93 protein-coding genes, 2 tRNA genes, 1 other RNA gene, 2 pseudogenes and 1 CRISPR repeat array (1 of these 99 running past the window's edge) are annotated in these 115343 nt (G+C 39.4%); of the genes and pseudogenes, 66 read left to right on the top strand and 32 right to left on the bottom strand.

Features of this window, described 5'->3' with window-relative positions:
* The 8 genes from IAE19_RS10505 to IAE19_RS10470 form a co-directional block, all read left to right on the top strand.
* Nucleotides 1-29 carry the final stretch of an NAD(P)/FAD-dependent oxidoreductase gene (locus IAE19_RS10505; RefSeq protein ID WP_200460888.1) on the top strand. It extends 1360 nt beyond the left edge of the window, so only the last 29 of its 1389 coding nucleotides appear in the window; its start codon lies off the left edge, out of view; the stop codon is at nt 27-29.
* A gap of 41 nt (nt 30-70) precedes the next feature.
* Nucleotides 71-1054, top strand: a complete 984-nt coding sequence (locus IAE19_RS10500) for an NAD(P)-dependent oxidoreductase (RefSeq protein WP_005257625.1) — start codon at nt 71-73, stop codon at nt 1052-1054.
* The gene (locus IAE19_RS10495) at nt 1042-2493 is read left to right on the top strand and encodes an aldehyde dehydrogenase family protein (RefSeq protein WP_200460887.1); all 1452 of its coding nucleotides are present in this window, start codon (nt 1042-1044) and stop codon (nt 2491-2493) included. The genes IAE19_RS10500 and IAE19_RS10495 overlap by 13 nt, the downstream gene beginning before the upstream one ends.
* A gap of 123 nt (nt 2494-2616) precedes the next feature.
* Entirely contained in the window at nt 2617-4023 is a 1407-nt protein-coding gene (locus tag IAE19_RS10490; RefSeq protein ID WP_200460886.1) for an FAD-binding oxidoreductase, read from the top strand.
* Between the two features lie 199 nt (nt 4024-4222).
* Complete coding sequence (locus IAE19_RS10485) at nt 4223-5935, top strand: electron transfer flavoprotein-ubiquinone oxidoreductase (protein ID WP_200460885.1); 1713 nt, start codon at nt 4223-4225, stop codon at nt 5933-5935.
* 137 nt (nt 5936-6072) lie between these two features.
* Nucleotides 6073-7245, top strand: coding sequence for a hypothetical protein (locus IAE19_RS10480; protein ID WP_200460884.1), 1173 nt, complete (start codon nt 6073-6075; stop codon nt 7243-7245).
* A gap of 75 nt (nt 7246-7320) precedes the next feature.
* On the top strand, nt 7321-8226 hold the full coding sequence (locus IAE19_RS10475) for a DMT family transporter (RefSeq protein WP_200460883.1): 906 nt from the start codon (nt 7321-7323) through the stop codon (nt 8224-8226).
* A gap of 224 nt (nt 8227-8450) precedes the next feature.
* Nucleotides 8451-8975 carry a glutamine amidotransferase-related protein gene (locus tag IAE19_RS10470; protein WP_265092541.1) on the top strand — a complete coding sequence of 175 codons (525 nt, stop codon included), beginning with the start codon at nt 8451-8453 and terminating at the stop codon, nt 8973-8975.
* A 1447-nt stretch (nt 8976-10422) separates the two neighbouring features.
* On the opposite strand, the gene IAE19_RS10465 is transcribed toward IAE19_RS10470, so the two are convergent.
* The 3 genes from IAE19_RS10465 to IAE19_RS10455 are packed head-to-tail and all read right to left on the bottom strand — an operon-like array spanning nt 10423 to nt 12587.
* On the bottom strand, nt 10423-10614 hold the full coding sequence (locus IAE19_RS10465; RefSeq protein WP_200460882.1) for a type II toxin-antitoxin system Phd/YefM family antitoxin: 192 nt from the start codon (nt 10612-10614) through the stop codon (nt 10423-10425).
* Between the two features lie 54 nt (nt 10615-10668).
* Nucleotides 10669-11403: an SDR family NAD(P)-dependent oxidoreductase gene (locus tag IAE19_RS10460; protein WP_200460881.1), complete on the bottom strand. Its 735-nt coding sequence runs from the start codon at nt 11401-11403 to the stop codon at nt 10669-10671.
* Nucleotides 11404-11414: 11 nt separating this feature from the next.
* Nucleotides 11415-12587, bottom strand: a complete 1173-nt coding sequence (locus tag IAE19_RS10455) for a hypothetical protein (protein ID WP_200460880.1) — start codon at nt 12585-12587, stop codon at nt 11415-11417.
* 443 nt (nt 12588-13030) lie between these two features.
* On the opposite strand from IAE19_RS10455, the gene hpaI reads away from it, so the two are divergent.
* The 3 genes from hpaI to IAE19_RS10440 all read left to right on the top strand — a co-directional run bounded on the left by hpaI (nt 13031) and on the right by IAE19_RS10440 (nt 16478).
* On the top strand, nt 13031-13831 hold the full coding sequence (gene hpaI / locus IAE19_RS10450; protein ID WP_200460934.1) for a 4-hydroxy-2-oxoheptanedioate aldolase: 801 nt from the start codon (nt 13031-13033) through the stop codon (nt 13829-13831).
* 287 nt (nt 13832-14118) lie between these two features.
* Nucleotides 14119-15450, top strand: coding sequence for an MFS transporter (locus IAE19_RS10445; protein WP_200460879.1), 1332 nt, complete (start codon nt 14119-14121; stop codon nt 15448-15450).
* A gap of 221 nt (nt 15451-15671) precedes the next feature.
* Entirely contained in the window at nt 15672-16478 is an 807-nt protein-coding gene (locus tag IAE19_RS10440; protein WP_200460878.1) for an IclR family transcriptional regulator, read from the top strand.
* 31 nt (nt 16479-16509) lie between these two features.
* On the opposite strand, the gene IAE19_RS10435 is transcribed toward IAE19_RS10440, so the two are convergent.
* The 3 genes from IAE19_RS10435 to IAE19_RS10425 all read right to left on the bottom strand — a co-directional run bounded on the left by IAE19_RS10435 (nt 16510) and on the right by IAE19_RS10425 (nt 19910).
* A complete protein-coding gene (locus IAE19_RS10435) occupies nt 16510-17085 on the bottom strand; it encodes an NUDIX hydrolase (RefSeq protein ID WP_200460933.1) in 576 nt (191 codons plus the stop codon).
* 61 nt (nt 17086-17146) lie between these two features.
* A complete protein-coding gene (locus IAE19_RS10430) occupies nt 17147-18328 on the bottom strand; it encodes a sugar transporter (protein WP_200460877.1) in 1182 nt (393 codons plus the stop codon).
* Between the two features lie 124 nt (nt 18329-18452).
* On the bottom strand, nt 18453-19910 hold the full coding sequence (locus tag IAE19_RS10425) for an aldehyde dehydrogenase (NADP(+)) (RefSeq protein ID WP_200460876.1): 1458 nt from the start codon (nt 19908-19910) through the stop codon (nt 18453-18455).
* 228 nt (nt 19911-20138) lie between these two features.
* Between IAE19_RS10425 and IAE19_RS10420 the strand changes: the two genes are divergently transcribed.
* The 3 genes from IAE19_RS10420 (at nt 20139) to IAE19_RS10410 (ending at nt 23363) form a co-directional block, all read left to right on the top strand.
* Nucleotides 20139-21515 (top strand): LLM class flavin-dependent oxidoreductase, encoded by a 1377-nt coding sequence (locus IAE19_RS10420; protein WP_200460875.1) that lies wholly within the window; start codon nt 20139-20141, stop codon nt 21513-21515.
* A gap of 35 nt (nt 21516-21550) precedes the next feature.
* Entirely contained in the window at nt 21551-22501 is a 951-nt protein-coding gene (locus IAE19_RS10415) for a flavin reductase (RefSeq protein ID WP_200460874.1), read from the top strand.
* A 73-nt stretch (nt 22502-22574) separates the two neighbouring features.
* A complete protein-coding gene (locus IAE19_RS10410) occupies nt 22575-23363 on the top strand; it encodes a 2-keto-4-pentenoate hydratase (protein ID WP_200460873.1) in 789 nt (262 codons plus the stop codon).
* A 398-nt stretch (nt 23364-23761) separates the two neighbouring features.
* Here the strand turns inward: IAE19_RS10410 and IAE19_RS10405 are convergent, their stop codons facing one another.
* Both IAE19_RS10405 and IAE19_RS10400 read right to left on the bottom strand, forming a co-directional pair.
* Entirely contained in the window at nt 23762-24670 is a 909-nt protein-coding gene (locus tag IAE19_RS10405; protein ID WP_200460872.1) for a DMT family transporter, read from the bottom strand.
* 654 nt (nt 24671-25324) lie between these two features.
* Entirely contained in the window at nt 25325-26380 is a 1056-nt protein-coding gene (locus IAE19_RS10400; RefSeq protein ID WP_200460871.1) for an aromatic ring-hydroxylating oxygenase subunit alpha, read from the bottom strand.
* 152 nt (nt 26381-26532) lie between these two features.
* Between IAE19_RS10400 and IAE19_RS10395 the strand changes: the two genes are divergently transcribed.
* Nucleotides 26533-27465 carry a LysR family transcriptional regulator gene (locus IAE19_RS10395; protein WP_200460870.1) on the top strand — a complete coding sequence of 311 codons (933 nt, stop codon included), beginning with the start codon at nt 26533-26535 and terminating at the stop codon, nt 27463-27465.
* 65 nt (nt 27466-27530) lie between these two features.
* Here IAE19_RS10395 and IAE19_RS10390 read toward each other — a convergent pair whose 3' ends face one another.
* The gene (locus tag IAE19_RS10390) at nt 27531-28178 is read right to left on the bottom strand and encodes a TetR/AcrR family transcriptional regulator (RefSeq protein WP_200460869.1); all 648 of its coding nucleotides are present in this window, start codon (nt 28176-28178) and stop codon (nt 27531-27533) included.
* A gap of 112 nt (nt 28179-28290) precedes the next feature.
* On the opposite strand from IAE19_RS10390, the gene IAE19_RS10385 reads away from it, so the two are divergent.
* The 5 genes from IAE19_RS10385 to IAE19_RS10365 all read left to right on the top strand — a co-directional run bounded on the left by IAE19_RS10385 (nt 28291) and on the right by IAE19_RS10365 (nt 34698).
* Entirely contained in the window at nt 28291-29292 is a 1002-nt protein-coding gene (locus tag IAE19_RS10385) for an HlyD family efflux transporter periplasmic adaptor subunit (RefSeq protein WP_200460868.1), read from the top strand.
* A gap of 10 nt (nt 29293-29302) precedes the next feature.
* Nucleotides 29303-31090 carry an ATP-binding cassette domain-containing protein gene (locus tag IAE19_RS10380; RefSeq protein ID WP_200460867.1) on the top strand — a complete coding sequence of 596 codons (1788 nt, stop codon included), beginning with the start codon at nt 29303-29305 and terminating at the stop codon, nt 31088-31090.
* On the top strand, nt 31087-32214 hold the full coding sequence (locus tag IAE19_RS10375; RefSeq protein ID WP_200460866.1) for an ABC transporter permease: 1128 nt from the start codon (nt 31087-31089) through the stop codon (nt 32212-32214). The genes IAE19_RS10380 and IAE19_RS10375 overlap by 4 nt, the downstream gene beginning before the upstream one ends.
* A gap of 4 nt (nt 32215-32218) precedes the next feature.
* The gene (locus IAE19_RS10370) at nt 32219-33337 is read left to right on the top strand and encodes an ABC transporter permease (protein ID WP_200460865.1); all 1119 of its coding nucleotides are present in this window, start codon (nt 32219-32221) and stop codon (nt 33335-33337) included.
* A 176-nt stretch (nt 33338-33513) separates the two neighbouring features.
* A complete protein-coding gene (locus IAE19_RS10365) occupies nt 33514-34698 on the top strand; it encodes a hypothetical protein (protein WP_200460864.1) in 1185 nt (394 codons plus the stop codon).
* Nucleotides 34699-34754: 56 nt separating this feature from the next.
* On the opposite strand, the gene IAE19_RS10360 is transcribed toward IAE19_RS10365, so the two are convergent.
* The gene (locus IAE19_RS10360) at nt 34755-35735 is read right to left on the bottom strand and encodes a LysR family transcriptional regulator (RefSeq protein WP_200460863.1); all 981 of its coding nucleotides are present in this window, start codon (nt 35733-35735) and stop codon (nt 34755-34757) included.
* Nucleotides 35736-35835: 100 nt separating this feature from the next.
* Here IAE19_RS10360 and IAE19_RS10355 point away from each other — a divergent pair, with 100 nt between their 5' ends.
* The 8 genes from IAE19_RS10355 (at nt 35836) to IAE19_RS10320 (ending at nt 44780) form a co-directional block, all read left to right on the top strand.
* On the top strand, nt 35836-36948 hold the full coding sequence (locus tag IAE19_RS10355) for a tartrate dehydrogenase (protein ID WP_200460862.1): 1113 nt from the start codon (nt 35836-35838) through the stop codon (nt 36946-36948).
* A 180-nt stretch (nt 36949-37128) separates the two neighbouring features.
* A complete protein-coding gene (locus IAE19_RS10350; RefSeq protein WP_200460932.1) occupies nt 37129-38784 on the top strand; it encodes a BCCT family transporter in 1656 nt (551 codons plus the stop codon).
* Nucleotides 38781-39734 carry an alpha/beta hydrolase gene (locus IAE19_RS10345; RefSeq protein WP_200460861.1) on the top strand — a complete coding sequence of 318 codons (954 nt, stop codon included), beginning with the start codon at nt 38781-38783 and terminating at the stop codon, nt 39732-39734. The genes IAE19_RS10350 and IAE19_RS10345 overlap by 4 nt, the downstream gene beginning before the upstream one ends.
* A gap of 63 nt (nt 39735-39797) precedes the next feature.
* Nucleotides 39798-40913 (top strand): carnitine monooxygenase subunit alpha, encoded by a 1116-nt coding sequence (gene cntA / locus IAE19_RS10340; protein WP_200460860.1) that lies wholly within the window; start codon nt 39798-39800, stop codon nt 40911-40913.
* Between the two features lie 77 nt (nt 40914-40990).
* The gene (locus tag IAE19_RS10335; protein ID WP_200460859.1) at nt 40991-42442 is read left to right on the top strand and encodes an NAD-dependent succinate-semialdehyde dehydrogenase; all 1452 of its coding nucleotides are present in this window, start codon (nt 40991-40993) and stop codon (nt 42440-42442) included.
* A gap of 99 nt (nt 42443-42541) precedes the next feature.
* Nucleotides 42542-43498 (top strand): carnitine monooxygenase, reductase subunit CntB, encoded by a 957-nt coding sequence (gene cntB, locus IAE19_RS10330; RefSeq protein ID WP_200460858.1) that lies wholly within the window; start codon nt 42542-42544, stop codon nt 43496-43498.
* Nucleotides 43499-43745: 247 nt separating this feature from the next.
* Nucleotides 43746-44153 (top strand): GFA family protein, encoded by a 408-nt coding sequence (locus tag IAE19_RS10325; RefSeq protein ID WP_200460857.1) that lies wholly within the window; start codon nt 43746-43748, stop codon nt 44151-44153.
* A gap of 282 nt (nt 44154-44435) precedes the next feature.
* A complete protein-coding gene (locus IAE19_RS10320; protein WP_200460856.1) occupies nt 44436-44780 on the top strand; it encodes a hypothetical protein in 345 nt (114 codons plus the stop codon).
* Nucleotides 44781-44856: 76 nt separating this feature from the next.
* On the opposite strand, the gene IAE19_RS10315 is transcribed toward IAE19_RS10320, so the two are convergent.
* Nucleotides 44857-46686, bottom strand: a complete 1830-nt coding sequence (locus IAE19_RS10315) for a monovalent cation:proton antiporter-2 (CPA2) family protein (RefSeq protein ID WP_200460855.1) — start codon at nt 46684-46686, stop codon at nt 44857-44859.
* 285 nt (nt 46687-46971) lie between these two features.
* On the opposite strand from IAE19_RS10315, the gene cas1f reads away from it, so the two are divergent.
* From cas1f to cas6f, 6 genes are all read left to right on the top strand, one after another.
* Entirely contained in the window at nt 46972-47934 is a 963-nt protein-coding gene (gene cas1f, locus IAE19_RS10310; RefSeq protein WP_200460854.1) for a type I-F CRISPR-associated endonuclease Cas1f, read from the top strand.
* Complete coding sequence (cas3f, locus tag IAE19_RS10305; protein WP_200460853.1) at nt 47934-51440, top strand: type I-F CRISPR-associated helicase Cas3f; 3507 nt, start codon at nt 47934-47936, stop codon at nt 51438-51440. Before cas1f ends, cas3f begins: the two co-directional genes overlap by 1 nt.
* A gap of 204 nt (nt 51441-51644) precedes the next feature.
* Nucleotides 51645-52985, top strand: a complete 1341-nt coding sequence (csy1, locus tag IAE19_RS10300) for a type I-F CRISPR-associated protein Csy1 (protein WP_200460852.1) — start codon at nt 51645-51647, stop codon at nt 52983-52985.
* A complete protein-coding gene (gene csy2 / locus IAE19_RS10295) occupies nt 52986-54092 on the top strand; it encodes a type I-F CRISPR-associated protein Csy2 (protein WP_200460851.1) in 1107 nt (368 codons plus the stop codon).
* 2 nt (nt 54093-54094) lie between these two features.
* Complete coding sequence (csy3, locus tag IAE19_RS10290; protein ID WP_200460850.1) at nt 54095-55141, top strand: type I-F CRISPR-associated protein Csy3; 1047 nt, start codon at nt 54095-54097, stop codon at nt 55139-55141.
* On the top strand, nt 55141-55749 hold the full coding sequence (cas6f, locus tag IAE19_RS10285) for a type I-F CRISPR-associated endoribonuclease Cas6/Csy4 (protein ID WP_200460849.1): 609 nt from the start codon (nt 55141-55143) through the stop codon (nt 55747-55749). Before csy3 ends, cas6f begins: the two co-directional genes overlap by 1 nt.
* Nucleotides 55750-55881: 132 nt before the next feature.
* Nucleotides 55882-59212: direct repeats of the CRISPR family, unit length 28 nt; unit sequence GTTCATGACGGCATACGTCATTTAGAAA.
* Nucleotides 59213-59416: 204 nt separating this feature from the next.
* On the opposite strand, the gene IAE19_RS10280 is transcribed toward cas6f, so the two are convergent.
* From IAE19_RS10280 to IAE19_RS16815, 3 genes and pseudogenes are all read right to left on the bottom strand, one after another.
* Nucleotides 59417-60106 carry a pirin family protein gene (locus IAE19_RS10280; protein ID WP_200460848.1) on the bottom strand — a complete coding sequence of 230 codons (690 nt, stop codon included), beginning with the start codon at nt 60104-60106 and terminating at the stop codon, nt 59417-59419.
* Nucleotides 60107-60343: 237 nt separating this feature from the next.
* Nucleotides 60344-61654 (bottom strand): L,D-transpeptidase family protein, encoded by a 1311-nt coding sequence (locus tag IAE19_RS10275; RefSeq protein WP_200460847.1) that lies wholly within the window; start codon nt 61652-61654, stop codon nt 60344-60346.
* A gap of 11 nt (nt 61655-61665) precedes the next feature.
* Nucleotides 61666-61728 (bottom strand): annotated as a pseudogene (locus IAE19_RS16815) (4Fe-4S binding protein); the annotation flags it as partial.
* A 130-nt stretch (nt 61729-61858) separates the two neighbouring features.
* Here IAE19_RS16815 and hemE point away from each other — a divergent pair.
* The gene (hemE, locus tag IAE19_RS10265) at nt 61859-62932 is read left to right on the top strand and encodes a uroporphyrinogen decarboxylase (protein ID WP_200460846.1); all 1074 of its coding nucleotides are present in this window, start codon (nt 61859-61861) and stop codon (nt 62930-62932) included.
* Nucleotides 62904-63740, top strand: coding sequence for a DUF817 family protein (locus IAE19_RS10260; RefSeq protein ID WP_227612236.1), 837 nt, complete (start codon nt 62904-62906; stop codon nt 63738-63740). Before hemE ends, IAE19_RS10260 begins: the two co-directional genes overlap by 29 nt.
* Nucleotides 63741-63791: 51 nt before the next feature.
* Here the strand turns inward: IAE19_RS10260 and IAE19_RS10255 are convergent, their stop codons facing one another.
* The 3 genes from IAE19_RS10255 to folE form a co-directional block, all read right to left on the bottom strand.
* Nucleotides 63792-65009: an MFS transporter gene (locus IAE19_RS10255; protein ID WP_200460845.1), complete on the bottom strand. Its 1218-nt coding sequence runs from the start codon at nt 65007-65009 to the stop codon at nt 63792-63794.
* Between the two features lie 197 nt (nt 65010-65206).
* Complete coding sequence (locus IAE19_RS10250) at nt 65207-65758, bottom strand: VTT domain-containing protein (RefSeq protein ID WP_200460844.1); 552 nt, start codon at nt 65756-65758, stop codon at nt 65207-65209.
* A 93-nt stretch (nt 65759-65851) separates the two neighbouring features.
* Nucleotides 65852-66400 carry a GTP cyclohydrolase I FolE gene (gene folE / locus IAE19_RS10245; RefSeq protein WP_200460843.1) on the bottom strand — a complete coding sequence of 183 codons (549 nt, stop codon included), beginning with the start codon at nt 66398-66400 and terminating at the stop codon, nt 65852-65854.
* A gap of 359 nt (nt 66401-66759) precedes the next feature.
* Between folE and xdhA the strand changes: the two genes are divergently transcribed.
* Genes xdhA through xdhC form a run of 3 tightly spaced genes read left to right on the top strand, consistent with a single transcriptional unit; the run spans nt 66760 to nt 71638 of the window.
* Nucleotides 66760-68259: a xanthine dehydrogenase small subunit gene (xdhA, locus tag IAE19_RS10240; RefSeq protein ID WP_200460842.1), complete on the top strand. Its 1500-nt coding sequence runs from the start codon at nt 66760-66762 to the stop codon at nt 68257-68259.
* Nucleotide 68260: 1 nt separating this feature from the next.
* Complete coding sequence (gene xdhB / locus IAE19_RS10235) at nt 68261-70639, top strand: xanthine dehydrogenase molybdopterin binding subunit (protein WP_200460841.1); 2379 nt, start codon at nt 68261-68263, stop codon at nt 70637-70639.
* A 12-nt stretch (nt 70640-70651) separates the two neighbouring features.
* On the top strand, nt 70652-71638 hold the full coding sequence (gene xdhC, locus IAE19_RS10230) for a xanthine dehydrogenase accessory protein XdhC (RefSeq protein WP_200460840.1): 987 nt from the start codon (nt 70652-70654) through the stop codon (nt 71636-71638).
* Nucleotides 71639-71648: 10 nt separating this feature from the next.
* On the opposite strand, the gene IAE19_RS10225 is transcribed toward xdhC, so the two are convergent.
* From IAE19_RS10225 to IAE19_RS10200, 6 genes are all read right to left on the bottom strand, one after another.
* Nucleotides 71649-72353, bottom strand: a complete 705-nt coding sequence (locus tag IAE19_RS10225) for a Smr/MutS family protein (RefSeq protein ID WP_200460839.1) — start codon at nt 72351-72353, stop codon at nt 71649-71651.
* Nucleotides 72354-72486: 133 nt separating this feature from the next.
* Complete coding sequence (locus tag IAE19_RS10220; RefSeq protein WP_200460838.1) at nt 72487-72996, bottom strand: GNAT family N-acetyltransferase; 510 nt, start codon at nt 72994-72996, stop codon at nt 72487-72489.
* A 100-nt stretch (nt 72997-73096) separates the two neighbouring features.
* Nucleotides 73097-73903 (bottom strand): indole-3-glycerol phosphate synthase TrpC, encoded by an 807-nt coding sequence (gene trpC, locus IAE19_RS10215; RefSeq protein WP_200460837.1) that lies wholly within the window; start codon nt 73901-73903, stop codon nt 73097-73099.
* 10 nt (nt 73904-73913) lie between these two features.
* Nucleotides 73914-74963, bottom strand: a complete 1050-nt coding sequence (gene trpD, locus IAE19_RS10210) for an anthranilate phosphoribosyltransferase (RefSeq protein WP_200460836.1) — start codon at nt 74961-74963, stop codon at nt 73914-73916.
* Nucleotides 74964-75548 (bottom strand): anthranilate synthase component II, encoded by a 585-nt coding sequence (locus tag IAE19_RS10205; RefSeq protein WP_200460835.1) that lies wholly within the window; start codon nt 75546-75548, stop codon nt 74964-74966.
* Nucleotides 75549-75793: 245 nt separating this feature from the next.
* Nucleotides 75794-75994 (bottom strand): hypothetical protein, encoded by a 201-nt coding sequence (locus tag IAE19_RS10200; RefSeq protein WP_200460834.1) that lies wholly within the window; start codon nt 75992-75994, stop codon nt 75794-75796.
* 434 nt (nt 75995-76428) lie between these two features.
* Here IAE19_RS10200 and IAE19_RS10195 point away from each other — a divergent pair, with 434 nt between their 5' ends.
* The 8 genes from IAE19_RS10195 (at nt 76429) to catA (ending at nt 85447) form a co-directional block, all read left to right on the top strand.
* A complete protein-coding gene (locus IAE19_RS10195; protein ID WP_200460833.1) occupies nt 76429-77097 on the top strand; it encodes a GntR family transcriptional regulator in 669 nt (222 codons plus the stop codon).
* A gap of 45 nt (nt 77098-77142) precedes the next feature.
* Entirely contained in the window at nt 77143-78027 is an 885-nt protein-coding gene (prpB, locus tag IAE19_RS10190; protein ID WP_200460832.1) for a methylisocitrate lyase, read from the top strand.
* 200 nt (nt 78028-78227) lie between these two features.
* Nucleotides 78228-79385: a 2-methylcitrate synthase gene (gene prpC, locus IAE19_RS10185; protein ID WP_200460831.1), complete on the top strand. Its 1158-nt coding sequence runs from the start codon at nt 78228-78230 to the stop codon at nt 79383-79385.
* A gap of 1 nt (nt 79386) precedes the next feature.
* Nucleotides 79387-82008: a Fe/S-dependent 2-methylisocitrate dehydratase AcnD gene (acnD, locus tag IAE19_RS10180; RefSeq protein ID WP_200460830.1), complete on the top strand. Its 2622-nt coding sequence runs from the start codon at nt 79387-79389 to the stop codon at nt 82006-82008.
* A gap of 77 nt (nt 82009-82085) precedes the next feature.
* Nucleotides 82086-82304, top strand: a complete 219-nt coding sequence (locus IAE19_RS10175; RefSeq protein ID WP_200460829.1) for a hypothetical protein — start codon at nt 82086-82088, stop codon at nt 82302-82304.
* A gap of 11 nt (nt 82305-82315) precedes the next feature.
* A complete protein-coding gene (locus IAE19_RS10170; protein ID WP_200460828.1) occupies nt 82316-83566 on the top strand; it encodes a hypothetical protein in 1251 nt (416 codons plus the stop codon).
* A gap of 130 nt (nt 83567-83696) precedes the next feature.
* The gene (locus IAE19_RS10165) at nt 83697-83840 is read left to right on the top strand and encodes a zinc ribbon-containing protein (RefSeq protein ID WP_004929145.1); all 144 of its coding nucleotides are present in this window, start codon (nt 83697-83699) and stop codon (nt 83838-83840) included.
* A gap of 671 nt (nt 83841-84511) precedes the next feature.
* Complete coding sequence (gene catA, locus IAE19_RS10160; RefSeq protein ID WP_200460827.1) at nt 84512-85447, top strand: catechol 1,2-dioxygenase; 936 nt, start codon at nt 84512-84514, stop codon at nt 85445-85447.
* Between the two features lie 444 nt (nt 85448-85891).
* On the opposite strand, the gene ssrS is transcribed toward catA, so the two are convergent.
* From ssrS to IAE19_RS10145, 3 genes are all read right to left on the bottom strand, one after another.
* A non-coding RNA gene (gene ssrS, locus IAE19_RS10155) (6S RNA) lies at nt 85892-86077 on the bottom strand.
* A gap of 102 nt (nt 86078-86179) precedes the next feature.
* Nucleotides 86180-86464 carry a cell division protein ZapA gene (locus IAE19_RS10150; RefSeq protein WP_151832716.1) on the bottom strand — a complete coding sequence of 95 codons (285 nt, stop codon included), beginning with the start codon at nt 86462-86464 and terminating at the stop codon, nt 86180-86182.
* On the bottom strand, nt 86461-87021 hold the full coding sequence (locus tag IAE19_RS10145) for a hypothetical protein (RefSeq protein ID WP_200460826.1): 561 nt from the start codon (nt 87019-87021) through the stop codon (nt 86461-86463). The genes IAE19_RS10150 and IAE19_RS10145 overlap by 4 nt, the downstream gene beginning before the upstream one ends.
* Nucleotides 87022-87085: 64 nt before the next feature.
* On the opposite strand from IAE19_RS10145, the gene IAE19_RS10140 reads away from it, so the two are divergent.
* The 5 genes from IAE19_RS10140 (at nt 87086) to IAE19_RS10120 (ending at nt 91995) form a co-directional block, all read left to right on the top strand.
* On the top strand, nt 87086-87718 hold the full coding sequence (locus IAE19_RS10140; RefSeq protein WP_151832718.1) for a UPF0149 family protein: 633 nt from the start codon (nt 87086-87088) through the stop codon (nt 87716-87718).
* Nucleotides 87719-87779: 61 nt separating this feature from the next.
* Nucleotides 87780-89105: a Xaa-Pro aminopeptidase gene (gene pepP, locus IAE19_RS10135; protein WP_200460825.1), complete on the top strand. Its 1326-nt coding sequence runs from the start codon at nt 87780-87782 to the stop codon at nt 89103-89105.
* 27 nt (nt 89106-89132) lie between these two features.
* Nucleotides 89133-90338, top strand: a complete 1206-nt coding sequence (gene ubiH, locus IAE19_RS10130; protein WP_200460824.1) for a 2-octaprenyl-6-methoxyphenyl hydroxylase — start codon at nt 89133-89135, stop codon at nt 90336-90338.
* The gene (locus IAE19_RS10125) at nt 90335-91567 is read left to right on the top strand and encodes an FAD-dependent monooxygenase (protein ID WP_200460823.1); all 1233 of its coding nucleotides are present in this window, start codon (nt 90335-90337) and stop codon (nt 91565-91567) included. The genes ubiH and IAE19_RS10125 overlap by 4 nt, the downstream gene beginning before the upstream one ends.
* A 173-nt stretch (nt 91568-91740) precedes the next feature.
* Nucleotides 91741-91995 carry a hypothetical protein gene (locus IAE19_RS10120; protein ID WP_151832722.1) on the top strand — a complete coding sequence of 85 codons (255 nt, stop codon included), beginning with the start codon at nt 91741-91743 and terminating at the stop codon, nt 91993-91995.
* A gap of 34 nt (nt 91996-92029) precedes the next feature.
* Here the strand turns inward: IAE19_RS10120 and rsmI are convergent, their stop codons facing one another.
* Nucleotides 92030-92872: a 16S rRNA (cytidine(1402)-2'-O)-methyltransferase gene (gene rsmI, locus IAE19_RS10115; protein WP_200460822.1), complete on the bottom strand. Its 843-nt coding sequence runs from the start codon at nt 92870-92872 to the stop codon at nt 92030-92032.
* Nucleotides 92873-92884: 12 nt separating this feature from the next.
* On the opposite strand from rsmI, the gene IAE19_RS10110 reads away from it, so the two are divergent.
* The 4 genes and pseudogenes from IAE19_RS10110 to IAE19_RS10095 all read left to right on the top strand — a co-directional run bounded on the left by IAE19_RS10110 (nt 92885) and on the right by IAE19_RS10095 (nt 95885).
* Entirely contained in the window at nt 92885-93820 is a 936-nt protein-coding gene (locus IAE19_RS10110) for a penicillin-binding protein activator (protein WP_200460821.1), read from the top strand.
* 14 nt (nt 93821-93834) lie between these two features.
* A pseudogene (locus tag IAE19_RS10105) lies at nt 93835-94239 on the top strand (YraN family protein).
* A 70-nt stretch (nt 94240-94309) separates the two neighbouring features.
* Nucleotides 94310-95011, top strand: coding sequence for a BON domain-containing protein (locus tag IAE19_RS10100; protein ID WP_200460820.1), 702 nt, complete (start codon nt 94310-94312; stop codon nt 95009-95011).
* Nucleotides 95001-95885 (top strand): alpha/beta hydrolase, encoded by an 885-nt coding sequence (locus IAE19_RS10095; protein WP_200460819.1) that lies wholly within the window; start codon nt 95001-95003, stop codon nt 95883-95885. The genes IAE19_RS10100 and IAE19_RS10095 overlap by 11 nt, the downstream gene beginning before the upstream one ends.
* Nucleotides 95886-95937: 52 nt before the next feature.
* Here the strand turns inward: IAE19_RS10095 and nudC are convergent, their stop codons facing one another.
* From nudC to dnaQ, 3 genes are all read right to left on the bottom strand, one after another.
* Complete coding sequence (gene nudC / locus IAE19_RS10090) at nt 95938-96687, bottom strand: NAD(+) diphosphatase (protein WP_200460818.1); 750 nt, start codon at nt 96685-96687, stop codon at nt 95938-95940.
* Nucleotides 96687-98333, bottom strand: a complete 1647-nt coding sequence (locus IAE19_RS10085; protein ID WP_200460817.1) for a chemotaxis protein — start codon at nt 98331-98333, stop codon at nt 96687-96689. The genes nudC and IAE19_RS10085 overlap by 1 nt, the downstream gene beginning before the upstream one ends.
* Nucleotides 98334-98562: 229 nt before the next feature.
* Nucleotides 98563-99954 (bottom strand): DNA polymerase III subunit epsilon, encoded by a 1392-nt coding sequence (dnaQ, locus tag IAE19_RS10080; protein WP_200460816.1) that lies wholly within the window; start codon nt 99952-99954, stop codon nt 98563-98565.
* A 208-nt stretch (nt 99955-100162) separates the two neighbouring features.
* Between dnaQ and IAE19_RS10075 the strand changes: the two genes are divergently transcribed.
* The 6 genes from IAE19_RS10075 to IAE19_RS10050 all read left to right on the top strand — a co-directional run bounded on the left by IAE19_RS10075 (nt 100163) and on the right by IAE19_RS10050 (nt 110348).
* Nucleotides 100163-103411 (top strand): LysM peptidoglycan-binding domain-containing protein, encoded by a 3249-nt coding sequence (locus IAE19_RS10075; RefSeq protein WP_200460815.1) that lies wholly within the window; start codon nt 100163-100165, stop codon nt 103409-103411.
* A 61-nt stretch (nt 103412-103472) separates the two neighbouring features.
* Nucleotides 103473-105302 carry an extracellular solute-binding protein gene (locus IAE19_RS10070; protein WP_227612234.1) on the top strand — a complete coding sequence of 610 codons (1830 nt, stop codon included), beginning with the start codon at nt 103473-103475 and terminating at the stop codon, nt 105300-105302.
* Between the two features lie 30 nt (nt 105303-105332).
* Nucleotides 105333-106406, top strand: a complete 1074-nt coding sequence (yejB, locus tag IAE19_RS10065; protein ID WP_200460813.1) for a microcin C ABC transporter permease YejB — start codon at nt 105333-105335, stop codon at nt 106404-106406.
* Nucleotides 106406-107419 (top strand): ABC transporter permease, encoded by a 1014-nt coding sequence (locus tag IAE19_RS10060; protein WP_200460812.1) that lies wholly within the window; start codon nt 106406-106408, stop codon nt 107417-107419. Before yejB ends, IAE19_RS10060 begins: the two co-directional genes overlap by 1 nt.
* Complete coding sequence (locus IAE19_RS10055; protein ID WP_200460929.1) at nt 107394-108992, top strand: ABC transporter ATP-binding protein; 1599 nt, start codon at nt 107394-107396, stop codon at nt 108990-108992. The genes IAE19_RS10060 and IAE19_RS10055 overlap by 26 nt, the downstream gene beginning before the upstream one ends.
* A gap of 111 nt (nt 108993-109103) precedes the next feature.
* Entirely contained in the window at nt 109104-110348 is a 1245-nt protein-coding gene (locus tag IAE19_RS10050) for an NADH:flavin oxidoreductase/NADH oxidase family protein (protein ID WP_200460811.1), read from the top strand.
* Between the two features lie 80 nt (nt 110349-110428).
* Here IAE19_RS10050 and IAE19_RS10045 read toward each other — a convergent pair.
* Nucleotides 110429-110504: transfer RNA gene (locus tag IAE19_RS10045), tRNA-Glu, on the bottom strand.
* A 412-nt stretch (nt 110505-110916) separates the two neighbouring features.
* On the opposite strand from IAE19_RS10045, the gene IAE19_RS10040 reads away from it, so the two are divergent.
* The gene (locus tag IAE19_RS10040; protein ID WP_200460810.1) at nt 110917-111132 is read left to right on the top strand and encodes a cold-shock protein; all 216 of its coding nucleotides are present in this window, start codon (nt 110917-110919) and stop codon (nt 111130-111132) included.
* 909 nt (nt 111133-112041) lie between these two features.
* Nucleotides 112042-113451 carry a type I glutamate--ammonia ligase gene (gene glnA, locus IAE19_RS10035; protein ID WP_200460809.1) on the top strand — a complete coding sequence of 470 codons (1410 nt, stop codon included), beginning with the start codon at nt 112042-112044 and terminating at the stop codon, nt 113449-113451.
* 149 nt (nt 113452-113600) lie between these two features.
* On the opposite strand, the gene IAE19_RS10030 is transcribed toward glnA, so the two are convergent.
* Nucleotides 113601-113676: transfer RNA gene (locus IAE19_RS10030), tRNA-Asn, on the bottom strand.
* A gap of 394 nt (nt 113677-114070) precedes the next feature.
* Here IAE19_RS10030 and IAE19_RS10025 point away from each other — a divergent pair.
* Both IAE19_RS10025 and IAE19_RS10020 read left to right on the top strand, forming a co-directional pair.
* Nucleotides 114071-114547: an Lrp/AsnC family transcriptional regulator gene (locus IAE19_RS10025; protein ID WP_200460808.1), complete on the top strand. Its 477-nt coding sequence runs from the start codon at nt 114071-114073 to the stop codon at nt 114545-114547.
* Nucleotides 114544-115179 (top strand): YitT family protein, encoded by a 636-nt coding sequence (locus tag IAE19_RS10020; protein ID WP_200460807.1) that lies wholly within the window; start codon nt 114544-114546, stop codon nt 115177-115179. Before IAE19_RS10025 ends, IAE19_RS10020 begins: the two co-directional genes overlap by 4 nt.
* Nucleotides 115180-115343: the final 164 nt, after the last annotated feature.

Genomic DNA, 115343 nt, shown 5'->3' with positions numbered 1-115343 from the left:
CAGCAGGTTATGCACCTAAGAAAAAGTAAGCATCGGTAACTTATAAATACATCAGGAATGGATGAGAAAGATGAAGCATCATATTGTTTTTTTAGATAATGAAGGCATTGGGCCAACGGTAAAATTACCAGAGTTTCCATTTCCACATACTTGGGCAAGTTACCCTTATACGCAACCTGAACAAGTGGTTGAACGCTTAAAAGATGCAACGATTGTGATGACATGTAGTGTGCCATTACGTAAAGAACATTTAGCACAATTACCAAAGTTAAAAATGATTTCGATTGCTCTGACAGGCACAGATGGAGTCGATCTGGATTATTGTCATGAGCACGGCATTATGGTCACCAATGTGCCTGGCTATGCCCAAAATACAGTTGCTGAACATATTATAGCGATGATTTTTTCACTCAATCGCCAAACATCAAGTTATCACCAGTTGTTGAGTAAAGTGTCAAAAGGTGAGACAGAGCCACGTAACATTTATTTTGATTATCGAATTCGGGATGTTCGTGGTCAGGTTCTAGGCATTATTGGGCATGGCACCATCGCTAAACGCCTTGCTGAGTTAGCCACCGCCGTTGGAATGAAAGTGCGTTTCTTTGACCGAAATGGCAAATACCAAGGAAATGAATTCTTTAGTTTTGAAGAGATTTTATCTGAGAGTGATGTGGTGTCTTTATGTTGTCCACTGACCAAAGAAACCAAAGACTTAATTGGGGCGGCTGAAATTGCCCTGATGAAATCGGATGCAATCCTGATTAATGCGGCTCGTGGTGGCATTGTCAATGAACCCGCATTGATTGAAGCGATTCAAAATAACCGTATTGGTGGCGCTGCACTAGATGGTTCAGTAGAAGAGCCGATTCAGCCTCATGATCCGTTATTCCAGATTATCGATTATCCAAATTTTATTTTAAATCCGCATGTTGCATGGAGCAGTGAAGATGCCATGCAGACACTCATTAATCGTACCGTGCAAAATATTATTGATTTTGCTCAAGGAAAAACACCTGCTTCTGTCGTGAAAAAGGAAGAATTATGTCAAGCGTAATGAAGACCAGTTATGTAAATGGCGAATTCGTTGTTTACCAAGGTACAGAAGATATTCTGGAAAATATTAATCCATCTAATCCGAGTGAAATTGTTGATCGTTTTGCCCGTGCAGATGAAGCTTTAACTCAGCAGGCAATTGCTGCGGCAAAAGCAGCCGGTAAAGAATGGGCCAATAGCAATCCTCAATTACGTGCAGATGTACTTGATCGTATTGGTACTGAAATTTTAGAACGCCGAGAAGAACTCGCTAAATTGCTGTCTTTAGAAGAAGGAAAAATCTTTAAAGAAGCATTAGGTGAAGTTGATCGAGCAGGGCGTTCTTTTAAGTTCTACGCACAAGAAGCATTACGTGCGGTGGGTGAAAAATATAACTCAGTACGTGATCAGGTGGGTATTGATGTTTATACCCAAGCGGTTGGAGTGGTGGGAATTATTAGTCCGTGGAATTTCCCAATTGCGATTCCTGCATGGAAAATAGCTCCTGCATTATGTTTTGGAAATACAGTCGTGTTTAAGCCTGCAGAGCTTGTACCCTCATCTGCCTGGGCTTTAGCAGAAATTATTTCTCGTTCTGGTTTACCTGCTGGTGTATTTAACATGCTAATTGGACCAGGTCGTAAAGTTGGCGATACCATTATTCGTTCGCCAGATGTAAATGCGATTACTTTTACGGGTTCTGAAGGTACAGGACGACAAGTCGCTGAAATTGCAGCTTCGCGTTTGGTCCGTGTTCAACTTGAAATGGGTGGAAAAAATCCTTTAGTTGTACTAGATGATGCAGATTTAGACACAGCAGTAGATGTCGCATTACAAGGTTCATTTTTCTCAACCGGTCAACGTTGTACAGCAAGTTCACGTGTAATAGTTACTGCCAGAATCTATGAGTCATTCATTAAACGTTTAGAAGAAAAGACTCGTTCATTAAAGATTGGCAATGCTGCAAAAGCAGAAACTGATATTGGTCCAGTTGTTGATTCTAAACAGCTCAAACAAAATCTCACTTATGTACAAGCAGGTTTGGATGAAGGTGCAACGTTACTTTGTGGTGGTGAACATCTTCAAAGTGAAGAAGGTGGCTTTTATTTTACCCCGGCAATATTTACCGATGTGACACCGGAAATGCGAATTTATCGTGAAGAAATTTTCGGTCCAGTATTGTGTGTGTTGAAAGTTGAGAATTATGAAGCAGCTTTTGCCGCAGCAGAAGATACACCATTTGGTTTGTCGGCGGGTATCGTCACAACTTCATTGAAATATGCTGAAGATTTTAAACGCCGTTCATCCGCAGGTATGGTGATGGTTAACTTGGCCACAGCAGGCGTTGATTACCATGTCGCTTTTGGTGGAAATAAAGGCTCAAGTCTAGGTCCTCGTGAACAAGGTACTTATGCAAGACAGTTTTTCACCAAAGTTAAAACAACATATCAACTTGCATAGAGCAGTGAACGAAACTTCTTATTCAACTCCTTTGAGCTCTGAATAAGAAGTCACCAAAACTAAGTGTTTCAGCTTAGCGTTGGACTCGAATGAATACCATGACTATCTCAGAGGCGATTTAGGATGAATAGCTTTTTATTATCTCCAGATGTACTTGATGCATTAAAAAATATTGTTGGTGAAAACCGCGTAAAAACTGATGCGGATAGCCTAGAAAATTGGGGTAAAGATCATACGAAATATTTTGCTCCACATGCCTCGGCGATTGTATTTCCTTCATCAACAGAACAGGTACAGGCAATTGTTAAGCTTGCTAACCATCATGGAATTGCGATAACCCCGTCTGGTGGTCGGACCGGGTTATCGGCAGGTGCGGTTGCTCATAATGGGGAGATAGTAATAAGTCTGGACAAAATGAACCAGATTTTGGAGTTTTTCCCAGCTGATAGAATGGTCCGCATTCAAGCTGGTGTAGTGACAGAACAATTGCAAGATTATGCAGAAGAGCAGGGTATGTATTACCCAGTAGATTTTGCTTCAGCAGGTTCAAGCCAACTGGGTGGAAATATTGCAACCAATGCTGGTGGAATCAAAGTTATTAAATATGGTATGACGCGTAATTGGATATTAGGTCTTACAGTTGTTACTGGAAAAGGTGATATTCTTCGGTTAAATAAAGGCATGATCAAGAATGCTACAGGCTATGCTTTACATCATTTATTTATTGGTGGTGAAGGGACGCTGGGCATTGTAACGGAAGCTGAAATTCGTCTTGATCGCCAACCGCAAGATTTACAAGTATTGGTACTTGGAGTGCCTGATTTTGAATCAGTCATGCCAATTATGCATGCCTTTAGGAAGGAAATAGATTTAACTGCCTTTGAATTTTTTAATGATTTGGCGGTGCAGAAAGTACTAGATCATGGGCTAGTACAGCGTCCATTTGAAACGTCTTGTCCTTTCTATGTATTACTAGAATTTGAGGCGCCTTATGAGCCTGTCATTGATAAAGCGATGCAAATTTTTGAGCATTGTATGGAACAGGGATGGGTTTTGGATGGCGTTATGAGCCAATCTCTAGAACAAGCTCAAAATCTATGGCGTTTAAGAGAAGATATTTCTGAATCTATCTCAGCATTTACACCTTATAAAAATGATATTTCCGTTTTAATTACCCATGTACCCGATTTTATTGCTGAAATTGATTCTATCGTCGCAAACAATTATCCAGATTTTGAAACATGCTGGTTTGGCCATATTGGTGATGGAAATCTTCATTTAAATATCTTAAAGCCTGCAAATTTAAGTAATGAAGACTTCTTTGCAAAATGCGAAATCGTTAACTCATATGTTTTTGAGGTGGTAAATAAATTCGATGGTTCTATATCTGCTGAACATGGGGTCGGTATGACAAAGAAACCTTATCTTGAATTTAGTCGAAGTGAGCAAGAAATTGAATATATGAAAGCACTTAAAAAAGTGTTTGATCCCAACTTGATTATGAACCCTGGAAAACTATTAGATTTCTAATAGGGGTATTCGAATTGAGTTGAAATATATTCAACGTTTTTTAGTGACTTAATTTTTATCTAGTTAAATGTTGGCTTTTATCAAGGCCAAAGGTTTTTTGCACCTTGAATTTAGTGCAGAACTAGATGAATTTTATTAAATATCATTGGTTTGACTGTGAAAAGGAATGTTCTATTCAAACCGATTGATCGGAGATTATATGGAACACATCGAACGTGAATCGATGGAGTTTGACGTTGTCATCGTAGGTGCAGGACCTGCTGGTCTGTCTGCTGCGATTAAGATCCGTCAATTAGCGATTGAAAATAACTTACCCGATCTTTCTGTGTGTGTAGTTGAAAAAGGCTCTGAAGTAGGTGCACATATCTTGTCTGGTGCTGTGCTTGAGCCACGTGCCATCAATGAACTTTTCCCGAAGTGGAAAGAGGAAGGCGCGCCTCTTGATATCCCTGTAACTGAAGACAAAACATTCTTCTTGCTTTCAGACACGACTTCTAAAGAAGTACCTCACTGGATGGTTCCTAAAACCATGCACAATGATGGTAACTACGTTATTTCGTTAGGTAACGTGGTTCGCTGGTTAGGCCAAAAAGCTGAAGAACTAGAAGTTTCTATCTTCCCTGGTTTTGCTGCATCTGAAATGCTTTACCATGAAGACGGTACTGTAAAAGGTATTCAAACCGGTGACATGGGTATTGGTAAAGATGGCGAACCAACGCATAACTTTACTCCAGGCTATGAACTTCACGCTAAATACACCCTCTTTGCTGAAGGTTGCCGTGGTCATTTAGGCAAACGCCTCATTGCGAAATACAACCTCGATAAAAATGTTGATCCACAGCACTACGGTATCGGGATTAAAGAGCTTTGGGAAATTGACCCTGCAAAACATAAGCCGGGCTTAGTCATGCACGGCGCTGGCTGGCCATTGGCTGAAACAGCTTCATCTGGTGGCTGGTGGTTATACCACGCTGAAAACAACCAAGTCACGTTGGGTATGATCGTGGACTTGTCGTACGAAAACCCACACATGTATCCATTTATGGAAATGCAGCGCTGGAAAACTCACCCACTGATTAAACAGTTTTTAGAAGGTGGTAAGCGTATTTCTTATGGCGCACGTGCTGTAGTGAAAGGCGGTTTCAACTCATTGCCTAAATTGACTTTCCCAGGCGGCTGCTTGATTGGTGATGATGCAGGTTTCTTAAACTTTGCAAAAATCAAAGGCTCACACACTGCCATGAAATCAGGCATGTTATGTGGTGAAGCTGTATTTGAAGCCATTGCTGCTGGCGTAGAAAAAGGCGGTGACCTTGCCATTGCACGTGTTACTGAAAGCGAAGATTTATTCACTAAAGAATTAACTTCATATACTGACAAATTCAACAACAGCTGGTTAAAAGAAGAGCTTTACAGCTCTCGTAACTTTGGTCCAGCAATGCATAAATTTGGTCAATGGATGGGGGGAGCATTTAACTTTATCGACCAAAACGTCTTTAAAGTGCCATTCACTTTACATGACTTGAAGCAAGACTTCGCTGCATTGAAAACTGTTGATGCAACCAGCTTCAAACCAAACTATCCAAAACCGGATGGCAAGCTTACATTTGACCGTTTATCTTCTGTGTTTATCTCAAACACTGTTCATGAAGAAAATCAGCCAGCTCATTTAAAGCTTATCAACAATTCTATTCCTATTAATGTCAATTTGCCTAAATGGGGCGAGCCTGCACAGCGCTATTGCCCAGCTGGTGTTTACGAGATTATGGAAAATGATGATGGTTCTAAATGCTTTCAGATTAACGCAGCGAACTGTGTTCACTGTAAGACTTGTGACATTAAAGACCCGTCTCAGAACATCACATGGGTAGCGCCAGAAGGTGGTGGTGGTCCTAACTACCCAAATATGTAGAGCTATCTCAACTCTTCATTTTAATTTTTTAGGTAACCATAGTCCCCAAGGGGGCTATGGTTAAAAAACACATTCAGATTTATGGGAAATAAATCACTGAATGAAGGAAAAATTTAGTTCTTAACATGGATGAAACAATGAAAAAAGTATATGTAAATATAGGTATTAGTCTTTTTACTTTGGGTCTTTCAGTTCCAGTTTTTGCTGGTGTAACTGTCGGTGACCCAGAGAATGAACTAGGGGCAGTCACAGTTTCGGGAACTTTACGAGCCAACTATCAAGATAAAGATTATGGTGAGACTGCTTCTGACCAGAAAATTAAGTTCGATGCAGCGATTTTAAATGTAGCTTATGAGTCACCAGACTGGTTTGGTAAGATCCAATATCGTTGTTATCAATACGATAAATTTTGTGATTTCTCGACTCTTGTACAGGCCTATGCAGGTTACCGTTTAAATGCGACCGATAATATTACGGTCGGTTTACAACCAATTCCTTTTGGTCCGGGTCGCTATTGGGATAGCAGCTTCTATGCGGGTATTAACAATACCATGAGCCTGCAAGACGCACTGGACTTGGGTGTGAACTATCACTTTGAAATGCCGACTGCGACCAAAGTGGATTTAGCCTATTTTGCAACTGACGGTGGTAACTACCACGGAACAAGTAAAGACTCTGCACGATATACCGCTAATGTAGTCACTTCATCTGATCCACTTAAAACCAACCTCAATGAAAAAAACATGTGGATGGCTCGTGTTGATCAGGACCTCAAGTTTTTAAGTACAGATGATTTAAAAGTATCGGTTGGGGGAAGCTATTGGTATTCAGATATTGAAAATAAAAAGACATCTGCTGATGGCAATCGAAACACATGGGCTGTGTTTAATCGTATCAACTATAAAAACCTGAATGTGGTGCTTACAGGCGGAAGACAGTCGATGAGTAACAAAGATACTGTAAGCCCTACAAGCTCTACTTTTGGTTCGTTTGATAGTGAATACGACATTGCCAACAAGGGTTATTTCTACACCGTAGACACGAGCTACACCTTTAAGAATGTAAAAGATTCACTCAACGTCACACCCTATGTAGTGTTTAGTGGTTTCAACAAGAAAGAACAAGGCTTTGATGACTCACAGCGCAACATTGTGGGTGTGGCATGGGACTACAAAAATGTTTCTTTATATACCGAATATTTAATGAGTAAAAATGACCCATTTGTGGGTGGAACGGGTAGCTCACTTGCAGCAGGTGATGATGGAAAGTGGAACAAACTCTTAAATGTGATGCTGGTTTATAACTTTTAAAAACTCTTATATCTGCCAAAGAAGAGAGATTTTAAATTATAAAAATCTCTCTTCAACTTTGGGGGAGGATTAACAATGCCAAATATGAATAAAAACTATGACTGGTCATATGGCATTAGTTTTTTATCGATACTTTTAGCCGCATTTTTATGGGGAACTTCAGGAACAGTTGCATCTTTTTCAAAAGGTTTAAGTCCTATCGCCATTGGAACAATTTCATTAGGATTTGGGGGCTTAATCCACGCATTTATATCTATTTCTTTAATTAAAAAGAATAATCATCTTTTAAAGCAGCATAAAAAAATATTGTTTATTGGTGTAATAGCGACCACAACATATCCCTTGGCTTTTTATTCTTCTTTATCTTTAGCAGGAATTGCAATTGGAACGGTTATATCTATTGGAAGCGCTCCATTATTTGCTGCTTTGTTAGAGTACTTCTGTGATCAGAAAAAATTATCTGTTAAATGGCTCATTAGCTTTATTTTAGGAATTATAGGGATAATATTTTTGACTTTGGGAGATGGAGGGCATAAACAAATAACTGATCAGTTCAACCAAATTGTTGGGATATTTTTGGGTGTAATCGCAGGTATCACATATGCAATATACTCTTGGATTGCAAAGAAGCTGATAGGTCATGGAATTGATGCTCGAGCAACCATGGGAATTGTTTTTGGAATAAGTGCACTCATTTTATTGCCTACTTTATTTTTTACAGGTAGCAATCTTTTAAATTATTCGATTAATTGGGGAGTAGCTGTTTATCTAGCTGTTATACCCATGTTTTTAGGATATTTTTTGTTTAGTGTAGGACTAAAGAAAATTGCAACAAGTAAAGCAATTACTTTAAGTCTATTTGAGCCATTTGTTGCCACATTATTGGCAATATTTGTGGTGGGAGAACATCTATCTTTGATGGGCTATTTAGGGCTCACTTTAATCTTCATATGTATCTTTTTATTAGTAAAAGCTGAATAGGGCTCAGGAAATGAATATGGTATCAAATTCGAAGCAGATTTTAATTGTGAAGTTGGGTTCTACTTTTCCAGAATTGAGCAAAAAGCTAGGAGATTTCGAAGACTGGATACAGGACGGTATAGATAATAAAAATTATTCTACCAAGGTTATAGATGCTAAGAGTATTACCAATACTTCCTGAACCATCCTCATTTATAGGAATCATTTTAACTGGATCTAGTGCAATGGTGACAGATAAAGAAGAATGGAGTGAACGTCTAAAACCTTGGTTAATTAAATCCATGAATCAAAAAAAGCCTATCTTAGGTATTTGCTATGGTCATCAATTACTTGCAGATACATTTGAAGGGAAAGTGGAAAGCAGACAAGATGGAGTAGAAATCGGTACAGTACTTATTACTCAAGGTTTAGTTTCTAAAAATGATCCATTGTTTAAGCACTTGCCTATTGCTTTCCCAGCTCATACAGTGCATTGGCAATCCGTTTCAAAGTTGCCGCTAAATGCAATTTTATTAGCTTCCTCGCAATTAGATAAACATCATGCCTTCAGGATTGGAGATAGAACATGGGGTGTACAGTTTCATCCTGAATTTTCTGAAGTAGAGATGAATTTCTATATTAATGAATATAAAGAGGTCATCCAGAAAGAAGGGAAAGATGTTTTATCTTTACTTAAGAATATAACTTTTACCAGTAGAGCTAGAACTATTTTGAAAAGGTTTGGAGAAATATGTGATAGCAAATTTTAATTATTTTTAGCATCTTAAATGCATTAAAAATATGTTGAACAAAGTTAAGTTTAGCGAAAGACACGGCTTATGGTCTGCTTTGCAGTATTACTGAATTTATTGATCACGAACCTCGTGCCATGAGTATTGACCACAGACTTGATTAGGCATAGTTCGGTGCAGGTGCAATGATGAAGCAACGTGGACTGCAACAGGCTTTAAGAATGATTGCCTAAATTATACGTTGTACATCCTGCTGTTTTAAAACTTCCTGAGAAAAAAGCTACGATTGGAAGTGGTATCAAGTACATCATGCGTAAATTTAGTTGATGCAGATGTTGTTAAGACATCTTGATCTGTTTTTTGTGCTTGTATGACGATTGTTGGAAGGGACGTCGTCGAATCAGATGTTTGTGCCCAAACAAAGTTTGACAGTAATGAACATGAAGATATTAGATAAAATTTGGAAAACATAGTAAATAAACGAATACTTAATGTAATGTTATAGTATTGCATTTTAAGTTGTGTTTATATTTTATTTCTCAAATATTTCAGAAGATTGTAAGTAGTCCATTAGAAGAGTTATTGCATTCCAATCTATTATGTAGAATTAACCTTATGAGAAAGTATCAATTTGCAGGAGGCGATTAGCTCAACCAAGTAAATTGATGAGCAGAATAACGCAATACAACTCTATCAGTGGGCTTTAGATCATGTAACACGACAGAGCTATAGTTATGCCAATTTTGGAATAGGAGTTGAGAAAGAGTTAGATACTGTTGAAGGGTTTTAAATAGATGAATCAAAACCAAAGTCGCATCAACAAGCATCTGATTTAACTCACATGCAACATATTCGAAAAGGGTCAAAATTGGGTAAATTTGAAGTGTATGAAAATAAAGTTTAAACAAAACAAATGGTTATTTATTTGATTCAACTGACGCCATCTCCACCAAATTCTTGTTATAAAAATCATTACTTAAAAAAGGCGTTGTCACAAAATTTGGCACAAATTATAAAATCTATAAGATTCTATTAGATTTTAATTGTTTGATAAATAATGAATTAAACCTAGATAGAATCTATTAAAAAGTTATTTAGAGAGTTCGAATCTCACCGCTTCCGCCAAATATCTAAATAAGCCCTTGTTTTTGCAAGGGCTTATTTTTTATCTGTGTTTTTACCCCTCAACTTACCCTCATCAAAATTTGAATTAAGCTATACAACTTCAGACTATTTTAGAAAATTGAATACGTGTTGTTTTTTAGCTTAAATGATAGGGCTGTGAGTAGGAAGGATTGCAATCTAAAGAATATTAGGTATATGTCAGTACAATAATGGATGATATTGAGCTAAAAGAGTGGGGGCCCACTCTTCGCAAATACAATAAATAGAAAGAAGTTTCTCTTACTCTGCATAGTCTTCTTTCATTAGTTTAATAACTAGAAAATAAAAAAGTATAGATAGGTTAGTAAACTTGCATGGCAATCATTAACTTATTATCAAAATCAGCTTTTTTATAAGCTTCATATGCTGCTTTACTAATTAAAATAACAGGTTCTCGGTCTTTACGGGTAATTTCGACAGGAAGACCATTCAAAGCTTGATCCATTAGTCGTGATAGCTGGGCTTTAGCATTTGCATAATTCATACTTTCCATGAATTTTCCTTAATTTATTAAAAGATCTAATTTAGAAGGCCAAGTTTATTGGAGCTAAGGAAGTGATAATTTAGCCATACGTCCTCCATCTACCACATAAGTCTGACCCGTAATAAATGAAGCATCATCTGAAGCCAGAAAGGCAACCAGACTTGCAATTTCATCAGGTCTACCGGTACGAGCCAGTGGATGAATTTTCCCAACTTTATCCCGAAAATTTTCTGGATCTGGCTGATTATTGATAAAATCAGTATTTAATTCAGTATCAATCCAGCCTGGTGCGATTAAATTACAGCGAATATTTTCATGTCCGTGATCAACCGCAACGGCACGTGTTAAACCTGCAAGTCCCGCTTTACTTGAACAATACGCCGTATGTAATGGATTAGCTGCCAATCCCTCAATTGAGCCTATATTGATAATGTTTCCCTGAGAACTTCTTAAATATGGAAGGGCTTCTTGAATTAATAAGAAAGGGGCAGTCAGATTTAAATTAAGATGATGCTGCCAGACATGTAGCGGCATATTTTCAACTGAAAACTCTTTCATTACTCCTGCATTATTAATCAACAGATCTATTCGACCAGCACGGTGAATGACTTCACGAATCACCTTGGCGGGTATAACGGGATTAGATAAATCCGCAACGATATTATTAAAAGAGCGATCTTCTTTGCGCTGTACAGTAAATACAGTCGCTCCTTCATCACTTAAACGTTTGGAAATGGACTTGCCAATACCTGTACTCCCACCTGTTACAAGAGCCACTTTGCCTTCAAAACGAGTCATTTCAAAATCCTTTAAAAGTTATAAACCATCATCAAATTTAAAAGTTTGTTCCATTTTCCATCATCGCCTACAGCCAGAGAGCTAGCCGTACCACCTACAAAAGGATCATTTTTACTTATTAAGTATTCGGTATATAAAGAGATATTTTTATAGTCCCATGCCACTCCCAAGATGTTGCGTTGCGAATCTTTAAAACCTTTTTCTTTTTTGTTGAATCCACTAAATACCAGATATGGCGTGATGTTGAGCGAATTCCTCACATTCTTAAATACATAGCTTGTATCGACCGTGTAGAAATACCCCTCATTGGCAATATCATATTCACTATCAAATGAGCCTAAAGTGGATGAATTAGGACGAATTACATCCCCATTCTTAATTTTTTGTTTACCTCCAGTCATAACCACATTTAAATTTTTATAATTTATTCGATTAAATAGCGCCCATGTGTTCCTATTTCCGTCACTAGAATTTTTTTTATTTTCAATATCGGAATACCAGTAACTTGCACCGACTGATACGTTTAAATCATCGCGACTTAAAAATTGAAGATCCTGATCGACTCTCATCATCCACATATTTTTTTCTTGTAAATCTGTTTTGAGAGGATCGGATGATCGAACAACATTGGCTGTGTAACGTGCAGAATCTACAGTTTGACCGTGATAATTACCGCCATCAGTAACGAAATAAGCTAAATCAAGTTTGGTGGCAGAAGGTAATTCAAAATGATAATTCACGCCTAAATTTAAAGCGTCTTGTAAGCCCATAGTATTGTTAATACCTGCGTAGAAACTGCTGTCCCAGAAACGACTTGGTCCAAAAGGAATCGCTTGTAATCCTAAAGTAAGATTATTTGTAGAATTGAAGTGATAACCTATGTACCCATAAACTAGAGTAGAAAAATCACATAATTTATCGTATTGATAACAACGGTATTCAACTTTGCCAAACCAGTCTGGAGACTCATAAGCAAGTCTAAGGATTGCGGCATCAAACTTTATTTTCTGGTCGGTTGCAGATTCGCCATAATCTTTGTCTTGATAATTTGCCCGTAAAGTTCCAGACACTGTTAACGCTCCAGTCTCTATTTGAGGATCACCAAAAGTAATTGCGGCATATACAGGTAGCGTTACACCAAAAGCAAATAAACTGATTCCTGCTTGAGATTTAAATTTATTCATGACATGTCCTTGTTGAGATGAATATTTTTAGAAATTACTTCCTATTTCTGGGTGGGATAAATTTTATTCTCACTATCTATCTAAGTATGAAAAATTAGATGTTTCTATGAGTCAAACAGCTGTTCCTTTAGATATCAAAAAATTTGTAGATCAGTTAAAAAATATCAATTAAGCAATGTGTTTAAATATAGATCATTATGTTCATTTTTTGAATATATATTTTGAATAAATCATAAAAAATAATCTAATTTGTAATTTCTCCATAGCATTTATCATTTTTTATTATTTTTTTTAAATTTATATCTATATGTTATTTAATAAATTTTTTTTATTTTGTGGATTGGTTAAAAATAACACTTGAAAAAAATGAACGTTGTATTTAAATTTTGAACATTGATAGGTTGTGAATAATGACTTATTCAACTCATCAGGAGAACGTCATCATGGTTGATACAACGAATTATTTTAAGAAAAGATTAAAGACTCAGCAGCAATTGGGACTCTGGATCGGTCTAGCTGATGCAGAGGGCTATTGTGCCGAGATTGCAGCGAATGCCGGTTATGACTGGTTGTTGGTGGATGGCGAACATGCACCAAATAATATTCGTACGATTCTGACTCAGTTACAAAGTATTGCAGCTTACCCAAGTCAACCGATTGTTCGACCAGTAACGGGTGATGTCGCTTTGATCAAACAACTTCTTGATATTGGGGCACAGACTTTATTGATTCCCATGATCGAAACAGCTGAGCAAGCTGAATTAATGGTTAAAGCAACCCGCTATCCACCAGAAGGTATTCGTGGGGTAGGAGCGGTGTTAGCCCGTGCCTCGCGTTGGGCAAATATTCCTAATTATATTCATGTTGCGGATCAAGAAATCTGTATTTTGCTCCAGATCGAATCAAAAAAAGGGCTTGAGAATTTAGATGAAATTTTAAAAGTCGATGGCGTAGACGGAATATTTATAGGGCCGGCCGATTTATCCGCAGAATTGGGATATCGTGGTCAGCCTGAACATGAAAATATCCAAAAAATTATTGTTGAGATGATCGAGAAGATTCATAAAGCAAACAAAGCGGCAGGTATTTTTACGGCAGATGAAGCTCTTATCCAAAAATATATTGCCTTGGATGTGGAGTTTATTGGAATTGGTGTAGATACCTGCTTACTCATGGATTCTATGAAGCAGTTATTAGGGAAGTTTAAAACAGCACAATCGGCCTCTACTTGCTTAAAAAAGTAGGTCAACACTGAATCTAGTGAATCATTATTTACTGAACGTAAGGTTCAATAAATGAGTCTGGATATATTCATTTTTAAATACTGTGGTGATGAAAACGATTTCATATAACTTTTATTTTTAAAAAATATTATTTTATTTGATCGGTAAAAATATAGCTTTCGAATATTTCTATTGATAAAACCAAATAATATTTATGAACACTGTATTCACTATATGAACGTTTTATATTAAGCTGAGTCAAAATAACGGTTAAATGGATTTAAGAGTTAACCGAAATTACAAAGGAGATGCGCGTGGAAAAAGCGATACGCCCTACAGGAGTTTTGGGCACGTCAACAAAAAAGGGAAGCTTTATCACCAGACTGACTTGGTTGATGGCTGGTGGTATGTTTGTTGATGGTTTTGTACTTGGGTATATCGGCATGGTAATGCCTGCCATTACTCAGGATTTAGGTTTGTCCCTTAGCTGGCAAGGTCTTATTGGTGCTGCCTCACTTTTAGGTACACTTTTTGGGGCCCCTATTGGAGGTTGGTTTTCTGACCGTATAGGCCGTAAGTCTATGTTTACTTTTGATTTGTTTTTATTTCTAATATGTTCGGTTGCCCAATTTTTTGTTTCAGATCCCTATACTTTATTTGCGATACGGTTCTTGATGGGTGCTGCGATTGGAATTGAATATGCTGTTGGCTGGCCTTTACTTGCAGAATTTGCTCCAGCACGTATCCGTGGCAAGCTCTTATGTATCACTGAAATTGCATGGTATGTCGGATATTTAGTTTCGTATTCAATGGGTTATTTCCTTACTATACTTTGGGATACCCACTGGAACATTATTCTTGGTCTAAGTACGATTCCGACATTAATCGTGTTCATTATGCGTTTGGGAACACCAGAATCACCACGTTGGCTGATGAGCAAAGGGCGTGTGGATGAGGCCAATGCAATTGCCATTAAATATATGGGTGAGGAAGAACAGCAGGATGTTTTAAACCAAAAGCATGATTTAGGTAAAGCCAACGCGGGTTTTCTGGATTTATTTAAATCCCGCAATATTAAAGGGACACTTTTTTTCACGACCATGTTTGTAGGTTCAGCAACTCCATATTTTGCAATTGGTTTCTTCGTTCCAACTGTGCTAGAAAAATTAGGAATTAAAGATGGCTTTGCGGGCGGTTTATTTCTAAATATGTTGGCGGTTGCAGGTACGATTGCCTGTGCATTCTTAATTGAAAAAGTGGGTCGTCGTAAAATGTCGATTATCCCGTTTCTGATGACTACATTGGCTTTAGTGGTGATTGCTTTTGTCAGTAGTTCAACCATTATCATGATTAGTTTTCTGGTTTTCTCATTTGTAAATGCCATTACTGGAACCATTCTGGCTGTTTATCCTGGCGAAGTATTCACACAAGATGTAAGTAGTCTCGGTACAGGTTTTGGCACCTCAATGTCACGTGTAACTGCTTGTATTGGAACCTTCCTTGTGCCAAGTATTATTGCAGGTTATGGCGTGCAGGTTGTGATTTGGGCCACGATTGTGATTTCATTATTTGCAACAGTTATTGCTTATCTGTTCTGTCCTGAAACTAAAGGTAAAAAACTCAGCGAAATTTTCCACTAAATTTTATTCATCTCCTTAAGCTGTCTTGTTGCATACAGGACAGCTTTTGTATTTTATAAATTTCCTATAAGGTAAGAAAATAAATATAAAATTAATAAGTTAGATCAATAAGTCTGTTCAAAGGGCGTTGGGTGCATCTATTATGAAGGTTCTATGCTATATTACGCCCATTTATAATTTCATTAGTATTTAAATAATATTGAGGAAAATGGTGAGGTTCCATGTCTGAAGAAACTGAATTAAATGAAGACTCCAATGATAAGGAAATGGGCACTCCTGAACTCATTAATAAATCAGTGATTAAGGCAACAGTCATATTAAACAAATTAGGTCAATATCCTCAAGGCATTACAGTTACCGAACTAGCGCATGACGTGCATATGTCTCGACCCACTACTTTTCGTTTACTTTATAGTCTCGAACAGACTGGCTTTGTCGAAAGATACGATAATAAATATATGCTCGGCTGGAAAATCGCTCGTTTAGGACGTTTAGCTGATCCTCATAGTGGAATTGTCAATCTCATTCAGCCGATGGTGCAGGAATTTGCTAATCATCTTAATGAGTTAATCAGTTATGCGGTAGTGAATGGTGAAGGGGATTTTGACCTTATTCTTGAAGTTTCAGGGTCTCGTTGGTATGCCTTACAAAGTGGAATTAAGCAAGATCTGCCTTTACATGCCAGTGTAACTGGAAAAGTCATTTTGGCTGAACTGAGTGATGATAAAGTTGAATCTTTATTGCCTGAAAAATTACCTGCTTTAGCAAGTCGAACGATTAAGGATCGTGGCGAGTTTATTCGTCATTTACAACAAGTTCGAGTTCAAGAGTTTGCCATCATTGATGACGAGTTGGAAGATGGTCTATTTGGTGTTGGTATTGCTGTACGTGATCATACGGGTAAGTTGATTGGAGTCTTAGCAGCAGCAGGTCCAAAACAAAGGATTTTGTCACAATCGATTGTTCATATTGTAAGCCAGCTTCAAAATCTTGCAAAAGAAATTGTAGAAAAAATTGAACAAGCTTAATTAAAAAGAAAACAAGTTCAAATGCATGGGGTTAAGCAGGAGTCACTTTGTCATTTTGGGTCTGGATCATCGGTTTATCCAAAGATAAAGTTTCAATGAGGATCTCCAGTTTGCCCTTTCTACAATCAGCAAAGTAATGTTTGAGTGTTCGGCTAATACTTGAAAATGCTAATTCCGACCACGGAATTTCTTCTTCGGAAAAAAGACGTGTTTCTAATGTTTCTGGACCGACACCAAATTTCCCCTCTATTAACTGTGCTTTGAATAACATATAAATGTGTCCAATTTCAGGAAAATCGTAAATACATAAAAGCTGTTCAATATCGATGCTGGCTTCAGCCTCTTCCCATGTTTCTCTTATAGCGCCTTGCTCCATGGTTTCAAACAGTTCCATATAACCTGCTGGCAAAGTCCAATATCCATAGCGAGGTTCAATTGCTCGTCGGCACAGTAGAACTTTGTTTTCCCAAGTGACGAGAGCGCCACAAACCACTTTAGGGTTTACATAGTGAACTTGATTGCATCCTTCACAAACCTGTCGGATCTGGTGATCTCCCAGTGGAATACGTGCTGTGGTTAGTTGTCCACAGTGGTTACAAAATTGAATATCCATATTTTATTCTTCCATCAATTCCATGAAAATTTCAAAAAACTTAAATTGGATCATCCTAATAGAGGGGGGTATTCCATAACTTTCTCCCTATAAAAAAATACAAAAAAAGGGCGAAAAGAATAAATATCGAACTGAGATAGCCTAGGTAAAGAAGACCAAAGTTTAAAATAATCTGTCCCCCTAATAATGCACCACTCCCTATTCCAATATTGTAAACAGCAGAAAACATGGCCATGGCGATATCGGGTGCATCAGATGCTATTTCTAGAACTTTATTTTGTAAGATCATCCCCAATAGGGTTATGGAAATTCCCCACAATAATGAAATGACTAAAGTGCTAAAAATATAGAAGCTTGCCAGATGTAGGGCTAATGCACATAATAAAAGCATCAGCATGGGTAAAATAAATAATGCTATAGGATGGTTTTTAGATTTCTTGGCAAATAAAACTCCTCCTACAATTCCAGAAATCCCAATAATAAATAAATTAATTACAATCCAGAATGAACTAATTTTTCCAACCTGCTGTAAAAAAGGACTAATAAAAGTATAGGTGGTAAAATAGGCGCTTATCACTAAAGCCAGAGTAATATATACATATATAAGTGTTGGGCGCATTAATAAGCTTGGTAATGTACTTAAACTTCCTGAAAGATAACTCGGCAATCGGGGCAAGATAGAGACAAGAAGTAGTAATGTCAGTGTGGCTAAAAGTGCAATCAGTCCAAAAGAAAAACGCCAACCGAAGTGCTGACCAATGATAGTTCCGATCGGAACCCCCAAAACCATAGCCAATGAAGAGCCTGTTACCACTAAACTTAATGCTTTTGCTGATTGACCGGCCGGTGCTAATCGAACAGCAATAGGAATGGTAATTGCCCAGAATACAGCATGAGAGGCAGCCACACCTAAACGGGAAAATAATAAAGAGTTAAAACTCCATGAAAAAGCTGTAAAAACATGGCTAATAATAAAGATTAAGAATACATAAATTAATAAATTACGGCGCTCAAAACGAGAGAATAACATCGCAAAAGGCAGAGCGAATAAAGTAACTGCCCAAGCATATACCGTCAGGATCTGGCCTGTGTAAGCAACCTCTATATTAAAACTGGTTGCAATATCTGTTAATAATCCTACGGGTAAAAACTCAGTGGTATTAAAAATAAATGCTGCAATAGCTAAAGTAATAACAGGAATCCACGATTTATTTTTTTCATTTTTATAAATTGGCATACGTGATGTTCCAGTATTAAATATAATAACGATGATGAAATAAAAAATATAATAACTCCTAAAAATATGTTAGGAGTTATCAATGATTAATTTAAAAGTTGCTCAAATAAATAACCAAAAATTATTAAGAATGAGCTAAAAGACCATCTATGCGACGAATAATTTTCCATGGATTATTTTCTTGCAAAGCTGGTGGCAGCATTACATCTGGGAAAGTCTGATAGGCAACTGCCCGCATAAAGCGTCCAATTGCACCTGTACCTACGGAAGTTCGTGCAGATGAAGTGGTAGATGGGTATGGGCCACCATGGTGTTGAGCATAGGAAACCGTAACGCCAGTCGGCCAGCCATTCCATAAAATTCGGCCACATTTTTCATGGACCGCGTCAACGAAAGAGCTTAAGTTTTCATCTGCTTCAGCCTGTAATGTACAGGTCAATTGGCCCTCAAGTAATGCTACGATTTCTGCCAATTCACTTTCATCATCGTATTGAACCATCACAGATGCGGGACCAAACATTTCTAGTTCTAAAATTTCAGGTTTAGCTTTGATTGCGCTAACTGTGGTACACAGAATAGTTGGGGATGGTGCTTCTGCGCCATTTCCTTCAATTAAAACATCAACATTTGCGATTGCAGATACTTTGGAAAGTGCAGCTTCAAAACCTTTTCTAAGATTTGGTGATAAAAGTGGCGCAAATTTTTTAGTTGAAAATTCTTGTTGTAACAGAGGGAGAACAGCATCTTTTTCAAAACGAGGAACAAATAGCAAACCCGGCTTAGTACAGAATTGGCCCATTCCCATGGTCGCCGCATTTGCATAACCTGTGAGAATATCATTTTGACGAATTTTCCACGCTTTTTCAGTCACAAATACTGGATTAATGCTGCCTAACTCACCAAAAAATGGAATTGGGTTTGTTCGGCGCGAAGCGCGATCATATAAAGCACGCCCTCCAGCAAGGGAACCAGTAAAGCCAATTGCTTGTATTAATGGATGATCGACTAAGGCTTCAGCCGCTTCACGACCATGAATTACTGAAAATAACCCGTCTGGTGCCCCCACTTTTTTTAAGGCTTCAACTACTACTTCGCCTGTACGCAGACCAAGCGTTAAATGTGCGTCATGCACTTTGTGAATTACAGCACAACCAGCAGCTAATGCAGAGACACTATCTCCCCCCATTACACTAAAAGCAAAGGGAAAATTGGACGCACCAAATACTCCAACTACGCCTAAAGCGACATTCATACGACGGATATCTGGTCGGGCACCCATGCCCCAGTTTGCATCGGTATGGTCAATGGTTGCTTCAAAATGTAGACCGTATTGGATTTCTTTGGCAAATAACTGAAGCTGGAAAATTGTTCTTTTCATTTCACCTTGTAAACGGGCGATATCCAAATGCGTTTCTTTTCTCGCTAATTCGATCAGTTCATCTGCATGATGCCCCAATGCTTTGGCAATGGCATTCAACCATTCAGCACGTTGTTGGGGAGAAATTTGACGACTTGTTTCATAGGCCGATTGTGCCGCAGTAACCTGATCCTTGAACTGTTCAGGAGTAGTGATGAGAGTCATGTTGTGTCCTTTTAACCTTTTCTGAATCATGTTTGACATATCTATCTGAGAAAAATCAATCACATGTTTTTGAACATCTAGATTTCTATTTTTCCCTATTGACAGGATATTTTGGATATCATACATTGTGTTCATTAGTTAAACAAGTAGTTCACAATGTGAACGTTGAGATTTTATCTAAGCGTAGAGACCTCTGTTTAGGTTAAAAAGATAGGAAAGGAGACCTCGATGTCTAAACAAATTCGATTTTTTGCATTTGATTTTGCTGCACCCGCCCATTTATCGTCAGGTTTATGGCGTCATCCCGAAGATCGTGGCAATGAATACAAGTCAGTAAAATATTGGGTGGAATATGCAAAATTATTAGAAAGTGCTTGTTTCGATGGCATTTTTTTTGCCAATAATGATGGCTATCACGATAAATATAAGGGTAGTGTTGATGCTGCTTTAAGGGATGTTGCCCAGATTCCTGCTGATGAGCCAGCTTATATTATTTCTGCAATGGCTGCTGCCACTCGATATCTTGGTTTTGGTGTGACGTCTTCGACAGCTTACGATCAGCCTTACAATCTGGCGCGTAAATTTACGACTTTGGATCATTTAACGGATGGTCGCGTGGCTTGGAATTTGGTGACGTCTTATTCAGATAGTGCTGCACGTAACCTTGGCAATGGTACACAACGTGAACATGATGATCGTTATGGACATGCTGAGGAGTTTATTGATGTGGCACTCAAACTTTGGGAAGGGTCCTGGGAAGAAAATGCTGTGGTCATGGATCGTGAAAAATGCACGTATGTCGAACCTAGCCGTGTTCATGAAATTCAACATGAGGGTGAACATTTTAAGGTTCCAGGAATTTTTGTCTGTGAACCATCTGCACAACGTACTCCTGTGATTTTTCAGGCAGGCGGTTCGCCACGTGGGGTCGCGTTTGCTGCTGCGACTGCTGAAGCGGTGTTTTTAAATGCCTCTACAAAAGAAGCATTGAAAAAACAGGTCGATAATTTACGTGAACAAGCCACTGCAGCAGGGCGTAATCCGGATCATATTGCAACTGTGCAAATGATTACGGTAATTGCTGGGCGTACAGATGAAGAAGCACAACAACGTTATGATGATTATAAAAAACTAGTGAGCTATGAAGGTGCTATGGCCCGTTATAGCGGTTGGCTGAATCTAGATATGTCAGAGTATGACCCTGATGTACCATTAAAAGATGTCAAAACTAATGCCAGCCAAACCATGTTGAATTTCTTTCTGAAAATGGATCCAAGTAAGGAATGGACACCGCGTGATATTGCTGAATATAACGGGATCGGTGGAACCTCACCTGTGATTGTGGGTGGCCCTAAAAAAGTTGCCGATGAATTACAGGCATGGGTGGAAGAAACTGGGGTAAGTGGTTTTAACATTACCTATGGCATCAAGTATCAAGATATTAAAAACTTTATTGATTTTGCAGTACCTGAATTACAGAAACGTGGTGCGATGCGTACCGAATATGATGGGCCTACTTTACGTGAAAATCTGTTTGGCAAAGGAAAAACACGTTTGGCCGAAGATCATCCAGGGATGAAATATCGTCGTAACGCATCGGTCTAAGGAAAGACCGTTAGATAAATTTTAAGGAGAAAAACATGACTGCCAATAGCCAAGTGATTGCATCAGCAGATCAACGCAAATTATTTAGTTTGTTGCCAACAGGCGTCGTGGCCATTACTGGTACCACAGAAGAAGACAAGCCCACTGGACTTGTAGTTGGAACATTCCAATCGTTATCGCTTGAGCCCGCTTTAGTTACTTTCTGTGTAGATAAGTCTTCGAGTACCTGGCCTGTACTTCGTAACAAGGGTAAATTTACAGCCAATATTTTATCCACTTCACAACTTGATGTATGTAAAGCTTTAGGTCGAAAAGGTGAAGATAAATTTAAAGGTTTAAATTATGAAAATGGCCCACTTGGTACACCTCGTTTAGCACAATCAGTGGCATGGATTGATTGTACGGTCTTGTCTGAAGTAATTGCCGGCGACCATTTTATGATTGTTGGGGCAATTAAAGCCTTTCAGTTTGGTAATCAAGCACCTTTAGTTTTTAGTGGGGGCAAGTTGGCTGAATGTCAGCCATTACCCATGCCCAATGCTGAATCAAATGCAGAAAATACTCCAGCCAATTTAGCTGCACGTATTTCAAATGCGTGGACGAAAGCATGGGGAGAAGGAGATATTAAGGCCTTTGCCAGTATCGTAAGTCCAGATTATGTACGTTATGCCAAAGATACAGAAAAGTTCAGTCTAGCAGATATTCAGCAACAGATTCAGGACTCACATGCAGCATTTACTAATTTTCAAGTGGAAATCCTGCATACCGTGGAGCAAGAAGGCATGATTGCCTTGCATTGGAGAACAGTCGCTAAACACACCGGTGCATTTATGGGAGTTCCAGCTACACATCGTAGTGTCACAGTTTTTGGTTCTTCATTCATGAAGCATAAAAATGGTTTGATTACCCAAGAGTGGGTGGTCTGGGATCCAAGGGAGCTATTGGCTTCGATTGATATTTGGCACTTGGGTAATAAAGCCGTTTGAACCAAACATGAGGGGCGATCAAAAACCTCCTCAATACAAGGATTTATCCGTTGAGATTTTAAAGGAAATAAATATGTCATTAGATATTGAAGCAGTTGCGGATCGATTAATTGCAGCGCGTAAAAACTGTACACCTGTGGATCAAGTATTTTCCAGTGAAGAGGGCTTAAGTGTCGCGCTTGCTATTCAGGTACAACAAGAAATTATCCGTAAGGAAGTGGAAGAAGGCGGGCGTATTGCTGGATTTAAACTGGGTAATATTGCAGCTGCTATGCAAAATAAATTTGGTGTCGATCAACCTGACTTTGGTTACTTGATGGAAAGACTGTTCCACTTTGAACGAGTACCTGTATCGCCAGATCACTTTATTTCGCCTTATGTTGAATTAGAGCCTGCATTTGTTTTAAAGCATGATTTAGGTGGTTCACAAGTCACAGTGGCGGATGTAATTTCGGCAACGGATTATGTTTTACCTGCTCTTGAAATTATCGATTCACGTGTCAAAGACTGGAAAATTGGTATTTATGACACCTTAGCGGATTGTGGATCGGTTGGAGGCGTCATTTTAGGTGCTCAACCCCGCCAGATTAGTGAACTGGATTTAACCAATACTGCAGGTGATATTTTAGTGAATGGTAAGGTGGTTGCCCAAGGTAATACAGGCGATATTTATGGTAATCCAGTGTCTGCAATCGCATGGGTATGTCGCCGTGTGTCAGAGTTTGGGATTAGCTTTAAAAAAGGTGACATTATTCTTGCAGGCAGTTGCCTTGCCGCGGTTGAAATGACACCAGAAACTTCCATTACTGGCCGCTTTACAGGTTGGGGCGAAGTCTCTTTTGAATATCGGAATGGTCGTTAATTCATTTAAGTTTTCATTTTCATGATAATCGATAATCCATTTTTGGGTCGCCAGAAATGGATTATTTAATTTGAGCGGTTGCATAGGGATTGTTGTTTGAAAAGCAACTTCGCCATTAGGATTGGATTAAATGCTATTTTATTTCACTCATCTTTAGATTCTCTGATTTGAATCGTATTTCTGAACGTATTTAATAGTTTCTGTTATTTTATTTCTTGCTTATGAATTTGACTTTTCATTTGCCCTTGTCTATGAACGATTTAGTCTGAAATATCAGCAATAGTGGAAAATTTCTGGCATTACTTACTCTTGATCTTCGATTCTTTAATTTAATGGGCTACATAGATTGAGATCAAAGCATAATTTTAGAAATTAAAAAGTATTTTGATAGCCAAAAATTATTTTCGACTGAGTACAAACACACAGAGGAAAATTAAGAATAAACCGAGATAGCTCTGAGAGGTCAAGCTTTCTCCTACTAAAAAAACTGCAAGAATGGTTGCCACAGGGATTTCAACTAATGCGAGGGTCATGGCTTGACTAGCAGGAATATGTTTCAATCCAAAACTAAAAAATAAATAGCCCAAGAACATCGGCACTAGCGGGATGTAAAGAGCCACTATTAAATTTTCTGGATAAGTAAATAAGTTTGTGCCAGTAATGAAAAGCGTAGGTAATACCAGAACCGCACAAATACCAAAAATCAGTCCCATTGCTGCTCGAGAGTCAACGCCATGGCTGATAAGGTTTTTCATAATCCATGAATAAGATGCATAGCTGAAACTAGATAAAAGCCCAAAAAGAATACCCAGCAGACGATTTGATTGAACGACAGTATCCTCATGAACCGATGTGCCAATATGCGACAATAAAATAATACCGCTCAAGCCAAAAACAAAACTAATTAACCATTTTAGAGAAAGTTTACGGTGATCAAATATCCATTCCAATAAAACCGAAAATAGCGGTGCGCATCCAATTGAAACGACAGTTCCAATTGAAACACCTGCCAAAGAAACAGAAGAATAAAATGCGAAAGGACATAAAATAGAAACGATAATAGCGAGACCAATTTTGGTTTTAAAAGGCAAGATTTTTTTATAGTTACGGCGGATTGCTTTCAAACTCAAGACGGTATGAATCAGGCCACCGACCCCGACTGAAATAGTTGCAATGGCAATCGGTTGTAAGCCTTTTGAAAATGAGGCCGCCGCGCCTGCAGTGCCCCAAAAAAAAGCAGCAAGTAATACCGCAAGTAGACCTAATGAGTAATCGAGTGAAAAACGTTTTGTTAGTAAATTACTCATTTAGATTGGCTCAAAGCGAAAGAAAAAGTAAGGAGACGTTAGATAAAGTTTGAATATCATGGTGTCAATGCAGAACATAATCTACTTTGTACTATGAGGAGAACTTTCTATAAATATCGGTGCAATCATAATACAAAACGTTCATTATTTAAATATTGTGTTCAAAATTTTGAAAAATTCTAGATGTTCTGCAAAATGTTATAGTTATTTATGGGCATTTAATAAGATTAATTATTGTCGACTATTGTATTGAATGAATTACATTTAACTCATTTGTAATAGATGCGTGAGCAAGTTATACATTTATGAAACAGTATAAAGTGGGTGGAACACTTGCCTATACTGGAGGTCAATATAAAGATGCTGCCAACAGTTGGCTGTAACAAATGCGAATCCATTATTGGCTATTCCTGCACAAGGGAGAATATTTGCATTGAGCTATACAATTAATTATAAGTGGGACTTCTATTTTTAATAAAAAATTAAGTTAAAATAAGCCTTTATATGACTAATAAGGGCTTATTTTAACTTCTTGTTTTACTGCGTATGAAACCAAAATGTGCATTCAAAAAAGTCAGTAAAATAATGTCATTACAAATGCAATGTATAAAACAGTTAGAGATGAAAAGAAAAAAGGTGCTTAGTCATTAAATTTTAAACTGTATAGCGTTTGCTTAATCCCCAATCAGCCAAAATGCGACGATAAGTTGTAGAAGAACGATCTGCCTCAAAATGTGCTTCCATGGTTAAATCAAGTGGTAACTCTTCAGGTTTTTGCGTTTCAACCATTTCTTGATCCTCTGCAAAAATTTGTGCATTAAAGTCATACACAGCCTGTAAATCTCCAGTCGTATCAAAATTACGAGTCAGAGGAACAAACAAGCGGGTTTTATTATGTGAAACTGGGCAGCATGCGTTTAAAATTTTTAGAATTCCGTCATGAGGAAAATGCACAGTTAATATTGCAGAAAATGGTGGATATACATCAAACACACGTTTCCATAAGAAATCTTGTGGTGCTAAATGTTGCAATCCATGAGGATAATTACTTACATCACTGACATATTCAGTATGTAAACCATACTCTGTTTTTAGGGTTGAATATTTTGGAACGACAGGATTTTCACGACTGGCGAAGGCTTCATTATGCACCCATGCAAAATGTGCAACATCAATAAATCCTTCAAGTTGGCGTCCACTTGAACCTGCGATATCCACAAATGGCGGTAAAATGGCTTGATGTGTTTCATCTTCCCATGTATCGAGATGCGGAAAATTAGCCGATTCGACATTACGATTTTGAATACTGGTCCAGATCAAACCATATTTTTGTACCACGGGAAATTTGGTCAGTCGGAAACGATCTGAAATTTTAGTAAGTTCTGGTTGTGCAGGAATTTTTGTACATTTCCCTTCCGCGTTATAACGCAGGCCATGATAAGGACAAACAATTTCTTCACCTTCAACCCAGCCTTTCGTCAATGGTACACCACGATGTGGACAAATATCTCGCACCAGATGAATCTCACCTGACTCGGTTTTATAGAGAGCCATTTTAACGTCCAGCAAAGTGACTTGCTGTGGTTGAATAGCGACATCTTCAATTCGAGCAACAGGATACCAATGTTGGGAAAGGATCTCCCAATCCTGATCTTCAAATTGGCTATAACAAGGTTTGTTGATCAGATTGATGACTGGGATTGCATTCATGGCTGCGCCTCGTACTTTATTTTGGGAATGATCGAATTAAATGCAGTATTGAATGTATGGTGTATATTGTCTATTAGAATGATTTGTATAATATGTTCTAAAAAACAGAATGCTTCTAATTTTTTGTATTTTCTATATAGGTAATGGCGGTGATGAATGTTCCTTTTTCTCGATTTGCTGAATATTTTCTAGTGGTTGCTGAAACTGAAAATTTGCATAAAGCGGCGGAACAACTGTTTATTTCTGTTTCCGCAGTACATCGACAAATCACGCTTGCTGAGGAACAACTTGGTATAGCACTTTTCGAGCGTTTACCCAATGGACTTAAACTGACGCTCGCTGGTGAATTACTTTATTCAGATCTTTTACGCTGGAAAAAAGAGTTTATACAAACACGTATACGTTTTGATGAGATACAAGGCTTAAAACGTGGATCCATTGAAATGGGGCTAATTTCAGCATTAAGTGAAGGTTTTGTGATTGAAACTTTGGCTGAATTACAACAACAATATCCATGGATTACATTCAATATTCATACGCACGAAAGTAAGGCAATTATCCAAAAACTGATCAATACAGAAATCGATTTTGGTCTGATTCTCGACCCTTTGGTACATGCTCAACTTGAAGTTTTATCGTTTATCGAAATCCCAATCGGCTTTATTATGAGTCCGCAACATATTCTTGCGACTCAACCTAAACTTACGCTTGCAGATACCTATGAAAGCCGACATATCATTGCAGATGCGCCTTTAATGATCCATGAAAGAGTCATGGCGATGTATAAAAAACAGCACATTGTTCCTGTACATCAAACACTGACGAATGATATTCGACTTATGATTTCAATGTTAAAAAGAAATATGGGAATCGCAATTCTTAGCTACCTGGATGTTTATACAGCCGTTGAAAATAAAGAGCTAATTTTTATTCCTCTTCAAGAGCGCGCTATTCAGCCGTTAACCCTAGCACTTTGCGCAGGACAGCGCCGTCAGTTATCCAGAATCTCTCAAATCTTGATACAACAATTAAGCAGAAATATGGAAGAATTAAAAATTTACCCTAGCGACAAAAGTAGCCTGTAAGAACATTTGAAATATTCAAACCATAATCTATGTAAAAGGATTGAGATGGATCGAAATAAAAAATATTAAGTTATAGTTATCTGATGACTTTGCTTAATTGCCTCCAAACCAGCTAAAGAAAAGGTCATAAGATGCTGAAGCAGACGTTGTGAATCCATACTTGAAATGCTCTGTATGGGAGTCGGAACATTAGTACTGGCAATAATCAGCATCATACAGGGCGCAACAACACTCAGTACACAAGGCAAAAGTGCTGGATGATTTTCGTCTAGACCTGAAACCTGACTTATAATTTGACGAATATATTGAAATTTTCTGGTTCCATCGTGAGCCATGAACTGTTCTAGATAAGGGGTAGGAGAAAATAGTTCACGAATAAAAACCTGACTATGCCAGGCATCTTTTTCAACCAGTTTACTAATCAGTGTCTCAAAGAAAATTTCAAGTTTTCTGGTAGGAGAGAATGGACTTTTCACTAGCTCAGATAATTGTTGCTCATCAATATAATGGGCATGGGCTTCAGCCAAAACCGCTTTGTATAAACCTTCACGACCTTCAAAATGATAATTAATTGCTGCTAGATCCACTTGAGCTAACTGGGCAATCGCTTTATTGGTTGTTTGCGCAAAACCCTCTTGAGCAATTAATTGACCTGCTGCTTCAATAATTTTGGCTTTCGTTAAATCACCATCACGGCGACGTGATCTGGACATTGTGTAACCTGAATCAAATTTTGCTTTTTAAGTATATATTTTTTTGCCCAGTTGATGTAATTTAAATTTAAATTGAATTTAAACTATAATAATTTCATTCAAGGCGACTAACATGAAAAAAGGTGTTGTTGCGACTTTGCTGGTCGTTCTTATCCTTGCGCTAGCGTTTGCTGCATACTGGTATTGGAATAAAGATAAACCTTCGGAACACGAATTGACGCTGTATGGAAATGTTGATATTCGTCAGGTTTCACTGGCGTTTGAACAGGCAGGACGGATTCAGCGTTTAAATGTTCAGGAGGGAGATAAAGTACAACAGGGACAAGTACTTGCAGAACTAAATACCGATGCCTTAAAAATACAGGCACAACAAGCCAAAGCTCAATTAAATGTACAAAAACAGGCTGTCATTGCACAGGATGTGGGTACCCGCCCAGAACAGATTACTCAAGCCAAAGCTCAATTAACTTCTGCACAGGCACAGCTTGAAAAAGCCAGTAAGGATTTTCAGCGATTACAACTTTTGAATAATAGCACCGCAGGCCAAGCTATCAGTAAACAGGAACTTGATCTTGCTCGGACCAGTCAAGCGACTGCTGCTGCTACAGTTAAAGAACAGCAGGCTAATCTTGTGTTATTGGAAAAAGGTGCAAGAGCAGAAGATCGCGCCGCTACCAAAGCGCAGTACGAAGCCAGCCAAGCCAACCTAAATTTAATTGAATATCAAATTACTCAAAGTATATTACGTGCCCCAGTCAATGCAGTCGTTCGTGCCAGACTTCAGGAAGTGGGTGATATGACTACTGCTCAAAAAACAGTTTATACGTTGGCTCTCACAGATCCAAAATGGGTGCGTGTCTATGCCAATGAACAGCAGTTGGGTTTGATCAAAATGGGCAATCAGGCTCAAGTTATTCGTGATTCCCAGCCGAATCAGCCCATTTCAGGCAAAATTGGTTATATTTCTTCTGTAGCAGAATTTACCCCAAAAACGGTACAGACCGAAGATATCCGAACCACTTTGGTTTATGAGGTTAGAGTTTATGTAAATGATCCAGATGATCAATTAAAAATGGGTCAACCTGTGACAGTCAAAATCGCCAAAGCTGATTGAGTAACTGCTTATGAATGACTTGCCAAACAATGCTTCTGATGTGGTTATTGCGCAAAATTTGCGACAGGTCTTTCGCTCAGAAAATAAGAAAATGCCTGATATCTGTGCAATTCAGGATTTAAACATGCACATACGATCAGGGCAAGTAACGGCATTGGTCGGGCCAGATGGAGCGGGTAAAACAACTTTTTTACGCTTAATCGCAGGATTATATCAACCCACTTCGGGTTCATTACAGGTATTAGGAACTGACGTTTCAAAAAATCCGCAAGCTGTGCAAGACCGTATTAGCTATATGCCACAACGGTTTGGATTATATGAAGATCTGAGTATTCAGGAAAATCTTGATCTCTATGCCGATTTGCACGGCGTTCCTCAAGAAATACGCAGACAACAATTTGCCCGTTTATTAGAGATTACCGATCTCAGTAAATTTACCCAAAGACCAGCAGGAAAGCTTTCTGGGGGAATGAAACAAAAACTGGGTTTGGCTTGTACTTTGGTTCGTTCACCCGAGTTATTACTTTTAGATGAACCCAGTGTCGGAGTGGACCCTTTATCCAGACGAGATTTGTGGTTAATCATTGAACAATTGGTGAAAGAAGAAAAGTTAAGCGTAATTATGAGTACCGCATATATGGATGAAGCCGAACGATGTGCTGAGGTATATGTCATGTATGAGGGAAAAATACTGCAACAAGGCACACCGCAACATTTAAGCGAACAGGTCAGAGGGTTGACTTGGCAAGTCAAGCCACCTGAATCTATGAAGGCACGGGCATTACAAGCACATTTATTAGATAATCATCAATTTATTACAGATGCGGTACCTAAAGGGGATGAAGTTCGATTTATTACACAACCGGATTGTCCGAAATTACCCGATGAGCAGTTACCACAAGGCGTTGTAGTTTCAGCTAGGGAACCTGAACTTGAAGATGCGTTCATGTGGTTGTTACATCAGGCTCAACAGCATGATGATCGTACGCAGCATCAGTCTGCAAATGATTTAGTTTCTTCTACGCAAATTGCGAATGATCAAGTTGAACCCGTGATTGTAGTGAAAGATCTTGTGCGCAAGTTTGGTGATTTTACAGCGGTCGCCAGTACTTCTTTCGATGTAAACCGAGGAGAAATTTTTGGTTTACTCGGACCCAATGGCGCGGGTAAAACCACTACATTTAGAATGTTATGCGGCCTATTGCCTGCAACCAGTGGAACTCTTGAAGTTGCTGGACTGAATTTGCGTCATGCACGGGCACAGGCACGAGCGCGTATTGGCTATGTTTCACAGAAATTTGCGCTGTATGGAAATTTAGCAGTTCTGGAAAATTTAAAATTTTTTGGCGGGGCGTATGGTTTATCTGGAAATAAACTCAAGCAACAAATTGAAAAAGCGTTACATCAATTTGAACTCCAGCCCCATGCAAAAAGTGGCGATTTACCCAATGGATTTAAACAACGTTTGTCGATGGCAGCGGCTTTATTACATCAACCCGAAATTGTCTTTCTGGATGAACCGACCAGTGGAATTGATCCTTTAGCGAGGCGAGCTTTTTGGTACACCATCGGAAAATTAGCCGATCAGGGCATGACCATTATTATTACGACACACTTTATGGAAGAAGCTGAGTACTGTGACCGTATTGCGATACAGGATGCCGGTAAGATGCTGGCTTTAGGTTCTCCTAAACAAGTGCGTCAGCTGGCGGGTACAGGCAGTAGTAGTGATATGAATCGCGCATTTATTGCGATTGTAGAACAAGCCCGTACACATCAACAGGAGCATGTCGCATGAAAGGATCGGCTTCTGTTTTACGTTTGGCTGCTTTGATCCGTAAAGAAATTCATCAATTACTCCGGGATAAAAGTAGTCTGGCAATCGGCCTGATCTTACCCCTTATCCTGATTTTACTCTTTGGTTACGGGTTATCTTTCGATTTAAATAATGGCCGGGTAGGCGTGGTCGCACAAAATATGACGCCTCAAAGTCAGCAGTTGATTGCTGGGCTAAATGGGACGAAATATATTACGGCTTTGCCTTATACCAGTTTTTATCAGGCTGAACAGGCAATGGGACGCGCTGAAATAGATGCTATTGTCAATCTGCCTACAGATTTTGCACAGCAAAGCGCACAAAATACCGCAACCATACAAGTCATTACAAATGGCCGATCGACCACGATTGCTTCTGCTTTACAGGGATATATTTCAGGTGCATTACTAACAGCACAAACGATTCAAGCAGATCGAAATCATATCGGCACATCAGCGGGATTAATCAGTGTTGAACAACGTATGTGGTTTAATGAATCGGCAAATAGTACTTGGTTTTTAGTTCCTGGGCTGATCGTATTGGTATTGACCTTGATTGGTGCATTTCTCACGGGTTTATTAATCGCTAGGGAGAGAGAAAGAGGAACGCTCGAAGCTTTATTTGTGACTCCAGTTCGTCCATTGGAAATTGTTCTTTCAAAACTCATTCCATATATTGTGATTGGCATGATCGATATTGTGATGTGCTTATTAGCAGCAAGTTTGATCTTTGATGTTCCAATCCGTGGTTCATTACTTTCTATTATTAGTGCATCATTTTTATATTTATTGGTTTCATTGTTATTAGGATTGACGATTTCGGGATTCTCCAAAAGCCAGTTCCAAGCCAGTCAAATGGCTTTACTGGTCAGCTTTATGCCAGCAATGATGCTATCTGGGTTTGTTTTTGACACTCGTAATTTACCGTGGTTAATACAGATAATTAGCCAAATTTTGCCTGCAACTCATTTTATGTCCCTCATTAAAACTCTGTTTTTAGGGGGAGATGACTGGGGGCTTTGGCTAAAAGAGTGTGGCATTTTAATGGTGTATGTTGTGATTTTAATGACTGCATCGTGTCGATCACTAAGAAAACGTCTGGGGTAACAGCATGTTTCATAGTTTTGTTACTTGGTTAAATTACTTGATGGTATTGGTCAAAAAAGAATTTCTCACGATTTTAAGTGATCCAGCCAATCGGGTTATTTTATTTGCACCTGCTTTAATTCAGGCTTTATTATTTGGCTATGCTGCGAACTATGATGTAAATCGAGTGGATTATGCAATTTTAGATCAGAGTAAAAGTCTGGCATCTCAGCAATTATTATCGCATTTGGATGGTTCTGGTATTTTTCATCGAACCGCTACTCTCAATAATAATTCACAGATTAAAGACGTGATTGATCAGCGCACAGCGTTAGCTGTGATAAGTATTCCGCCAGATTTTGAAGACAAACTAAATAACGCTCAAACTTCGCCTATACAAGTTATTTTAGATGGTCGTAATTCATCTACTGCAGGAATGGCTGGCGCTTATATCAATAATGTAGTGAATTCACTTAATCAGGAACGCTTAGGAAATATTGCCCCTTTTCAACTTGAAATACGTACGTGGTATAACCCCAATCAGGAATCCAGATGGGGGATTATGCCTTCGTTAATTGCTGCTTTAAGTATGATGCAAACTTTATTGTTATCTTCGCTTTCGGTTGCAAGAGAACGAGAACAAGGCACGTTTGATCAATTACTTGTGACTCCTTATACCCCGCTTCATATCATGATTGGTAAAGCATTACCGCCAATTTTTATTGGTTTGATGCAATCCACCATTATTTTATTGATCATTATGTTCTGGTTTGGCATTCCCATGAATGGCTCTTTAAGCTTGTTATATTTTGGGTTGTTATTTTTTAACATTGCTGTGGTCGGTGTGGGCTTGTCTATTTCAGCGATCTCTTTAAATATGCAACAGGCCATGTTATTTACGTTCTTTTTAATTATGCCCTTAATGTTGTTATCAGGATTACTTACACCCGTACAAAACATGCCACATATTCTACAAATTGCGACTTATGCCAATCCTTTACGTTTTGGAATCGATTTAGTACAAAGAATTTATCTGGAAGGGGCAACTTTTAGTCAGGTAAAAGGTGATTTTATTCCCATGTTTGTTCTGGCGGTTATTACATTACCTTTGGCTGCATGGCTATTTAGAAATCGGTTGTCTTAATAAAATTTGGGTAATTCCACCCTCATTTTGAGATTGCTGTGTAATCGATGTTTTGATTTTGCTTATGCGCTGTAAGGATTAAACACACTTCGGAAAAGCCAACTTCATAGTTTAGCCGTTGTTCATTGGATTAAATTTCTTCATTTTTACATAAGTTAAAACAAGGATGTAAAACAATGAAGAAGGCGCTTTTATTTTTAGGTTCAATGAGCATTTTGGCAAATATGCCTGTATTAGCGGCAGATTTAAGTATCGGTGATCCCACTGCTGAAACGGGTCAACTTAAACTTTCAGGGGCGATTCGTACCCGCTATATCCATAAAGATTATGTGGTTGAGGCAAATGAAGGCTCAAAAAATGATGATTGGCAACTTGCAGATATCAAAACAGTTTTAACATATGAAAATCCTGACTGGATTGCATCGATGGATGTTCGTTGTTATCAATACAGCCGCTTATGTGATGCGTTATTTTTAAAAGATGCATGGGTTGGATATAAAATTTCAAATCAGCAACGTGTTTCAATGGGATTGCAATCAGTCGATTTTGGGTTTGGACGGCTTTGGGGCAATAGTTATTATGAAACTTTACTCAATACAGTCGGACTGGAGGATATCCAAAATTTAGGCGTGAAGTATCAGTTTAAGGATGATCAATACAACTTTATTTTAGGTTTTTATCCCACCGATGGGGGAAATTATAAAGGCATTTCTAAAGATTCCAGTCGTTATAGTGGTAACTTCGTTGAAGCTGACAATTTGACCCAAGGCACTGATATTGATGAAAAAAATATGTGGGTGACACGTCTTTCACGGAAATTTGAATTGAACGCTACAGAAAACTTTTCGACTGAAATTGGAGGGTCTTACTGGTATTCAGAACTGAAAAATCATCGCACAGATCAAGATGGACATCGCCGTACATGGAGCATTTTTAGCACCACCAATTATCAGGCATGGCAATGGTTATTTTTATTTGGAGAGCAAAATATTAAGAATGGTGATGATTTGCTGCCAAACAGTTCGACAATCGGGGCATTTGATTATCCTTATCAAGTCGCTAATAAAGGCAAATATATGGCCAATGAGATTAATTACACCTTTGCCAAGCCTTTTCACCAGTTAGAAAATATCAAGCCTTATGTTTCATATAGTCGTTTCTATAAAGAGGAATCGGACTATCAGGATTCAGACCGTTTAATTGCGGGCATATATTTTAACTATAAAGCAGTTGGCATACAGGGGGAATATATCTGGAGTCGTAATGATCCAATGACTGGCAGCGGAGCCAATGGACTCGCTCAAGGCGATACCAATCAGTGGAATAAATTATTTTATTTGTCCATTGGATATTATTTCTAACTTGCTTGTATTTATTTAAAAAGCCAGCTTGTAATAAAAAAAGCTGGCTTTTTTGACTATAAAAATACCTTTTCTGTTGGTGGTGCCATGGGTTCAATCGGTTGAATCAACTGACCACGAGAGATATTTTGAACATGCTGTAAACGATTAAGTAGTTCATTCTGGATAAATAAAATACAGGTTTGTAATTTAGAAGAACTTTTTAAACGGGATGGATAAACAGCCCAAATATCAGCATCTTGCCAGTATTCTGGTAAAATATGTTGTAATTGTCCATTAATCAACTCATCTGCCACGTCCCAGATTGAACGTAAAATAATACCGTGCCCTTCAGTTGCGAGCTGATGAATAATTTCGCCGTTATTGGAAACAAAGCGCGGGGTAACATGCACAGATCGATCTTCTAAAGCATGACGAAGTTTCCACAGCACTGAGGATTGGTCACGTTCACTAATGGTTAAACAATCATGTGTCCGCAAATCTTCAAGACTTTCAGGCATTCCGTTTTTCAGTAGATAGCTCGGGGCTGCACAAAAAATCCGAAAATTGGATGCTAATTTTTTAGCAATCATATTGGGCGCAATTTCATTACCAATCCGAATATCCAGATCAATGCTATGTTGAATCAGATCTTTGGTGTTATCAATCGTATCAAATTGAATTTCCAGTTTGGGGTACATAGTCATGAGTTTCGATAGGATAGGCGCAATATGTTTACGACCAAAACCAAAACTACTCACAATATCCAGACGACCCGTTGGCGTGCTGAGCGGATTATTCACTAGCTCGCTGATTTCATCAAATTCATCCAGAATATTTGATACGCGATCTAAAATTAGTTTTCCATCTTCAGTCAAACTTACATGGCGGGTACTACGATGAAAGAGTTTGCAGTTTAAATTTGTTTCTAAAATATTGATACGTTTACTGATAAAAGCAGGTGAAACACCCAGCTCTTCTGCAGAATCGACAAAACTCTTGCGTTTGGCGACTGTGCAAAAAACCTTTAAATCCGATAGGTTAGGTAGATTATTCACGATCCGTGTCCATTGGGATGATAGTTTTCTTATTGATCATTGCTGTTGAAAATAGCATGTTTACATCTAAGGATATTAACCAAAGGTGTAAGGGAGCGTTATGGCAAAAAAGTATAAAGTTGCCACGATTGCGGGTGATGGGATTGGTTTAGAAGTTCTACCAGAAGGGATTAAAGTTGTAAAGGCTGTAGCAGATAAATATGACCTTGCGATTCAGTTTGATGCATTTGATTGGGCAAGCTGCGATTACTATCTTGAACATGGCAAAATGATGCCAGATAACTGGTTTGAAGTCTTACAGGAATACGATGCAATCTTCTTTGGTGCTGTGGGTTGGCCTGAAAAAGTCCCAGATCACATTTCATTGTGGGGTTCATTACTACAGTTTCGTCGTCGTTTTGACCAATATGTAAATTTACGCCCCGTTCGGTTAATGCCGGGAGTGAAATGTCCACTTGCAGGTAAACAGCCAGGCGATATCGATTTTTATGTGGTGCGTGAAAACAGTGAAGGAGAGTACTCTGCCATTGGTGGCAAAGCTTTTGAAGGTACGGATCGTGAATTTGTATTGCAAGAAGCTGTGTTTACCCGTCATGGTGTTGACCGCATTTTAAAATATGCTTTTGAATTTGCCGATCAACGTGATGCTAAAAAGATTACGGCAGCAACCAAGTCCAATGGTATTGCAGTGAGTATGCCATACTGGGATGAGCGCGTTGACGAAATGGCAAAACAATATCCGCAGATCAAAGCAGATAAACAGCATGTTGATATTTTAGCGGCACGTTTTGTACTACAGCCTGAGCGATTTGATGTAGTGGTGGCATCAAATTTATTTGGTGACATTTTGTCGGATCTAGGCCCGGCATGTACCGGTACGATTGGTTTAGCAGCTTCGGCAAACTTAAACCCAGAACGCAAATTCCCGTCACTTTTTGAACCTGTACATGGTTCTGCACCTGATATTTTTGGACAACAAATTGCCAATCCAATTGCTGCGATTTGGTCAGGTGCCATGATGCTGGATTTTCTGGCAGAGGGTGATGAGAAAGTCATTGAAGCAGGTCAAGAGATTATGCAGGCAATTGAGCATGTGTTAGTCCATGGTCCTAAAACACCTGATGTCGGTGGAACGGCAAAAACCTATGAAGTGGGAGATGCGATTGCATCATTTGTTACGCATCAGAAAATGGATTTATTCGCGATGGAGTAGGCGTCCTTAGCCAATAATAAGGGAATCTCTAAAGCTACTTAAGCAGGTTGGTATGGTTTAAAAATGTCCTGAAAATGCTTATTTACCTTATGTAAACTGCGATTTTTGTTCATTCTTTTCCACATACTGACAGTGATAGGCATGTTTTAGAGACTTCCACTACTATCCGAGATGGATTGAATAGATATGGATAATCAAATTACAAAACCTTATACAGATAAGACGCTTGCGATCACCAGTTTAGCCGTTGTATTTATCTCGGTGGCTGGTCTGGCAATTTACTCATCTGAATCAATACAGTTGGCAGCAAAGTGGATGCAGTGGACAACCTCTGTATTTACTACACCTGTACTTTTATTTACTTTTTTATCAATTATTTTTACTTTTGCTTTGGCATTTAGTAAATACGGCAAAATCAAGCTCGGTGAAGGTAAACCCGAATACAGTACCATGTCATGGATTTTTATGTTCATTTTATCGGGAATTGGTTCTTCGACCTTGTACTGGGGCTTTTTAGACTGGGCTTATTATTACCAAACCCCAGGTTTAAATTTAGCACCAGAATCGGCAGAGGCACTGAAATACAGTGTGGCTTATTCATTCTTCCACTCTGGCTTAAGTGCATGGTCAATCTATGCCTTGGCATCGATTTCACTATGCTATAGCTATCATGTCAGAAAGAACAAAGGCTTAAGTCTGGCTTCGATGATTGAAGCAGTGACTGGCTTTAAAGCAACTGGCCCAGTCGGACGCTTGGTTGATCTGATGTTCTTGCTGTGTATGTTTGGTGCTCTCACTATTTCACTGGTTTTAACTGCTGTGACATTTACCAATATTTTGTCGCAGTTGACTGGTATTCCAAATACTTTTATGACCAAAGTGATTGTCATTTTAGCTGTGTCAATCTTATTCGCGCTCAGCTCTTATGTGGGTATGGACAAAGGGATGCAGCGTTTAAGCCATATGGTGTGCTTGGGCGTAGTGTTGTTTGCAATCTATGTGCTGTGTTTTGGGCCAACCCAATTCATTATGAATAACTCATTGATGAGTTTCGGTTTGATGGCGACTAATTTTGTGGATATGAGCTTATTTACAGACCCAATGGGTGACGGAAAATTCACACGTGAATGGACCGTGTTCTATTGGTTATGGTGGATTTCTTATGCACCTGGGGTGGCTTTATTCGTAACGCGTGTGTCTAAAGGGCGAACCATTAAAGAAGTGATTCTTGCCATGGTTATTGGTGGTAGCGTTGGTTTATGGGTCATTTTTGGAATATTTGAAAATTACAGTGTTTATAGTTTTATTCACGGTATGGTTAATGTCCCACAAGTCTTAACTCAGCAAGGTGGTGAAGTGGCGATTGGTCAACTGCTTGGTTTATTGCCCGCAGGTAAACTAATGATGTGGCTATTTCTTGGCATTATGGTGATTTTCCTTGCAGCACATATGGACGCAGTGGGTTATGCGGTATCTGCAACGTGTACCCGGGGTTTACGAGAAGGGCAGGATCCGTCTCCAAATGCACGTTTATTTTGGTGTGTAATGTTAACGCTGATCCCGATTGCGATGATTTTCTCTAAAGCGCCTTTAGATACCATGAAAACCGCAACAATCGTGACCGCCTTACCTTTTATTTTGATCATTCTGGTGCAGACCTATGGTTTAGTGAAATGGCTCATTGAAGACTATTCCAAGATTCCATCGCATTTGATTGAGCAAAAAAGCTTTAGCGAATTGGAAGCACTTGATCATACTGACTCACATCAGCAGATGCATATTGATATTGCTGCAACTCAAATTGCGAATAAAGTCAGCCAAAAGGAATTGTCATGACTCTACAACCGAACATATACGATGAGCTAAGTGAAGAAATGCAAAGTCTGGTGTACTGGAGCAGTATTTATTCGCCAGCAGATAGTGATATTGATTCAATTCGTGCAGCTTACGATGCAATGTGCTTGCACTACACTTTACCACGCGATGGTACGGTCAAGATTGAAGATAAAACGATTGCAAATGTTGCTCATCCCGTCAATGTTCGGTTGTATACGCCATTAGGTAGTGCCCCAGCAACAGGTTGGCCATGTGTGTTGTATATACATGGTGGCGGATGGATGGTGGGCAATTTAGATTCTCATGAGTTTATTACCCGTTATTTATGCCGTGATCTCAATGTTGCAGTGTTGAGTGTGGATTATCGCTTAGTGCCAGAACATCATTTTCCAGCTGCTTATGAAGATTGTGAAACGGTGTACCAATGGTTACAACAGTTTGGAATCGACTGGAATATTAATCCGGCACAAATTGTTTTAGCGGGTGATAGCGCAGGCGGTAATTTAGCCGCTGCACTGGCTGTTCAACTCCAACATACAGGCGCTCAGGCATGTGGTCTGGCCTTAATTTATCCGTGTTTGAGCAGCAGTTTTGATACGGCAGCGTGTCAACAACATGCGGAAGCACCGTTGCTAACGCTCAATGATATGCAGTATTACCTAAAAGAATATGCACCGAATAAAAGTGACTGGCAGGATTTACGGTTATCACCACTCATGGCGCAGGATTTTTCTGATATGCCAAGTAGTTTTGTTGCGGTCGCTGAATACGATCCATTGTGTGATGACGGGCGTATTTTTGTAGATAAATTAAAGCAAGCCAATATTGTAGCTGAGTTTTATCTCGGTAAAGGATTACTACATGGCAGTTTACGTTTAGTACGTGATTGTCCTGTAGTGCAAGATTTATATCAGCATATGCTGAGTTCGATAAAGCAAATGTTCACGTGATTTGAACATCCGCCAATTTTGATAAAACAGTCTCAGGACAAAAGAGTTTAATGGAGTAAAACCATGAATGCAGTTGAAAAATTACCCGAAGATTTCTGTTCAAATCCAGATGTAGCCTGGACATTTCCAAAAGTATTTTATACGTCTTCTCAAGTTTATGAGATTGAAAAAGAAGAAATTTTTGCAAAAAGCTGGATTTGCGTGGCACATGGCAGTGAAGTTGCTCAAGCCAATGACTATATTACCCGTAAAGTGATTGGTGAAAACATTATTGTGATTCGCGGTAAAGATAGCGTTTTACGTGCGTTTTACAATGTCTGCCCACATCGAGGTCATGAGTTGTTAAGTGGCAGCGGCAAAGCGAAGAATGTGATTACCTGTCCGTATCATGCATGGACGTTTAAGCTGGATGGTAGTTTGGCATTAGCACGTAACTGTGATCATGTGGAGTCTTTTGACAAGCAAAACTCAAGTATGGTGCCATTAAAAGTTGAAGAATATGGTGGTTTCGTCTTTATCAATATGGACGAAAATGCCACTTGCGTTGAAGATCAATTGCCTGAATTTGCACAAAAACTCAATGAAGCTTGTGCGGTAATCAAAGACTTGAAATTGGCGGCACGTTTTGTCACTGAAACTCCTGCCAATTGGAAAGTGATTGTAGATAACTATTTAGAATGTTATCACTGTGGCCCAGCACATCCTGGTTTCGCAGACTCTGTACAAGTGGATAAATACTGGCACACCACTCATCAGAACTGGACCTTGCAATATGGTTATGCACGTTCTTCAGAGAAATCATTTAAGCTTGATCCCTCTGTTAAAGATCCAACCTTTAGTGGTTTTTGGACGTGGCCTTGTACCATGTTTAACGTACCGCCGGGTGCAAATTTTATGACTGTAATTTATGAGTTCCCGATGGATGCGGAAACGACTTTGCAACATTACGATATTTTCTTTACCAATGAAGAATTGACCCAAGACCAGAAAGATTTGATTGAATGGTATCGCAATGTATTTCGTCCTGAAGACCTTGAACTGGTTGAAAGTGTACAACGTGGCTTGAAATCACGTGGTTATCGTGGCCAAGGCCGGATCATGACTGATAAGCAACGTTCAGGAATTAGTGAACATGGTATTGCCTATTTCCAGAATCTTGTGGCGCAACATCACAAATAATTTTGTACCAGATATCAGTCAATTTAAAGGTATGACGAGTAGCGTCATACCTTGCTTTCAATCGATAGGAACATGACATGTCAAGTTTGCAAGCAAGTCCGTTATTTCAACAACAAGGATGGGTCAATGGTCAATGGATCAATGCCCACTCCAATGCCACTATTCCTGTGACCAACCCTGCAACTGGCGAAGAAATTGGTTTAATTCCAAATATGGGTGCAGCAGAAGCAACCGAAGCGGTTGAGGTGGCGTATCAGGCGTTAGCCACATGGAAAGGATTGACTGCACAAAAACGTGCAGACCTTTTACTGGCTTGGTACCAGTTAGTTCTAGCGCACGCCGATGAATTGGCGCGTATTATGACCATTGAACAGGGTAAGCCTTTAACGGAAGCACTGGGCGAAGTGAAATATGCGGCTTCGTTTATTCAATGGTTTGCCGAAGAAGGCAAACGCATGTATGGCGATGTGATTCCAACCACAAATAGCCAACAACGTTTTATTGTCACTAAAGAACCGGTGGGGGTTGTAGCGGCAATTACGCCGTGGAACTTTCCGATTGCCATGATTACACGTAAAGCTGCGCCTGCTTTGGCTGCTGGCTGTACCATTGTAATCAAACCTGCCAATGAAACACCGTATTGTGCGCTTGCGATTGCTAAATTGGCTGAAATGGCAGGTATTCCAGCAGGTGTCATTAATGTAGTTACAGGTAAATCGCAAGAGATTGGTGCAATATTTACCAGTCATGAAAAAGTAAAAAAACTGACTTTTACAGGTTCTACACCAGTCGGTCGTTTATTGATGCAGCAATGTTCAGACACCATTAAAAAGTTAGCTCTGGAACTGGGTGGTAACGCGCCGTTGATTATATTTGATGATGCGGATTTGGATAAAGCAGTACAGGGCGCGATCTTTGCCAAGTTCCGTAATGCTGGGCAAACTTGTGTCTGTGCCAATCGAATTTACGTACATGACAAAATTTATCAAGCGTTTACTGAGAAATTTGTTCAAGAAGTACAGAAATTTAAAATCGGGAATGGGCTTGAGGCTAATGTACAAATTGGGCCATTAATCAATGAAAAAGCCGTATTAAAAGCGCAACAGTTAATTGACGATGCCTGTAGCAAAGGCGCCCAAATAGCATGTGGAGGTAAACAGCATCCACTTGGCCAGACTTTTTTTGAACCTACAGTTTTAACTGAGGTGAATCGAAATATGGAAATTGTTCAAGAAGAAATTTTTGGGCCAGTGGCACCCTTGATTCGTTTTACAGATGAAACGGATGTTGTGACACAAGCCAATGACACCATCTTCGGTTTAGCGGCATATGTCTATAGCGAAAACATTTCACGAATTTGGCGCGTCGCTGAGCAGCTTGAATATGGCATGGTCGGGATGAATTCAACTGCGATTTCTAATGAGGTGGTGCCCTTTGGTGGCGTTAAGCAGTCGGGTGTTGGTCGTGAAGGATCTAAATATGGTTTAGAAGAATTCATGACCATTAAATACATGTGTTTAGGATTATAGCAATAATGCTTATGGGGCTGTCAGCGGTGACAGCCTCACATGCGAGTTTAAAAATAGAACATGCTTAGATGAGCAGAATGCGGTAAAGAGGATTTAGACATGGCTAGTCATTATGAAATGTTTCCATCAGTGGTCACACGTGTAGAGCAACTTACGCCCCTGATCAAACGCTTTACATTTAAACGTCAGGACGGACAAAATTTCCCTCAATTCAATGGTGGCAGTCATATTATTGTGAAAATGAATGATCAACTGTCCAATGCTTATTCACTGATGAGCTGTGCTCAAGATCTTACAACGTATCAGGTCTGTGTTCGTAAAGATATTGATGGCAAAGGCGGGTCTGTCTTTATGCATGATCAATGTAGCGAAGGTTGTGAGATTCTGATTTCTGAACCCAAAAATCTATTCCCGTTGGCGGAAGATGGAGAGAAACATATTCTAATTGCAGGAGGAATTGGTATTACTCCGTTTGTACCGCAAATGGGGGAACTGGCTGCACGTGGTGCAGAATTTGAATTGCACTATGCTTATCGTTCTCCCGAACATGCAGCCCTCTTGCAAGAATTAGAACACAAACACGCGGAACACATTTTTAGTTATGTCGATTCAGATGGAAAATACCTTGATCTGGATCAATTGATTGGCGCTCAACCGAAAGGAACACATGTGTATGTGTGTGGACCAAAACCAATGATTGATGCTGTGATTGAGCGCTGTAATTTTTATCGTTATCGTGATGAATATATTCACTGGGAACAGTTTGCCTCAGCTATGCCTGAAGATGGTGAAGCATTTACCGTGGTGTTGGCAAAATCCAATCAGGAAGTTGAAGTTCAGGGCAATCAAACCATTTTACAAGCAATTGAAGCTCTCAATATTGATGTTGAATGTTTATGTCGTGAAGGAGTCTGTGGCACTTGTGAAACTATGATTCTGGAAGGTGAAGCAGAACATTTTGATCAATATCTAAGCGATGATGAAAAGGCATCACAGCAATCGATGATGATCTGTGTGTCACGTGCTAAAGGCAAGAAGTTAGTATTGGATTTATAAGTTTTATGGAACTGAAATGGTACGTTCTTCAGGAAAGATAATGATAGAATAAATCTGTAATTTAATATGAAAATAATTTGTCTAAGGTTATTTTAATTAAAGAAATTAAAATCTGTCAGGTATATGCATCTTTATAATTTAAACAGTTTAAAGTATACCTGACTTTAAAAATTAAATTTTATGTTGGTTGAGCTTTTGGATTTATGCAATATCTTTATTAAATTATTGGTCATCAAAAGGCGAAAAAATGTTTACAGCATCTTGTTTATGTGAGGGTATTCAATTAAGACTATTGGCTCCTTTAAATCCGATTTATATATGTCATTGTAAACAGTGTCAAAAGGCACAAGGCGCTGCATTTGCTGCGATTACTCAGGTTGAAATCAAGGATATGCAAGTCGTAAAAGGAGAAAATCTTTTACAGTCTTATTTTGCAACGCCAAATAAAAAACGCGTATTCTGTAAACAATGTGGTTCACCAGTTTATAGTGCACGTCTGGATAAACCAGATGTGGTGCGTTTACGGGCAGGACTTATTAATGAATCCGTGGATGTGAATGTTGTTTCCCATGCGTATGTTAATTCCAAAGCTTTTTGGCATGTGATTGGTGATCAGGCTCCGCAATATCCTGAAGCTTTACCCTCTATAAATTAAAATGAAACCACATCTGTTTATATTTTAAATTAATCAGCATGAAGCTAGAGAAATATTATTATTTTTAACATTTAATGGAATATTGCTAAATTTATTCTGAAGAATATATATCCAGAGTGTTTATTATTAAGACGTATCTATTTCCATTCATTGGTACGGTATTATTTATCGGTAATAAGCTGTATAACATTTTACTATCAATGCTGTTAAATCTTGTGTGTATTGCTATCTCTTTACCCAGTTCCATTTCATGATAGTTTGACAAAACAAGTTGAGGTGTTTATGAAACAGCAAACAGATCAGACTTCACTTCTTTTAAAAGTGCTATTGATTATATTTAGCATGATTGCTGGAATGACCCATGCCAGTTCAGAGCAGGCATGGAAACAACATGATCAAGCGGTTAAAACTGCCTGTGTCAAAGCCAGTGGTTTGAAGAATGCCAAAGCGGTTAGCGATATTATGTTATTTGATGACCGTGTGGGTTATTCGGCTTTAGTGCTGGAAGGAAATTACCCTCAAACTCATATGAAAAATAGAAAAGGACGAGAACTTTGTCTATATCAACGTCAACAGAAGAAAGCTGTAGTCACAGCAGCAGATGGCCTTTTAAGTAGCAAAAAATAAAGCCGAATGTCTTCAGCTTAAGTAATTGATCAGAAATATGAGCTTCAACGTGCTCATAATTTTAAATAGTTTTTTGCTATTTTGTTTCAGAAGTTTCTGACTCATTTAAAAGTTGGCTATGAGTTTTTGGTTTGACTAAAGGTGAAGTTGGACGAGGATGACGTTCAGTATTTGAAAATTGGAAACCTATACCTGCTTCTACATCATCCGCTGCAATTTCAGTTTCAAAGCGCTCTTTATCCAGTTCACGTATTTCTTTGGTGATGGTCCGAATTTCGTCACTATCAACGCCTAAAGCATCCAGTGTTGCACCGCCAAATAAAAGAGCGGACTCGAAGGTTTCACGAATTTGATAATCTACATCCTGTTTTACCAAAGACAATGAATGTTCACGGTCATAAGAACGTACTAAAAGTTTTGCCAAAGGAAACTCATGTTTTACCAATTCCACAATTTTATTTGTAATATCTTTATTATCAACGCAAACCATTATCGCTTGAGCGTTAGCAGCCCCAGAGGCGCGTAAAATGTCCAGACGTGTACCATCACCATAATAAATTTTAAAACCAAATTTGGTGGCATTTTGAATCATGTTGATATCAGTATCAATCAGAGTGACATCGACTCCACGTGCCAGTAAAAGCTGACTGGCAACTTGTCCAAAGCGGCCAAAACCAATAAGTAATACATTTCCATGCAAATCATTGGCGAGTTCCACATTATCAAGTGAGGTCATTTTATTTGGTCGAATTAAACGATTCATCACAATACCCAGTAATGGGGTGAAAATCATGGATAACACTACAATTGCTGTCAGATTAGATTTAATGGTTTCATCAATAACTTGTGCACTTGCCGCTGCTGTAAAAAGCACAAATGCAAATTCACCCCCCTGTGCCATGATCACAGCACGATCTAAAGCCGTAGCATGTGAGCTTTTAGTTAAGCGTGCTACCACGTATATTAGAATTGCTTTAGTTAACATTAACGCAATAACGCTGCTTAAAATGAGAAGCCAATTGTTTTGTACAACTGATAAATTCAGCGACATACCCACGCTAAGAAAAAATAACCCTAATAAAATGCCGCGAAAGGGTTCGATATCAGCTTCAATCTGATGACGAAAGGTTGACTGAGAAAGTAAAACACCCGCAAGAAATGCACCCATGGCCATAGATAAACCCGTGGTTTGCATTAGTAATGCTGCACCTAATACAATGAGTAATGCGGCAGCGGTCATGACCTCCCGTGCTTTGGCTGCAGCCAGTATTTTAAAAAGCGGATTAAGTAACCAGCACCCAGCTGCAACTAATCCTGCGATTGCGGCAAGTCCAATACCAATATCTTTAAGACGATCTGGCGTGCTTTCTACTACTTGATTCGGTGACATAAATGCCACGATAGCGAGCAATGGAACAATCAGTAAATCTTCAAACAATAAAATAGCAACGATCTTTTTACCATTGGGTTGGCTTAAATCACCACGGTCTCCCAGCACTTGCATAACGATTGCAGTGGAAGTAAGTACAAATCCAGCTGCACTAATAAAAGCAATCTGCCATGGAAAACCGTAGAGCAGACCTATACCAGTTAGACCGATAATACAAAAAGTGATTTGCAAGGTTCCTAAACCAAAAATATCACGTCGCATATTCCATAAATGTGAGGGCTGCATCTCCATGCCAATAATAAAGAGATACATCACAATACCAAGTTCAGCGATATGTAAAATAGAGGCGGGGTCATGAATAAATGCGAATCCAAACGGCCCAATTATTAAACCCGCAATCAGATAGCCAAGTATTGAACCTAGTCCGAGTTTTTTAAAAAGCGGAACGGCGATCACGGCCGCGGCGAGTAAAATAACGGGACTCAGCAGTCCAAGAGAGTGCGCTTCTGCTGCCATAAACTATGCTCAAAAAATGTATTGTTCCAAAGTAGGAATCATTATTGTTGAATAATATGACGTAAATCATAACAAGTTGTTTAGATATTTATCCATCTAAGTGGGGGGGCACTCTGATTTTATACACTGTTATTTAATTTTTATAAGTTCATAGACATTTTAAATAACTCCATGATTAAACTGAATCTTTAGCGACAATATACGTCGCTAAAAAGCATTTAATTTATAAAAACACCTAAATACTTATGATAAATTCGAAATCATTAAAAAAATGATTTGATAAAAATGGAACAACTTAATCCTTCTGATTTAAAAGCAATTCTTCATTCTAAACGTGCGAATTTATATTACCTTGAGCATTGCAGAGTCATGCAAAAAGATGGTCGAGTTCTTTATCTGGCTGAGGCTAAAAATGAAAATCAATATTGGAATATCCCCATTGCCAATACCACCGTAATTTTATTGGGCACAGGAACATCCATCACACAGGCAGCGATGCGAATGTTGTGTAACGCCGGGGTTTTGGTTGGTTTTTGTGGTGGCGGGGGAACACCATTATTTGCAGGTAGTGAAGTGGAATGGCTCACACCACAAAGTGAATATCGCCCAACCGAGTACATGCAAGGCTGGATGAGTTTCTGGTTTGATGAAGCCAAACGTTTGCAAGTTGCTAAAGCTTTTCAACATGCTCGCATTGAATATATACGTAGAATTTGGGCTAAAGATAAGGATATAAAAGATGAAGGTTTTTATCTGGATGATGCAGATATTAGTCAAGCTTTAAATGGTTTTGAAAAGAAAATTCCACATCAAACCAAAGTTGGCGATTTACTACTTGCTGAGGCAATGACCACCAAACAGCTTTATAAAATTGCTGCCACTCGTTGCAAACTCAGTTTTGAGCGAAATCCTGAACAGGGAGATTTAGCCAATGATTTTCTGAATCATGGGAATTATCTCGCATATGGTTTAAGTGCAACCACGCTTTGGGTATTAGGTATTTCACACAGTTTTGCAGTGATGCATGGAAAAACCCGACGTGGTGCATTGGTCTTTGATGTGGCGGATTTGATTAAAGATGCTGTGGTTCTACCTTGGGCATTTATTTGTGCCAAAGAGGGGGCAACCGAGCAGGAGTTCCGCCAACAACTCCTACAAAAGTTCACGGATTATCGTTGTTTGGATTGGATGTTTGAACAAGTGAAATTACAGGCATCTAAAAGCTTTCCAAGTTCGGAGAGTGAATAATGATTGTCACCTTTATTTCTCAATGTGAAAAGAAAGCCATTCCTCGAACTCGCCGTGTGTTGGATGCATTTGCAGAGCGTATAGGTGATAACACGTGGCAAACCATCATAACTGAAGACGGTTTGTTGGCGGTTAAAAAGCTACTTAGAAAAACAGTCACTAAAAATACTGCGGTTAGTTGTCATTGGATACGTGGCCGTCGTAGAAGTGAACTTATGTGGATCGTGGGAAATCGTAATAAGTTTAATGAGCAGGGGATTGTGCCTGTCAATCGGACAGCTAGGCCAATTAAATTGGACTATAATGATACCAATTGGCACACAGCTCCACTGATTGCTGTATTAAGTCGGATAGCTGCAATGTTTCATGATTTTGGCAAGATCAATCCATTTTTTGCCAAGAAAATTGCCAATGCAAAATATAATAAAAAGCCGATTGCTGATCCATTTAGGCATGAATGGATTTCTTTAAGATTATTTGAAGCGTTTGTAAAATCATGTGATCATAATGATGAATTATGGATTGAAAAATTAATTAAAATTTCACCTGAAAATGATGATTATATGTGGTTGGAAAAGATGATTCAGGATTCTCCTGATCAACCACAGCATGGATCACTATTTCAGGGGTTACCAGAACTTGCCAAACTGATTGCATGGTTGATTGTTTCACATCATCGCTTACCAATTCCTAATGATATATTAAGTAAAGATAAAAATAGCGATAAAAATTATGCAGTTTCCAAGTTTAGAACAGTATTGGATGACTTGAATTTTAAATGGTGTTATCCCAAAAAATACGATGCTGATGATCAAAATCAAAAAAAAGAGATTCAGCAATGCTGGAAAATAAAAGCAGAACACATTCCTTTTAACAGCCATACATGGTGTAAAGAAATCAATAGCTGTGCAATAAAGCTTCTACAACTGCATAAAGCATATCCAGTGACTAATTTGTCTGATCCTTACCTAAGTCATGTTTCCCGTTTGGTCTTAATGTTATCTGACCATTATTATTCGAGTTGTGAACCAACTGCCAAATGGCATGATCCGAAATATCCATGTTATGCCAATACAGATCGATTGGGTGATTTAAAACAGCCCTTAGATGATCATTTGATTGGTGTAAGTCAATCCGCCAGACAACTCATGGGTGCTTTAACTCGTTTAAATGAATTATTTAATCGTTTGCCAAAACAAAAAGTTTTAGAAAGAAAAACCAGTAATTCTTATTATAAATGGCAGGACAAATCTTATCAGGAGGCGTGTAGCATTCAGAAAAACTATCCAAATCATGGATTTTTCGGTGTTAATTTAGCTTCCACTGGCCGAGGTAAAACCTTGGCGAATACTCGAATTATGTATGGTTTGGCTGATCCTGAAAAAGGTGCTCGTTTTAATATTGCGTTAGGTTTAAGAACTTTAACCTTACAAACAGGCAAGGCATTACGACAAAAATTAAATCTGGATGATACTGATTTAGCCATTATGGTGGGAGGCGGCGCGGTTAAAGAAATATTTGAACAATATAGCCATGCAGGTTCGGAGCAATTACTTCAGGATACAGAAAACCTTGATCCCAGAGAAAACCCCAAATTAGCCAAAATGATGGGATCAGAATCTTTAAGTGGATTATTTGAGCCTGATTTAAACGTTGATTTTGAAGATTCCGAACTGGATTTTGAGGGAGTTTTAAGTCACGATCATTTGTTTACCAAATGGCTTAAAGGCAATCATCAGGTTAAGAAAATGCTGATGAGTCCAATCTTGTGTTGTACTATCGATCATTTAATTCCTGCCACTGAAAGTACACGAGGCGGCCGACAAATTGCCCCAATGCTGCGGCTGATGTCTTCTGATTTAATCTTGGATGAGCCAGATGATTTTTCACCAGATGATTATTATGCGCTTACTCGATTAGTGTATTGGTCAGGCCTATTAGGGAGTCGGGTGTTATTATCCTCCGCGACCTTAACTCCTGCTGAAATTAATGGTTTATATCTGGCCTATAGTTCTGGTCGAAAATTCTATAATTTGCATCGTACCCAAGCCAACCAGCCGATTATTGCAGCATGGTTTGATGAAAATGAGAAAAGTATTTGTCACCAAGTCATTCCATGTGATGGCACAGTCACAAACTCGGAGGCTAATCCTGTATTTGAAAAAGCGCATCGGCAATTTACAAAAAAACGAGTGGCTTATTTAAATGAACTTGCAAAAGTCACACAAAGACGTAGTTTAGAATGGGTGGGGTTGCCTAGACAAATCCCTACGACTGAAAAGTGGCACGAGATTTTTACTCAGCATATTTTAGATACAAGTCTGAAAGTCCATCAGTCAAATGCGATTACTGATCCACAAACACATAAACAATATAGTGTGGGCTTAGTGCGTTTTGCCAATATCGATCCATTGGCAACTGTTGCTCAACAGTTATTAAAACAAAAAATTGATGTCGACACTCGTATCCATTTATGTGTATATCATTCCCGTTTTCCATTGTTGATTCGAGCCAATATTGAAAAATATCTGGATGAAATTTTAGATCGCAATAATGGTAAGCAACCGCATGATCACCATCTAGTTCAAGGCTGGTTGCAGAAATATCCTGAACAAAAACAGATTATTTTGGTATTAGCTTCACCTGTCTGTGAAGTAGGGAGAGACCATGATTATGACTGGATGATCATTGAACCTTCTTCAATGCGTTCGATTATTCAAGCTTCTGGTCGAGCAAGACGGCATCGAATAGAACCCTATACACAGCCAAATGTCTTTATTATGGAAACCAATATCCGTCATTTTAGACATCCTCAACAAACCTGTTTCTCACGTCCTGGTTTTGAAGCAGAGGGATTTAAGTTTCATCCAGCTCGGCATTTTTTGAGAGGAAATGATGATACAAAAAATGCAGGTTTAATGGATATTAAACATTTTAAACAACTAGATTCAATCGCTCGTCTGACTCAATCACCTGCAAATTATCTTAAACAGTTTTATGAAAAATCGGGCTATCCACGTTTAGCCGATTTAGAACATGATCGTATGCATCATATTTTGTTGGGGCATGGTATTTGTCCTGACATGCGTTCTACTGATGTGTCCCCAATCAAGTTTCCTGCCTATAGTTTTTGGAATACATCGATTCACTACACAGGAATTTTGCAAACTTTAAGCCGTTTTAGGCAGTCACAGGCTGAATTTTTTACTGCTTTAAGAGCAGAGAATGAAGAACAAGCTTTAAAGCTGTATCAATATAATGAAAAAACAGGAAATTGGTTGTTGGTTGAAAGTTTGGTTAGACGAATTGAATTAGTCAATAATCCTCAAATTCATTGTTGGCCGAATCAGAAGACTGAAATGGCGCTTCAAAAATATTTAGATATGGCATCGGTAGAGCGAGGTTGGTCTGAAAATTGTTCTCGCTATTTAAGTCTAAACTTACCCAAATTGGCAGACCAAAAGAAATGGCTTTATCACGATTGGTTAGGATTTATAAGGGAGTAAACCTTATAAATCCTTTAACTCTAAGTTACCTGTGCGGTAAATAAAAGTGATTAACATTTAAATATTTCTAAACTATTGATGCAATAGCTTATGAACTTTAATCAATTTTGCTTGTTGAAGCAAAATAAAGCTGTTAAATTGAAGAATATAAAATTTAAATTAGATTTACAATTAAATAGGTTTAAAATTATAATGAGAGTACAAATGATACCCGAAATAGACGCGAGTGAAAATTCTTCACCACCAACCATTCGAGCCGTGATTGAGCAATACATTCAAAGCCGTTTAAATGAAAAGTTGGAGAAGCTAAAACAAGATGACTTTACTGAACGTGAAAAGCTATTTGAAAAATATCAATCTGAAACGTGGTTAGACGATGCCAGTTTACGGGTGAGTCAAATTCGACTTGCAACACATACTCCTAAACAGCATCACCCAAGTTCGAAAGCGTCGGCAATGTTTTATGCAGGACAGAACAAAACCCATGATTTCGTTGGTTCGCAAGGACTTCAACTTGAAGCTGATGTGATTGGGAATGCTGCTGTTCTGGATGTATTTAAGCTATTACGTCAAAAGTTTAACGGAATTTCATTGCTTGAACGTTTATTAAAAGCGGATCAAGACTTTATTGCTGCACTTTCAAATAATGTTGAACAGGCAGAAATTCGTTATCAACGATTTTTGGCATTTAGTAGAATTCCATCGGAATTAAATGCAGGTCGACTTTCCAAACAGGTTTATTTTCCTGTGAATCAGGATAACTATCATATCTTGGTAATTTTATATCCAAGTGCGTTGGTACATCGCGTTTATCAGCAAATTTCACATGATCGTTTTGGAGAGCAAAATAAGGTTTTACGTGAAGCTCGCTTTAAGGGTTTGCATCAGACACAGGAAAGTCGAGAATATCCAAACTTATTGGTTCAAAATTACGGAGGGAGTAAGCCCCAGAATATTTCACAACTGAATAGCGATCGGCGTGGTTCAATGTGGTTATTGCCATCATTACCACCTGTTTGGCAAGGGCTGATAGTGGAGTTACCAAAATCTGGTTCGGTATTTACAGGCTATTTAAGCAATCGTAAAGATGTAAAACCGATTTTAAAGTCTATCATTCATATGTATCGATATGAATATGGTCAAAATAATGTCGAGTTTCGCCATAGGCGAGATGAATTAGTCGATCAGCTTGTGGATTGTGTCATTGATATGAGCTTTGAGCTGCAACAAAGTGCAAATTCAGGTTGGACACTTCAACCAAGTCGTCAATTTAGTCAAGCAGAAAGTTTTTGGTTAGATCGTGGTTATCGAGAGGAACTTTTTGATAAAGAAGATTTGGACACGTTGACAGATGAAGAAAAAGAGTGGTTAGAGGCTTATCGTGATCGAGATTGGCATACCGAGGTTGGTTCTAACTTTGGAGGGTGGCTAAATAAAATTTTAACCACTAAAGGTAAGTTAGCAGATCTAGATGATCATGAAGCTCGAGTATGGTCAATTGCATTACGGGATAAGTTGCGACTGATGAAAGAGGAGTTTGCCTAAATGAGTTACTCCTATCCGAAAGCATTATATCTGGTACGTTTACAAGTTGAAAATGCCTCGATTATTAGTAGCCATTTGACGTGGGGTTTTCCTGCACCCAGTGCATTTACAGGGTTTGCCCATGCACTACAACGTAAACTAAATACGATTGAACAATATCGGGATATTGAGTGTTGTGGTGTTGGGATTCTGTGTCATCAATTTACACCCCAAGTCACAAAAAGCAGTGATTATCGATATTCGCCCTATCAACTTAATCTTGCTCGACATCCATTAGAGTCAGATGGTTCAACACCTGCGATGGTAGAAGAGGGAAAAGGGCATTTTGAGGTGACATTAGTCATTGGTTTAAGTGGTGAGGATGTAGAGCAACATTTATCTGCCAATGATAATGAGTTAAATCTGTTAACCCAAAACCTGATAAAGCAGATCAATCAATTCATTTATGGTATGCGTTTGGCTGGTGGAGCAGTTTTTCCTCATCGACGAGTAAAACCTAAATTGATGAATTGGTCACTGTCTGATGCTGTAGCTAAAACTAAAAAGTTGCGTCATTGGTTATTGCCAAGTTTTGCATTATTGCACCGACATGAAGTATTGCTTACCCATCAAAAATGGTTAGGCCAACAAGAAACTTATTTTGATACTCAAGGACATGAACCTAATGTCTTAGATACTTTACTGGATATTAGTCGCCTGAATCTTGCGAGTACAGAACAAGCGCAATCAGGTTCTGAAGAAGAGCCTAAAGGAGTTTGGCAGGTACGTCCTCGTCCTGAGCATTTAAAAGGATGGTTAGTGCCGATTCCAATCGGTTATGCGGCTTTAACAGACTTGCAAGAAAAAGGTGTCATTTCCGGCTTACGAGATCACAAATATCCTGCAACTTTTGTTGAAACTTTATTGAGTTTGGGGGAATGGCAAAGTCCTCATCGAATTAATGACTTAACCGAAATTTTATGGACGTATAACCCTGAGCCTAAAGTGGGTGTATACGAGCTAATTCAACCATTTTCACCAAAATTAAACATCCAATTATTGTCAAATGAATTAGAAGAACAATCATTTGAGTTTGATGAACCCGACTTAGAAGAACAGGAAGATTAATCATGGCTAAAGCTCCAGCAGCAAAAATTAAAACTGCATCAATATTATCATTTAACCGTCATTTAGACCCATCGGATGGACGTATGACCGCAGTGAATTGGAATGATATTCAACAAGGTGCAGGTACAGCGACAATTCAAATTCAGGAGAAATCAGTACGAGGCACAATTTCAAATCGCCCTAAAAATGCCAAAGAAATTGATCCTGCCTATATTAATGCAGCAGTCGAAAAAGCAAACTTACAAACAGTTGATATTGCAGCATTACCACAAGGTAAAGATACCGTTGCTGTTACATTTACCTTACGTGTTTTACCGAATGTGGGACAACCCTCTGCCTGTAATGATGAAAGCTTTGCAGAGCGCCTTGAAGCAGTAACTTCAGGGTATAAAACTGAATCACAGTTTAAGGAGCTTGCTGGGCGTTATGCTGTAAATCTGGCAAATGGACGTTTCTTATGGCGAAACCGTATCGGTGCAGAAAATGTTACTGTGACCGTTGAACGTATTGTTGATGGCAAGCCAAGTACAAAATTAAATTTTGATGCTCTGGCTAATCGTTTAAATGAGGCTAAAGTCCATTCAGAACAAGAACAATCGTTAGCGCAACTTTCTAGCTGGATTCAGTCAGGCTTAACTGGTGATGAGCATGTATTATTGCATGTTACAGGTTTTGCCCGTTTAGGAGAGGGACAAGAGGTGTATCCCTCTCAAGAGTTAATTTTGGATACAGGGAATACCAAAGGCAAAAAAAGTAAAACGCTTTACAAAATTAAAGATAAAGATGCAGGAATCCACTCACAAAAAATTGGTAATGCACTACGCACTATCGATACATGGTATCCAGATGCAACCAAGCCGATTGCGGTTGAACCCTATGGTTCAGTGACTTCGGAAGGGAAAGCGTATCGTCAGCCAAAAGAAGGGAAAGATTTCTATAGCTTGTTTGATGGCTGGGTGAATGCAGGTAAAGTGCCTGAAATTGAGCAGCAGCATTATGTAATGTCTGTATTAGTACGTGGCGGTGTCTTTGGTGAGAGTGATAAATAATGCAATATTATATTGAGCTTACACTTTTACCTGATGAAGATACTTCTGCGTATTTTCTTTGGTCAAAAGTTTATACCCAATTACATATTGCTTTTGTTGAACATATTGACGCTCAGGAAAAGATACCTTTTGGTGTATCTTTTCCACAGTATCGTATTAATCAGCAAAAACAAACAGGTTTTTTGGGTAATAAAATCCGTATTTTTGCCAATACAGAAAACGAGTTACAGCAATTGAATCTAGAGAGCTGGCTAGAACGATTGGTTGATTATGTGCATATTAAAAGACTAAGTGAAGTTCCAAAAGATATTAAAAGTTATGCATATTATTACCGTGTGAATCCGAAAATGGATTTAGATACACGAATTGCTCATCAAGCACGACGCCGTAATATTTCTTTAAGTGAAGCAAAACAACATTTTAAGGAATATGTTGATCAGCCTGTGACTGAGCCTTATGTGAGTTTAAAAAGTCTCAGTGCTAAACGAGAGGAAAATATAGATCGATTTTATAGGTTATACATTGGTAAATCTTTTGCTGATGAAGCAAAAGCTGGAAAATTTGGAACATATGGATTAAGCCGAATGGCAGCAGTTCCAGAGTTTTAACCCAATATTTTTTCTACTCTTTAACAGTTTAATAAAATCAATAAGTTACAGTAGGTCGTTTTTTGATTGGGTAAATTGCCTGAATCTAAGATAAACGCCTGTTGTAACTTGTTTTTTTGCTTTATTATTACTGTTCATGACGGCATACGTCATTTAGAAAATGTCATCAGACATGATTGCGCCCGCATTTTTGTTCATGACGGCATACGTCATTTAGAAACTGCATATCAAACGCATCAGTAGCATCTTCTGGTTCATGACGGCATACGTCATTTAGAAATCATAAGCCTCGGTGTCTGCCTCTAGGTCTTTGTTCATGACGGCATACGTCATTTAGAAAAATATTGGTGCTGAAAAGCTTGGTACAGCACAGTTCATGACGGCATACGTCATTTAGAAAAAAATCAGCGCACCATTGATATCTGGGAGTAAAGTTCATGACGGCATACGTCATTTAGAAAGACTGGGTGCGTGGTATGCACGTTATTGCTGCGTTCATGACGGCATACGTCATTTAGAAAGCTACAGATAAAGCTACACCGCCAATGCCCTTGTTCATGACGGCATACGTCATTTAGAAAAATCGTTGTCGCTCTAGGTTCATTACATGCACGTTCATGACGGCATACGTCATTTAGAAAAAAATGACTCCAGAGCAGTACTACAAATATCTGTTCATGACGGCATACGTCATTTAGAAAAGATAACGAGGGATAAGCAGCACATGCTTCAGGTTCATGACGGCATACGTCATTTAGAAATGCATTTGCTGCTGTTGATCTTGGAATTGATGGTTCATGACGGCATACGTCATTTAGAAATAACGCTATGCTTAATCTTTTTAGATGTTGTAGTTCATGACGGCATACGTCATTTAGAAAAGTTCCAGAACCGTCACCGTCGTCACCTCCGTGTTCATGACGGCATACGTCATTTAGAAAATAATTTAATCAAAATCAAAAATAATACCATAGTTCATGACGGCATACGTCATTTAGAAAAATTTATCAAAGATATCGTAAAGCATTGGAATAGTTCATGACGGCATACGTCATTTAGAAAAACATTGTAAAATTACCATTATGATCAAATTTGTTCATGACGGCATACGTCATTTAGAAATATCAATTCCGTCAATTTTTGTTCCTTGTTGGGTTCATGACGGCATACGTCATTTAGAAATATGTTAGGACTTCTTGGGATGTTTGGTCTTGGTTCATGACGGCATACGTCATTTAGAAAGTTGCATGACAAAGTTATGCAGGAGATTAAAAGTTCATGACGGCATACGTCATTTAGAAACTATTCACCAACAAAACCCAATCGCCTGTTATGTTCATGACGGCATACGTCATTTAGAAAGTACTGCACCGCACCGCAGCACATTTTTTAATGTTCATGACGGCATACGTCATTTAGAAAGCACCGCAGCACATTTTTTAATCTTTTTTGAGGTTCATGACGGCATACGTCATTTAGAAAATTGGCATGTTGTCCATTTCTCAGTGTAATCAGTTCATGACGGCATACGTCATTTAGAAATTATGCAATTGAAAAAATTTCAGCAGGCTTCCCGTTCATGACGGCATACGTCATTTAGAAATAGATAGGGCTTATGGCCATCTGCATGAATTTGTTCATGACGGCATACGTCATTTAGAAAGATGGTATTTGCCATAAATGCCACCCATGACTGTTCATGACGGCATACGTCATTTAGAAAGTCTAGATTTGGCAGGCTGGGGCCGTTTGCGTGTTCATGACGGCATACGTCATTTAGAAAAGATAGTGAGGTGACTATCCTTGTTTCAGACAGTTCATGACGGCATACGTCATTTAGAAAACGAATTGCGGATTTATTAAGCTTGACAAAATGTTCATGACGGCATACGTCATTTAGAAATCATCAATTAGTGCAACTAAACCAACTTTAGCGTTCATGACGGCATACGTCATTTAGAAAATATCTGCAAAGATGAAGTCGTATTTCGCAAGGTTCATGACGGCATACGTCATTTAGAAAAATATGATCAAATACTCTAGTGCCGCCACTTCGTTCATGACGGCATACGTCATTTAGAAAATATAAATCATTAATTAACCCCGACACTGGTAGTTCATGACGGCATACGTCATTTAGAAAATTAGATAGCTCCTGTTTTCATGTTGTTTATTGTTCATGACGGCATACGTCATTTAGAAAACTGGAGAGTTATTAGCTAAAGAATGCAGCTTGTTCATGACGGCATACGTCATTTAGAAAATTGAGATAAAGGAATAACCATAGATCCATATGTTCATGACGGCATACGTCATTTAGAAAAGAAAAGCTAATTACTTTATTCATCGATCACCGTTCATGACGGCATACGTCATTTAGAAATTATTATTTCGGTTTTGTCGTGCTAAATAGTCGTTCATGACGGCATACGTCATTTAGAAAGATACTTGGTGTTGACATGGGAGATGCTAAAAGTTCATGACGGCATACGTCATTTAGAAAGAATCAACCGCAATACACGGCAACGGCTCAACGTTCATGACGGCATACGTCATTTAGAAAGAACTGGTGACGTGTAATTGAAACGGCTTTTTGTTCATGACGGCATACGTCATTTAGAAATCTGTCGTGCCTGCTTAGGGATAAGGTTCTAAGTTCATGACGGCATACGTCATTTAGAAAATCAATAGAAGCAAAAGCTACATAACAGAAAGGTTCATGACGGCATACGTCATTTAGAAATGACAAATATGACTGTGAAATTCGAGTTCAGAGTTCATGACGGCATACGTCATTTAGAAATTTGGCTGCCAAAGGTATCAAAGCGATTCGTTGTTCATGACGGCATACGTCATTTAGAAATGTATGTCGATGTACTTCCAAGTCTTTAACACGTTCATGACGGCATACGTCATTTAGAAAAGTTCCTGAACCTGTTCCTGATCCATCACCATGTTCATGACGGCATACGTCATTTAGAAATGATGACAATTGGCAACGTGCGGAAGTCGAATGTTCATGACGGCATACGTCATTTAGAAATTATTGTCTTGATAGAAATGCGAAATTTTATCGTTCATGACGGCATACGTCATTTAGAAATAATACTGAAACACCTGAAATTGTTGATCCTAGTTCATGACGGCATACGTCATTTAGAAAGTGCTCTGATCTTTAAAATGCATCTTGCAAAGGTTCATGACGGCATACGTCATTTAGAAAATCATCGGTTAGTACGATTTGAGCTTCTACGAGTTCATGACGGCATACGTCATTTAGAAATACAAATGCTGCATATTATGCGGGTAAGTGTTGTTCATGACGGCATACGTCATTTAGAAATTTTCAGGAACATGCACTTTATGCGATTCCGTGTTCATGACGGCATACGTCATTTAGAAAAACTGGAGAGGCTTACCATCTCCAGTGGTTTTGTTCATGACGGCATACGTCATTTAGAAATGCTGTTAACGTTACATTAATCGCTTCTGGCAGTTCAAGGTAGAATATATATCGGGAGATTTATTTTTAAAATTTTGATTGTACAGAGTTGCCATTTTAGGATTAAATTATTTAATGAATATAAAATAATTTATGATCAAATAAATTATATATTCAATAAAAAAACGCACTGCTTCTGACGAAACAATGCGTTTTTTAATAACATTATGCAGGCAAATCAAACCAGATCATTTCACTATCTTCAAGGGCATTAATCGTTGTTTTCTCATCAAACAATAAAGCATCTCCTGCTTTAACAATTTGATTTTCAATCATAATTTGACCTTTCACCACATGTACATAATTGTGTTTCAAGGTTGCCTCGATTTCCAGTGTTTTACCCGCTTCCAATACAGCAGCTTTAACTTCCGCATTTTGGCGAATAAACATAGGAGCATTATCATTAGGTCCAACAATCAAATGCCATTCATTGGGCGCTTGGTGCGGATCAAGGTTAATTTGTTGATAAGTTGGTTCAGCATCACGCACATTTGGGTGAATCCAAATTTGGAATAGATGAACAGGTTCATCCCCATTATTGATTTCACTATGTGTAATGCCTGTACCAGCACTCATTAACTGCCATTCACCCGCATTAATATGTTTTTCATTACCCATGCTATCACGGTGAGTGAGTCGACCATTGGTTACATAAGTCAGGATTTCCATATTGTCATGCGGATGCGTGCCAAAACCATTATGTGCGGCAACAGTATCATCGTTAATCACACGTAGTGGACCAAAACCCATGTATTTCGGGTCATACCAACTACCAAATGAAAAACTATGATAAGTATCTAACCAGCCTGCTTTCACATGACCACGGTTTTCGCTGCGATGTAAATAAGCATTCATTCTGCAACTCCTAAATTCTTGTGTTTTATTTCATGAACACATAGTAGCAATCTCGTATGAAAGTAAAAATACCAGGATTAGAACAAATTGTTCTATTTTTGAAATGATTTTAATATTTTATTGTTATTATTAAAAATAATAGAACAATAAAAAGCATCAGAATAATTGATAACTATAAAAAGAAAATATAAAAAAAGCCTGCATATAATTACAGGCTTTTAAAGTATTGAATTGATTTTATTCAAGGAATTTAACAGTTACGCCACTGCGTACTTTATTACCCAAATCATTGGCATCCCAGTTAGTTAAACGAATACAACCATGTGATGCTGTTTTAGAAATAGCAGAAGGGTTTGGAGTACCGTGAATACCAAATGATTTCTTGCTTAAACCAATCCAGATATTCCCTACAGGCGCATTGGGACCTGGTGGTAGTGAAAGTGGTTTCAGGTTGTTGCCTTGTACAAAATTACTTGGAGAGTAGCTATACCAAGGGTTACGAGCAACACCAACAACTTTATAAGTTCCAGCTGGAGATGGGGTATCGCTACTACCAATAGTTGCAGGGAATGAAGCAATCATTTGGTTGCGACTATTAAATAGATATAACTGACGCGCACCTTTATGGGCAATAATCAAATGAATATCTTCTGGTAGGTCATTACGCACATTGGCAACAATGATCTTTTCACCAGCTTTTTTAAAGGTTGCTTTAGGATTTAACTTTTTCAAAAAGTCTTCATCCATATGGAATTTTTCACCCAACATCTCTGTAACGCGAACATAGTACAAACCTTTCATCTTGGCTTGTAAGGCATAATCATGTGGAATAGATGCGGCGTAAGGACCTTTTAAATCGTCTTCGGTCACGGTGTATTCCACGTAAGCTGGCTTATTCTGCTTTGCGACTAAGGCATCCCACGTCTCTTTAGTCAATTCACCTGTTGGTTTCAAACCATTCATTTGCTGAAAAGAGGAAAGAGCTTTTAGCGTATTCATCCCACTGGTGCCATCAATTGCACCTGGAGAAGCATGAGTATTATTAAGCATCACTTGCGCACGTGCATACACAGGGAACTGACCACGTCCGATATTTTCATACCAGTCTGCATTATTTAAACCATCAAGTGTCCATGATGCTTTACCAGCCTGATTTTTGCTTGCAGTAGTAGTCGCTGCTGCTTTCTGAGCAGAAGTAGGCGCGATACCTGTATCTGCATTTTTAGTCTCGCTGCTTTCAAGATTTTGCAATGTGGCAGATGCCTGATTCAGGTCGTGTTCTTCCTGAGCGCTGACTTGTGCTTGATCTGAACTTGCAGGACTAGATGTAGCAGCAACATTTGCATCCGGTGTAGATACAGGACTAGATGCAGACGATGAACTTTGTAAAAGAGGCTTATGTTCAATGGCAAGTGGATCAATCGGATCTTGAACGGATTGAGTGCGAATCACTTTTGGATTTAACGGTTGCTCGGCCGTAGGTGCAGCAAACGCTGTGCCAGTCATAATACAGGTTAGACTCAAAGCGAGCAAAGAGCGAACAAACATGTAATTCAACCTTAAGAATTATTCATATAGTTAGGACAGAAAACTTGGCAAGTATTACAGAAAATACATCGTGATGCAGTAGTTCTTTTGTGTAGTTATCCATTTTTATCTTACTCGATCTGCATTTTATCCCACTTAGAAGTTATTAAATAGCAAACCTTTTTGTTATGATGCATGCAATAAAAATTGAGATAGAGAAAGTAAATGACGACCTTAAAAAATGATCGTTTTCTACGTGCTTTATTGCGTGAACCTGTGGATACCACACCTGTATGGATGATGCGACAAGCAGGTCGTTATTTACCAGAATATCGTGAAACGCGCGGCAAAGCAGGTGACTTTTTATCTTTATGTAAAAATACTGACTTTGCCTGTGAAGTGACTTTACAACCTTTACGTCGCTATGACTTAGATGCAGCTATTTTATTTTCAGATATTCTAACAGTGCCAGATGCTCTTGGTTTAGGGCTTTATTTTGAAGCAGGTGAAGGGCCAAAGTTTAAAAAAACAATTCGCAATGAACAAGATGTTTTAAATTTACCTAACTTTAATGCCAAATCTGATCTGGATTATGTCATGAATGCTGTTTCGACTATTCGTTCGGCTTTGGGTGGTCAAGTTCCCTTGATTGGATTTTCAGGAAGTCCTTGGACATTGGCAACGTATATGATTGAAGGTGGTTCTAGCAAAGACTTTCGTCATACCAAACACATGCTTTATGCGCAGCCAGAAGTTTTGCATGCCTTGCTGGATCGACTTGCTGTGGCGGTCATTGACTATTTGAATGCACAAATTGATGCAGGTGCTCAAGCCATCCAGATTTTTGACAGTTGGGGTGGGGCTTTAGCACATCGTGAATATATTGAATTTTCACTCAACTATATGCAAAAAATTGTGGCTGGTTTGCAGCGTGAAAAGGAGGGTCGCCGTATTCCAGTGATTTTATTTACTAAAGGCGGTGGTCAATGGCTAGAACCGATGATCGCGACAGGCGCAGATGCGTTTGGACTGGACTGGACAACTCCGTTGAATGTGGCGCGTCAAAGCATTGCTGGTCGTGCTGCCGTACAGGGTAATCTGGATCCTGCGGTTTTGTATGGTTCTGCATCATCTATTGAAAAGTCCGTCAAAGCTATGCTGGACGATGCATATGCTAATGGTGAAACCACAGGGTATGTGGCCAATTTAGGGCATGGTATTACTCAATGGGTTGATCCAACTCAACCGAAAATTTTTGTTGATACCGTACATGAATATAGCGCCAAATACTTGGGATAAAGTTTTTGTGTACATCCTGAGTTTAAGTTTTCATTTTTGTTTTAAGGCAGCTTCGGCTGCCTTGTTTGGTATTCTTTTACTATTGGCATTTATGTTTACCGCACCAATGGGTGGTCATGAGTATCATGGGTTTTATCGCTATGATTATTTGCTATTTTATGCCTTGATCATTCAGGTGTGTCTGCTTTATCTCAAGCTTGAATCTTGGGCGGAAGCTAAAGTCATTGCGTTATTTCATATCATGGCCATGATAATGGAAATCTTTTTAACACATCCCGCGATTGCATCCTGGCAATATCCACAACCTGCAATCTTTAAACTCTGGACTGTCCCACTTTTTGCTGGATTTATGTATTCGGCGGTAGGAAGTTTTTTTGCCCGTTCGTTACGTTTATATCAAATGTCATTTGAGGCTTTACCCCGGTTTGGCAATATGCTGGCATTAGCATTGTGTTCATACATAAATTTTATGAGCAAATTTTTTATCCCAGATCTGCGTTATGTGTTATTTATCTGGAGTGCAATTATTTTTGGGAAAACTCGATTAAATTTTTATTTATCGGGGAAAATATATCAATTACCGATGTTGCCCGTACTTTTGGTTTTGGCGTTTATCATCTGGATTGCAGAGAATATCAGTACCTTTTATAGAATCTGGCTGTATCCTAGTCAGGTCAAAGCCTGGCATATGGTGGGCTGGGGGAAACTCGGTTCGTGGTATTTATTATTGTTGTTGAGTTTGGTACTGGTACTCAAAATATTGGGAACTCGAAATAATAATGGTCATTGGAAATTGAACCAGTTTTGATAAAACAGGCAAATGATCGTCTAAAATTATTGGGCACATAGTGCCCAAAGTTTAGTGTTTGATTTGTGTTTGTTGCGCAAACTTTCGGGTAAAAATATTGACTATACCCCCTAACAGCGCGCAAAGCGCAGCCGCAATAAATACAGAGGGGTATCCCAGATAAAGTGCAACTAAACCAAATATAGGCGCATAAATCGCATAGGCAATATCTTGACATGCGGAAAATACCCCCATTGCAGTGCCACGAATTTGAGCTGGCGCGCCTTTAATCAGTTCTACACCGAGTGCTGGGTAAATTAAAGAACATCCAGCGCCCGTGACGACTGCACCCAATAATGCAATTTCCACACGAGCTGATATAAATAATAAAAACAGACCAATGGCTTCAACAATTAATGAATATTTGACGAGTTTAAACCCTGAAACTTTATCGGTTAAATGTCCACAAAAAATACGTACAGCCACAAAAGCCAGCCCAAAAAAGGTCAATGCGTAGCCTGCATACGCCCATTGCTGTTGTTTGAAATAGAGGGCGACAAATGTTCCAATACAAGCAAAGCCTACACCTTGTAAGGCTAGTACCAGACCAAAACGCCAAACGTATTGAATGACCTGTTTTAATGGGGGATAAATGCCACTATGTGGAACAGTAGCGCGAATAAATACATCAATAAACAAAGAGATTAAAGGTAAACTGATGATCAACAATGCAACCGCGTAAAATCCAAAGCTGTCATATAACCAGAGCCCCAATGGTGCACCAGCAGCCAAAGCACCAAACATCGCCATGCCCGTAAATGAAAGAAGTTTACCTGCACGTGGCTGTCCCACTAGGCCGAGTCCCCAGGTCAGATGTCCACTCACCAATAAGCTTTCAGCATAACCATGAACCAGACGACCAAGCAGCAAAATCATAAATTTGATTGTGATCGTCACGGGTGAAAAAAAAGCAATGAGATAAATCAGTCCAGCAATAAGTAGAGACGCCATTCCTTGTAAGGTTGCACGTTTAGCACTGATTTGATCGGCAATACGTCCAGCATAGGGGCGTGTTAAAACTGTCGCTACAAACTGAGTGCCTACTGCAATACCGACCCAAAAATTGTTTAGATTTAAACTGTCATGTACGTATAGAGGAATTACCGCGAGAGGAGCAGATATCGTAAGATAAGCAAGGAAAAGTGCAATGACCAGAGGGTAGAGTGTTTTATTTTCACTTTCTAAAGAAGAAGATTTGGTCAAGATAATAGGATGATCAGTCTGTGTCATTTGGTACTCCATGGAGGGGATACCGTATAGACACATGCATCCACCTCCATTATTAAAAAAATACTGGAATAGATGCGTTGGCTAACGTGAACGCTTACGATTTTAGTCAGTCACTGTAAATGACTGCTAACGCTTTGGCAGAATATCCCATGTTTTGTAATGATGATCAAGCTGATTTTTTATAACATAAAGTAGGGTTATTCTATATCACCAATAAACATAACGGTATGGCCTAACAAGTAACCTACTGTGACCAGTAAGGCAATCCAGATAAAAGCTCCAATCACATTATATATGGAAAAAACAGTGTATTTCATGGCACTCGAGCCTGCCGCAAACGGTGCAAAAGAACGTACAAAAGGAATAAAACGTGCGACCAAAATTGTTAATGCGCCATGCCGTTTAAAGTAATCATGGGTCTTAAGTAAATGTTCATGTTTAATAAAACGTGATTTGATCTCAAAGATACGAACTCCCATACGACGTCCAATATGATAATTCACCATATAGCCTAGTGTGGCAGCAATCGAAAGCAAGATAATAACAAAACTTAGATTCATCAACTGTACAGTCGCACAAAGTGCACCAACTGCAAGAAGCAGACTATCTCCGGGTAGAAAAAACATGAAAACAAAAGCAGTTTCACAAAAAATAATCAGAAACAATATGGCATAAATCCATAGCCCATATTGCTGAATCAAAACAGGGAGATAATGTTCAAAGCTTAGTAAAAAATCAAAAAATTCCACTAACGATCTACCTTAATTATCACTTCGTTAATGTATAAAATCGCCAGACTTTATTGTATTGTCTGGCTGATTGATTCAAATTACGACATAAAGTTAATAACTTTCAGGTACTGCACTTAAAAACTCACGACGAACGTCTTTATCAGTTTTAAAATCACCTAAAAAAGAAACTGTACGTGTAGTAGATTCTTGTTTGCCTACGCCACGCATCATCATACACATATGAGCTGAATCAATCATAACAGCAACACCACGTGCTTGCGTCACTTCAAGTACCGCTTCTGCAATTTGCTGAGTTAAATTTTCCTGAATTTGTAAGCGACGTGCAAACATTTCAGTAATGCGGGCAAACTTTGATAAACCTAATACTTTACCTTCAGGTAAATAGGCAATATGTACACGTCCGTAAAATGGCAAGAGATGGTGTTCACATAGAGAATAAAATTCAATATTTTTAACCAAAACCATTTCGTGATTGTCTGATGGAAAAACGGCACTATTAGTGACTTCTTCCAGTGTTTTGCCATAGCCAGAGGTCAAAAAAGAAAATGCCTTGGCAGCTCGAATAGGGGTATCTTTAAGCCCAGGACGATTTAAATCCTCACCGACTGCGGTCAGAATATTTGCATAGGATTGCTGCATTGACATAAGACGTATAGGCTTACTCTAATAAACAAGCTCGGCATTGTATCAGAAAACCTAACAAGTGGGTCATGTAACTTTGCAGGATATTTATTCCAATGAGAGTCAATTCATAAAAGCTGAATAAAATTCAGTTTGATCGCGGTTGATATTTCATCACATACAATTTTTTATTCATTTTTTGCTTAAAAGTCTGTTAAAACTGAGTAGTGAAGTTTCTGATTTTAATCCATTTGAAAGATATATATAAAATCTTATATAGGATATTAAATCCTGTGAAAATCAGTTGATCACAAGCAAAATGGCATTGTAATTGCTCATGGAAAAGTATCTGGATACCACAGTAAAAAGGATAGAAAATGTCAGCACGTCCCATCACGTTTTATTTTCGAGGACAACGCCAGCACATTGAAACGCTCGCTCCGACCACGACCGTTTTACAATATTTACGTGAATATATTTCGGCTGAAAAAACACGTCAAACTGGAACCAAAGAAGGCTGTGCAGAGGGTGATTGTGGCGCGTGTACTGTGGTGGTTGGAGAGTTGGTTAATGACCAATTGCAACTGCGTAGCGTTAATGCTTGCATCCAGTTTTTACCCACGCTGGATGGTAAGGCGCTTTTTACTGTCGAAGATTTAAAAGCCCTAACATTGAACGCTGAATCAGATCTACATCCAGTGCAACAAGCTATGGTCGATCATCACGGTTCACAATGCGGCTTTTGCACACCAGGCTTTATTATGTCGTTATGGTCCATGTATGAAAATGAAACTAATGCGCCTAATAAAAATATAATTAGTGATTACATTTCTGGGAATTTGTGCCGTTGCACTGGTTATCGCCCAATTTTAGAGGCAGCACAACAGGCTTATGTTTACCCGCGTGTAGAACTCGAACGTCAAAAAGTAATTGAAGTATTGACCGAAATTCAAGCATTACCTTCTTTACAAGTTTGTGATCATGGACAACAATTTTTTGCACCTAGAACCTTGCAGGAATTTGCTAAATTGCGTCAGCAATACCCAGAAGCACGAATTATTGCAGGCAGTACCGACGTTGGGTTATGGGTTACCAAGCTTGGCCGGAACTTGGGGGATATGTTATATATTGGCCAAGTGAAAGAATTAAAACATATTACGGTTCAAGACGAAGTGCTAGAAATCGGGGCGAATGTCAGTTTAAGTGATGCATTCTCGAAAATTTCTGGGCTCTATCCCGATTTTGCCGAATTACAACGTCGTTTTGCTTCGATGCCGATCAAAAATGCAGGGACTTTAGGTGGAAATATCGCCAATGGTTCGCCAATCGGGGATTCCATGCCTGCATTAATTACATTGGATACCAAGTTACGTCTGCGTTGTGGTGAACAAAGTCGTGAAATAACCCTATCTGATTTTTATCTGGATTATCAAAAAACCGCGTTGCAAGTAGGGGAGTTTGTCGAAGCAATTTTAATTCCCGTTGTTATGCCTCGTTCTTATTTTAAATTTGCTACGTATAAAATTTCTAAACGTTTTGAGCAGGATATTTCTGCTGTTTGTGCGGCTTTAAGCTGTGAATTAGATGACAGCAAAAGGGTTCAAGCAATCAAGATCGCATTTGGTGGGATGGCGGCAATTCCAAAACGGGCGTTGAATACTGAGAAAGTGCTATTGGGTCAAATCATTACGCCTGAGTTGATTGAACAAGCACAAATTGCATTGACACAGGATTTTCAGCCATTGAGTGATGGTCGCGCCAGTAGCGCCTATCGTTTACACGTTGCACAGAATTGTTTACAGCGCTTTTATATCGAAAAAATTCAGGCAAGGACACTCACCCGTGTCGAAGATTTAATTGCGATGGTGGAGGTGTAAGATGAATCAGTCCATCGAACTTAAGGGATTAAAACCCTCCGCCAAAGCCGGCCAATCGATTCCACATGAAAGTGCACATTTACATGTTACAGGGCAGGCAACTTATATCGATGATCTCCCAGAGCTTGAGAATACATTGCATCTGGCTGTGGGGTTTTCACAATGCGCTAAAGGCAAAATCAGTAAGTTTGATCTGGAGGCTGTGCGTCGAGCAGAGGGCGTATTTGCTGTCTATAACGCCGATGATGTCACGATTGAAAATAACTGGGGACCGATTATTAAGGATGATCCGATTTTTGCCAAAGATCAGGTTGAGTTTTATGGGCAGGCTTTATTTGTAGTCGCTGCAACAAGTTATCAGCAGGCGCGCCGAGCGGTACGTTTAGCCCAAATTGAATATGAACCAGAAACGCCTATCTTGAGTATTAAAGACGCGATTGAACAACAATCATGGGTGTTGCCACCTGTAGAGTTTAGTCATGGAGATGTGGAGCAAGCATTTCAAAGTGCCGTGCATCAACTTTCGGGTTCAATTGAACTAGGCGGACAAGAGCATTTTTATCTTGAAGGTCAGATTTCTTATGCTGTTCCACAAGAAGATCAGACTTTAAAAGTTTATTGTTCGACTCAACATCCAACTGAAATGCAATTGCTGATTTGTCATGCTCTGGGCTTTCACATGCATCAGGTGAGTGTGGAAGCGCGCCGTATGGGGGGCGGTTTTGGAGGTAAGGAGTCGCAATCTGCACAGTGGGCTTGTATCGCTTCACTGGCTGCGCAGAAATCGAGTCGCCCATGCAAATTACGTTTAGATCGTGATGATGACATGAGCTCGACGGGAAAACGACATGGTTTTGCCTACGAGTGGTCTGTCGCATTTGATGATCAAGGAGTTTTACAAGGCTTAAAAGTTCAGCTAGCTTCCAACTGCGGTTTTTCAGCTGATTTGTCAGGTCCAGTGAATGAACGCGCCATTTGTCATATTGGAAATGCCTATTATCTAAATGCTGTGCAATTACGCAATTTACGTTGCAAAACCAATACTGTATCGAATACTGCTTATCGAGGTTTTGGTGGGCCGCAGGGGATGTTTGTCATTGAAAATATTATCGATGATATTGCCCGTTATTTAAAATGTGATCCAGTTTTAGTGCGTCAGCGTAATTTTTTTGCTGAAAAACCCGGCAATGGCCGCGATCATATGCATTATGGTGCGGAAGTTCGGGACAATGTTGCGCCAAAAATTGTCGAGGAATTATTAAAAAGCAGCCAGTATTTTAAACGTAAGCAAGCGATTGAGCGGTTCAATCAAGATCACGATACGATTAAGCGGGGCATTGCTTTAACCCCTTTGATGTTTGGAATTTCCTTTAATGCTGTGCATTACAACCAAGCTGGTGCACTGGTCTATGTATATATGGATGGGACCGTTGCTATTACGCATGGTGGCACAGAAATGGGGCAGGGCCTTTATACCAAAGTGCGTCAGGTTGCCGCACATGAACTTGGTTTAAGCATTGAAAGTGTTCGTTTGATTGCGACAGACACTTCTCGGGTTCCTAATACTTCTGCAACTGCGGCTTCAAGTGGTGCGGATTTAAATGGTAAAGCTGTACAAAATGCGTGTAGTAAGATCCGCGAGCGTTTAGCCAAATTGGCTGCTGAAATCAGTCAAAGTGATATCGAAAGCATTCACTTTGAAAATAACAGGGTGAGTACGGAAAACGGTCAATCATGGACATTTCCAGATTTAGTCAATCGTGCTTATATGGCGCGCGTTCAGCTTTGGGACAGTGGATTTTATAAAACACCAGAAATTCATTATGATCAGGTGAATCATTTGGGTCGTCCATTTTTCTACTATGCTTATGGTGCAGCAGTAAGTGAGGTCGCGATTGATACCTTGACGGGTGAAATGAAAGTATTGCGTGCTGATATTTTGCATGATGTTGGACGATCGATTAATCCGGCAATTGATATTGGTCAGATTGAAGGCGGCTTTATTCAGGGCATGGGCTGGTTGACCACCGAAGAATTGTATTGGCAACCACAAGGCAGACATGCGGGACGATTATTTACTCATGCACCATCGACCTATAAAATCCCCACCAGTGTTGATATTCCCCATGTATTCAACGTCAAACTTTTTGATAATGAAAATCCAGCAGATACCATTTATCGCTCTAAAGCTGTCGGTGAGCCACCTTTTATGTTGGGGCTTTCGGTTTTTTCTGCTATTCGACAAGCTGTACAAGCTGCGATCCCTGTCGATGCAATACTTGAGCTAAATGCACCTGCTACAGCAGAAGAAATTTTACGCGCAATTTCGATAGGTCGAGGTCGTGCCTTAGCCGATCATCCGCAACCTAAATTGCGATAGTGACTTAGCGTTATGCAACAATATTTACAATGGTGGCGAGATTTTGTTGATTGGCAGCAACAAAGACGTCCTGTGGTACTGGTTACAGTGGTTCGTACTGATGGTTCTACCCCACGTGAAGTAGGAGCGACCATGGTGTTAGGTTTAGATCAGCAGCAACAAATACAGCAGTCCGATACTATTGGTGGTGGGCATCTAGAATTTCAGGCGATTGATATTGCCAAAGATATGTTGTTGGGTCATGAAGTCCGTCAGCGATTTACTGAACGGTTTAATTTAAGTGCTCGTTTGGGACAATGCTGTGGTGGCGTGATGTGGCTACTTTTTGAAAGAGTCGGAGCTAGATTAAATCGTCATGATCTCATCGCCTCTCAAAAGGCATGGCAAAATGGACAAAATATTGTTCGACATGTATCGGATCAGCAGGCATCGGTTTGGTATAGTGCTGATCATCCCATGCAGGCATTACAAGCGGATTGGCAACGAAATGATGAGCACTGGCAATGGCGACAAATTATTCAGCCCTATGCTATGAAAGTCATGATTTTGGGTGCAGGACATGTGGGAGAGGCGATCGTACGCTGTTTATTACCCCTTGATGTACAGATTACTTGGGTTGATAATCGCGATCATATTTTTCCGCTGGATTTGCAAGATCAGATTCGTTGCGTAAGTACTGATTTACCTGCACTTGAAATTACTCATTTTGACCGAGATGGTGCAATTCTGATTCTAACGCACGACCACCAGCTGGATTTGCAATTATGTTTTGAAGCTCTGAAACCCACTCAGCAATCGTTTGCTTACGTGGGAATGATTGGTTCAAAAAGTAAACGTGCAATTTTTGAAAAGCGGATGCAGGCCAGAGGATACAGTTCAGCGCAGCTTGAACAATTGGTGTGTCCAATTGGAATTGATGGAATTACCTCTAAAAAGCCTGCAATGATTGCGATTGCTGTAGTCGCTGAGTTATTGCAAGTATTTGATATAACGAAATGATTTAACCAAATCATTTCGTTTGTTCATATTTTGGATTCTTTTCCGATCGTTTGAGTAAAACCAGAACAGCTCCTGTTCCACCTTGATTTTCAGGGGCACTGACAAAAGCCAACACATCGCGATGCTGACGTAACCAGCCATTTACATAGGTTTTCAAAATGGCTTCTGGGCCTTTGCCATGCACAATTTTAATCACATTTTGATTTTCAGATTTTGCCATCTGAATAATTTGTAGAACCGCCGAACGTGCCTGTTCAACAGTACAACCATGTAAATCGACAGCTTCAAACCAGCGTAATTTTCCAGCTTTTAAATCTTCAAAGACTTTGTGCTGTAAGGTGGCAATGCGATAGCTTAGGCTGGCCTGACTGGCAACTGGGTTGAGTACCGCTTGAGTATCAGAAAGTTCCGCATTTTCTGTTTCAGCACTACCTTCTGCCGCTGCACGTTTTGCCAATGTTTGTGCATCGATTTTTTTAGTGCGATTGGGTTGAACATGAGCAATGTTGCCACGATCAATGGGCTTTACGCCGTGCAAGGCTTTGTTAAACAGCTGGCTGTCATCTTCTGGCTCTGTTTCGGGGCCGTTATAAATAGGCTGTTTATTTGAAGTTTGTTTGTTGACAGACTTTTCCTGACCCGTAGAAATTTGTTTTTTAAACTGCTTTAACAAATCCTGTTGGGCTTTGGAGAGGGAGGTATCGTGTTTGCTCATAATTGCGAAAAAATAGCATAAGAGAATAAATATCTGGTTATCGATTATAGTCTGAAATATAGAAAAATTTGAACTAAATTGGATTCAGTCCAAGTTATATTACAAGTTCATGATTTAAAACGGCGAATTAAAGTTATTCTGTTGCATTAAATGCTGAATGATATGTCACGATTGCTTGAGGAATATTTTTATTAAAACTGATTGCCTGAAAATATTGTGCGGGTACATCCTTTAGAATGAGTTCAGCATAAGATTTAAAACCAAAGCGATGATAGTAATTTGGATCACCTAATAAAACACAGCCTTTTGCTTTTAGATCTTTAAGTATTTCCAAAGCTGAAAGTATCAGTTGTGAACCAATACCTTGTTTCTGCATTTTGGGTAAAATAGAAACTGGACCAAATCCATACCAACCTAATTCATGCGTTGAAAGTTGTACAGGCGAAATAGCGATATGTCCCACAAGGATATGATCGATTTCAGCAACAAGAGAAAGCGTTAATACGTCATTCTGACGTAGTGAATTGACAATAAATTGTTCTGTATGACTTGAGTATTCAGAATTTAAAAAGGCTAATCGAATAACTTCTGAAATTTCAGCAATATCTTTTGCCTGTTCAGAGCGAATGATGATTTTATTCAAAAACGAATCTCAACTTTTATTTAATTTTATATTGTTGATAAACAGTTAAAGATGATTGACCATCCTTAACTGTTTTATAGAATCTATTTATTACAAATGATTAAACGTGTTCAGGCACTCCAAACAACTCTGTAAATGCCAAATCTGGTCGTGGTTGTTTCATAAAACTTTCACCCACCAAAAATGCATGAATATTATGTTGTTGCATCATATTGACATCCGCAGGTGTCGCAATCCCACTTTCAGTAACCAATAGACGGGATGGATCGAGCAATTTCTTTAAACGCAAACTGGTATTTAAATCAACATCAAATGTTTTAAGATTACGATTGTTCACGCCCAGCAAGCACTGTTCAGAAAGCTTGAGTGCACGTTCTAGCTCTTCTTCATCGTGAACTTCAACCAAGACATCTAAATGATAATCAAAAGCTGTTTTAGACATTTCTTCGAGCTGTTGATCTGATAAACAAGCCACAATCAAAAGAATACAATCCGCCTGTAAGGCACGCGCTTCAATGACATTGTAAGGATCAACCAAAAAGTCTTTACGCAATGCAGGCAAAAGACAATGCTGGCGAGCGATTGCAATATTTTCATCGGCGCCCTGAAAAAAATCAACATCAGTTAATACAGATAAACATGCAGCACCTGCCTGTTCATATTGTGCTGCAATCTCAGCGGGATTAAAGTCAGCACGAATTATGCCTTTAGAGGGTGAAGCTTTTTTGATCTCAGCAATTACCCCTGGTTGTTTACTGCGCAAGGACTGGGCAAAACCACGAACAGGCGTTGCTTGTTTCGCCCATTCTTCTACATCTTTGAGGCTGCGTTGTTTTAAACGATTTGCCAATTCTTGGTGTTTACGATCAACGATTTTACCCAAAATGGTATTTTGAATCTGAATCATCTGGATAACCTCACTGGTTTGCGTATTGTTTTAATGCCTTGGTAAATTCGGACAGGATACTCATTTTTTCCAGTGCCTGTCCGCCATAAATAATGTCATGAGCCAAAGCTACGCCTTGCTTATAGCTGGTCGTGAGCCCAGATACATAAATACCTGCACCAGCATTCAGAGCAATCATATTTGCAGCTTTTTCACCGATTTCAGATTTCTTACGACCTAAAGCATCTTTAATCAATTTGAGGCTGGCACCAGAATCTTCCACAATTAAACCGGTTAAAGTTTGGGATGGAATATCCACATCCTCAGGATTTAAGACCCACTCAATGATTTCACCATTTTTAAGTTCGGCAATATAGGTTTGTGAGGCGAGGCTAATTTCATCCAATCCATCTTTGGAATGAACAACCATGACATGCTCTGCGCCAAGTTGTTTCATTACTTCGGCAATAGGGCGGCATAATTCATCTGAAAATACTCCAATCACAAAACGTTTTACTCCTGCGGGATTCGTAAGCGGGCCGAGTAAATTAAAAATACTGCGAATGCCCAGTTCACGACGAGGGCCTACGGCATATTTCATGGCTTTGTGATGATTAGGTGCAAAGAGGAAACCGACTCCCATTTCACGGATACAGCGTTCGGTTTGCTGCATATTCAGATCAAGATTAATGCCTGCTTGCTCTAACAAGTCAGAGGAACCTGATTTACTTGAAACACCACGGTTGCCGTGTTTGGCAATGGTTGCCCCCGCAGCTGCAATCACAAAGCTAGATGCAGTTGATACATTAAACAGGTTTTGACCATCGCCACCCGTACCAACGATATCAACTAAATAGTGAATATCGCTCACATCAATTTTAATCGCAAACTCGCGCATGACACGCGCTGCTGCGGTAATTTCATCAATACTTTCACCTTTCATCCGAAGCCCCATCATAAGCGCGCCAATTTGCGCTTCAGTCGCTTCACCCTGCATGATGCTACGCATCACATCTTCCATTTGTGGCTGGGTCAGATGAATATTTTTGGTGATGTGGTTTAAAGCTTGTTGAATATCCATTTATGCATAAATCTCTAAAAAATTCTTGAAGATTTGGTGTCCATGTTGGCTAAGAATAGATTCAGGATGAAACTGCACACCTTCAATAGGTAATGTCTTATGTTTAACACCCATAATTTCTTCCATAGAACCATCGGCTTGATTGGTCCAGCAGGTCACTTCCAGACACTCAGGTAAGGTTTCCTGTTCGATCACTAAAGAGTGATAACGTGTCGCTGAAAAGGGTGATGGCAAATTACTAAAGATACCTTTATCAATATGATGCATATCTGATAAACGACCATGCATCACTGTTTTGGCACGAATAATATTGCCACCAAAGGCCTGTCCAATCGCTTGATGTCCTAAACAGACACCAAGTAATGGAATTTTCCCCGCGAAATGATGAATGGCAGGAATCGAAATACCTGCTTCAGTCGGGGAGCAAGGGCCAGGACCCACCACCAAATACTTTGGTTGCCATCGTTCAATGTCCTCTAATGTGACTTGGTCATTGCGAACTACTTTAACGTCTTGGTTTAACTCGCCAAAATATTGGACGATGTTATACGTAAAGGAGTCGTAATTGTCGATCATCAGAAGCATGTCTATTGCAACCTTTTGAGAATTAATTAGATATTAAATGATTGGCTTTAGTGTTACTCGGTTTGTAACTCGTTCTGAATTTTCACTCAAAAAATAAAGCTGTTATTTAAGCGGGTTATATTATCACTATTTTTGGTCTGCTTTACTATGTCTTAAAGCGTAATGACTAGCTTAATCTGTCTTAATTTTTATAGATAAAAAAATAAAGCCCAACATTACGTTGAGCTATATCAAACAGAATGAATTTATTCTTCAACTTCTATAGGGTCTCCATCCTCTGGGCGAATATGACGTTCGCCATCATCGGCTGGATCAACACTTGAACCATCTTTGGTGATGCTATTATAAAGCTCATCTTCTTTTTTATCATCGATAAACTCTTCATCTTCAAAATCTAAAGGTTCGTTATCATCATCGAAATTCAGCGGTTGTTCTTCATCTATCATGACGATTTATCACTTATCTGATTTATGAAATAACATGGTCAATGATTTAAAAACATGATTCAACAGTTGCCCCTTGGTGTTTATGTAACGGAAGGTATAACCGTCATTGATATCGATTTTTAATATCGGTTTCCTCACAGCTTTTGAGGGGCGATTTTCTTATTTTTTGTCGTTTAATCTTGAATTTATATTGATCTACAACCTTTGATTCGCATTGTTCTATCATTTGCATCAGAGCTGTAGCAGAACCTCATTGCTTTGAAAAGCATAAGATATTGAAATTTAATGTTTTTTTTGTTTTAAGATGCTTTTGGTGAAATTTAATGGTTATTATACGAAAGCATAATTGTTGACAATATTGTTGATTTTAACAAATTAAACCTTTATTTTTGGGTTATTGAATATGAATTGTTGACAATGTTGTGGCTGATGAAATGAATCAATCCGTTAAAGAGTTAAATTCGATAACACTGACTGATCAAATTTTTAAGAAAATCCAGACCGCGATTGTCAGTGGAGATATTGCTCCAGGTAGTAAAATTTCTGAACCTGAACTGGCTCGTGTTTATGGCATTAGCCGTGGGCCGTTACGTGAGGCGATTCATCGTCTGGAAGGGCAGAAACTGGTGGAGCGAACTGCCCATGTCGGTGCGCGCGTGGTGTCTTTATCACACCAACAACTTTTTGAGTTATATCAAATTCGTGAAAGCCTAGAAGGCCTAGCCTGTCGTTTAGCAGCGCAAAGTATCGATAAACAACAAATCCTAAATTTACGTGAAGTACTACATTTACATGCACAGGATTCCAATTTTAAGGAAGGCAAGGGCTATTACCTGCAAGAAGGTCAGGATGATTTTCATTATTGCATCATCAAAAATTGTGGCAATAAAACTCTGGAAAAAATGCTTTGTGATGAGTTATATCATCTGATTCGTATGTATCGGGTGCAATATTCAAAAACACCAAATCGTCCACACAAAGCCCTTTCTGAACATATTCGTATTTTAGATGCTATTGCAGATGGCGATGCAGAGCTGGCCGAGCTTCTTATGCGCCGCCACATTGCTTCGTCTTATCGCAATATTCAGCAACATCTTATTTAACCCATTTTTTATAGATCAGTTTTAAAGACAAGGAGCAAAAAATTCATGTCAATATCATCCGCAGGTCAAAAATTTAGAGAAGCAGTTGCCGCTGAGCATCCGTTACAAGTGGTTGGTGCGATTAATGCGAACCATGCGTTACTGGCAAAACGTGCAGGCTATAAAGCGATTTATTTATCGGGTGGTGGTGTTGCTGCAGGTTCTTTGGGATTGCCAGATTTGGGGATTAGTAACCTTGATGATGTCTTGACCGATGTGCGCCGCATTACCGATGTTTGTGATTTACCATTATTGGTCGATGTCGACACAGGTTTTGGTGCTTCTGCTTTTAATATCGCGCGCACGACGAAGTCAATGATTAAGTTTGGCGCAGCCGCTATGCATATTGAAGATCAAGTGGGTGCAAAACGTTGCGGTCACCGTCCAAATAAAGCGATTGTGACACAACAGGAAATGGTCGATCGTATTAAGGCAGCAGTAGATGCGCGTACTGACGAAAATTTCGTGATCATGGCACGTACCGATGCTTTGGCCGTTGAAGGTTTACAGGCGGCAATTGATCGTGCAGGTGCCTATATTGAAGCAGGTGCAGATATGTTGTTCCCAGAAGCGATCACTGAACTTGCCATGTATAAACAGTTTGCAAATGCAACCAAAGTACCTATTTTAGCCAATATCACTGAATTTGGTTCTACGCCATTGTTTACCACAGAAGAACTGGCTTCTGCCGATGTCAGCATTGCGCTCTATCCACTTTCAGCATTTCGTGCCATGAATAAAGCAGCAGAAAATGTCTATGAGACGTTGCGTAAAGAAGGCACACAAAAGAATGTGATTGATACCATGCAAACCCGCCAAGAATTATATGAACGCATTAATTACCATGCATTTGAACAATATCTTGATGCATCGTTTGAAAAAGCAAAATAAAAAATCCCTTAATTCATAAGAATTTAGGTTGAAATATGCTATGCAGTTAACAATGGTTGTGCCTACTTTTCCCGAAATGAGAAACAACGTTTTGTAAGGTAGGGTGAACCGAAGGTTTATCCTGAAACAGGATGGGAACTCGGCACGACTCCGTTGAGTTGCTCAAAAATAAAGTTAAATAGATAGAAAAGGACAATCTTATGAGCAGTAATGAAACGACCACAGGCTTCAAACCAAAAAAATCAGTTGCACTCAGTGGACAAGTCGCAGGCAACACCGCACTATGTACCGTAGGACGCAGTGGTAACGACTTACATTATCGTGGTTATGACATTCTTGACCTTGCGGTCGGCAGCCAATTTGAAGAAGTTGCGCACTTACTTGTTCATGGCAAATTACCTAACAAGGCAGAACTCAAAGCTTATAAAGCAAAATTAAAAGCACTTCGCGGCTTACCAGCGGCATTGAAAACAGCACTTGAGCAACTCCCACCATCTGCGCACCCAATGGATGTGATGCGTACAGGTGTATCCGTCCTTGGTTGCTTAACCCCAGAACATGAAGATCACAATGAAGCGGGCGCAAAAGATATTGCTGATAAATTGATGGCAAGCTTAGGCTCAATGTTGTTGTACTGGTATCACTTCAGTAACAACGGTCGTCGTATTGAAGTTGAAACCAATGATGATTCCATTGCTGCGCATTTTTTGCATCTACTGCATGGCGAAGCGCCATCTGAGGAATGGATTCAAGCAATGCACACGTCTCTGATTCTGTATGCAGAACATGAGTTTAATGCATCAACCTTTACTTCACGTGTGGTGGCAGGGACAGGTTCAGACATGTATTCGGCAGTCACAGGTGGTATCGGTGCGTTACGTGGCCCTAAACACGGGGGTGCAAATGAAGTTGCGTTCGTGATTCAACAACGTTATGACAATGCAGATGAAGCCGAAGCAGATATCCGTAGTCGTGTTGAGAAAAAAGAAGTGGTGATCGGTTTTGGTCATCCAGTCTATACCGTTTCTGATCCACGTAACGAAGTGATCAAAAAAGTGGCACGTGAACTTGCTGAAGCACAAGAAAACACCAAAATGTATTTGATCGCGGAACGTTTGGAAGCCGTGATGAAAGAAGTGAAAAACATGTTCCCGAATCTCGACTGGTTCAGTGCGGTGAGCTATCACTTGATGGGTGTTCCGACTGCGATGTTCACCCCATTATTCGTGATTGCACGTACTGCGGGTTGGTCTGCGCACGTGATTGAACAACGTCAAGATGGCAAGATTATTCGCCCAAGCGCTAACTATACTGGTCCTGAAAACTTAGAGTTCAAACCATTGGCGGAGCGTGGCTAATATGAGTAATACTCAATATCGTAAACCACTGCCAAATACCCAGCTTGAATACTATGACGTGCGTCAAGCCGTTGAGGATATTCAGCCAGGCGCATATGAAACTTTACCGTATACCTCTAAAGTATTAGCAGAACAATTGGTTCGCCGAGCTGAACCAGAGCATTTAACAAATTATCTCAGGCAATTGATTGAGCGCCGTCAGGACTTGGATTTCCCTTGGTATCCAGCGCGCGTGGTCTGTCACGACATTTTGGGTCAAACCGCACTGGTGGATCTTGCTGGTTTGCGTGATGCGATTGCCGATAAAGGCGGTGATCCATCTAAAGTCAATCCCGTGGTTCCAACTCAGTTGATCGTGGATCACTCTTTGGCAGTTGAATTCGGTGGCTTTGACCCAGACGCGTTCGAGAAAAACCGTGCAATCGAAGATCGTCGTAACGAAGACCGTTTCCACTTTATTGAGTGGACTAAAACAGCCTTTAAAAATGTCGACGTGATCCCTGCGGGCAACGGCATCATGCATCAGATCAACTTGGAGAAAATGTCTCCAGTGATTCAAAACCGTGATGGTTTAGCTTTCCCTGATACCTGTGTCGGTACAGATTCACATACGCCACATACCGATGCGCTTGGCGTCATTTCAGTGGGTGTGGGTGGTTTGGAAGCTGAGAACGTCATGCTCGGCCGCGCGTCTTGGATGCGTCTACCAGACATTATCGGGGTTGAGTTTGTTGGTCAACGACAAGCAGGCATTACGGCAACGGATATCGTATTGGCATTGACCGAGTTCTTACGTAAAGAGCGTGTCGTCGGTGCATATTTAGAGTTCTTCGGTGAAGGTGCTGACAGCATGTCTGTGGGCGACCGTGCAACCATCTCGAATATGACGCCTGAATATGGCGCAACTGCGGCCATGTTTTACATCGACCAGAACACGATTGATTATTTACGTTTGACGGGCCGTGAAGATACGCAAGTGGCTTTGGTTGAGCAGTATGCCAAAGAAATTGGTCTTTGGGCATCAGATATGACCAAAGCTGAATATCCACGTGTGCTTCGTTTTGACCTTTCAACAGTAACCCGTAACATTGCAGGCCCATCAAACCCGCATGCGCGTGTGTCTACGGCTGACTTGAAAGCAAAAGGCATTGCAGGGAATTTAGAGCTTGCCAAGGCACAAGAAGCAGAAGGTTTAATTCCTGATGGTGCGGTGATTATCGCTGCAATCACCTCATGTACCAACACATCTAATCCACGTAACACGGTTGCCGCAGGTCTATTGGCACATAAAGCCAATGAACTGGGCTTGGTCCGTAAACCTTGGGTGAAATCTTCATTTGCACCGGGTTCTAAGGCAGCTGCGCTGTATTTAGAAGAAGCAGGCGTGTTGGGTGATCTTGAAAAACTTGGTTTTGGTATCGTGGCCTATGCATGTACCACCTGTAATGGGATGTCAGGCGCGCTTGACCCAGTGATTCAACAAGAAATCATTGATCGTGACTTATACGCGACTGCGGTACTTTCGGGTAACCGTAACTTTGATGGTCGTATCCATCCATATGCAAAACAAGCGTTTTTGGCATCTCCACCACTCGTTGTGGCGTATGCGATTGCAGGAACCATTCGTTTTGATATCGAAACAGATTCGCTCGGAAATGACAAAGACGGTAATCCAATTTATCTGAAAGATATCTGGCCTTCGGATGCTGAAATTGATGCGCTTGTGAAAGAAGCAGTGAAGCCTGAGCAGTTCCGTAAAATCTACATTCCGATGTTTGATTTGGGTGTCAATGAAGAAGCGGCAAGCCCATTGTATGATTGGCGTCCAATGAGTACCTATATTCGCCGTCCACCGTATTGGGAAGGGGCGTTGGCTGCACCACGTACTTTAGCCAATATGCGTCCGCTTGCGATCTTGGGTGACAACATTACCACCGATCACTTGTCTCCATCGAATGCGATTGTGTTAGACAGTGCTTCTGGTGAATATTTGGCGAAAATGGGTGTGCCTGAGGAAGACTTTAACTCTTATGCAACGCACCGCGGTGATCACTTAACCACACAACGTGCGACCTTTGCCAATCCGAAACTGTTTAATGAAATGGTGGTTCGTTCAGATGGCAGCATTAAGCAAGGTTCAAAAGCACGTGTCGAGCCAGAAGGCGAAGTGATGCGCATGTGGGAAGCGATTGAAACCTATATGAACCGTAAGCAACCGTTGATCATTGTTGCGGGTGCGGATTATGGGCAGGGTTCAAGCCGTGACTGGGCTGCCAAAGGTGTGCGTCTTGCAGGGGTTGAAGCGATTGTGGCCGAAGGTTTTGAGCGTATTCACCGTACTAACTTAGTGGGTATGGGTGTGTTACCGCTTGAATTTAAAGCGGGTGTAAACCGTAAGACTTTAAAGCTGGATGGTACTGAGCTGTATAGCGTAATTGGTAATATTGCACCGCGTTCGACTTTAACTTTAGTGATTGAACGTGCCACAGCGGATGGTAAAGAAGAGATTCTTGAAGTGCCTGTGACTTGCCGCTTAGATACTGAAGAAGAAGTGTCTGTTTATGAAGCGGGTGGGGTATTACAGCGTTTTGCACAAGACTTTTTAGAAGGTCAAGTGGCGTAATACTTTGATCTGAAAATAATTGATTCTGTTTAATAAAAGCCCTACTTTAAAGTGGGGCTTTTATATTGAGAATAAGAATGGAAAAATATTTAGATTTAGATGGTGATTCTGGAATCCTTGCATATGAAATTGGTGAGAAATACATAAGAGTAAAGTTTGATAAAACCTTTAAAATTTATCAGTACAGCTATTATAAAGCAGGCCAACTTCATGTCGAAAAAATGAAAACATTGGCTAAGAGTGGTAATGGATTAAACTCTTATATCATGAGAAATGTAAAAAACTTATACGATTAAGTGGGGAGAATATGAATAAAAATTTAGAACAATTGTGTGAAGTTTTGGATGAGCTTTCTGAAGTAGTTTTGAATTCATGGAATGATGATCAAATTTTAAGAAATGTGTATGGTTGGACTCATCCTCCATTAACAAGACAGGATTTAGCTAATATCCCTAAAGAGCTTAGTAATCAAGTACGAAGAATTGAAATAGCTCAACTTGAAGATAATTTAGCAGAGTTAATTGAGAAAATTCCTGAAAAGATTAGATTAATGTATGGGGATACTATTCCATATATGTTTAATGGGAATGGAGCACAAGCAATTCCTATTTTTCTGTCAACATTAGAATGGGTAAGGCAAGTCATTGCCCCTTTAATGGGATGGGAGGTTTTACAAGATAATAAAGCCATGCCAACCCAAATGGCACGTCGTCTCAGGGCGATTCAGATTGAAATAGAGAATATTATTCCTAATAAAGAAAATCTAACCAATCAAATAAGCCTTATTAATGATGCTACAGAAGCTGCTGAAAATTTGCCAACAGACTTAAAGAGTTTGAGAGAAGCTAGAAATCAGGTTTCTGAATTAGAAAAAGATAGTTCTTTTGATCGTAAAAAAGTATCAGAGCATAAGAGCTCTACTGAAGCACAACTAAAATCAATTAGTGAGATGCATGAGCAAGCGAAGCAACTCATAGAGAACTGTGAAGAAGCTTATCGTATTACGACAACAAAAGGTTTAGCTGCTGCTTTTGATAAACGCGCATCTGATTTGAAATGGTCAATGAGATTATGGGTGGGGGGATTATTATTTGCTTTGGCTATCGGTGCTTTTATTGGACATGAAAGAATACAGATTCTTACTCAGGCGCTTAATAATTCAAATATAAGCTGGGGAATTATTAGCATTCAGATTGTTCTATCATTCACAAGTGTTTTGGCACCTTTATGGTTTGCTTGGTTAGCAACAAAACAAATTAGCCAACGCTTTAAACTTGCTGAAGATTATGACTTTAAGGCTTCTGTAGCAAAAGCATATGAGGGATATAAAAAAGAGGCAGCAAAAATTGATGTTGATTTTGAAGCTAGGTTGTTTAACGTAGCGTTAACAAGACTAGAAGAAGCACCATTAAGATTAGTAGATTCTGTAAATCATGGCAGCCCAACGCATGAGGTAATTGAAAAAACTGGTCTAAATAAAGTTGGTGAAAAGTTTGTGAATCAAGTAGAAAAAGTAGTCGATTCTATAACTCCAGCTAAGGCTAGTAACGATAATTAGCAGGGCTAATATTCAGATATTTAAATATCTTCACCTTTCCGCCACCATCATTCGTCAGAAAAGACAATCATTAATTAACACTATCAAGATATAGTATATATACCATTTCTAAAATCTATGGAGAACAAAGATGGTAACTGCTGGCGAAAAACCTGGAACAGGCTTCTATTTTTGTGTTCAATGCGGACATCGCGTTTACTTAGAAATTGGTACTGATCGTTTACCTCCGTGTACCAAATGCCTTGGCAAGCAATTTAACAGTAAGCTTGCTTAAGCTGCACACATCAAACAGTTATCCGCTGTTATGAATGAAAGCCCTATCAATCGATAGGGCTTTTTAATATCCAAAAATAAACTCTGAAAGAGTAGAGCAGTAGAAAAATAAACATGCTCAATAAATGAATTATCTAGTCATATATGAATCAAATTTTTCTTATCTCAACTAAACCCCTATTGCATTTTCAGCTTTACAATAGAGTTCTCTTTTGTCTAACACAATATTCCTTTTATGATAGGAAGGTATGAGATTATCTTTATGAAAGATCATCGCTGATTCCTGTAAAACTTATTTCAAGTAATTTTGTTTTTTGTTTTTAATGTGATGAATAATAATAGATTTTAAAAAATATGTTGCATCATCATCTTGCCTTTCTAGCAATATGAAAGGACTAAACCAAAAATAAATTAACATACCTAAAAAGCATGAAAACATACTTTTAGAGGTGTTGGATAACGCATGACTTTTCGGTAGAGTTAAGCATTAAGGAACATATAAAAGCAGGCCGCATATCCATAACGCATTTATGATTTCACAGTGAAACAGCCTCATTTTAATCGCTAAGTTTATTGTGAAATGATCATGCTAAATGTTGAAGTCGCTTGCAAGTAGGGCCAGCAGAGTGAGCCACCCTATTTATTCATTTTGGCAATTTCAAGGAGAAAGCCATGGATGTTAAGATATTCAATACTCAGGATGTACAAGACTTTTTACGTGTCGCTAGCGGACTGGAACAAGAAGGCGGCAATCCACGTGTGAAGCAAATCATCCATCGTGTGCTTTCAGATTTATACAAAGCGATTGAAGACCTAAATATTACTTCTGACGAATATTGGGCAGGCGTGGCCTATCTCAATCAACTGGGAACCAGTCAGGAAGCAGGGTTACTTTCACCGGGTCTGGGTTTTGATCATTATCTTGATATGCGTATGGATGCTGAAGATGCAGCACTCGGGATCGAAAATACCACTCCTCGTACCATTGAAGGGCCACTTTATGTGGCAGGCGCACCAGAGTCAGTGGGTTATGCTCGTATGGATGATGGCAGTGATCCGAATGGCCATACCCTGATTTTACACGGCACCATTTATGATGCAGACGGTAAACCGTTACCCAATGCAAAAGTAGAAATCTGGCATGCCAATACCAAAGGTTTCTATTCCCACTTTGATCCAACGGGTGAGCAACAGCCATTTAATATGCGCCGTAGCATTATTACAGATGAACAGGGTCAGTATCGTGTGCAGACCATTTTACCCGCAGGCTATGGCTGCCCACCAGAAGGCCCAACGCAACAGTTATTAAATCAACTGGGTCGTCATGGCAACCGTCCTGCGCATATTCACTACTTTGTCTCAGCAGATGGGCATCGCAAACTGACCACGCAAATTAACGTAGCAGGCGATCCGTACACGTATGACGACTTTGCATATGCAACACGTGAAGGTCTGGTGGTTGAAGCGATTGAACATACCGATGCAGAGGCGATCAAAGCCAATGCGGTAGAAGGGCCATTTGCTGAAATGGTGTTTGATCTGAAACTGACACGCTTGGTCGATGGTGTAGATAACCAAGTTGTAGACCGCCCGCGTCTTGCTGTGTAAATACAGGCTTTAAAATCGAAAATAAAGTTCAGGCTAGTGGGTGAATCACTGGCCTGATTCATTTGTAGGGACGCGTGGAGAAAGGCAAGAGACCTAATTATAATTAAGAACCATTGCCTAATTTATTTGAATATTCTAAGTCGTTTTATTTCTTTAAGTCATGATTATAAATTTAATTTAGAATGCTTTCTTTGCTTCATAAAACTTATATTTATTAAAAACTAAAAGATAAAAACGTAACTAATAACTGAATAAAGTGGATGTTGTAATCAAAGTTTTAAGCAAGTAATAACGCACGTAATAACGCACGATATAAAACATTTAAGGATGTAGTTGAGAATCAATCTATTTAGATAATTTAATGGAATTTAAATCGTCAAATTAAAAACAATAATGTGAAGTAAAACTATAATGGGCGATTATTCTATTTTATTGAAAAATAAAAATGCCTCCGAAGATGCCGCTGCAATGTCTTTACCCTTGAACCCTTAAGTTCAAGGTGGAAGCGACGCGTACTTGCTGGGTTTCCTGCACAGGGCAGGCATACGCTCTAAATACGCAGAGCGCTATCCTAAAAAGATAGTATCGGCTCAGGGGAATCAGACGCGCTGGCGAACATCCCAGAGACAGCTTTAGTATAACCGATCTTTGCTCAATGACAATCCATTGAGTCGGTCGTTATGTAAACTTAGTTTTCAAATGGTGAAGCTTTACTCGATACCACTGCATTGTTTATACGATTTGTTCGACATCGTTTAAGATTGTTTCAAGTAAACGCTCACAATGTGCATATTCCTGAAGTGATCTGTTCATACTGAGTACATCCTGCATCAGTTGCAGGGCCACCATAATGACCAGTTTATTATGCTCAACTCGTGGCGCACTACGGCGCATTTCATTAAATTTATCATTGAGCATTTGGCCTGCGCGTTCCAGTTCTTCTTTTTTATCAGAAGTGGTCGCTAAACGGAAAGTTTGTTCAATCAATCGTAATTCAACCATTACTTGTTCACTCATGATTGAATCTCCTCTTGATTTTCTACACTGGGATCAGCCAGTTGCTGAATTTCCTGTGCATTTTGATCCTGCTCTGTGCCTAAAATCGCTAAACGTTGAATGATGGCTTCTACTTTAGATTTAGCCAATTCATTTTTTTGAAGTAAGCGATCACGATCCTGCTGAATGTCATGTAATTCTTGCTGAGAATGGCGTTGCTGTAACTGCAACTTTTCTTTAGTCACGCGCAAATCATTGCGTTCAGCCAAAATTTCCTGAAAACGATTTTTAAGGTCGGTACAACTTTTTTCCAGACGGCTATAACGATCAGCCAGAGCGGTTGCATCTGTGTTCAATTGTTGAAATTGATTTTGTAGTTGCGAAAGTTGTTCAGTCAGATTATCAACTTCTTCCTGTTTGGAGGTGATAATCCCATTTTTTTGCACAATTTGAGCATGATGCTGCTCGTCATCCTGTTGTTTTTTTTGAGTCAGTGACTCATTTTCACTTTCAAGGTGATGTAAACGCGTTTTTAAAACGCCCATATGCGTCTGTAGACGCTGTAATTGTTCTAACATAACGTAGTCGCACAGAATTGCAATCAAAGGTAATATATACGCAGTATAGAGATTGGATAAGCGAATGCAAGACGATATTTCAGGTTGGAATGAATGGTTCACAAATTTTAACGGAATTGAAGAGATTTCAAGCCCAAGTGAGCTGCATGGTTTACTTACGGGCATCGTTTGTGTCACCGAAGCGCCAAGCCGCGATGAATGGTTGCAAATTTTAACCACACTGAATGTACCTCATTTAAGTGATGAAGCACTTGCACTGCTCGCAGATGAGGCAGAAGATGTATCACACGCTTTATCGGAAGATGAGCTAGATTATTTACCTATGCTTCCAGATGATGAACATTCTTTGCAAGAACGTGTTCAAGCATTGGCAGACTGGAGTGCAGGCGTGGTACTTGGCTTTGGATTGGCATCAGGTCATATTCGTAGTGATGAAATTGAGTTGATTGAACATTTACAGGATGTGGCAGCTGTTGAATTTGAAGATTCAGATGATGATGAAGAAGGTGAAAACAGCTACGAAGAATTGTACGAATTTGTTCGCTTGATTCCTGTGAGCCTTTCGATTGGGCGTAAAAAAATTCCAGTTCAAGAAAGTTCGCTGTTAAAAAACTTTCATGCCAAAAGTCAAAATGATCCTGCACGAAAAGATAACCAAAGCGTAGTTGAAATGTTTACTCCACATCGTCCAAGCTAATTGGGCGATGTTATCGTTTTTATTTTACTTTACCACTTGATAATTAAAGATTTATAGCCTCATGAAATTGACTCAAGCAGATTTTGAACTTCGTCGAGACCGCCTCGCAGTGCATATGGGGCCAAACAGTATTGCCATTATTGAAACCAGTCCTGTAGCCTATCGTAACCGAGATGCGGATTATAAATTTCGTGCCGATAGTAGCTTTTTTTATCTGACAGGGTTTGCTGAACCTGAAGCGATAGCGGTCATTGAAACCTTTGATACAGTTGATGATTACACCTATAGTCTGTTTTGCCGTGAACGTAACCGTGACATGGAAATATGGAATGGTTATCGGGCAGGCATCGATGGCGCGATTGAAGATTTTGATGCTGATGAGGCATATGCTATTGATTTGTTAGATGAAGAAATTGCGGAAAAACTATTAAATAAAGAGCGACTTTATTATCGTATTGGACATCGTGCTGAGTTTGATGCGCGTGTCAGTCAATGGATTAAACAGGCCGATGCTCAGCAGCGTCGTGGCAATGGAGCGCCATCGCAAATTTTGCAATTGGATCGTATTGTCGACGAAATGCGTTTGATTAAGTCCAAACAGGAAATTGAACTTATGCAAATTGCATCGGATATTAGTGCTGCTGCCCATACTCGTGCTATGCAAAAAGCTCATCCTGAAATGATGGAATATGCGTTAGAAGCTGAATTAAATTATATATTTGGTCAGCATGGTTGTGTGCCATCGTACAATAGTATTGTGGGCGGCGGAGCAAATGGCTGCATATTGCATTATGTAGAAAATGACAAAGCGCTTAAAGATGGTGATTTGGTACTTATCGATGCCGCTTGTGAATATCAATGTTATGCATCTGATATTACACGAACTTTTCCTGTTAATGGTAAATTTAGCCCTGAACAAAAAGCACTTTATGAAATCGTGCTCAAGGCGCAATATGCAGCGATAGATGCGGTACGTGTAGGGAATTCATACCGTGAACCACATGAAGTAGCAGTGCGTATTCTCACTGGGGGTTTGCTTGATCTAGGTTTGCTGAGCGGAGAATTGGATGAGCTGATTGCAAGCGAAGCTTTCCGCCAATTTTATATGCATGGAACAGGGCATTGGTTAGGTATGGATGTGCATGACGTTGGCAATTACAAAAAAGAAGGTGAATGGCGACCATATGAAGAAGGTATGGTGGTGACAGTTGAACCGGGATTGTATATCGCGCCTGACGATGAAACTGTGGAAGCAAAATGGCGGGGTATTGGTATCCGCATCGAAGATGATGTAGTGGCTACTGCTCAGGGGCCATTGGTTTTGACAGGTGCAGTAGTTAAAGAGATTGAAGATATTGAGCAACTCATGGCTCAAGCTAAAATATAACGATAATCAAATTTGAGGAGTGTGACCGTGCAAAAAGTCATTATTGTCGGTGGGGGAATGGTTGGCCTGAGTCTAGCGCTGATGTTGGCCAAACAAAATATCGCTGTTCAATTGCTTGAAGCCATTCGTTATCCAAATTATGACGATGATCAGCTTGCACCGTATCATTCCAGTTTTGATGCCAGAAATACGGCATTATCGCGCCGTAGTGTGATGATTTATCAACAACTTGGTCTGTGGGAAGCTTTACAACAGCATGCTACTCCAATTTTACAAGTGCATATTACTGAGCAAGGCAGTTTTGGTAAGGCGCGTTTAATTGCAGAACAAGAAAAAGTCGAAAGTTTTGGTCAAGTGATTGAGAATGCATGGCTCGGTCGAGTGCTGTTGACACAAGTTCGCCAGCAGCCCCTCATTGAATTGATTGATGGGGTAGAAGTCATTGCTCTTGAACAGAATACAGCGCAAGTTACGATTCATGCTAAACGCGATCAAGAGACACTCACCTTGACTTCAAAATTATTGATTGCGGCTGATGGTCGTGATTCTTTTTGTCGTCAGGCCATTGGTGTTGGAGTGGATGTTCATGACTATGATCAGGTTGCTATTGTCACTGCTGTACAGACCTCGAAACCGCATAATCACGTAGGATTCGAGCGCTTTAGTGCGCTTGGGCCATTGGCTTTATTGCCTTTGCCAGGAGAGAGTCGTCGTTCTGTGGTTTGGCCTGTTAAAAAAGGCACTGAAAGTGAATGGTTGGGTGAAGAAAATGATCAACATTTTCTGGATGCTTTGCAACAAACCTATGGCGATCGGGCTGGAAAATTTGAGAAAACTGGTAAACGATTTAGTTATCCATTATCACAGGTTTTGGCACATAAGCAGGCCGTAGGACGTGTTGTGTTAATGGGCAATGCTGCACATACGATTCATCCTGTTGCAGGACAAGGGTTTAATTTATGCCTGCGTGACGCTGATGTTTTAGTTCGTTTTATTACTCAGCATTTAACTCAATCAGAGGATATAGGTCATCCAGAAAATTTACTCGCCTATGAACAAGCGCGTTTAAAAGACCAACAGCGGGTGATTAAATTCTGTGATTCTGTAGTCCGTGGTTTTAGTAATCAAAATCCTGTCTTGAAATTGCTACGCAATACAGGTCTAGTCGCATTTGATGTGATTCCGGGAATTAAACCTTTAGTCGCCAATTATGCTATGGGATTAAAAGCATGAGTGATGTTCTTGATGTCGTAATCGTAGGCGGTGGTTTGGTTGGTGGTCTGACTGCTCTATTATTGGCTCAGGGTGGCGTACAAGCGACTGTACTGGATGCTGCTCCCATTCTTGATCCAGAACACGTTAAAAGTATGTTGAACCCTCGTGTCTTGGCACTCAGTCAGGCAACCATTCATTTATTAAAAGCAGTGAATGTGTGGAATGATTTACCACGACAAATGCCTTACACAGGTATGCATGTCTGGAATAAAAATGGCTATGGTGAGATTGAATTTGGTCAAGTATCTCAGTTTATTCCAACCGCTGATCAAGCTTTAGGTTCAATGGTTGAGCCAAGTTTGCTCAATCTTGTGATTCAACAGAAAATGTTGCAGCAGATTCAAGACTATCGTACTCAGGTAAAAGTAGTGCGTGTTGAACAGCAAGTAGAATGTTGGTGCGTTGAACTTGCAGATGGTCAGATTCTAAAAACCAGATTGTTAATTGGTGCTGATGGCGCAAATTCGTTTGTTCGTGATCAGGCTTATATTGGTTTGGATGTATTGGACTATCATCAAGCAGCAATCAGTTGTGCCATTAAAACTACACAGCCACACCAATATGTTGCACGACAAATCTTTTTGCCAACAGGACCTTTGGCTTTTTTGCCCATGGCTAGTTTGGATGAGCAAGAAAATGGCTATTGGCAATCGATTGTTTGGACTTTACCTGAAGATTATGCAGAAGAATATTCGGCTTTCTCCGATGCTGAATTTATACAACTTTTAACGCGTGAAAGTCAGCATATGTTGGGCGAAGTTATAGATGTTCGATCTCGCGCGCGCTTTCCATTAAAAGCCCGTTCTGCACAACATTATGTAAAAGCGGGTTTGGCCCTGATTGGTGATGCAGCACATGTTATTCATCCTTTGGCGGGACAAGGTGTGAACATTGGCTGTCTGGATGCAGCCGTGCTATGCGATGTATTGCTACATGATTTGCAACGAGGTGTATGGGCACATGAACAAACCTTGCGCCGCTACGAACATCAACGTAAAGGGCAAAATGCAGCCATGATGCATAGTATGTCTGCGATAGGTTGGCTAGAAACTACTGAAATTACACCGCTCATTTTTGCACGAAATTTTGGCTTGCGTCAGGTCAATCGTTCCACTTTATTTAAAGATGCTTTTATGCAGCAAGCGAGCGGTTTACATGGTTTGAAGAACACGCGATATGCAATTTAATGAGAGAGTAGATATTTTTTAAACAATCATTTATATATTATTACCAATATGGTTAAAAAAAATACGAATATGGAGCAAAAGCCTCTTTGCGAATGCTCAAGAGATTGCTACATTTCTTCGTAATTTATGATGAGTTTCATAAAACATTTACTGATCATGATGGGGAGCAGAAAATGACAGATACGAATGATTATGATGAAGCTGAGGATTCAGCTGTCGATGAAGATGAAGCAAAAGCTGCTGAACGTGGTGCAAGTGATAGCGAAGAAAGCGGAAATTTAAGTGACGCCGATCTCGCTGAAGCTGAGACACTCACTGTGACAGCAAAGCAAAAGCAACGTCAGGCACTTGAAGATGAAATTGCAGCCTTTTTAGCCAAAGGTGGAAAAATTACTGAAGTTCCTGCCGACGAAGAGGCAAGGCATTAATCAAAAGCATCACCTCGGTGATGCTTTTTTTCTTTTAAACATCGCTCTGGGTAAGTTCTAGCGCACGTTGATAGGCAATCTTCTTTTTTATTCCTGTTAAATCGGCTGCCAGTTGAGAAGCAGCTTTGACTGATAGATCCTGTAATAAACGATTTAGTAACTGATCCAATTTTTCTTGAGCGAGATCTTTCTCTTCGGGATTGCCACCGACCACCAATACAATTTCACCTTTTTGCTGATGATGATCCTGTTCAATGAATACCACTAACTCTTTTAAGGTCATTTTTTTAATGGTTTCAAAAGTCTTGGTAATTTCACGGGCGAAACCGACTGGACGATCTTCACCAAAAATCGTAGCCATATCTTTGACACAATCCAAAATACGATGCGGTGCTTCATAAAAAATCAGGGTTTGGGTTTCATCCTTGAGTTTTTCAAGCTGATTAATACGCTGAGAAGACTTTGATGATAAGAAGCCCTCAAAACTAAAACGATCACTTGGAAGCCCGACTGCACTTAATGCTGCAATTGCGGCACATGCACCTGGTACAGGCGTCACTCGAATATTGTGTTGCTGCGCTGCACGTACCAGTTTAAAACCAGGATCACTAATTAATGGTGTACCTGCATCACTGATTAGCGCAATATTCTTCCCCGATTTTAATATTTCAACCAGTTGTTCAATTTTGTTACTTTCATTGTGATCATGACATGCAGTCAGCGGCGTTGATATATTATAATGCTTAAATAATAGCGCAGATTGTCGTGTATCTTCTGCCGCAACTATAGAAACTGATTTAAGAATTTCAATAGCCCTAAAGGTCATGTCATCCAAGTGCCCAATTGGGGTTGCTACTACAAATAACTGAGCACTCATAAGGTTTACTCCATGTTGAATAATAAAAAAAGATTGCTGCTGGTGTGTTTTGCAGCTTTTATATCGCAAGCGCAAGCTGAAGTGTTGGTCATTCTACCCGAATCGGGGCCTATGGCGCGAGCTGCCAGTAGCATTAAGTCTGGTTTTATGAGCGCTTATGCCTTATCTGAGGACAAAGTACCGCTTAAATTTGTTAACTCTGACAAACAGAACATCAAAAATATTCTGGCGAGAAATGTAAATAAAAAGACACAACTGATTGTGGGACCATTGTCAAAAAGTGAAATCGAACAAATGGTGGCATTGAATCCAAAAGTTCGGGTATTGGCATTAAATGAAATTGAAATGCAATCACCCAATGTGATTCAGTTTAGTCTGGCTAAACAGGACGATGCATATGCACTCAAACAAATTTTGCTCAAAGACAAAATTTCACAACTTTTTGTATTGCGCCAAACGGGTAGAGAACAGGAAAGCGAATTGTACCTGATGTCGATTATGACTCAGCTTGGAGAGTCTGTTCAAATGGTTCATGATGTACCGAAGAAATTGAAAAAAGGGCAAGGACTGTTGTTGCTAGGTGATGATGCGTGGGTAAATCAATTATCAAATTTACCCAAAAATAATGTTTATGCTCAACCGACCACGATTGAAGAAAATCAGCCTATTCCAGAAGGTTTAAAGTTTTGCGATGTTCCAGCTTTATATGAACATAAATGGAATGATGTTGCGCATGCTTATTTGCAGCAGCCCGTAAGTATGCCTTATCAGCGTCTTATTGCATTTGGAGCCGATGCATGGATGCTAGCAGAGCTTTATTTAAAAACGCCAAAAATTCAAAATTTTACGCTTGAAGGACGTACGGGTGACCTCGATGTCAATTCTCAACGTGTGACACGAATTCCACATTGCTATCAAAAACAGAAAAACACCATCTTACAACTTTAATTATTCACGAAATGATGACAATCAACAATAAGCATGCCTTGGGTCAATGGGCAGAACAGCAAGCACTACAAATTTTATCTCAGCACGAGTTTCGGCTGGTACGGCAAAATTTTCACTCTCGCTATGGAGAAGTAGATCTCATTGTTGAGCGTGGACAAGAACTCATTTTTGTTGAAGTCTAAGCCCGTTCTATAGGATATTATGGTCAGGCCAATGAAATGATTCGCCCCAGCCAGCAACGTAAAATTATTCGCACGGCTGAATACTTTTTGATATGCAATCCTGTCTATGAACAGTTTTATTGTCGTTTTGATGTAATTTGTTTTGATTTTCCACAGAAAATTGCAAAAACAGTACAGCAGGATTTTTCTAAACTTCGATATGATCATCAATGGATTGAAAATGCATTTACTTTGTAACCAGAGTTCATTACTCTTGAGCTGGAGATGCAAACATGATTTCAAAAGAGTTTTCAGGGAGCTTTGTTGAGTGTTTAAACGTATTGCAATAACGGCGTTGTGTGTCGCGAGTTTATCTGGGTGTGCCAGCTTTATTTCTGGAGGAACTGGTTCATCTCCAGTAGGAACAGAAAGTGGTGCGCGTAGTCTGGGTCAAGTATTTATTGATTCTTCTATCAAACGTACAGCAAGTATTAATTTATACAAACTTGATCCACGTTTTAAACAGTCTCGTGTCAACATTGAAAGTTTTCACAGTAATGTTTTGCTTACTGGACAAGTTCCTGATCAGCATCTACGCCAATTGGCTGAAGATAATGTTAAATCGATGAGTGATGTGAAAACGGTACATAATTATATCACTATAGGTCCACAAGTCAGTTATTCAACGATTATGCAGGACTCCGCTGTAACAGCCAACACACGTGGATTATTGGTACGTGCACCTGTTGTTTCTGATACAAAAGTACTAGTTCATACTGAAGACGGCGTACTCTATGTGATGGGCCGACTAAATACTGCAGAAATCAATGATCTGAATGAGGTGCTGCAAAAGGTCGGCAATGTTACAAAAATCGTGACGCTCATCGATAATATTGACCAGCCAAGTGCAGGGACGACCGCCAGTTCAATTGTAGCTAGTCCTCTTGTAGGGAATGCAACAGCACAACCTGACGTACAGACTCCCGTTGCCATTGACCCTGATCAGGGTGAGCCAGTTAATGCTCAATAGTCCAACTGAGATACTCAAACAGTTACAACAGCGCTTTGAGCAAATAAAACATCAGTATCATGAGTTTCGCTTGTACGATCTGGGCAGTTATGCACTTAATTTTGTTACGCCTAAGTCAAGCTACAGCGTTCAGAAAAATATCGCCTATGGACTAAAAGCACGTCAGCGTTTAGATGTTTATCGAACTAAAAAAGCTGTGGCAGGCCAGCCCCTGATTGTATTTATTCATGGTGGCGCATGGCAGCATGGTGATAAAAAAGATTATGCCTTTATAGGGGAAACATTTGCACGTGAAGGCTATGATGTCGCGGTTATCAATTATCATCTTGCGCCAGAATATATTTTTCCGAGTTATATTGATGATTTGGCGTTGGCCTTAAATTTTTTGGACCAACACCAAACTAAATTAAAAATTTCCACACAGCATGTGATTTTGATGGGGCATTCTGCTGGAGCATTTAATGTTATGTCAGTGGTGTATCATCCCCATCCCAATTTGGTTCATTGTCGGGATCGTATTAAAGCGATTATTGGTATTGCAGGCCCTTATCATTTTGACTATAAGGGCGATCCTCTTGCGCAGGATGCATTTAATCAGGAGATTCCGTATCAGCAGGTGATGCCATATTATTTTGTTGATTCAAATCCAATTCGGCATTATTTATTGTTGGCGGAAAATGATCAAATTGTCAAAGCAAAAAACAGTATCGACTTAGACCATATCCTGAGGCAGCATGGCAATCATAGCCATATTGCAATTATCCCAAAAACGGGACATATCTCAATTATTGGCACATTATCTAGCTTGTTTAGTCGTTATTTCAAAACTAAACGAACCATTCTGAGTTTTTTAAAGGAGAGTCTGGAAGCCTAAAGATACAGGCTCCAGATTTATCTTGTTTGCACCACTTTTTTTGGGATTTTAATCAAGCACTATGCGTATGCAAAACCTGCATAATCATAGCATGTGCAATACTTCCTTTAAATGGAATTTCAGGAAGTTGATCAAATTTAAAAAATTTCGCATCACTAATTTCTTCTTCTTGGAGTTGTATTTCTCCAGAGTCATATTCAGCCTGAAATGCGATCATTAAGTTGCTTGGAAAAGGCCATGGCTGACTCGACATGTAGCGAATATTTTTTAGTTTTAAACCCACTTCTTCAAGTGTTTCACGTTGTACCGCTTCTTCCAGTGTTTCCCCAACTTCGACAAAGCCAGCAATAAGCCCGTATATATTGCTTTTGTTATTTGCATTTTTTGCTAGTAAAACTTCATTCTGATCCTTGGTAATAATAGTAATCACACAAGGCTGAACACGAGGATATTGGTGATAACGACAAGCGGGGCATATCATGGCATATTCGACAGGATGAATATGCGTTTCATGTCCACAATGACTACAAAATTTATGGTTACGTCGCCACTCTAGAAGTTGCACCGCCCGACTTGCTTTCTGAAATTCATCGACAGACCATAAGGTAATGAGCTGTCGAATTGGAACAAGCTGCAAGCTTTCTGGAATAGTTTCATCATCCAGTAAATCACGGGCAATGACATGATCACCCGCTTTAAACTTTAAATCACTTGCAAGTGTTTCAACCTTTGGAAGTTGGTAATTTTCATCGACAAGTAATTGTTGATTATGAAAAATATAGGCAAGTGAAAGTTGTGACATTAGGCCGCCGCTGTTTGTAATTTCCGACTATTTTCCAATGCTACATCAAACATAGATTGTAAAACAGGTTGTTTATTTTTTAAATTGTCAATGAGCATATCCAGACTGGCTAAAACATTTAAAATCTGGCGAATCTGTTCAATATTTAGAACTTGTTGTTGTTGGTGAGATGTCTGTACAAATTGGGCAGTGTGTAATAACGCCTGTTGTTGCTCTTTACTTCCCAAAAATAAAGCAGCTCCAGAGAGTTCTTTTAAGTGGACCGATAGTGCTTCAAGTGCTTGTGTTTCAGGTTGCTGTTCACATTGCAGAAGCATTTCGATCACCATCCCAATCAATGACTTGCTTTCACCAAGTAAAGCTTGGTGCGCCTCATCTAAACGATCCAGAGAAATATTCATATTGTTGACGCGCAGTTGCAAACGACTGGAAAGATAATTACGCTCCAGAATTCCAATGGAGTTCATCGCTGCCAATATGCTTTTCATCAATTGTTGAGCATAATTTTCATCGTTGAGAATGCTCGGCTGGTTGAGTGCTTCTGCTTGATGATAAAGCTCTTGATGCGCTTCGCTTAAATTGAGCACCTTAAATACGTTGGCCAGATTTTTTAAGCTTGCCTGTAACTCTTGAATTTTTTCTGTCGACATATTTTGATAGTTATATTCAATGTCGTTACGGATTTGTGTCATAGCATCCGTAATCAGCTCACTCGCAGTATGAATGGTATTGTAGTCAGGGCCATACAAATGGCGACTTAGAACTTCAAGTTGAGTATCTGAAAGTTGTTCATCACCAATATTTAGTTGTTGGCGAATATGTTCAGAAATCTCATCTTCCTGACTAATACAAAGGCTGAGTATATCTGCCAAATCTGCACTAGATGCTGTAAAGGGTTCTGGTTGTTGCAGAAATTGTCCCATGCTGGTTTCTAACTGAATAAATATGCGTAAACGTGCATTATTTAAAATCAGGTGTTCAATATGGCCTAAGGCAATATTGACTAACTGCCAATATTGTTGACTAGGCGTATTTTGAGCCAGTGATGCTACATAGGCTCCGATCAGTTTTATCGCCTGAAAATCCAGTGGTTTTGCAGTATGCTGAAGAAGTTTATGCAAACATAATTTATAAAGTTGATGAATATAAGCTGATTTTTCTAATTCTGGTGTGGCTAACAAATTGAAGTTAGGCTGAAAACAGTCCAATAAAGGTAAAATTTGTTCGCCTTCGCGTGTTTGTGGTTTTCCCAAAGCAAGTTCAAGACGATTCAATGTATCAATTAAGAATTGTGAAACCTTTACTTCACGCAGGCAAATAAATTCAATGTAGCGTTTTAACATGGTGGTGCCTTCACTTAAAGCAACCACATCTTGTGTCTGAATATTTTGCGGTTCAGACATAATTTTACGCATCAACGATGCTGAATAATCGGTGATCTGCGCCAGACGAGGCATATCAATCATTGCTAAAATACGGGCACATTGTTCAAATTGATTCAGCGCATCATCTATGCCAAAAGGCAAGGCTTGTTCTTCCGCTAATGTACTTACTGCGTTTTCAACAAGTTTTATTGAATTATCAATTTCATTTTTTATTATTAATAATGCAGTTGGGTCGAAGTGAATAGAGCTTTGATAAGACATTTAAGCTGCACCTTTCCTATGTTATTGGTGTCAAATTGCCTGATAGAGTGAATTGAATCCCTGATCATTAAACATACGCATTTATCCCCACAAATAATGCTGTATGTTATTTATTTCCAAGTTATGGATGATTCGGTTAATAGACTCTGATCATCAGCACATTATTTATAAACTAATATAACTGAACTTTTAGGGCTTGGAATACTAAAAGCAAAGCTTTACGCGAATTTTATTTGGCAAAAAAGCATGCCTTACCCTGTTTTTCTTCAAATTGTTTGACCCACGTCTCATGTCGTTCCAGTTCTTCTGGTTCAGGTAAAATGACAGGAAGATCAATTTGAACACGTTGTCTGCCACTTTTTTGTCCATGATTTTCATGTTGTGAGAGGGCATCCATATCAAAAGACACCTGTCCACCCGTCATGGCCAGATAAACATCCGATAGAATTTCAGCATCCAGTAACGCGCCGTGGAAGGTACGATCCCGTGCAGGAATATCGTAACGTCTCACCAATGCATCTAATGAGTTTTTTTGCCCGGGATGCTTACTTTTGGCAAGAGCGAGGGTATCGGTGACGTCACATACTTCTGAGAGCGTAGGCAAACCAACACGCTTAAACTCGGTATCAAGGAAGTTCATATCGAACGTTGCATTGTGCGCGATAATTTCTGCACCTTTGAGATAATCAAATAGTACATCAGCAATTTCTGCATATTTTGGTTTGTCTTTTAGGAAATCATCGCTAATGCCGTGAATATTTTCAGACTCGCCTACAGGCTTTTCCGGATTAATATAAATATGAATAGAGCTACCGGTTAATTTACGATTGATCATTTCAATCGCACCGACCTCAATAATGCGATCGCCATCCTGAAAATAAAAACCTGTGGTTTCGGTATCTAGAATAAGTTGGCGCGGACCTTGGATGTGTAAGGTTGCTGCTGTAGTCACAATATGCGGATGATTTTTGACGTGTTCTTGGGTTTCACTCATCGATATAGTTTCTTTAATTTCAACGATATTGTTCAATTCATTGGCATTTTCATCTTCTGGCAGGCTTTCACTGTCAAATTGATCATCGGGTATGTCTAATCCAAAGGGGTCATCGAGTAGCCAGTCATTTTCAGATTTTTTTTTTGCTTGTATCGACGAAAGTTGATGTCCAATCCATTCAGATTGAGGAACAACAACATGTTGCTTTTCAGGTTGCAGCACTCCTAAATTGGCCAGTTGATCGGCCATTTCATTGCCAGCATGACCTGCATGACCTTTAATCCAGTTCCATTCGATGTCACGTTCTGTGCAAACTTTATCGAGTCGCTGCCAAAGATCAGGATTTTTTACATCTTTCCAATTTTTCTTTTTCCAGCCATGAATCCACTCAGTGATGCCTTGTTTGACATAATTTGAATCTGTCCAAATGATAAGTTTCGCATCAATTGGGCAAAAGGAAACACCTTCAATAGCAGCCGTCAGTTCCATGCGGTTGTTGGTTGTTTCAGCTTCACCACCATAAAGTTTATGTTCACTTTCTTGAGTAATAATATAGGCTCCCCAACCACCTAGGCCAGGATTACCTTTACAGGCACCATCAACATAGAGTGTGATTGTTTGTGACATCATATAAAACCTAAAAATTGAAAAAAATGAACTTAACTTCCCGTATTGTATATGCAAATCATGGTTTACGAACTTTGGATTGACTGTTTTTTTTAATTTCTTGTAACATTTCCACGCAAATCACGTTAAATTATTGCCTTGTCTAAGCGACATGCTTCACTACAATGGCATATCAAAGAATTAAACTTTACGCGAGTTGTTTGGATTTATGTATAAACCGACCAATATGGTGTGGCAATTTCCCGCAGCATCACTTTTTAAAATTACGATATTGGCTTCTGCTTTGGCAGCATTGGGTCTAACCACTGGCTGTTCCTCGACTCCACAGACTGCAAAAACAAATACGACAAAACAGGTTGGATCAGGGTATTTGGATGCCAGCAGTCTGGATTCACTTGAAGATTTACTTTCTGCAACAGATATGCGTGCGGTTGAAGGGGATCGCTTATTGATTTTAAAACACGGTGATGTCTGGAAGCGCATGACCGTCGGTTTTAAAATGGATTTAAATCACTGGGATCCACGTATTGAGGCACAGCGTAGCTGGTTTATTTCACGTCAGCCATATTTGGATCGTTTAAGTGCACGTGCCAGTCGTTATTTATATCACACCGTGAAAGAAGCAGAACGTCGCGGTATTCCAACTGAACTGGCATTACTGCCCGTGATTGAAAGTTCATACGATCCAGCAGCAACCAGTAGTGCAGCAGCAGCAGGATTGTGGCAGTTTATTCCAAGTACAGGGCGTATTTATGGTTTAAAACAAACCAGCCAGTATGATGGACGCCGCGATGTCGTGGAATCAACTCGTGCAGCCTATGAGTTTTTAGGGAGTTTGTATAATCAGTTTGGCTCGTGGGAATTGGCTTTAGCGGCTTACAATGCTGGCCCTGGTCGTATTCAGCAGGCGATCAATCGAAATCAGGCTGCGGGTTTGCCAACGGATTATTGGTCACTTAAATTGCCGCAGGAAACCATGAACTATGTGCCGCGTTTTCTGGCAGTTGCTCAAATTATTAAAAATCCAAAAGCCTATAATGTAAATTTGCCTCCTATCGCGAATCGTCCACACTTTCGTGAAATCACTTTGAGCGCACCAGTTGATTTAAATCAAATTGCTTCTTTAACGGGTTTAAGTCGTGCGGAATTATATGCACTCAATCCAGGCTATCGTGGGGAACGTATTGACCCAGAAAGCCCAATGCGTATCCTAATTCCAGCAGATGTCAATCCATCGGTTGATGCCAAGCTTAAAGCATTGAAAACATCATCATCTGGGTTCTGGGCGAGTAATAATACTGCCCCTACACCAAATGCTAACGTAACGGTTAATACCTCAACTCGTGGTGCAACCCAACCGATCAGCCCAAGTCGTACTACACCTCCTGTCATGACTGCTAATAGTGTGAGTCGTCCCTCAACGGGCAGTAATGTTATTTCGGCGATTACCCGCCCATTAAAAACTACACCGCGTGATGCAGATGAGTTAGCCGCGTTTGCTGCAAGTGCCGACATTCCAAGTGCGCCACGTATTCCTGTGGCTGTTACACCAGCAAGCAATGTCAAAGCTGTCAATGCAGAGCCACCTATTTCCAAGGCTGAGCGTGAACAAATTGTGACATTGGTCAAACAGGAAGGGGTTAAGGAAACAGTTAATCAGGCTTTAGAGCCACAGCCGACGCAAGCTGAAAAAGATCAGGTGGTTGCTGAATTAAAAGCAATTGCGCCGAAAGGTACTGAAATTGTTGATCCTTATGATGGCAAAATCAGGTTAACTGCGATTCAAACCAGTCAGTCGGTTGCTGATAGTGAAGGCAAAGAAGTGACGAAGGGCTTTGCATATCCTAAAGCTGTAGCTGAAACTGTAAATGCTGATAGCTATGAAGCACAAAATAATAAGGATAAGCCTTATATAAAAACCGATACTGATATTGTCGTGGTGCAGCCTTCAGGAAAACGTTCAACATATACCGTTCAGCCTGGAGATACTTTAGCTATTATTGCGACCAAAAATGGTGTGAGCTGGCGCGATATCGCAAAATGGAACCAGATTGATCCAAATAACACGTTATTTGTTGGCGCATCTTTATATTTATATGATGCAAAACCACAAACTATCGATCGATCTGTAGCCAGCAAACCCGATACGAAAACTGAAATTTATACGGTTAAAGCCAATGATAGTTTAACGGGTGTCGCTGATCAGTTTGGTTTAAGTGTTAAACAGTTGGCAGATTACAATAATTTGTCGGTGACCAGTGGTTTATTTGTAGGACAAAAGCTATTAGTTAAAGAGAATGGTACAGCGCGTAACTCTGGATCGAGTCGAAATACTGATGCGAAAAGTGACACTAAAACGACCCGCGTTGCAACAAAATCTTATACGGTAAAACGTGGTGAATATTTAAAGCTGATCGCAGATCGTTATGCCTTATCTAATCAGGAATTGGCTGATTTAACTTCGGGATTGACTGCGAGCAGTAGCTTATATGTGGGTCAAAAAATTAATGTACCATTGCATGAAGTAACTGCACGTGACGATGATAAACCTGATCCAAAGGATAAGGATACACGTAACAGCAAAACAGTGAATCAGATTAAAACTGAAAATTATCAAGTGCAGCGTGGCGATACTTTATCCAGTATTGCAGGGAAATCAAAAATTACGCTGGCTGAATTGGCAAGCTTAAATAGTATTGCTACGAATAGTGGCGTGCGTGTGGGACAAGTTTTAAAGATTCCAGCAGGTTCTAGCATTCCTGAACAATATACAGTTCAATCTGGGGATAGCTTGAATAGTGTAGCGAGTAAATTTGATTTAGAGCTTTCTGATCTTACTGAATTGAATGGTTTAAGTCGTAGTGCAGGTTTACGTGTAGGACAGCGTTTAAAACTAACCGGCGAAATCTCACCTTCAGCTAAAGTCGAGTTACAAGAGACTGCACCAGATACACATACGGTTAAGTCTGGTGAAACACTGGCGAATATCGCAAGTCGCTATCATCTTCAGTTAAATTATCTGGCTGCTTTAAATGGTCTAACTCGTAACTCAAATGTACGTGTTGGGCAAAAGCTAAAAATATCGGGTGATGTTCCTAAAGCAGAAATAGCCAAAGATGAGAGTCCAAAAAGTACAACGAAAACCAAGGCATCAGGAAATACTGAAGCTTATACGGTTAAATCCGGCGAATCTTTAAATAGTATTGCCAGCCGTTTAGGTATGACTGCAAAAGATCTGGCAGATTTAAATAATCTCAATGCGCGTGCTTCATTACAGCGTGGACAGTCTTTGAAAATTCCAAAAACCATTACAGAATATACGGTAAAACGTGGCGACACGTTGATTGGTTTAGCGAGCAAGTTTGGTATGGCTATTGCAGAATTAGCAGATCTCAATGACCTGAAACAAAACGCGCAGCTACGTATAGGCGATGTAATTAAAGTTCCAAACTTATAAGTTGTACCGGCTGATGGATTTTATTTCAGGACGAAGCTTACAAAGCAGAAAGAGCAAAATGATGAATAACGCAATAAAAAGTACTGTATTTGCAGTTACTTTTTATTGCAGTGCCGTAAATGCTGCTGTACAGACAACGCCATATATCGCAATTCATTCTCAAGCAAAATATAGTGGATTGAGCCATATGCCTTATGCCAATCCATTGGCTCCTAAAGGTGGAATGCTAAGTCAATATAGCAATGGTACTTTTGACAACCTCAATAGTATGAATGGCAAAGGAAGCTCTACGGATGGAGTAAATTTCATATTTGACTCTCTGATGTCACCTTCACTGGATGAGCCTGCGGTGATGTATCCTCTTTTGGCAAAAACCGCAACGTTTGATCCCGAACATACTAATTTTGTTATTTTTGATCTAAACCCAAAAGCAAAGTTTAGCAATGGGCAACCCGTCACAGCAGAAGATGTTAAATTTAGCTTTGATACATATCAGACCAAGTCCAATCCTGGTTTGCAGATGTACATAGCCGATCTAGCTAAAACCCAAGTATTATCTAAGTATCAGGTGAAATTCAGTTTTAAGTCTGACAACAATGCTGAAATGCCGTTGATTTTAGCGACACTCCCTATTTATTCAAAAAAAGATTGGCAGAATAAAGATTTTAGCCGTGTCACCATGGAACCGATTCTAGGTTCGGGACCGTATCTGATTGATCGTATTGATGCGGGACGTAGCATTACTTATAAGCGTAATCCAGAGTATTGGGGCAGGGATTTAGCAGTCAATCGTGGGCGCTATAATTTTGATCGCCTGAAATATGTTTATTATCGCAATATGGATATTGCATTTGAAGGATTCAAATCAGGGCAATATACATGGCAAGAGGAATTTACTGCTAGAAAGTGGGTAACAGCTTATAATTTTCCAGCTATGAACAACAAAATGGTCAAAAAATTTGAGTTTAAACATCGTAATCCCATGACCATGCAGAGTATTGTGCTGAATACAAGGCGTGCGCCACTTAATGATATTCAATTTCGTCGTGCTATAAGCTATGCCTATGATTTTGAATGGCAAAATAAAGCGTTGTTTTATGGAAAATATCGACGCTTACAAAGTCATTTTGATAATAGTGAATTGGCAGCGACAGGCAAACCTTCAGCAGAAGAACTTAAAGTGTTACAGCCCTATTTATCTAAATTAAATCCAATTGTAAAACAAGGGGTATTATCCGACTGGAAATATCCTGCCAGTGACGGCAGTGGTTTTAACCGTAACAATTTACTCACAGCGCGTCAGTTATTGATTAATGCAGATTATACCGTAAAAGCAGGCCAATTACGTGATCATCAGGGTAACCCAATTCAGTTTGAATTATTAATCCATCAAGATGGATTACAGCGTACATTAATGCCATTGGTGCGAAATCTTAAACGTTTGGGCATTACAGTATCCATTCGACAAGTGGATGTACCACAGTATTTGGAGCGTATGCGCCGTAATGACTTTGATTTGACTACTTTGGCAATGCCACAGTCTTTGACCCCAGGTAATGAGCAATTTCAATTTTGGAGCAGTTCTGCTGCAGATCAGGTAGGTAATTATAATTTTGCAGGAATTAAAGATCCTGTCATTGATGCGGTGATTCAGAAATTGGTGAAATCCTCTAGTCGCGAAGAGTTGATTGTCAATACTAAAGTGTTGGATCGTTTATTGCGTGCAGGATATTATCAAATCTTAACCTATGGCAAAGGTGAAAACTGGTATGCCTATTGGGATATGTATGAGCATCCGCAAACGTTACCCCAGATTTCGGTAGGATTGGATTACTGGTGGTCAAATTCCAAAAAAGCTCAAGCTGTTGCAAACTATTTGCGCAGACAATAAATAATCAAAAGACGCCAAAGGAACCAAAATATGGGCACCTATATTATCAAGCGACTTTTACTCATTATTCCAACTCTATTTCTGATTTTACTCATTAATTTTTTAGTGGTTCAGATTGCTCCGGGTGGGCCTGTTGAGCAGGCCATTCATCAGGCTGAAACTTTTCAGGGCATCAATAATACTGGGGGCGGTGAAACAGTAAGCGTTGCTTCTGATCGATCCTATCAAGGGGCCCGGGGCTTAAGCCCCGAAATGATTGAGCAGATTAAGGCCCAATATGGTTTTGATAAATCAGCCCCAGAACGTTTTTGGCTGATGTTAAAAGGTTATGTAACGCTAGATTTTGGTACTAGTTTCTTTAAAGATAAACCCGTTACCCAGCTTTTATATGAAAAATTGCCAGTGACTATCTCATTAGGATTATGGAGCACCTTGCTGATCTATTTGGTTTCGATTCCTTTAGGAATTCGTAAGGCTAAACAGCACGGTTTGTTTTTTGACAAATCAACTTCCATGTTGCTAGCTGTGGGATATGCTGTACCAACTTTTGTATTTGGTGTACTGCTGATTGTATTCTTTGCGGGTGGTTCCTATTTTCACTGGTTTCCTTTGCAGGGGTTGGTATCTGAAAATTTCCAAAGCTTAAATTTTATTGATAAAGTCAAAGATTACTTTTGGCACATGACATTGCCCTTACTGACGATGGTTTTAGGTGGTTTTGCAGGTTTAACTTATCTGACTAAATACTCGTTTATGGAAGAATTAAATAAGCAATATGTACTGGCAGCACGTTCAAAAGGCTTGACTGAAAATCGGGTTCTCTATGGTCATGTATTTCGTAATGCTATGCTGATTGTGATAGCAGGCTTGCCCGAAGCTTTGATTGGCATTTTCTTTGTGGGTAATTTATTTATTGAAATCATTTTTAATCTGGATGGCATTGGATTATTAGGTTTTGAAGCAATTACTCAGCGCGATTATCCGGTGATTTTTGGTACATTATTTTTATTTACCTTACTGGGTCTTATTTTAAGACTGATCAGCGATGTGCTATATCAGGTAATTGATCCACGAATTAACTTTGAATCTCGGGGAGCAAAATAATGTCCCCAATGATGCAGGCTCGTTTTAAACGCTTTAAACAAAATCGGTTGGGTTTTAGCTGTTTCGTTTTATTTGTACTTGTTTTTATTTTATCACTTGGTGCTGAGTTTATTGCTAACGATAAACCAATTTTAGTCAAATATGATCAAGCATATTATTTCCCTGTTATAAAATCCTACCCTGAAACGACTTTCGGCGGAATATTTGAAACAGAAGCAGATTATAAAGATCCTGCTGTGCAAAAGCTGATTGATGAGAAAGGCTGGGCAATTTGGCCGCTGATTCCATTTGCCTACCAGACCCCAAACCTTGACCTTGCTGTGCCCGTACCATCTCCTCCAAGCCAGCAAAACTGGCTGGGGACAGATGATCAAGGCCGAGATGTACTGGCTCGTATTCTTTATGGCTTACGGGTATCGTTGATATTTGGTTTTGCTTTAACCTTCTTTGCTGCGGTAATTGGGATTATTGTGGGGGCGATACAAGGGTATTATGGCGGTTGGATTGATCTTATTGGTCAGCGAATCCTTGAAGTATGGGGCGGTTTACCCATGCTATTTATGGTGATGATTTTGGTGAGCATGTTTACTCCAAATGTGTACTGGCTATTTCTGATTATGTTGCTCTTTGGCTGGCCAGCTTTGGTTGGACTGGTTCGTGCAGAGTTTTTGCGGGCGAGAAATTTCGATTATGTACGTGCAGCACGTGCTTTAGGGGTAAAAGATCGAACCATTATGTTTCGACATATTTTACCTAATGCCATGAGTTCAAGTTTATCGCAGCTTCCTTTTATGCTAACTGCAAACATTACCGCCCTGACGGCACTTGACTTTTTAGGCTATGGTTTACCTCCTGATGCTGCTTCGTTAGGTGAGTTATTGTTACAGGGCAAAAATAATTTAACCGCGCCGTGGTTAGCGCTATCAGGTTTTTTTAGTTTGGCTCTCGTGTTATCTCTTCTTATCTATGTTGGGGAGGCGACGCGTGATGCATTCGATCCAAGACAACAATAATCAAACACAGCAAACGATCTGCCTGAAAGTAAATGGTCTACATATTGAAAATGAAGTAGGTCTTACATTAGTTCAACACTTGGATTTTGAACTCAAACAGGGGGCAACTCTAGCGATTGTGGGGGAAAGTGGGTCAGGAAAATCAATAAGTAGTCTGGCTTTATTGGGGTTGTTATCTCCAAATTTAAAAATACAGGGTCAAGCTATATTTGAGGGGCAGAATATATTGCATCTCAATCAAGAACAATATCGAAAGATTCGTGGGAAAAAAATTGCCATGATTTTTCAGGAACCCATGACTGCATTAAATCCTTTGCATCGAGTAGAAAAAATTGTAGGTGAAACCTTACTTTTACAAGGAGAGTCAAAGCAGCATGTTCGGTCTCGTGTTATTGAATTACTCCATGATGTTGGCATCCCTGAACCTGAAAGTAAGCTGAGACGTTATCCTCATGAATTATCGGGTGGTCAGAGACAGAGGGTTATGATTGCTATGGCATTGGCTCAAGAGCCGGATATTTTAATTGCTGATGAGCCAACGACCGCACTGGATGTTACTTTACAAGCACAAATTTTGAATCTACTTAAGACATTGCAACAAAAACGAAATATGGCAATGATTCTCATTAGCCATGATTTGAATTTGGTGAAACGTTATGCCGATGACGTGATTGTGATGAATAAAGGTCGCGTTGAAGAGCAAGGCCAGATAGAGGATGTTTTCAATCATCCAAAAACCACTTACACACAGCATTTGCTTAATCATGATTTTGGTCAAGCATTATGTATAAACCCCGAACAACCACTCCTTCAGTTGCAACAGTTAGGGATCAAATTTCCGATTAAACAGGGCTTGCTTAATCGTATAAAGGAGTATGTCATTGCTTTAGAGCCTATGGATTTAGCCCTCAATCAGGGAGAATCGATTGGAATTGTGGGAGAGAGTGGTTCGGGTAAAACCACACTTGCACTTGCAGTAACCAGATTGATTGAAAGTGAAGGAAAAATTATTTTACTGGGTAGAGATTTAAATCAATTAAAAGAAAGTCAACTACGGCCATTACGCACCAATTTCCAAATTGTATTTCAAGATCCTTTTAGTAGCTTAAATCCGCGTATGACAGTTGCACAGATTATTGGTGAAGGATTAATTCTAAAACAACTTAAAGTTAATGAAATTGAAGACTTGATTGATGATACGTTAGTCAAAGTTGAATTACCTATCGAATTTAAACACCGTTACCCACACGAATTATCAGGTGGTCAACGACAGCGCATAGCTTTGGCACGTGCATTAATTTTAAAACCTAAACTTATTATATTGGATGAGCCAACTTCCGCATTGGATCGTACTACACAACGTTCAATTGTGCAGTTATTACGGCGTTTGCAACAAGAACAACAGTTAAGCTATTTATTTATTAGTCATGACTTACAAGTCGTCCGCGCACTGTGTCAAAAAGTTCTGGTGCTACGTCATGCAAAAGTTGTTGAATATCAAAATACTGAACAACTTTTTTTATCTCCTCAAACGGAGTACACACGCCAGTTAATTGCAGCAAGTCAATATTAAGCTTTTGCATATAATTGACATATGATATTGTCAATTTGTAAAAAAGATGACTCTCACTAATTTTTCAATTTAAATTAGAGTAATTGATCTAATTTATTTAAAGAGAAAAACATGACACAGATTGCCGATTCAATTCAAATCAGAACTATCACTTTTAAAAATCGTTTGATTAAAGGTGCGATGAGTGAAGCACTTGCCAATGATGCAGGACAGCCAAATCAGTTGCATCTTGGGCTTTATGAAGCGTGGGCTAAAGGTGGTTTGGGCTGTGCCATTACGGGCAATGTAATGGTGGATATTCGTGCCAAAAACGAACCTGGGGTGGTTGTCGCTGAAAGTGAACGAGATCTGGTAGAACTAAAAAAATGGGCTGATATTGGCAAACAATATGGGATGGTGCAACTCATCCAGTTATCCCATCCAGGACGTCAGTGTCCTAAAGGCTTGAATAAAGAAACGGTTGCTCCATCAGCTGTGCCGTTTAGTCCTATGCTAGCGACCATGTTTGGAACGCCTCGTGAGCTTCAAAATGATGAAATTCTAGATATTATTCAACGTTTTGCCAAAGCTGCAAGCATCTGTGAAAAAGCTGGATTCGAAGGCGTACAATTACATGGTGCACATGGTTATCTCATTAGCCAGTTTCTATCGCCATTGACCAATAAACGTCAAGATCAATGGGGAGGTTCTATTGAAAATCGTATGCGTTTCCTGCTTGAAATCTATCAAGCAGTGCGTGAGGCGACCTCAGAAAACTTTATTATTTCAGTTAAACTAAACTCTGCTGACTTTCAGCGTGGTGGTATTAGTGAAGAAGATGTCATTACAGTATTTAAAGCGATTGATGCAGCCGGAATTGATCTAATTGAAATATCTGGAGGGACTTATGAAGCACCAGCAATGGCAGGAGTTAAGGCTGAAAAACGTAAAGCCAGTACAATTGCCCGTGAAGCATATTTTCTAGATTTTGCAGAGCAAATTCGTCAGCAGGTGAAATGTAAGCTTATGGTGACGGGGGGCTTTCGAACAGTTGCGGGTATGAATGCTGCTTTAGAAAGTGGAGCCTGTGATTTTATCGGGATTGCGCGACCATTTGCAGTAGAAACTGATTTAGCGAATCGTTTGATTGCTGGTCAAGATGTCAAATATGCGGTAAAACCTATTAAAACTGGGTTGGCATTTGTTGATAAAATGGCAATTATGGAAATTATTTGGTATGCAGCGCAGTTCAGAAGCATTGGAAAAGGTAAGAAACCAAATCCAAAACTGTCTCCGCTTCTCGTGTTTTTAAATTATGCTAAAGGTAATATCAAAGCTGTAATTAAAGGTCAGGTGAACTCCCGTAAGTCTGCATAAAATACACAAGGGGATTCATAAGAATCCCTTTTTATATCAATAAAAAAGCCACTATCATAATGTAGTGGCTTTTTAGAATCTGGCGTCCCTACGGGGATTCGAACCCCGGTTACCGCCGTGAAAGGGCGATGTCCTAGGCCTCTAGACGATAGGGACGTTTAGTAGGTGGGCGTATATTAGGGTGATTTACAGGGGGTGTCAAATGATTTTTAGACTAAAAAAGGGCAAAATAAAATAAGTGCTTAAATTTAGAACAATGAGAGGCGTTAATTGAACAAAGCATCAAAGGAGCAGGAGTTTTTTTAATTATATTGCCTACAGCAATAGGTTTAGTGAAGCAGACTATTTTGTAGGTGTTGTTTTTTTACAAGAACATCGTATTGATTATTGCAAATTTAAATGAAGCCTGTATAGTATATTGAGCAAAAATAGCTTTGTTTCAGTAAATCTCTCATTTCGCAGTTTTATTCATAATCCTTCGTTTGTTTTAGATATTTTAGTTTCATTGTTTATTTTTTGAGTTAATTCCATGTTGGATCAATGTGTTTAAAAAATAGAGGATTATGTTATGTCAAATAATACCGGTACAGTTAAATGGTTCAATGAAACTAAAGGTTTTGGTTTCATTCAGGCAGATTCTGGCGAAGACGTATTTGCACATTATAGCGAAATTTCAAATTCAGGTTTTAAAACCCTACTCGAAGGTCAACGTGTAGAATTTGCTATTGTACAAGGTAAAAAAGGCCTTCAAGCAAGTAATATTACTGTTGTGCAAAATAACTAAGTTATAGATTTAGTTGTTCAAAACCCACAATAAGTTGTGGGTTTTTTAATTTTAGAATTACGGTTTCACCTTAATATTTCACTAAATTTTCAAAAAAAAGTAGACCAAAATAGCTAGATAGAGCACGCAGCAAAAATAGCTAATGTAGGACTATTGGGAATAATAAATTTGCAAATAAGCTTGATCATTTGCAGTAAAGAAAAATAAAAAATCAGGTTTACAGGTAGATTCAAATCCTGAAAAAATAAAAGAAAACTGTCAGCATCAATGAAATGATCATGGCTAAAATGAAAAGTTTCTTGAAGGATGTAAAGTAAATGAACTGAATTTAAAAATCCTTAGAAAACAAAAGGCTGTCGTAATACATTAAATGTTTTGAGCCAACAGCATTTTAAGGCATTGGGATTTAACACACCGATGATGATCGCGTTGATGCTATAAAGCAGTGCAATATCAAGTAAGGTTATCAACAGTTGACTAATTGATTCGACTATCACAATGGCTTTTGTTCAAATCAAAATAAAAGAGAGAGTAAATGAAGTGACTGTCATGTGCTTCATGCTGTCATGCTAACACCAATAATGTAGTTATTTTAGACAGAATAATGATATTGAGAACAATCTAGCCCGCGTTTATGCACCGCATTAGGCCATAAATACAAAAATGCACCAATATGGTTCGTAATTTTGTGAAGAAAATTTTGCAAAAATGAAAATGTCTGAATATGGTGCAATTAAAATTGCACACAGTATAATAGTCACGGGGTATAGAATTCTTTTTTAATATTCTGCTAAGGAATTCAATAAATTAGAATAGTCCTAAAAAGTTGGTATGGGAATTGCTTAATATCAGCCAACGACTAACACGCACTTCACAAGTGCAATAAAACTTCATTGGAGCATACAGAGCATGGCGAACAAGGTCCTCGAACTCATCAGAGAAAGTGGCGCTAAATGGGTCGATTTTCGCTTTACGGATACTAAAGGTAAAGAGCAGCACGTTACTTATCCAGCAGATTCAATTGATGAAGATACATTTGAAGACGGTAAAATGTTCGACGGTTCTTCAATTGCAGGCTGGAAAGGCATTGAAGCATCTGACATGATTTTACGTCCAGATGCAGAAACGGGTTTCATCGACCCGTTCTTCGCTGAACCAACAGTAGTTGTGACTTGTGACGTAATTGAGCCTTCAACTGGTCAAGGTTATGAACGTGACCCACGTTCGATCGCTCGTCGTGCAGAAGAATATTTAAAATCAACGGGCATTGGTGATACAGCATTCTTTGGTCCAGAACCAGAATTTTTTGTATTTGACGAAGTGAAATGGGACATTGACATGTCTGGTGCTCGTCATACACTTATTGCTGAAGAAGCTGCATGGTCAACAGGTAAGGACTATGAAGCGGGTAACTCTGGTCACCGTCCACGTGTTAAAGGTGGTTATTTCCCAGTTCCACCAGTTGATTCTTCACAAGATATGCGTGCAGAGATGTGTGCAAAAATTGAAGATATCATGGGGCCAGGCCGTGTTGAAGTGCATCACCATGAAGTTGCATCTTGCCAATTAGAAATTGGTGTAAGTTTTAATACGATGGTTCGCAAAGCTGACGAAGTACAACAATTCAAATATGCAGTTTGGAATGTTGCGCATCAATACGCTAAAACAGCAACTTTTATGCCTAAACCAATGGTGGGTGATAATGGTTCTGGTATGCACGTTCATATGTCTATCTCTAAAGATGGCAAAAACCTATTTGCTGGTGATGAATATGCTGGTTTGTCAGAAATGGCACTTTACTTCATCGGTGGTATCATTAAGCACGCGCGTGCATTAAATGCGATCACAAACCCATCTACAAACTCTTACAAACGTTTGGTTCCTCATTTCGAAGCACCAATCATGCTTGCTTACTCAGCACGTAACCGTTCAGCATCTATCCGTATTCCTTACGTTTCCAGCCCGAAAGGCAAGCGTATTGAAGCTCGTTTCCCAGATCCAATGATGAACCCGTATTTGGGCTTTGCAGCATTGTTAATGGCTGGTATTGATGGTATTCAAAATAAAATCCATCCGGGCGAAGCTGCTGATAAGAACTTGTATGATCTTCCTCCTGAAGAAGAAGCAAAAATCCCTACAGTTGCTCATAGCCTAGATATGGCTCTTGAAGCACTTGAAGCGGATCACGAGTTTCTGTTAAAAGGCGGTGTATTCACTAAAGAGATGTTAGATGCTTATATCGAACTGAAAACTGAAGACGTGCGCCGTTTAAATACAACGACCCACCCAGTTGAATTTGATATGTACTACAGCTTGTAATACATTTTAAATAAAAAAGCTCGCTGTATGCGAGCTTTTTTATTTGCTAATTTTAGAAGATTGGGGCGGGAACTTTTAAGATTGACCCTCAGATATCTAATTTTAAATATAAAAAAAGCCCACTTTAGTGCTGCGGGCTTTTTTGTATTTGGCTCTCCCACCTGGGCTCGAACCAGGGACCTGCGGATTAACAGTCCGTCGCTCTACCGACTGAGCTATGGGAGAATCTGGAATAGGATTCTAAGAGGCAATTTGATTTTGGTCAAGCTTTAATAAACTGAAATTATTAAATAAAGTTTGAATGATTTAAAAGTAAGCAAGTCTTTATACTTCCTATCTGATGCAGACTTTCTTAAGTTGGGTGCTTAATTCAAATATTAACCAGAAAGATGAGAGTGTAAAAATATAATTAATAAATGCAATATTTGATTGTTATTTTATAAAACTTGAATTTTTATTGCATCTAAATATTTTAAATGCACTTTTATTGCATTTTGTTGCTCTAAGCGGTTATTATTCAAGCCTAATTCTAGTATCAACCACGTTATTGTTCTTTTCCTTAAGCTTGAATTAAATTTAATCGAAAAAACAATAAATTTCAATGGGGTAATGGCCTGATATGAATGAGTCACTTGATGAATATGATCTTAAAATCTTGCAGCAATTGCAGTGTAATGGTCGGTTAAGCAATCAAGAACTAGCTGAAATCATTGGTTTATCGACTTCACAGTGTTCCCGTCGTCGAATTGCGTTAGAGCAAAATGGCATGATTCAGGGCTACTACGCTCAACTGCATCCCGATGCAGAATTACAGCCGATTATGGGAATGATTGAAATCAAGCTGCTTCAGTATAGTGATGAAGTGCTAAACAGATTTCTGGATTTTGTGAAGCATGAAAATATGATTCGTGAAGTGTATAAACTGACTGGAAATTTTGATTATTTGCTGAAAGTAATGGTGCGTGATTTAAATGAAATGAGTCAATTGATCAATAAGCTGACCACGCTAAAAATTGGTGTCAGTAATTGTCATACATCCATTGTACTTGAGCGCATTAAAGAAAATTATCAAATGATGAATGTGGAAAACGCATGACCAATATGACTGCTGACCTAAATGCAAATGCAGAGATCAAAATGAGACCTCATTCCTATATAGAAGATGGTCTTGCGATGATCATTGCTACTTTTATTATTTCATTTGGCATGATGCTCATGCAGCAAGCGGGGACGCTCACGGGTGGGACAGCAGGTTTGTCATTACTTATTCATTATGCGACCGGACTAAAATTTGGTTTGGTTTTTTTCTTGATTAATATTCCATTTTACTACTTAGCCTACAAACGCTTGGGGATACCTATGGTGATTAAAACTTTTCTAGCTGTAGGTTTACTTTCCATTTTAACCGAATTGCATCCTTATTTTATTCATGTTGATGGTTTAACCCCCTTGTATTCCACAATTTTAGCCAATGTATTAATGGGGTTAGGTTTCCTGATTTTGTTTCGCCATCGTTCGAGTTTGGGTGGTTTTAACTTATTGGTTTTATTTATTCAAGAGCGTTACGGGATTCCCGCAGGCAAGACTCAGATGGGTTTAGATATTAGCATTCTACTGGCTTCGATTGCATTCGTGAGTTGGCCTTTGCTTGCCATTTCTATTTTAGGAGCAGTTATACTCAACTTGATATTGGCGCTCAATCATCGTCCTGATCGCTACGTAGCTTAAGTCTGGTGAAAACTAAAAACAGCAGAGAATGAAACTGAATGTTTTATAAGGTGTACAGACCAAGAAAACATAAATAAAAAGGCCTACATAAAATATGTAGGCCTTTTTGAATCTTGGCTCTCCCACCTGGGCTCGAACCAGGGACCTGCGGATTAACAGTCCGT

Origin of the sequence: Acinetobacter sp. S40, assembly GCF_016624705.1 — a bacterium.
GTDB lineage: Bacteria > Pseudomonadota > Gammaproteobacteria > Pseudomonadales > Moraxellaceae > Acinetobacter.
The sequence above is the reverse complement of the archived record's forward strand: the minus strand, read 5'-3'. Positions and strand labels throughout refer to the sequence as shown.

Excerpts from the sequence above, each read along its gene's own strand:
- IAE19_RS10500 (WP_005257625.1), top strand. The coding sequence starts at position 71 with ATGAAGCATCATATTGTTTTTTTAGATAATGAAGGCATTGGGCCAACG.
- IAE19_RS10495 (WP_200460887.1), top strand. The coding sequence starts at position 1,042 with ATGTCAAGCGTAATGAAGACCAGTTATGTAAATGGCGAATTCGTTGTT.
- IAE19_RS10490 (WP_200460886.1), top strand. The coding sequence starts at position 2,617 with ATGAATAGCTTTTTATTATCTCCAGATGTACTTGATGCATTAAAAAAT.
- IAE19_RS10485 (WP_200460885.1), top strand. The coding sequence starts at position 4,223 with ATGGAACACATCGAACGTGAATCGATGGAGTTTGACGTTGTCATCGTA.
- IAE19_RS10480 (WP_200460884.1), top strand. The coding sequence starts at position 6,073 with ATGAAAAAAGTATATGTAAATATAGGTATTAGTCTTTTTACTTTGGGT.
- IAE19_RS10475 (WP_200460883.1), top strand. The coding sequence starts at position 7,321 with ATGCCAAATATGAATAAAAACTATGACTGGTCATATGGCATTAGTTTT.
- IAE19_RS10470 (WP_265092541.1), top strand. The coding sequence starts at position 8,451 with ATGGTGACAGATAAAGAAGAATGGAGTGAACGTCTAAAACCTTGGTTA.
- IAE19_RS10465 (WP_200460882.1), bottom strand. The coding sequence starts at position 10,614 with ATGGAAAGTATGAATTATGCAAATGCTAAAGCCCAGCTATCACGACTA.
- IAE19_RS10460 (WP_200460881.1), bottom strand. The coding sequence starts at position 11,403 with ATGACTCGTTTTGAAGGCAAAGTGGCTCTTGTAACAGGTGGGAGTACA.
- IAE19_RS10455 (WP_200460880.1), bottom strand. The coding sequence starts at position 12,587 with ATGAATAAATTTAAATCTCAAGCAGGAATCAGTTTATTTGCTTTTGGT.
- hpaI (WP_200460934.1), top strand. The coding sequence starts at position 13,031 with ATGGTTGATACAACGAATTATTTTAAGAAAAGATTAAAGACTCAGCAG.
- IAE19_RS10445 (WP_200460879.1), top strand. The coding sequence starts at position 14,119 with ATGCGCGTGGAAAAAGCGATACGCCCTACAGGAGTTTTGGGCACGTCA.
- IAE19_RS10440 (WP_200460878.1), top strand. The coding sequence starts at position 15,672 with ATGTCTGAAGAAACTGAATTAAATGAAGACTCCAATGATAAGGAAATG.
- IAE19_RS10430 (WP_200460877.1), bottom strand. The coding sequence starts at position 18,328 with ATGCCAATTTATAAAAATGAAAAAAATAAATCGTGGATTCCTGTTATT.
- IAE19_RS10425 (WP_200460876.1), bottom strand. The coding sequence starts at position 19,910 with ATGACTCTCATCACTACTCCTGAACAGTTCAAGGATCAGGTTACTGCG.
- IAE19_RS10420 (WP_200460875.1), top strand. The coding sequence starts at position 20,139 with ATGTCTAAACAAATTCGATTTTTTGCATTTGATTTTGCTGCACCCGCC.
- IAE19_RS10415 (WP_200460874.1), top strand. The coding sequence starts at position 21,551 with ATGACTGCCAATAGCCAAGTGATTGCATCAGCAGATCAACGCAAATTA.
- IAE19_RS10410 (WP_200460873.1), top strand. The coding sequence starts at position 22,575 with ATGTCATTAGATATTGAAGCAGTTGCGGATCGATTAATTGCAGCGCGT.
- IAE19_RS10405 (WP_200460872.1), bottom strand. The coding sequence starts at position 24,670 with ATGAGTAATTTACTAACAAAACGTTTTTCACTCGATTACTCATTAGGT.
- IAE19_RS10400 (WP_200460871.1), bottom strand. The coding sequence starts at position 26,380 with ATGAATGCAATCCCAGTCATCAATCTGATCAACAAACCTTGTTATAGC.
- IAE19_RS10395 (WP_200460870.1), top strand. The coding sequence starts at position 26,533 with ATGAATGTTCCTTTTTCTCGATTTGCTGAATATTTTCTAGTGGTTGCT.
- IAE19_RS10390 (WP_200460869.1), bottom strand. The coding sequence starts at position 28,178 with ATGTCCAGATCACGTCGCCGTGATGGTGATTTAACGAAAGCCAAAATT.
- IAE19_RS10385 (WP_200460868.1), top strand. The coding sequence starts at position 28,291 with ATGAAAAAAGGTGTTGTTGCGACTTTGCTGGTCGTTCTTATCCTTGCG.
- IAE19_RS10380 (WP_200460867.1), top strand. The coding sequence starts at position 29,303 with ATGAATGACTTGCCAAACAATGCTTCTGATGTGGTTATTGCGCAAAAT.
- IAE19_RS10375 (WP_200460866.1), top strand. The coding sequence starts at position 31,087 with ATGAAAGGATCGGCTTCTGTTTTACGTTTGGCTGCTTTGATCCGTAAA.
- IAE19_RS10370 (WP_200460865.1), top strand. The coding sequence starts at position 32,219 with ATGTTTCATAGTTTTGTTACTTGGTTAAATTACTTGATGGTATTGGTC.
- IAE19_RS10365 (WP_200460864.1), top strand. The coding sequence starts at position 33,514 with ATGAAGAAGGCGCTTTTATTTTTAGGTTCAATGAGCATTTTGGCAAAT.
- IAE19_RS10355 (WP_200460862.1), top strand. The coding sequence starts at position 35,836 with ATGGCAAAAAAGTATAAAGTTGCCACGATTGCGGGTGATGGGATTGGT.
- IAE19_RS10345 (WP_200460861.1), top strand. The coding sequence starts at position 38,781 with ATGACTCTACAACCGAACATATACGATGAGCTAAGTGAAGAAATGCAA.
- cntA (WP_200460860.1), top strand. The coding sequence starts at position 39,798 with ATGAATGCAGTTGAAAAATTACCCGAAGATTTCTGTTCAAATCCAGAT.
- IAE19_RS10335 (WP_200460859.1), top strand. The coding sequence starts at position 40,991 with ATGTCAAGTTTGCAAGCAAGTCCGTTATTTCAACAACAAGGATGGGTC.
- cntB (WP_200460858.1), top strand. The coding sequence starts at position 42,542 with ATGGCTAGTCATTATGAAATGTTTCCATCAGTGGTCACACGTGTAGAG.
- IAE19_RS10325 (WP_200460857.1), top strand. The coding sequence starts at position 43,746 with ATGTTTACAGCATCTTGTTTATGTGAGGGTATTCAATTAAGACTATTG.
- IAE19_RS10320 (WP_200460856.1), top strand. The coding sequence starts at position 44,436 with ATGAAACAGCAAACAGATCAGACTTCACTTCTTTTAAAAGTGCTATTG.
- IAE19_RS10315 (WP_200460855.1), bottom strand. The coding sequence starts at position 46,686 with ATGGCAGCAGAAGCGCACTCTCTTGGACTGCTGAGTCCCGTTATTTTA.
- cas1f (WP_200460854.1), top strand. The coding sequence starts at position 46,972 with ATGGAACAACTTAATCCTTCTGATTTAAAAGCAATTCTTCATTCTAAA.
- cas3f (WP_200460853.1), top strand. The coding sequence starts at position 47,934 with ATGATTGTCACCTTTATTTCTCAATGTGAAAAGAAAGCCATTCCTCGA.
- csy1 (WP_200460852.1), top strand. The coding sequence starts at position 51,645 with ATGATACCCGAAATAGACGCGAGTGAAAATTCTTCACCACCAACCATT.
- csy2 (WP_200460851.1), top strand. The coding sequence starts at position 52,986 with ATGAGTTACTCCTATCCGAAAGCATTATATCTGGTACGTTTACAAGTT.
- csy3 (WP_200460850.1), top strand. The coding sequence starts at position 54,095 with ATGGCTAAAGCTCCAGCAGCAAAAATTAAAACTGCATCAATATTATCA.
- cas6f (WP_200460849.1), top strand. The coding sequence starts at position 55,141 with ATGCAATATTATATTGAGCTTACACTTTTACCTGATGAAGATACTTCT.
- IAE19_RS10280 (WP_200460848.1), bottom strand. The coding sequence starts at position 60,106 with ATGAATGCTTATTTACATCGCAGCGAAAACCGTGGTCATGTGAAAGCA.
- IAE19_RS10275 (WP_200460847.1), bottom strand. The coding sequence starts at position 61,654 with ATGTTTGTTCGCTCTTTGCTCGCTTTGAGTCTAACCTGTATTATGACT.
- hemE (WP_200460846.1), top strand. The coding sequence starts at position 61,859 with ATGACGACCTTAAAAAATGATCGTTTTCTACGTGCTTTATTGCGTGAA.
- IAE19_RS10260 (WP_227612236.1), top strand. The coding sequence starts at position 62,904 with ATGAATATAGCGCCAAATACTTGGGATAAAGTTTTTGTGTACATCCTG.
- IAE19_RS10255 (WP_200460845.1), bottom strand. The coding sequence starts at position 65,009 with ATGACACAGACTGATCATCCTATTATCTTGACCAAATCTTCTTCTTTA.
- folE (WP_200460843.1), bottom strand. The coding sequence starts at position 66,400 with ATGCAGCAATCCTATGCAAATATTCTGACCGCAGTCGGTGAGGATTTA.
- xdhA (WP_200460842.1), top strand. The coding sequence starts at position 66,760 with ATGTCAGCACGTCCCATCACGTTTTATTTTCGAGGACAACGCCAGCAC.
- xdhB (WP_200460841.1), top strand. The coding sequence starts at position 68,261 with ATGAATCAGTCCATCGAACTTAAGGGATTAAAACCCTCCGCCAAAGCC.
- xdhC (WP_200460840.1), top strand. The coding sequence starts at position 70,652 with ATGCAACAATATTTACAATGGTGGCGAGATTTTGTTGATTGGCAGCAA.
- IAE19_RS10225 (WP_200460839.1), bottom strand. The coding sequence starts at position 72,353 with ATGAGCAAACACGATACCTCCCTCTCCAAAGCCCAACAGGATTTGTTA.
- trpC (WP_200460837.1), bottom strand. The coding sequence starts at position 73,903 with ATGATTCAGATTCAAAATACCATTTTGGGTAAAATCGTTGATCGTAAA.
- trpD (WP_200460836.1), bottom strand. The coding sequence starts at position 74,963 with ATGGATATTCAACAAGCTTTAAACCACATCACCAAAAATATTCATCTG.
- IAE19_RS10205 (WP_200460835.1), bottom strand. The coding sequence starts at position 75,548 with ATGCTTCTGATGATCGACAATTACGACTCCTTTACGTATAACATCGTC.
- IAE19_RS10200 (WP_200460834.1), bottom strand. The coding sequence starts at position 75,994 with ATGATAGATGAAGAACAACCGCTGAATTTCGATGATGATAACGAACCT.
- IAE19_RS10195 (WP_200460833.1), top strand. The coding sequence starts at position 76,429 with ATGAATCAATCCGTTAAAGAGTTAAATTCGATAACACTGACTGATCAA.
- prpB (WP_200460832.1), top strand. The coding sequence starts at position 77,143 with ATGTCAATATCATCCGCAGGTCAAAAATTTAGAGAAGCAGTTGCCGCT.
- prpC (WP_200460831.1), top strand. The coding sequence starts at position 78,228 with ATGAGCAGTAATGAAACGACCACAGGCTTCAAACCAAAAAAATCAGTT.
- acnD (WP_200460830.1), top strand. The coding sequence starts at position 79,387 with ATGAGTAATACTCAATATCGTAAACCACTGCCAAATACCCAGCTTGAA.
- IAE19_RS10175 (WP_200460829.1), top strand. The coding sequence starts at position 82,086 with ATGGAAAAATATTTAGATTTAGATGGTGATTCTGGAATCCTTGCATAT.
- IAE19_RS10170 (WP_200460828.1), top strand. The coding sequence starts at position 82,316 with ATGAATAAAAATTTAGAACAATTGTGTGAAGTTTTGGATGAGCTTTCT.
- IAE19_RS10165 (WP_004929145.1), top strand. The coding sequence starts at position 83,697 with ATGGTAACTGCTGGCGAAAAACCTGGAACAGGCTTCTATTTTTGTGTT.
- catA (WP_200460827.1), top strand. The coding sequence starts at position 84,512 with ATGGATGTTAAGATATTCAATACTCAGGATGTACAAGACTTTTTACGT.
- IAE19_RS10150 (WP_151832716.1), bottom strand. The coding sequence starts at position 86,464 with ATGAGTGAACAAGTAATGGTTGAATTACGATTGATTGAACAAACTTTC.
- IAE19_RS10145 (WP_200460826.1), bottom strand. The coding sequence starts at position 87,021 with ATGTTAGAACAATTACAGCGTCTACAGACGCATATGGGCGTTTTAAAA.
- IAE19_RS10140 (WP_151832718.1), top strand. The coding sequence starts at position 87,086 with ATGCAAGACGATATTTCAGGTTGGAATGAATGGTTCACAAATTTTAAC.
- pepP (WP_200460825.1), top strand. The coding sequence starts at position 87,780 with ATGAAATTGACTCAAGCAGATTTTGAACTTCGTCGAGACCGCCTCGCA.
- IAE19_RS10125 (WP_200460823.1), top strand. The coding sequence starts at position 90,335 with ATGAGTGATGTTCTTGATGTCGTAATCGTAGGCGGTGGTTTGGTTGGT.
- IAE19_RS10120 (WP_151832722.1), top strand. The coding sequence starts at position 91,741 with ATGACAGATACGAATGATTATGATGAAGCTGAGGATTCAGCTGTCGAT.
- rsmI (WP_200460822.1), bottom strand. The coding sequence starts at position 92,872 with ATGAGTGCTCAGTTATTTGTAGTAGCAACCCCAATTGGGCACTTGGAT.
- IAE19_RS10110 (WP_200460821.1), top strand. The coding sequence starts at position 92,885 with ATGTTGAATAATAAAAAAAGATTGCTGCTGGTGTGTTTTGCAGCTTTT.
- IAE19_RS10095 (WP_200460819.1), top strand. The coding sequence starts at position 95,001 with ATGCTCAATAGTCCAACTGAGATACTCAAACAGTTACAACAGCGCTTT.
- nudC (WP_200460818.1), bottom strand. The coding sequence starts at position 96,687 with ATGTCACAACTTTCACTTGCCTATATTTTTCATAATCAACAATTACTT.
- IAE19_RS10085 (WP_200460817.1), bottom strand. The coding sequence starts at position 98,333 with ATGTCTTATCAAAGCTCTATTCACTTCGACCCAACTGCATTATTAATA.
- dnaQ (WP_200460816.1), bottom strand. The coding sequence starts at position 99,954 with ATGTCACAAACAATCACACTCTATGTTGATGGTGCCTGTAAAGGTAAT.
- IAE19_RS10075 (WP_200460815.1), top strand. The coding sequence starts at position 100,163 with ATGTATAAACCGACCAATATGGTGTGGCAATTTCCCGCAGCATCACTT.
- IAE19_RS10070 (WP_227612234.1), top strand. The coding sequence starts at position 103,473 with ATGAATAACGCAATAAAAAGTACTGTATTTGCAGTTACTTTTTATTGC.
- yejB (WP_200460813.1), top strand. The coding sequence starts at position 105,333 with ATGGGCACCTATATTATCAAGCGACTTTTACTCATTATTCCAACTCTA.
- IAE19_RS10060 (WP_200460812.1), top strand. The coding sequence starts at position 106,406 with ATGTCCCCAATGATGCAGGCTCGTTTTAAACGCTTTAAACAAAATCGG.
- IAE19_RS10055 (WP_200460929.1), top strand. The coding sequence starts at position 107,394 with ATGCATTCGATCCAAGACAACAATAATCAAACACAGCAAACGATCTGC.
- IAE19_RS10050 (WP_200460811.1), top strand. The coding sequence starts at position 109,104 with ATGACACAGATTGCCGATTCAATTCAAATCAGAACTATCACTTTTAAA.
- IAE19_RS10040 (WP_200460810.1), top strand. The coding sequence starts at position 110,917 with ATGTCAAATAATACCGGTACAGTTAAATGGTTCAATGAAACTAAAGGT.
- glnA (WP_200460809.1), top strand. The coding sequence starts at position 112,042 with ATGGCGAACAAGGTCCTCGAACTCATCAGAGAAAGTGGCGCTAAATGG.
- IAE19_RS10025 (WP_200460808.1), top strand. The coding sequence starts at position 114,071 with ATGAATGAGTCACTTGATGAATATGATCTTAAAATCTTGCAGCAATTG.
- IAE19_RS10020 (WP_200460807.1), top strand. The coding sequence starts at position 114,544 with ATGACCAATATGACTGCTGACCTAAATGCAAATGCAGAGATCAAAATG.